Raw genomic sequence first — 115,343 nt, forward strand, 5'->3', positions numbered from 1 at the left:
CGGCTACCGAAGACTCAGCCCCCGCTACGAACGCAACCCCCGCAACTACCCGGCCTTTCTCAGCCTCGCCGCAGCCATGTGCTGCTACAAGCGACTCGCCCGCCTCACCACATAGGACACGGTCTTATCGTGCGCGCCTGCCACGGCCCTCGGTGCTGGTGAGCTCGCCGACTCAACTGTCGCCGGTACCTCGCAGCACCCATCCCGCTGGTGACCGTCTGCGATCGCCAGAGACGTGTCGGCTCCAGGCCCCACCAGCCTCGGATGCAAGGCAGGTTGTGGTGACGTGGTGGTAGCCGAGGGCATCGGCCACGACGACAGCGGGCATCTCCAGGACTTGCTGGCGGATCGCTGCGATCCGGCCGACGATCGTGGGGACCCTGAGGTCGTTGATCAGCTCCGGAGAGAGCGAAGGGATGCAGCGGCTTACCGGCCCGCCAGCGGGGAAACAGCCACCGGGAGTCACGGTGGTCGCGGTGTGCAAGCTCTCCGTCATCGCCCGCGCTCTGCACACCACCCGCCGGGCGCTGCGAGGGCCACGAGCGCACGGCGGTCCGGTACGCCCGGCGCCACCGACCCCAAGCTGTACCCGGCCACGATCTGGGCCAACTGGCTGTGTGGCGACCACAAGCCACTCCAGCAGCAATTCCGGGATGAAACATCGGGAGAAAACGACCTTTCAGAACTGGCCCAAAGCACGGCTCCGTCAACGCTGTTCCGTACTTTCGGCCGGTACGCGATGCGCTTTGGCTTTCTAGCCTGGGCGGCATGAATACAGGGGATCGGCCGACAAGGTCGGCTGGCATGATGTTCAACATCGGGCTCGGCGTCGTGTTCACCCTGGGGATCGTCTTCACGACTTTCATGCTCATGGACAGCTGGGGCGGCGCCTCCTGGGTGTTCGGCTCCGCCGTCTCGATCATCGTGGGGGGCCTCGCGCTGATGCGCGAGCGGCAGAAGATGCTGACCGCGGTCGGGGGCCTGGCCGTGACGGCCGTCGCCGTCGCGGTGTCCCTGATCGCCGGGGACGACCTGCCGCAGGAGCCCGCGCCCATCACGGCGCTGGCCCTGTCGGTGCTCGTCGGCTCCTCAATCAGGACGCTGCCGAGGGGGCCGGCCGCCGGGATCGCTGCGGGTGGCGTCGTGGTGACCGGGGGCACCTGGTTCGACGGGGGGACCGGCGTGACGAGCCTGGCCACGATGGGGATGATCGCCGCCCTCGTGATGGGGTCGGTGCTGCGCGGACTCGACCGCAACCGGCACGCCAACGCCCCCGCCCCGCAGGGCTCCCGGGCCGACCCGCCGCGTTCGTAGCGTGGCCGGAGAACTGGTGGACGCGGTGAGCTCCGCCCAGGCCGCTGCCACTACCGTGGAGTTGACCGCCGGCGCGCCCGCGGCCCCGCCGAGCGGCGCGGATCGCGGGCAGAGATTCGGTAATCTGATCAACGTGACCATTCCGGACCGATGGGCCAGGGGCGTCTCCACCGTCGGGCTTGGCGTCACGTTCCTCACGGCGATCGCCATCCAGGCCGTCGCAATCGCGCAGACCTGGGGAGCCGCGTTCTGGGTACCCGGGGCCGCCGCCGCCGTGGTGGTGTGCGGGCTCGCGATGATGCGTCATCGGGAGCGGACCTGGACGGCGGTTGCGGGCCTCGTCGTTGCCGCGCTGGCGGTCCTCATCCCGCTGCTGCCCGGGACCGAGCTTCCCGCCGGGCTCGGACCCTCCATGGCCCTGGGCCTGGGAGTGCTCATCGGTTCCGCGGTCAGGGTGCTGCCGACTGTGCGGGCCGGGGCCGTCGCGGGCGCCGGACTGCTGGTGATCGCTGCCCAGTCCGCCGCCCGGCCGGCGTCAGCGGTCGTGGCCATCGCCGCAGCGGCGTGGCTGGCCGCCCTCGGGGTCGGGCTGTCGCTGCGCATGCTCGACGGCCGGGCGAGGGCGACCGCCGAACGGGTGCGTCGGGCCGAACGGCTGGAGCTTGCCCGGGAACTGCACGACATCGTGGCCCATCACATCACGGGGATGCTGATCCAGGCGCAGGCCGCCCAGATCGTCGCGAGGCGGGCCCCGGAGAATGTGTCGAACTCGCTGACCGAGATCGAGACCGCCGGGTCCGAGGCCCTGGCGGCGATGCGCCGCGTCGTCGGGCTGCTGCGTGACACCGACGACGCGGCGCCTGCCTCACCCGGCCCGGAGGCTCTGAGCACGCTGGTCGAGCGCTTCAGCCGCCAGGGCCCGACGGTGCGACTGAGCATGCCCGACGACGACACGCAGTGGCCGCCTGAAGTGACCAGCACCGTGTACCGCATCGTCCAGGAGGCGTTGACGAACGTCCTTCGGCACGCGCGGCACGCCCGCTCCATCGACGTCGTCGTCGGCCGCGACGCCGAGGCCGTCACCGTCGAGGTCGCCGACGACGCCCCGCCGAACTCCGTCCGGCCCCGTCACCGCGGCGGGTACGGTTTGATCGGCATGCGCGAACGCGTCGAGACGCTCGGCGGCTCCCTGTGTGCCGGTCCCCGGCCCGGCGCCGGCTGGTCCGTGCGGGCGACCCTGCCCGTCCCCGCCCGGAGGCCCGGATGACCATCAAGGTTCTGCTCGCCGACGACCAGGCGATGATCCGCCGTGGCCTGCGGCTGATCCTGGAGGATCAGCCCGACATCGCCGTCATCGGGGAGGCGGCGGACGGCGCCGAGGCGATCGAGATGGCCAGGCGGCTGCGGCCGGACGTGTGCCTGGTGGACATCAGAATGCCCAAGCTCGACGGCATCGAGGTCACCCGCGCGCTGGCCGGCCCGGGCGCAACCGATCCGATACGGGTCATCGTTGTCACCACGTTCGATCTCGACGAGTACGTGTACGGGGCACTGCGCGGCGGCGCGGCCGGGTTCATCCTCAAGGACGCCGGGCCCGCCCTGCTCATCGAGGCCGTCCGCGCCGCCTGCAACGGCGAGGCGCTGGTCTCGCCGTCGGTCACCCTACGGCTGCTGAAGCACCTGAACGAGACCGGGGCTGTGCCCCGCGGTTGCGCCAGGCAGTCGCCACCGCTGTCCGGACGCGCGCTCGAGGTCGTGCAGGCCATCGCGCGTGGCCGCACCAACCAGGAGATCGCCGCCGAGCTGTTCATCTCCCTCAGCACAGTCAAGAGCCACCTGTCGGGGATTCAGACCAAGCTCGGGCTGCGCAACCGGACCGAGATCGCCGTCTGGGCCTGGGCGAACCGCATCGTCGAGAGCACCTCTGAGTAAACGGTTCACCTCCTCAGCACGACCGCCAGTTTCCGTACGGTCGGGTTGAGTCAGCGCGCCGGGGGTGCAGCGACGGCAGACCCGATACGGGCATCATCGAAGCCATCCTCATGGCGAGCGAAAAGGGCGCCGCCGGGAAAGCCCCCGGCGGCGCCTGGACGGCGTCGGTTGACACGAGGGTCAACTCACCCGGCGCCGGATCCGCCAGAGGCCGAACGCAGTGAGGATCCCGCTGAGTGTCAGGTAGATCGCGGTCTCCAGCCATTGGAACGACCAGTAGCGGCTGCTGGGGTGGTATTGGACGTCGACATGGAGGTTGTGCTGGGCGAGGCACACTGCCGTGTCGCCGAACGTGCCGCCCGCGCCGGTCTTGGGCGGGCTGTCGAGGCAGTCGTTGAACTTGCTCGCGCTGAGGGTCTTGCCGTCTGCGGTGCGCAGCGGGCTCGTCTCAGCAATCCACGCGTCGGGTGCGTTCGGAATTTTCACCCCGCCGATGACGGAGCCACCGCCGATGCTGCCCAGATTCTGCGCCCCATTGATGGCTTCGACCGTCATCGGCAGCGTGGCCTTGACCGGCGGCATGAGGCTGGGCCGCACCACGTTGGGGAAGAAGAACTGGAAGGCGAGGAAGACGACGAGCGTCACAGCCATCGCGGGCAGGGTCTTGCGCAGCAGGAGCCCGACGACTGTGCCGAATGTGAAGGCCAGTGCGGCGTAGCCGATCGGGGCGATGTTGCGGGCGCCGAACACGAAGGTCTCGAAGTGCTCCTTGACCACCTCGTCGAAGGGGCGGGCCGCCCAGGTGAGCAGGGCCGCAGCCGCGCCGGTCACGATCACAGCGGCCAAGCCGATGAGCAGGATCTTGCTGAGGAGCCAGCGCGGGCGGGTGATGCTCTGGTTCCACACCAGCCGGTGGGTGCCGTTCTCCAGTTCCCGGGCGACCAGGGGAGCGCCCCAGAAGGTGCCGATGAGGGCGGGGATCAGGGCGAGTCCGGCCGCCAGGAACAGCAGGGTGTTCTGGTAGGCGCCGCGGAACTGGCTCCTTGCCTCGGCGCAGTTGGCCGAGCCCTCGCACTTGGCTTGGTAGGCGTCGTAGGCGTCGCGGATGTCTGCACCGAGGGACACCATGTACACGGCAATAACGGCCAGTGCGCCGGCGCCGAACAGCGCCTGGATGCGGAACTGCCGCCAGCTCAGCCACATCATCGCTGGGCCCCCCGGACTGCGGCCTCGGTCCGGGCGACGGATACGGCGGCTGCCCGGGTCATGTAACCGAGGACGAGTTCCTCAAGCGTGACGGGCTCGGCCTGACAATGCAGGGCCTCGGGCTCGCTGTCGGTGCGGACGACCGCGCTGCTGTGCGCGCCGCTGTGCTCCACCGAGATCACCTCGATGCCGGCGGGCAGCCGGTCGAACTCGCCGCGAGGCGCGACCAGTCGGGCGTGCCTGGCCAGCAGATCCCGGGTATCGCCGGCGACCTGCACCCGCGAGTCGCACAGCACGATGAGGTAGTCGCAGACCTGCTCGATGTCGCCGAGCAGGTGCGAGGACAGCACGGCGCTGGCACCGAGCTCGAGGACGAACTCCGTCAGGTTCTGCAGGAACCCCTTGCGGGCCAGCGGGTCCAGCGCCGCCGCCGGCTCGTCGAAGATCAGCAGCTCGGGCCTCTTGGCCGCCGCGATGGTCAGCGCCAGCTGCGCTCGCTGGCCACCCGACAGCTGCCCGGCCTTCTGCGCGGGGTTCAGCCCCACCTGGCCGATACGCCGCTCGGCCAGGGGCGGGTCCCACGCCGGGTTCATCTTCGCGCCGAGCTTCAAGTGCTCGGCCACGGTGAACGCGCCGTACACCGGCGTGTTCTGCGCGACGAACCCCACCCGGGCCAGATGCGAGGCGTTCGCCGCGGGACGTGACCCCAGCACGGTCAGCGAGCCGGACGTCGGCTCGATCAACCCGCAGGCCAGGTGCAGCAGGGTCGACTTGCCCGCCCCGTTCGGGCCGACAAGGCCGATGACACGGCCGGAGGGGATGGTGAGGTTCACGTCGCTCAGGGCCGGCTTGCCGCGGCGACCGTATTTCTTCGTCAAACCCTCTGCTTGAAATGCCGGAGGGGAGTCTGTAGGTGGCATGCCCTCATCCTGGAATTCCCCCTTCTTCCCAGCATCCGCCCAAAGCACGGTTCCCTAGTCGGCGACCGTACTTTTGACCGGTTCCGAGCCCAGGTCCCGCTGCGGTGATCACCGATCCGGCAATTCCCCGGCGTGCGCGGTCGCTGGATCAAGGTGGCGGGTGGCAGAGACCTGCTGGCTGGAGCCGTGGACGGGTCAGACGGTGACGACGACTTTGCCCCGTGAGTACCGGCCCGACGCGAACTCGGCGAGGGCCTTGGGGGCGTCGTCCAGGGGGTAGGTGGCCGCGACCTCGACGGACAAGGTGCCCGCGGCGACGCGCTCGGCGAGATGCTGCAGTTTCCCTTCGGGCGCCGACATCCGCACGTACACGACGGTGATGTCGCGCTCGAAGGTCTCCGGGCCCATCAGTGTGGACAGCAGCCGGCCGCCGTCCTTCACCGCGTCCGCCGTGTCCAGGAGGGCGGGACCGCGATTGATGAGATCCAGTACGACGTCCAGCCGTCCGCCGACCAGCCGCTGGGCCTCCTTCACCGGATCGGTCGAGGTGTAGTCGATGACGTCGTGCGCACCGAGGGAGCGCACGTAATCGGCGTCGGCGGGCGTAGCCGTGGCCAGTACCCGCAGGCCCGCCCGTGCCGCCAGCTGGACGGTGAAGGAACCGACGCCGCCGGTGGCCCCGATGATCAGGATCGTCCGGCCGGCCCCGGCCTCAGCCGCCGCCATGATGCACTCCGCGGTCAGGGACGTGGCGGGCAGCGCGGCACCGCGCACCGCGTCCAAGCCCGTCGGCCGCTTGGCCACGTTCGGGCCCACTGCGACCGTCGTGTACTCGGCGATGGTGCCCGGGTGGAAGTGGGTGTAGGCCACCACGGCATCGCCGATCTCGTAGCCGGTGACGCCCTCGCCGACGGCCTTCACGACTCCGGCGGCGTCCATGCCCACGACGAAGGGGTGCTCGACCGGCATCATGGCGCGCATCGCGCCGGTCACCAGGGCGCCGTCCAGAGGGTTGAGGCCCGCGGCTTCCACTTGCACGAGCAGCTCACCGGGGCCCGGACGGGGAGCGGGCACATCGGTGACGACGAGCTGGTCCAGCGGGCCGTAGGACGGGGCGACAAGTGCTTTCACGGTCTTACTCCTCCACAGGTGGATGCGACGGGTCCAGCTTTGCGCCGGGGAGTGCGGCAGGTACCCGTCCTTCCGACCGGAGCGGACTGCTCGAAAGAGCAGGTCGACAGCGGCGAACGCTCATTAGGGTTTGTGGTCATGGAGGCTGGTGACTTGTCGGACCCGGCGCAGGTGCTCGGCGCCGCGAAATCCGTACTCGCGGTGCCGCCGGAAGGCACCGCCGAGCAGCTGTCCGCGGTCCTCGCCGGGCCGCTGCCACACCGGGCACTGGCCGTCCTCACGGGTGACTGCTCCCGCTCGCCGATGCGCAGGGTCGGTGAGCCAGGCGTCGCCGACCGGATTTCCAGCGCGGAACTGGCCCGGCTGTCCGGCACGGTGGACATCGGTGTGCCGCGCTTCGCCGTCGCCCTCATCGGTGGCAAGGAGCGCAACGTGCTGTCCGTGGCCTCCGCCCCGCACCAGCGCTCCGGGGCGCTGCTGGCCGTCGTGACGGCGGACCGCCACGAACCCGCCCCCGGCATCCGGCAGTTGGTGCAGCAGCTGTGGGACATCATCTCCCTTCAGCTGTCCGGGTACGCGGCGCAGGCCCACCCCCGTCCCGCTGGCCGGGAACCGGATAGCGGCCCAGGAACGGGCCAGGGTCATCGCCGAGCTGACCGACGCGCACGCGGCCGCGCTGTCCGCACTCCTCGGTGCGCTGCGCTCCCGCACGCTCGACGACGCAGCCGCCCGGCGTACGGCCGCGGACATCGCGGTCTGCGCCCTCATCGAGCTGCGCGCCGCCGGAGATCTCGACCGGTCCCTCACCGAGGAGACCGGACAAGGGGCCTTCGCCCGCCTCGAAGAACGTCTCGCCCCCCTCACCAGATACAGCGAGGTGACCCTCGAACTCGTTCCCCCGGATCCCGGCCTGCGAACGCGCCTGCTTCCCAGCGACATCGCCCACGCCGCGCGCGCTGTCGCACGGGGCGGCGTGCTGCTGATGCTGGAACAGGACGGAATCGGCCGTATCCGCCTCCAGTGGAAACTCACCGGTGCCGGACTGCTGATCTCCCTCCGGGACGACGGGCCCGGCAGGCTCGCGGCGGACGCGCTCACCATGCACCGGCTCGCGGACCGGGTCGCGTCGCTCGGCGGCGCAGTGTCCCTCGACGCGGTGCCGGGCTGGGGCACGCACATCACCGTCGAACTGCCGCTCACCACCCGGCAGGCCCTGCCGGCCGACGCCCTGCACGCCCTGAACCCGCGCGAACTGCAGGTCCTCGAGCAGATCACCGAGGGACACCGCAACCGGAACATCGCCGAAGCGCTGCAGATCAGCGAACACACCGTGAAGTACCACGTCCGCAACATCCTGGAGAAGCTGAAGGTCGATTCACGGGGCGAGGCCGCCGCCCTGGCCCGGGGGACACGACGCCCACTGGTGTGACCCGGTACGAGGGCGGCCCACCCCGCCGGCCCGGCGCTTCAAGGGGCACCCCAGAGGAATGCCACCGCGATCTGTTGCGGGTCAGGAGGTTGGTGACGGCGCATAGTGGTGGGCAAGGTTGGTGGCGAGGTCGCGGAGGTGAGCCCTGGCTTCGGTGGGGCCGTGCACAGTGATGGCGCTCCCGAACGGGAGTAAGGCTCGCACGTCCTCCAGACGCAGGAAGCGGATCGTCACCTTGTGGCCGGTGGGGGATTCTTCATGGTCGTCCCGGACGAGTCGTTGGCCGAAGATCCGTTGGGCTCGCTCGATCTGGGTCCGGTCGATGGTGGCGCTGACCTCTATCGCGTGGTGGTGTTCCCACTGATCAACGAGCGCTGCGGCGACGGTGGCCAGGGTCTGGTTCTCGCGGATCCGTCGTGGCTGGTCGACTTCTTTCCACGTCGTGATCCGTTGGAGTCGGTACATCCGCGGCACTCGGGCACAGTCGGCGACGAGATACCAGATGCCGGCCTTGGCCAACAGCCCGTAGGGATCCACGACGAGGTCGCGTGGGCATGACTCGTGTGGGCTGTCGTACTCGATCCGTAGCCGGCGACCTCGCCGCACTGGGCCGATCAGCGAAGCCGGAGTCGTGCCGGAAGCTCGTGCCTGGAGCCAGGGACGGCTGTCCACGTGCACTACGTCGGTGAGCGGCAGGAGCTCATGACCTCGACGTGACTGTGTGGCGACGATCTTGGAGAGCGCGCGCCGGCTTTCGACCGATGCGTTGAGCTCCGCACGTTGCTTCTCGTCCAGCCCGGTGAGCGACAGATGATCACGCTCGCCCGGCGTGAGCCGCGTGAGGTCGAGCCCGGACCCGGGCGGCATGGTCACGCCTCCGAGGCGGCCCCGTTGTGCGGTCACCGGCAGTCCGGCGTCGCGGAGCCAGTTCAGGTCCCGGGTGATGGTTCGGAGGGACACCCCGAGCGCCGAGGCAAGCTCCTGTGTGGTCACGGCATCCCTCGATTCGAGGAGCAGCATCAAGGAGAAGAAACGGTCTGGGGTCACACACCAAGTTTTTCAGGAATTGCGACACGATACGGCGCATATCCCGGTCAGGCTGGTGGAGGCGTACCTACCACCTGCGAGAAGGACAACCCATGACCACATCCGTCGTGTCCATCGTCTATGTGAACGACGCTCCCGCCGCAGCTCGTTTCTACGGCGACCTCCTCGACATGAGCCCCTCGTTCGAGACTCCGGGATACATCACCTTCGACCTCGGGCCAGGCGCTGACCTCGCTCTGTGGTCTGGCCAGTTCGAGGATCTGTCACCGGATGTCCCGCGTACCAGTGAGGTTTGCCTGGCCATCGACGGTGGACCCGACGAGCTCAACGCGATCTTCAAGCAGTGGCAGGCCAAGGGCGTCACGATCCTGCACGAGCCTCATGACGCGGGGTTCGGGCTGACCTTCCTCGCAGCCGATCCTGACGGGAACCGTATCCGCGTCGCACCGCAGGACTGAAAGGCCACAATGCGGCAGGCGCGCACGATAAGACCGTGTCCTATGTGGTGAGGCGGGCGAGTCGCTTGTAGCAGCACATGGCTGCGGCGAGGCCGGGAAAGGCCGGGTAGTTGCGGGGGTTGCGTTCGTAGCGGGGGCTGAGTCTTCGGTAGCCGGACAGCCAGGACATGGTCCGCTCGACGACCCAGCGGCGGCGTCCTGATCGTTCGCTGGACTCGATCCCTTTGCGGGCGATGCGCACTCCGATCCGCTTCCACCGCAGCCATCTGCGCAGGTCGGCCCGGTCGTAGGCTTTGTCAGCGTGCAGGCGCTGAGGCTTGAAATGCCGGCCGCGGTAGGGGTCTTCGCTGTCGGGATGTTGCCGGCCGAGATACCGACGAGAAGGGGCAGTCCGTTCGCGTCCGACAGGACGTGCATCGTGGAACCCGGCCTGCCCCGGTCCACGGGACTCGGGCCTGTGTGTTCGCCCCCTTTTTTAGCCCTGACGTGCGCGGTGTCGAGGACGACGCGGGTGACGTCGATGAGGCCGGCGTCGTCGAGACGGTGCAGCACGGCCTCGTGGAGGCGGCCCCGGACGCCGGCTCTCGACCAGATCAGAAATCGGCGGTGAGCCGTCGACTTCGATATGCCGAAGCACGGTGGAAGTCGGCGCCATGCGCAGCCGCTGACAAGGACGTAGATGATGGCCGCGAACAGCGTCTCATTAGGGGTGTTCCGTTTCGGCGCCGGGCGGGCTGCAGCGCCAAGGCCCACGCAGCGGTGCGGGCTCTCCGACGTAGCGGCGGCCTCCGCTGCGGCACCGCGTGGCAGACCGGCGACCGCCGTCTTCGGCAGTGTCGTCATGGCGATCCGCAGCCGCGCGCCGAGCTCTGGCAGCCATGCAGGGGAAGCCATGTTCTGCGAACCGGCACACCGCGTCAGGCCGAAGGAATGCGAAACTCGAATTCGGGACGGTCCCACGGCACGGCAGGCGGGTTCGCGAGCGCAGTCCCGGTCCGCACTGCACCGACGCGGTGGTAGAAGTCCTCGGCAGGAAGATGCGACACGACCTTGACACGGTCGAGTCCGGCGGCACGGGCTTCGGACTGCATGTGCGCAACGAGCAACCGTCCGATACCCCGTCCTTGCGCTTCGTCGGCGACGAACAGCAGATCGAGCTCCGGTGGGGCGAGGACGAGCGAGTAGAACCCGAGGACCCGGTCTCCATGCTCGTCGGCGCCGACGGCCACGAAGGCGCGGTGGGCCTCGATGTAATCAGGACCGACCCGGTAGCCCGCGACTGCGGCTGCGTACTTACCCTCGTAGGCGCCTGAGCCACGCACAAGCCGCGTGAGCCGTTTGGCATCCCGCGCGACGGCCCTCCGTATCGTGATCGGCCGGCTGATCGGGGAAGTGCGTGAACTCATCGGGAGAGTATGTCGCACCGATGTCCCGTGCGGGTGTTCCTCGGCGGGGCCTCGCCGTCTCACCCGCCATCCCAGGTCATCCCGGCAGCCGATGCGGGTGCCCCGCTCCGTCGGGCGGAGAGATCGCACAGGCAATGGATCATCTCGTTCCGTTCTACGGGTACCGTCAAGGTATGAGTCATCCGCACCCCGAACTGAAAGCCGCCCCGCCCCTTCCCGAAGGAGGGCTGCGGGTCATCGCCCTGGGCGGCCTGGGTGAGATCGGCCGCAACATGACCGTGTTCGAGTACGCCGGCAAGCTGCTCATCGTCGACTGCGGCGTCCTGTTCCCCGAGGAGACGCAGCCCGGCGTGGACGTGATCCTGCCGGACTTCACCTCGATCCGGGACCGGCTGGACGACGTCGTGGCCGTGGTGCTCACCCACGGCCACGAGGACCACATCGGCGGCGTGCCGTACCTGCTGCGCGAGCGGTCCGACATTCCCGTCGTCGGCTCCAAGCTGACGCTGGCGTTCCTGGAGGCCAAGCTCAAGGAACACGGCATCCGGCCGCGCACGGTGCGGGTGCGGGAGAGCGACCGGCGCGGTTTCGGGCCCTTCGATCTCGAGTTCGTGGCGGTCAACCACTCCATCCCCGACAGCCTCGCGGTCGCGATCCGCACCGGCGCCGGGATGGTGCTGCACACCGGCGACTTCAAGATGGACCAGTTCCCTCTCGACGACCGCATCACCGATCTGCGCGCCTTCGCCCGCCTCGGCGAGGAGGGTGTGGACCTGTTCCTCACCGACTCCACCAACGCCGAGGTCCCCGGCTTCACCACCTCCGAGCGTGAGCTGAACCCGGCGATCGAGCAGGTGATGCGCACCGCGCCGCGCCGGGTCATCGTCTCCAGCTTCGCCAGCCATGTGCACCGCATCCAGCAGGTACTGGACGCCGCCCACCAGCACGGTCGCAAGGTCGCCTTCGTCGGCCGGTCGATGGTCCGCAACATGGGCATCGCCCGTGACCTGGGCTATTTGAAGGTCCCGTCCGGTCTGGTCGTGAGCACGAAGGAGCTGGAGAAGCTCCCGGACCACAAGATCGCTCTGGTGTGCACCGGCTCCCAGGGCGAACCGATGGCCGCGCTGTCACGGATGGCCAACCGCGACCACATGATCCGCATCGGCAAGGGCGACACCGTCCTGCTCGCCAGCTCCCTCATCCCCGGCAACGAGAACGCCATCTACCGGGTGATCAACGGCCTGACCCGGTGGGGCGCCCACGTGGTCCACAAGGGCAACGCCAAGGTGCACGTCTCCGGGCACGCCAGCGCCGGCGAACTCGTCTACTGCTACAACATCGTCAAACCCCGCAACGTCATGCCCGTGCACGGCGAATGGCGCCACCTGCGGGCCAACGCCGACCTCGCCATCCGCACCGGCGTCGACCCCGACCGGGTCGTCATCGCCGAGGACGGCGTTGTCGTCGACCTCGTCGACGGCCGCGCGTCCATCACCGGCAAGGTCCCCGCCGGCAACGTCTACGTGGACGGCATGGAAGTCGGCGGCGCCACCGAAGCGTCCCTCAAGGACCGCCTCACCCTCGCAGAGGAAGGCGTCGTCACGGTGGTGGCGATCGTCGACGCGGACACCGGCGCCCTCGCCGAGGCCCCCGACTTCCTCGCCCGCGGCTTCGTCCACGACGACACCACCTTCGAGCCGGTCATCCCCGTCATCGAGAAGACCCTGGCCACCGCGGCCGAGGAAGGCGTCGGGGACGCGCACCAACTCGAACAACTCGTCGCCCGCGCCGTGGCGAACTGGGCGTTCCGCACCCATCGCCGCAAGCCCCTCATCATCCCCGTCATCATCGACGCCTGAGCCACGGCCCGGCCGAACGGCCCCCCGGTTCCGGTCGCGGTCTCACCGGCATCGCGGCCGGGCACGGGAGTCAGCAGGACTCCCGTGGCCTGCAGTCCAACCTAGTTGAACCCTGTGGCAGGCCGGGGTTGGCAGACACCCCCTGACCAGGTTGAAGACCTCGCGGGGCGGCATATCGCTTGAGGCATCGGATGATCTCACGTCGGGTCACACCGGAACCGTCAGCGTCGCGGTGTACCCCTGCTCGACGCTGCCGGTGACGGTCGCGAGCTGCTGGTCGTAGCCGTCGCTGAAGACCATGTCCGACTCCAGGGAGAGTTCGCTGAGATTCCTCACGCTCTCGCTGTAGCCGTCGGTGGCGTACACCCTGTCGCTCACGTCCTTCGGCAGCGCGAGCTGCGAGGTGTTCGTGATGGACCTGGCCGCCGTGGCGTCGGCCAGGCTGCCGTGGACCTCGAAGTGAACGTGCGGCCAGCGGCCCGGGTAGCAGCCGGGGAAGATGCTCCTGAACGTGACCTGTCCCTTGTCGTCCGCCTCCTGGACGCCGCGCAGATAGTTCTCGACCGTCACGCCGTCGTTGTACAGGGAGTACCTGCCCTCCCGGTCGCATTGCCAGATCAGCGCGGTCATGTCTATGCGGTCAGAAGCACTCCCGTCGCCTGCCGGCAGGCGGCTGCTCAGAGTTCGCCGGGAATGCCGAGGCCCGTCAGCGCGCCGACCGGATCCAGGTCGGGGGTGCCGCGCGGCCACCAGTCGTCCTGGCCGGGCTCGGACTCGTAGGCGTACCAGAGGCCGTCGCGGCCCAGGCGGAGCTGGACGTGGCCGCGGGGGTGGGTGAGGTGGTTGCGCCAGGGGCGGAAGGCGGGCAGGTCGGCGGCGAGGAGCAGGGGCCGGGCCCGGTCGAACCGGCCGGCCGGCGGGTCCCAGGGCTCCTCCAGTACGGCGAGGCCTTCCAGTCCGCCCTGCCGCCAGGCGGCGACCGCGCGGGCCAGCTCGGAGGGCGTACGGCCCGCCGCCGAGGCCAGGGAGGAGTAGAGGGCGCGGGAGCCCGCGGTGAGTCCCGAGCCGGGGCGGGCCGCGGCCAGGCGGACCGCGTCCTGCCACAGGGTCAGCTGCCCGACCGGGTCGCGGCCCGTGGTGAGCAGGGCGTGCGCCCGGGCGGCGGCGTCGGTGGCCAGTTGGTCCAGTGCGAAGGGGTCGGGGCCGCCTGGGGCCGCCGGGTAGGCCGGGGGCTGCTCCGGGTGCGGGGGCGGGGGCAGCGGTGCGGGGAGGGGCGGGAGGGCGCGATGTGCGAGGGCGTCACTGGCCCGTACGCCGGGCACTGGCGCCGGTTCCCTGTCCTGGGCGGCGCGCGCGGCGCGGGTGGCGCTCAGCCGGGACAGCGCGTCGAGCAGCTCCCGTTCGCCCCTGCCGCGCAGCAGGAGCAGGACGAACGGGTCGGCGTCGAGCAGCCGGGCGGTCTGGTAGCAGAGCGCGGCGGCGTGCTTGCAGGGGTGGCCGCGGTCGGGGCAGCTGCACCGGGGTTCCAGGTCGCCGGGGCCGGGCAGCAGAGGGACGCCGCAGTCCGCGAGGGACTGGGGCATCTCCTTGTCGAGGAGGGCCGCGATGTGCCCTGGCCGGTCTGCGGCGGCGTCCAGGAACCGGTCCCAGTCGGTGCCGTCGAGGGTGCGCAGGTGTACCTGTACGCGGTACGGCCGGGGGCGGCTGCCCCGCACATAGGCGAGGACGAGGCCGGGCGTCACCGTGATCGCGTCGACATGCCCCTGCTCGGCATACACGCGCCCGCGCTCCAGCCGCTTGGCGTCCAGCGCGCCCTGCTCCAGCGCGGCGACCCAGGCGTTCCCCCACCAGCTCTCGGCGAAGGTCGTCCCCTCCAGGGGCGGGAAGGGCGGGAAGGTACGGCGGAGGTCGTTGTCCCGATCGGGGGCGGCCATGGAGCGGGGGGTCGTGCGCGGGGTGGAGCGGGGAGGGGTGGAACGGGGAGGGGTAGGGGCGGCGGTCGCGGGACGGACGGTCTCGGGGGCGGGGGCCGAACCCTCGGGGGCGGGGGCCGAACCCACAGGACCGGGGGCCGAACCCACGGAGACGGGAGCCGAGCCCTCGGAGGCAGGGGCCGAGCCGTCGGAGGCGAGAGCCGAACCCACACGGGCGGAGGCCGAACCCACGGAGGCAGGGGCCGAACCCACAGGACCGGGGGCCGAGCCCTCGGGGGCGGGGATCGAGCCCTCGGGGGCGGGGGGAGACCCCACAGGACCGGGGGCAGAGCCCACCGAGGCAGGGGCCGAGCCCACACGACCATGGGCCGGAGCCGGCCTCGCCGCGTGATGGACGGTGTCCATGGCATGGTTCCGGGGCGCCGGCTCCCCGCTCTCCCTCGCCAGAGCCGAGAGCCGCTCCGGCGACGTTCCCGGGCTTTCCGCGTCATCCTTCCTCGCCGGGTTCGCCACGGCAGGCCCGTGCGGCAAGTCCGTCATGCGAGGGGATGGACTCCCCTGGCCGGTCATCTCGTCAGGGTCGTCGGACATCGGGGTCGGCTCGTCCGGCTCGTCCGGCATCCGGAAGGCGCCGGACAGCAACTGCCGTACGGCGGGCGTGCCCCCGCCGGCGGCGTGCTGGCGTGCTCGCCGCGCGGCCGCTGCCCTGTCGTCCACGGTGCTCTGCCGGGCCCGGCGCCTTCGCCGGGCGCCTTCCCGCTCGGTCTGTTCCCGTGCCCGCCGCGCCTCGTCCCGCGCTGCGCGCAGCGCCTCGCGCGCGACGTCCGCAGCGCGCGGCTGGGGCTGGTCGGTGGCGCCGCCGTCCCTGGCAGGGAAGGCCCCTTCGTCCGCCCCGGTGGGTCCCACCGGGCCGTCCTGCGGATCGCCGAACGACGCTTCCGGCTCCGGCGGTGTTCCCACCGCCCGGGTGTCCTCGGGCGCACCGGCGTCCTGCGCCGCACCCTCCTCGCTCCCCCGCTCCTCGCCGCCCCGGCCGCTCCCCCGGTGCCCGGACACCGCCCTCCGCAGTGCCTCGCGGGCCACGTCTCCGGGCCGGGGAGTCTCCTGGCCCGCGGGCGCCCCGGCGGGGGAAGGTGCCGGACGGTCCGCGGATGCCGGGTCCTGGTCCTGTGCCGCCCGCTCCCGGGCCTCCCTCAGGGCCCGGCGCGCCTCGTCGGCGGGCCGGCCCGTCATGCCGTCCTCCGCAGGGACACCAGGTCGGACAGCTCACGGTCCGTCAGTTCGGTGAGGGCCGACTCGCCGGAGCCGAGGATCGCGTCGGCCAGGGCGCGCTTGGCCTGGAGCATCTCGGCGATGCGGTCCTCGACCGTGCCCTCGGTGATGAGGCGGTGGACCTGGACGGGCTGGGTCTGGCCGATGCGGTAGGCGCGGTCGGTGGCCTGCTCCTCGACGGCCGGGTTCCACCAGCGGTCGAAGTGCACGACGTGTCCCGCGCGGGTGAGGTTCAGGCCTGTGCCGGCCGCCTTGAGCGAGAGGACCAGGACCGGGGTCGAGCCGGCCTGGAAGCGGTCCACCATGCGCTCCCGCTCCGGGACCGGCGTACCGCCGTGGAGGAGGTCGACCGGGACGGCCCGGCCGGCCAGGTGAGAGGTGATCAGGCGGGCCATTCCGACGTACTGGGTGAAGACGAGGGCCGAGCCGTCCTCGGCCAGCAGTGTGTCCAGCAGCTCGTCCAGGAGGGCGAGTTTGCCTGAGCGGGCGGCCAGCCGGTCCCCGGCGGGGGTGTGCTCCTCCTTCAGGTACAGCGCGGGGTGGTTGCAGATCTGCTTCAGCGAGGTCAGCAGCTTGAGCACCAGGCCCCGCCGGGCCATGCCCTCGGAGGTCTCGATGGCGAGCATCGACTCGCGGACCACCGCCTCGTACAGCGCGGCCTGTTCGCGGGTGAGCGGGACCGGGTGGTCGGTCTCCGTCTTGGGCGGCAGTTCCGGCACGATGCCCGGGTCGGACTTCTTCCGGCGCAGCAGGAAGGGCCGGACCAGGCGGGCCAGGCGCCGCACCGCCTCCTCGTCCTCGCCGGTCTCGACGGCACGGGCGTGCCGGGCGCGGAAGGACTTCAGCGGGCCGAGCAGGCCGGGGGTCGTCCAGTCGAGCAGGGCCCACAGCTCCGAGAGGTTGTTCTCGACGGGCGTGCCGGTGAGGGCCACGCGCGCGGGCGACGGGATCGTGCGCAGCGCCTTGGCCGTCGCCGAGTACGGGTTCTTGACGTGCTGCGCCTCGTCGGCGACGACCATGCCCCACGCCTGCTCGGCGAGCGCGGGGGCCGCCGAGCGCATCGTGCCGTACGTGGTCAGGACGAAGCCGCCGTCCAGGCCGTCCAGGCTGCGGTCGGGGCCGTGGAAGCGGCGGACGGGCACGCCGGGGGCGAAGCGGGTGATCTCCCGCTGCCAGTTGCCGAGCAGGGAGGCCGGGCAGACGACCAGGGTCGGCTGGCGGCGGGCCCGCTTCAGGTGCAGCGCGATGAGCGTGACGGTCTTGCCGAGGCCCATGTCGTCGGCGAGGCAGCCGCCCAGGCCGAGGGAGGTCATCAGGTCGAGCCAGGCCAGGCCGCGGAGCTGGTAGTCGCGCAGGGTGGCGCGCAGGCCGGGGGGCGGGTCGGCCGGGCGGATCCCGGCGGTCAGGCGGTCGCGCAGGGTGGCCAGCGCGCCGACGGGGACGGCCTCGACCGTCTCGCCGTCCACCTCGGCGGTGCCGGTGAGGGCGACCGACAGCGCGTCGACCGGGTCGAGCAGCCCGAGGTCCCGCTTGCGGGCCTTGCGGACGAGGGCCGGGTCGACCAGGACCCACTGGTCGCGCAGCCGGACGACCGGGCGGTGGGCCTCGGCGAGGGCGTCCATCTCGGCGTCGGTGAGCGGGTCGCCGCCGAGTGCCAGCTGCCAGCGGAAGCCGAGCAGGTCCTCGCTCTCGAAGAAGCCGGTGCCGTCGGTCGCGGAGCCGGGGGCCGGGCGGACCACCGCCGTGGCGGACAGGTCCTGGGCGAGGTCCCTCGGCCAGTGCACGGCGACCCCGGCCGCGGCGAGCCGGGTGGCCGCGACGCCGAGCAGGTCGCTCAGCTCGTCCTCGGTCAGGGCCAGCACGTCGGGCACGTCCTGGTCGGAGAGCCGGTCGAGCGGGGGCCAGACCCGGGCCGCCCGGCGGACGGCGAGGGCCGCGTCCACGCGCGCGCGGGGACCGAAAGCGGCGTCCGCCTCGCCCGCCCACAGGGCCGCCGCGTCGGCCACCAGGGTGGGGTCGGCGAGGCTGTGCACCTGGACGATCGCCGCACCGGCACTGCGGGCGCCGCCGTCCGAGGCGTCGTCGAACAGGTCGTAGGCGGACAGGTCCAGGCGGAGGGAGATCCGCACCCCGGCGTCCATGCCGGCGGCGACCTCGGCGGCCCAGTCGTGGGCGTCGGGCAGGTGCTGGGCCTCGCGGGCGGCGAAGGGCCTGCCGGTGGTGTGGGGCGCGGCCGGGGTGCGGGGCAGGGTGTCGGCGACCGCGTCCAGGAAGGCGCGCACCAGGGCCTCCGGCTCGGGCAGGCGGATCGGGCCCGGGCCGGGCAGCGGGACCGCGTGGCCCTCGTACGGCAGGGCGGCGGCGACCGCGCGCAGGTGGGCGATGTCGTCCGGGTCGAGGGGGCCGGCCCGCCAGGCGTCGTGTCCCGTGGGGGTCAGGCCGGGGAGCAGCCGACCGCGCGCGGTCAGCCGCAGGGCGTGCAGGGCGGCCGCGCCCCAGCAGGCGGTGGCGGGGTGGGCCGCCGGGTCGTGCCGGGCGCGCACCAGGAGCGGCAGGGCCACGTCCAGCGGGAGGGTCAGCGCCGGGGTGGTGCGCCGCCGGGCTCCCGCGCCGTGCCGTCGTACGACGGTCAGCTCGGTGTCCTCGGCGGGCAGGGGCTCGCCCTCGGGGTCCCAGAAGGCGATGCGCCCATGGCGCGGGAGGGGTGCGGGCAGGAAGACGGCCGGGAGCCGGACCGGGGCCGTCGCCTCCCCCGCCCGCTCGGTCACCGCAGCCGTGTCGCCCATACGTCCTGTCACCTCCCGCCCGCGTGTCGGATCAGTTGTCTCCGACTCTACGGGCGGGGTCTGACAATCGGCCCCGGCAGCGGTCAGGGCACGGTCCGGGACACGACGTAGACCCAGGGGTACGCCGGGTTGGACAGGTCCACGACCACGTCGTGGGTGGGGGCGGGGTTCTTCTGCCGGTGCACGAAGCCGTACCACCCGTCGCCCTCGGGGAACTTCCAGCCGGTGACCTTCCGGTCGCGGGCGCCGATGGTGATGTCGCCCTCCTTCAGGTCCTTGCGCGTCATGCCGAGGCCCGTCAGGTAGGCGTCCAGGCCGGCCGCGTTGGTCTCGAACTGGGCGTACAGGCGGCTGGTCTTCCAGTTGTTGGTCTCGTAGTACGCCACGTGCCAGGCCGGGTGCGGGACGGGCACCTGGTAGATGCGGCGCTGGAGCTTGGAGGGCCAGCCCGCGGTCAGGCCGGTCGCCGAGTACTTGGCCTCCTTGTCCTTGCCGCTGTCCCGGCTCTGGTTCGCGGAGATCACCAGATAGCCCGCCGGGATGCCGATGAGCAGCACGATGATCAGCAGGGTGAGCGCCCTGCGGCGGATCATGTGGCGGCGGTCCTCGGCCGGGCGTTCCTCGCCGTTCGGCCACGAGCCCTGATGCGGCAGGGATGCGGTCACGGCGTCTCCTGGGTACTGCGGAGGGACTGTGCGTACCGCTCGTAGCGCTCGTACCGCTCCACCCGGCGGCGCTTGGCGCGCCGGAAGCGGCGGGCGACCAGCCGGGCCAGGTCGGCGGCGCCGACCATGCCGGCCTCCGGGCCGAGCTGGGCCCGGGCGATACGGGCCTCGGGGCGGTAGCCGCGGCCGGTCAGATGCCTGCGGAACGCGTCCCGCGCGGGGCCGATCAGCAGGTCGTCGGCGGCCGAGACCCCGCCGCCGATCACGAAGCAGGAGGGGTCGAGGGCCGCGGCGAGGTTGGCGATGCCGACGCCGAGCCACTGGCCGATGTCCTGGAGCAGCTCGATGCACATGGCGTCGCCCTCGCGGGCCAGCTCCGTGATCATCGGGCCGGTGATGTCGCCGATGTTGCCCTTGACGTGCTCGATGATGCCGTACGCCACCGGCGAGTCGGCGGCGGCCAGCTCGCGGGCCTCGCGGACCAGGGCGTTCCCGGAGCTGTACTGCTCCCAGCAGCCGCGGTTGCCGCACGGGCAGCGGTGCCCGCCGGGCACGACCTGCATATGGCCGAACTCGCCGGCGACGCCGTACTTGCCGCGCTTGACCTGCCCGTCCTCCAGGATGGCGCCGCCGATGCCGGTGCCCAGCGTGATCATCACGAGGTGGTCCTCGCCGCGGCCGGCGCCGAAGCGCCACTCCGCCCAGGCGGCGGTGTTGGCGTCGTTGTCCACCAGGACCGGGACCGACAGGCGGCTGGCGAGGCGGTCCCTGAGGGGTTCGTTGCGCCAGGACAGGTGCGGGGCGAACAGCACGCGGTTGCGGTCGGCGTCGACCCAGCCGGCCGCGCCGATGCCGACGGCGTGCACGTCGTGCCGGTCGGAGAGGTCCAGGACCAGTTCGGCGATGGTGTCCTCGACGACCTTGGGGCTCTTGGACTTGTCCGGCGTCTCCGTGCGGAGCTTCTCCAGGATGTTGCCGTCGGCGTCGACGACACCCGCCATCACCTTCGTACCGCCGATGTCGATGCCGACCGTCGGCACGCGGGGCGCCGTCAGGTGTGAGCGGCGCTCCCGGGTGCCGACCGTGCGGAGCACGGTGGCACGGCGGGAGCCGATGGGGGCGGTGAAGTCGCGGTAGGTGCTCATCGCGCCCGATTCTGCCTCACGGTGGGGGTGTGTGCGGAGCGGGGCAGGGGCGGGGTGGTGCGGGTCATTTCCGAGTGCGGGTGAGTGGGGGCTGAGCGCGCAGTTCCCCGCGCCCCCGGGAAACGCGTCCCCCTCACGTCCTCACAAGAAGCTGGAACTCGAACGAATAGCGCGTCGGACGGTACGTGTGCGTGCCGTACTCGACCGCGCGGCCCGTGTCGTCGAACGTGACGCGTTGCATGGTCAGCAAGGGGGCGCCCGCCTCCTCCGCCAGTCGCTCGGCCTCCGCCGGTGTCGCCGCCCGGGCGCCGATGGACTGGCGGGCGCTGTGGAGGGTGATCCCGGCGGCTCGCATCAGGCGGTAGAGGCCGGTGGCCTCCAGTTGGCCGGTGTCGAGGTCGATGAGGCCGGGGGGCAGGAAGTTGCAGAGGTAGGCCATGGGTTCGCCGTGGGCGAGGCGGAGGCGTTCCACGCGGTGGACGTCGCTGTCCTCGGCGACGCCGAGTGCGGCGGCGACCTCGGCGGAGGCGGGCACGACCGTGTTGACGAGGACCTTGGTGGCGGGGCGCTGGCCCGCGGCCTCCAGGTCGTCGTAGAGGCTGCTGAGTTCCAGCGGGCGTTTGACCTGGCTGTGCACGACCTGGGTGCCCACGCCGCGGCGGCGCACGAGCAGGCCCTTGTCGACGAGCGACTGGATGGCCTGGCGGACGGTCGGCCGGGACAGGCCGAGCCGGGCGGCGAGCTCGATCTCGTTGCCCAGCAGGCTGCCTGGGGTCAGCGTGCCGTGCTCGATCGCGGCCTCCAGCTGCTGGGACAGCTGGAAGTACAACGGCACGGGAGAGCTGCGGTCCACGCTGAGCTCGAGCTGCACGGTCGGGTCCACTTCTGGTTTCGGCACGGGCCGAGCGTAGCTCCGTGCGTTGTTGACGGGAAGTTGTGTAGTCAGATTGTCCGGACATTCAGATTGACAGGGGCGGGCTGGGCACGCAGTTTGTTTTCATGCGCATCGGCGTCATCGGTACGGGCCGCCTCGGCACGATCCACGCGAACACGCTCAGCCGGCACCGCGACGTGGGCTCCCTGATCCTCACGGACGCGGACCCCGCGCGGGCCCAGGAGCTGGCGCACCGGCTGGGTGAGACGGCGGCCCCGGGCGTGGAGGAGATCTTCCGCTGGGGCGTCGACGCCGTGGTGATCACGACGGCGACGTCGGCCCACGCCGAACTGATCGGTCGGGCAGCACGCTCGGGCCTGCCGGTGTTCTGCGAGAAGCCCATCGCGCTGGACCTGCCGGGGACGTTGAGCGCCATCGCCGAGGTCGAGACGGCCGGCACGGTCCTCCAGATGGGCTTCCAGCGCCGCTTCGACGCGGGCTACGTGGGGGCGCGCGAGGCCGTGCGGTCCGGCAGGCTGGGACGGCTGCACACCGTGCGGGCGCTGACCAGCGACCAGGCGCCGCCGCCCGCCGCGTGGCTGCCGCTGTCCGGCGGGCTGTACCGGGACGCGCTGATCCACGACTTCGACGTCCTGCGCTGGGTTACGGGCCGGGAGGTGGCGGACGTGTACGCGACCGGGTCCGACGCCGGGCCCGCGATGTTCCGCGCGGCGGGCGACGTCGACACCGGCGCGGCGCTCCTCACCCTCGACGACGGCACGCTCGCCGCGCTCACCGCGACCCGCCTGAACGGGGCCGGTTACGACGTGCGCATGGAGCTCGCCGGGGAGCTCGACCAGATCGTGGTCGGCCTGGACGACCGTACGCCGATCGCGTCCACCGAGCCGACCGGGCCGCCGGCCGCGGACAAGCCCTGGACGGGCTTCCTGGAGCGCTTCGGCCCCGCCTACGAGGCGGAGCTGAACGCGTTCGTCGAGGTCGTCCGGGGCGAGCGGCCCAATCCCTGCGACGGGCGCGAGGCCCTCCAGGCGCTGCGCGTCGCCGAGGCGTGCGAGGTGTCGCGCCGGGAGCGCAGGCCGGTGCGCCTCGCGGAGATCCCCGGCGGGGCCGCGGCCGCGTTCGCCTGACGGCGGGCGCGTGCGGCGGTCAGTGCCCCTCCGGTTCCTCCTGCTGGTCCTCCTCCAGGAATCCCGCGTCGTACGCCAGCAGCGCGATCTGCACCCGGTTGTTGAGGTCGAGCTTGGCCAGGATGCGCGAGACGTGCGTCTTGACGGTGGCGACGCTCATGAAGAGGCCGGTGGCGATCTCGGCGTTGGACAGGCCCCGGCCGACCGCGACGGCGACCTCGCGCTCGCGGTCGTTGAGGACGGCCATGCGCTCACGCGCGCGTGCGTGGCGGGTGTCGGCGGCGGTGCCGGCCGCGTGCCGCATCAGCTGGCGGGTCACGGTGGGCGACAGGACCGGGTCGCCGGCCGCGACCCGGCGCACCGCCGCGAGGATCTCGGCGGGCGGGGTGTCCTTGAGGACGAAGCCGGCGGCGCCCGCGCGCAGCGCCCGCAGCACCTGTTCGTCGGCGTGGAAGGTGGTGAGGACCACCACCTGCGGGGCCTCCTCGCGGGACCGCAGCCGCTCCGTGGCCGTGAGACCGTCCACCGTCGGCATCCGGATGTCCATGAGCACGACGTCGGGGCGGGTGCGGTCGACGAGCGCCTCCACCTCGCCGCCGTCGGCGGCCTCGCCGACGATCTCGACGTCGTCGGCCCCGCCCATCATGAAGGACAGCCCAGCCCGCACCAGCGGATCGTCGTCGACGAGGAGCACTCTGATCGCAGTCATGGACCTTACGTAATCACGGCCGGGGCGGGCGCGGGCCCGGATGTGCGGTGCGTCCGCGCCAAGTCCGTGGCGCGAACCGGGCGTTGACGGGCCGTGCGCCCCGGCGCGCAGGCGGCGGATCTCCCGCTCACGGCCACGGCAGCCATGCCCGTACCTCGAACCCGCCCTCCGGGGTGGGGCCGTGTTCCAGGCGGCCGCCCGCGAGGGTCGCCCGCTCCGTCAGGCCGATCAGGCCCTGGCCGGAGCCGGGGACGGGCGGTACCTCGCCCTCGGGCGGCGGGTTGCGTACGGAGACGGTGAGGCCGTCGCCCGGTGCGCCGGTGACGCACACCGTGACCTCCGTACCGGGCGCGTGCTTGCGGGCGTTGGTCAGGCCCTCCTGGGTGATCCGGTAGGCGGTGCGGCCGACGGAGGCCGGGACGGCGGCGGAGTCGCCGACGCGGTGGTCGAGGGAGACCTTCATGCCGGCCTCCCGGGACTCGGCGACCAGCGTGTCCAGCCCGGCGAGCGTCGGCTGCGGCCGGCCCGTGTCGTCGGGCTCGCCCGCCCGCAGGACCCCGATGATCTCCCGCAGGTCCTGGAGGGCCTCGTGGGCGCTCTCCCGGATCACGCCCGCCGCGCGCGCCGTCTCGGCCGGAGGCGCGTCGGGGCGGAACTCCAGGGCACCGGCGTGCACGCTCAGCAGCGTCAGCCGGTGGGCGAGCACGTCGTGCATCTCCCGCGCGATGGCCTCGCGGGCGAGCCGCTGCGCCTGTTCGGCCCGCAGCCGCGCCTCCGTCTCGGCCCGCCGGGCCCGGTCCCTGAGGCTCAGCATCAACTGCCGCTTGGCCCGGACGAACATGCCCCAGCCGACGATCGCCACGGTGAGCAGCATGGCGAAGGGCACGCTCACCACGTACGGGACGTCCACGTCGGGGCGCAGCCAGTAGTACAGCGGGACCATCGCCATGTTGGCGCCGCCCACCCAGGCCACGTACCGGAACGAGCGGTGCACGGCGAGGGTGAACAGGGCGATCAGGCCCGCGCCGCCCGAGGTGTCCGAGACGAAGCTGACGGGCGTCATCGCCACGGCCAGCCCCAGCGGCCAGCGGCGGCGCAGCCAGACCGCCGCGCAGGCGAGTGCGCCGATCACCTGGTCGACGACGGCCAGTTCACGCGGCACATGGGGGTTTTCCTCGAGCGCCTCGATGGCGATCGCCCCCACCACGACGGCCAGCAGGAAGCAGGAGAAGTCGACGACCCAGTCACGGGCGGTACGCCGGGGCCGCCGCCCGGCCCGTGCGGTGTCGGGATCGAGTTCGTGGAGCAGCGCCGACGGAATGAACCATCTCCGCCCGGTGAACAGCGCGGGCGTCTCCTCCACCGGTACCGGGGAGGCCTGCCCCACGTCGTCACCAGTCACGGTCGACAAATCTACGCAGCCGAGGCCCGTTCCACCGCTCCCTGGGCGGGATCGTCGACCAAAGTCGCCGCACCGCAGACTTTCGGCGCGGCCGGAGGGCCGGAAAGGGACTTCCGTCACCAGGAGCTCGCCCTGCGGCCGATGCGCCAGGTGAGTCCGCCGGGCGAGGCTCGGGGCATGAAGCACGCGCTGGAGATTCTCGGCTTCCTCGCCCTCGTTCAGGGCGTGGCGGGCCTGGTGCACGAGTTCACCGACTGGAACTGGGGCCTCGTGCATCGATTCGGGTTCCTCGACGGCTACGAGGTCTACGCGAGCGTCGCGCTGCTCGTGCTGGGCGTCGCCCTGTTCGCGGCGGCCGGGAGCCGGAAGTCCGTCTGAGGACCGGGCGGACTTCCGGCCGGGGTTCACCGCGGTGGCCGGACGGCTCAGCAGCCGTAGTCGACCAGGTCGAACGACGCGTAGTGGTCGGCCGTGTAGTAGTCCTCCTGGTGCTCCTCACCGGTGACGATGCGCCGCGCACCGCGCGTGGAGGAGCCGGGGGTGATGACCGTGTACTCGTGGTAGTAGCCGGACGGCTGGCTGGGCAGGATGCGCTCCCGGTTCTGGAAGACCGTGCCGTCCTGGTCGAACGGGTACGGCCCGCCCTGCTCGATCAGGTCGAGCGTGTCGTGGGCCTGGGAGGGCAGGTCGCTGTAGCAGATGCTGCCAACGGCGGTGGGGGCCGCGTCGGCCGTGGTGGCGGAGACGGTGCCGCCGACGAGGAGGGCGGACAGGAGGGCGGCTGCTGCGCCGAGCCGCGAGGCGCGTGGGGGGAAATTCATGGGGCCATGATGACGCGCGTAGACAGTGGCATGTCAATGTCAAGTTGAGAGATTTTCCCGTCAAGTCCGATGAGTTGGCGGGGAGTTAACCTACGCGTTCTCCGGCAGGGCGTACTCGCCGTACTGCGGGCGGCCCGCCAGGTCGTAGGTCTGGATCGAGACGCCCGCGCCGGTGACGCTCCCTCCGGCGTGCTCGAACGCGGTCGGTGCGGAGCCCTCCGGGAACAGCCGGAACCCGGCGCCGAGCACGACCGGGAAGGTCAGCAGATGGAGGGTGTCGACCAGGTCGAGCGCCAGCAGGGACTGGACCAGGGCACCGCTGCCGTGCACCTGGACCTCGCCGTCGATGCGCTCCTTCAGGGCGGTGACCTCCCTGGCGAGGTCGCCGGAGAGCACGGTGGTGCCCGCCCACCCGGGGTCCTTCAGGGTCGAGGAGACGACGTACTTCGGCAGGGAGTTGAGCCGGGAGGCGACCGGGTCGCCGGGGTCGGTCACCTTCGGCCAGAACGTGGCGAAGATGTCGTACGTACGGCGGCCGAGCAGGAAGGCGCCCGGGCGCGCGAAGACCTCGTTGATGAACCGGCCGAAGTCCTCGTCGGCGTACGGGAAGCTCCAGCCGCCGTGGGTGAAGCCCCCGCGGGTGTCCTCGTGCGGCCCGCCGGGGGCCTGGTAGACGCCGTCGAGGGTGACGAAGAGGGTGGAGACGAGCTTGCCCATGGCGGGTGCCTTCCTTCCGGAGCGGAGGGGATCTGCTGCCATGGGTTCAGACCCCGCCGGCCCCCGCAACTCATCGCTGGGCCGTACGGCTCCTCGTCCGGCGGCCGCGCCCGGCCTCGACGTCCGTTCGCCGCCAGTGCCGGCCGCGCCGGGCCGCTGGGATGGACGCATGACTTCACAAGGAACTCTCGACGGCAAGGTGGCTCTCGTGACCGGCGGGAGCCGTGGCATCGGCGCGGCGACGGCTCTGCGGCTGGCCCGGGAGGGCGCGGACGTGGCCGTCGGCTACGTGCACGGCAAGGAGGCGGCCGAGGGCGTCGTACGGGCCGTGGAGGCGCTGGGGCGCCGGGCGGTGGCGCTGCGCGCGGACGCGGCGGACCCGGCCGAGGCGGCCGGTACGGTGGCCGCGGCGGCCGAGGCGCTGGGCGGGCTCGACGTCCTGGTGAACAACGCGGGCGTGGGCGTGCTCGGGCCGCTGGAGAGCCTGTCGCTCGCGGACGTGGACCGGGTGCTCGCCGTCAACGTACGGGCGGTCTTTCCTGGCCTCCCAGGCGGCCGCCGCGCGGCTGCCGGAGGGCGGGCGGATCATCACCGTCGGCAGCTGCATGGCCCAGCGGGTGCCGGGGCCCGGCGGGACGCTCTACGCGATGAGCAAGGCGGCGCTCGTGGGGCTGACGAAGGCCCTGGCGAGGGAGCTGGGCGGGCGCGGGATCACCGCGAACCTCGTCCACCCGGGTCCGGTCGACACCGACATGAACCCGGCGGACGGACCGTACGCGTCCGGGCAGGCGGCGATGACGGCGCTGGGCCGGTTCGGGACGGCGGACGAGGTGGCGTCGATGGTCGCCTACCTGGCCGGGGCGGCGTACGTGACCGGGGCGGAGTTCGCGGTCGACGGCGGACACGCCGCATGAGACACGTGGGGCGCACCGGTGCTGTCAGGCCGGTGCGCCCCACGGGGCGGGTGGGTCAGCCGCCCAGCTCCTGGTGCCGCGCCGCCAGCCGGCCGGTGCCCTCCTGGGTCAGGGAGCCGAACAGGCGCAGGCGGGAGATGCCGCCGTCCGGGAAGATGTCCACGCGCGCGTGCGTGCCGACGGCCGGGGCCGGGAGGACGAAGCGGTGATTGGTGTCGGGCTGGAGGCGGGTGCGGGGCAGGATCTCGCGCCAGTCGCCGTCCTCGCCGTCCTTGACGGACACCGACGCCCAGCCGGCGCTGTTGCCCTTGAGGTAGGCGGTGTCGATCTCCAGGGCGCGGATCTCGGCCTGGGCGGCCAGCCGGTAGCGGATCCAGTCGTGGCCCTGGTCGCGGCGGCGGCGGGTCTCCCAGCCGTCGTCCATCTTGCGGGAGCGGCCCGGCTGGATGGTGTTGGTGGCGGGCGAGTAGAAGAGGTCGGAGGCGTCCTCGACCCGGCCGCCGTTCTCCAGGGCGACGACGTCGAAGGTGCCCAGCGCCGCCAGCCACTCGGGGTCCGGGACGACCTCGCCGTACACGCGCAGGCGGGCGATGCCGCCGTCGGGGTGCTGGTTGACCCGCAGGTGGGTGAAGCGCTGCTCGACCGCGACGGCGAAGCCGTTCGCCGCGTGGCCGCCGACCGGGGTGCGCGGGACCAGGGTCGTCCACTTCACGTCGTCCCCGAGGAGCTCCTCCGGCGACGGCGAGCCCGGCACCGAGGTGCCCTCGACGGACACGGCCTGCGGGTAGTTGCCGCGGAAGTGGGCGGTGTCGACGACGATCCCGCGGATCACGCCGGGGGCGCCGAGGCGGACCAGCGCCCAGTCGTGGTCCTCCGCGGTAGGCCACGGGTGCTCGGCGGAGGCGCCCCGGCGGCGGCGCGTCTCCCAGCCGTCCATGATCTTGCCCTTGTGCCCGAAGTGCTCGGGGTCGAACTCGGCGCGCTCGGGCACCAGCAGGTTCTCGCGCTGGGCGAAGAACTCGTCGTTGGCGGCGATGACACCGGCGCCCAGACGCCGGTCGGCGAGGTTGGCGTGCCGGGTGAAGGGGAAGTCGGCGGTGCGGTAGTCCGCGTACGGGTCGCCGCCTCCGTAGGGGTTCGCGTCGCCGGTGAAGCTGGGAATCGCCGTCACGGTGATCAGATCTGCCTTTCGCGGTCTGGGGTGGGATTCAGTCGGTCCGGGTGAGGAGCTGCCCCTTCGGCTCGATGAACTCGCCGTCCGCGACGATGCGCTGCCCGCGCAGCCAGGTGGACTTCACGACGCCGTACAGGGTCCTGCCCGCGTACGCCGTGACGTGGTTGCGGTGCTGGAGGGCGGCCGGGTCGACGGTGAAGGTCTCGTCGGGGGCGAGGACGGCGAAGTCGGCGTCGCGGCCCGCCTCGATGGCGCCCTTGTGGCGCAGTCCGACCAGGTCGGCCGTCCGCGCGGACATCCAGCGGACCACGTCCTCCAGGCCGTGCCCGCGCCTGCGGGCCTCCGTCCACACCGCCGAGAGGCTCAGCTGGAGTCCGGAGATGCCGCCCCAGGCCGTCGCGAAGTCGTCGGTCTTGAGGTCGGCGGTGGACGGGGAGTGGTCGGTGACGACGCAGTCGATGGTGCCGTCGGCCAGGGCCTGCCAGAGCAGGTCCTGGTTCTCGGCCTCGCGGATCGGCGGGCAGCACTTGAACTCGCTGGCGCCGTCGGGGACTTCCTCGGCGGTGAGGGTCAGGTAGTGGGGGCAGGTCTCCACGGTGACGCGGACGCCCTCCGCCCGCGCCTCGGCGATCATGGGCAGGGCGTCGCTGGAGGACAGGTGCAGGACGTGCACGCGCGCGTGGAGGGCCTTCGCCTCGCGGATGAGCTGGGCGATGGCGCTGTCCTCGGCGTCCCGGGGGCGGGAGGCGAGGAAGTCGGTGTACTTGGGGCCGGGCCGCTGCGGGGCGGAGGCGAGGCGGTGGGGGTCCTCAGCGTGCACGATGAGCAGGCCGTCGAAGGCGGCGATCTCGGCCATGGTGCGGGCGAGCGGGTCCCGCTCCAGGTGCGGGAACTCGTCCACGCCGGACGGCGACAGGAACGCCTTGAAGCCGAAGACGCCGGCCTCGTGCAGCGGGCGCAGGTCCTTGATGTTGTCGGGCAGCGCGCCGCCCCAGAAGCCGACGTCGATGTGCGCCTTGTCGGCGGCGACCCGCTGCTTGGTGCGCAGGTGCGCGACGGTCGTGGTCGGCGGGAGGGAGTTGAGGGGCATGTCGACGAGGGTCGTGATGCCGCCGGCCGCCGCGGCGCGGGTGGCGGTCCAGAAGCCCTCCCACTCGGTGCGCCCGGGGTCGTTGACGTGCACGTGGGTGTCGACCAGGCCGGGCAGCAGGACGTGGTCGCCCAGGTCCTCCAGGCGCGCCCCCTCAGGGGCGGGCGCGTCGTACGGGAGGACGGCCGTGATCGTGCCGCCGGCGACCGCGACCGATGCGGCGCGCGTCCCCTCGGGAGTGATGACACGCGTCGAGCGGAGCACCAGTTCAGCGTCGGACACCCGAACCCCTTTCTTCAACGTTCTGTTGAAGGAGTCTTCACTCCCATTGCAGCCCCGTCAAGGGCACACTGCTACAGGGCACACCAGCACCCCACCCCCTGGACTTTTCCACGAAGCGGAATTAACATCCCGGGAAGCGAAATGCTACCCGAAAGGAACGCGCCGTGCCGTCCAGCGCCAGCACCACCGACTCCGTCCGGTCCTCCGCCAACGGCGGGGTCCAGTCCCTGGAGCGCGCCTTCGACCTGCTCGAACGGATGGCGGACGCGGGCGGCGAGGTCGGCCTGAGCGAGCTGTCCGCGAGCAGCGGGCTGCCCCTGCCGACCATCCACCGCCTGATGCGCACGCTGGTGGCCTGCGGATACGTACGCCAGCAGCCCAACCGGCGGTACGCGCTCGGCCCGCGCCTGATCCGCCTCGGCGAGTCGGCCGCCCGGCTGCTGGGCACCTGGGCGCGCCCCTATCTCGCCCGGCTGGTCGAGGAGACCGGCGAGACGGCGAACATGGCACTGCTGGACGGGGACGAGATCGTCTACGTGGCGCAGGTGCCGTCGAAGCACTCGATGCGCATGTTCACGGAGGTCGGCCGGCGCGTGCTGCCGCACTCCACGGGTGTGGGCAAGGCCCTGCTCGCCGGTTTCCCGCCGGAGGAGGTGCGCGCCCTGCTCGCCCGGACGGGCATGCCGGCCGCGACGGAGAAGACGATCACGACGCCCGACGGGTTCCTCGCGGCGCTGGAGGACGTGCGCCGCCAGGGCTACGCGATCGACGACAACGAGCAGGAGATCGGGGTCCGTTGCCTCGCGGTCTCGGTGCCCGACTCCCCCACCGCCGCGGCCATCTCCATCTCCGGCCCGGCCGGCCGGGTCACGGAGGCGGCGACGGAGAAGATCGTGCCGGTGCTCCAGCAGGTCGCCGGCGAACTGTCGGTGGCGCTCGCCAGCCAGAGCCCCGCGTGACGGGCTTACAGCACTGGCCCGGCCGGTACACCGACCGGCACGGCTCGCAGGAGGTCGTCTTCGAGTCCGACGGCCGGGAGCTGATCCGTACGACGATCCGGGGCGTCCTCTTCGAGGGCGACAGCATGGACACCCTGGGCGCGCAGGCCGGTGAGCCGCCCGCGGCGATGTTCCGGCTCCACGACGGCGACCTCCGCTCCTGCCTGCTGCAGTGGCGGCTGCCGCTGTCCGTCGAGTTCGCGGGGCAGGGCGTCCGGGAAGGGATGCTGCACTGCGCGCTGCGGCTGCCGGACCCGGCCGCGCCGGACGGGCAGAGCCTGGTCCTCACCCTGCGCCTCGACGGGCGGGAGTACGGCAGCCCGGACGACTGCGGCGACTTCGAGGAGGGCCTGTACGCGATCCAGCGCGAACTGCCCCCGGGCGCCCGGCTCAAGGCGTGCATCGCGTGCGCCTGGTCCGACTACAACCCGGTCGGCCACGGCCTGATGGCCGGTCTGGCCTGCTTCCGGGACGCCAAGGACCGCTACCGGCAGGTCGACGGCAAGCAGGGACCCCGGGGCATCTTCGCGATCTGGAAGGCGCACACCGAACTCGTCCAGGAGACCTGGCTCTGCGGCCGGTTCGAGCCCCGGGCCACGCACACGGGCTACCGGGGCTCCTTCCCGTAACGCCGGTCGAGCCAGGCCTCACCTCTAGCCCTGCCCGTAACGCCGGTCGAGCCAGGCCTCACCTCTAGCCCTGCCCGCGCACCGGCCCTCCGAAGAGGTCCACCGCCCGGCGGACCTCCGCCAGCCCGGGTGACAGCGCGCTCACCGAGCCGATCGCGCCGGCGATCAGCAGCAGGGAGCGGCGCAGCCGCGGGATCTCGGGGCTGCCGTCGGCGGCGATGGCGTCCAGGGCGGCCAGTTCCTCCTCGGCGATGCTCCGGTCCGCGAACTCGCCGGGATGGGCGGCGAGCCGGCGGCGCAGCCGGGACACGGCGGAGCGCAGCTCCGTCACGCGCGGATCCTCGCCGACCACGGGCCCTTGCCGCTTCTGCTCCACGCTCCGCAACACAGTCCTCCCCCTCGCACCTCGTCGTGCGTGCCCTTCCGACGCGAAGTCCCCCACACCGGGCACTGGTCGGACGCCCGGCCGGCCGGTGCGGGCGACAGTAAACGACGCGGGCCACCAGGCGCCAGTCCATTGCGTCATCGACTTGTTTCGCTGCGTGACTTTCCTGGCCTGAGGGCGCGAGACACCCGGAGCGCGCAAGCCCCGCTGCGGTATGCAGGTTCCATGACGACAAGGGAGACGACGGACGGGGCGCGTGCGGTTGCGGGGCTGCTGCTCGCCGCGGGTGGCGGGCGGCGGCTGGGCGGGCGCCCCAAGGCGCTGCTGCCCCACCGGGGGCGGCCGCTGGTGGAGCACGCGGTGCGGGTGCTGCGCGAGGGCGGCTGCGCCCGTATCCACGTGGTGCTGGGCGCGCAGGCGGACGAGGTGCGCGCGCGGGCTTCCCTGCCGGGCTGCGTGCTCGTCGACAACCCCGGCTGGGAGCAGGGCATGGGGACGTCCCTGCGGGCCGGGCTGGACTCGCTCGCCGGCACGGGCGCCCGGGCCGCCCTGGTCGCGCTCGTCGACCAGCCCGGCATCGGGCCGGAGGCGGTGTCCCGGGTGCTCGAGGCGTACGAGGGCGAGGAGTCGCTGGTGTCGGCCGCGTACGAAGGTGTGCGCGGCCATCCGGTCCTGTTCGGTGCCGCCCACTGGGCGGGCATCGCCGCGACTGCCACCGGGGACCGGGGGGCACGCGCGTACCTGAAGGAGCACGGGCCGGCGATCTCGCTCGTCGAGTGCGGGGACGTCGCCCGGCCCTTCGACATCGACACCGAGGCCGACCTGACCCACCTGGAGTGAGCGGGGTGGCACGGAGCGCCACCTTGCCTCGATCCGGAGAATCTCGACATCAACAGACGATTGAACTTCCACCATGAGGAAACTAGTATCCACTGTTCAGAAGCGCCCGAGGGCTCCGCGGGCGCCGAACGCCGTATCCGGGAAGACTGGCACCCGGTGCCGAACCGCCGGCTCGTCTTCACAGCTCGCTGAAGGAAGTGACCGTTCATGTCCGCTCCAGCGCCGTCCCCGCTGGCCATCGTCGACGCCGAGCCCCTGCCCCGGCAGGAGGAGGTCCTCACCGAAGCGGCGCTCGCCTTCGTGGCCGAGCTGCACCGGCGGTTCACGCCCCGGCGTGACGAACTCCTCGCCCGCCGCGCCGAGCGCCGCGCCGAGATCGCCCGCACCTCCACCCTCGACTTCCTCCCGGAGACCGCCGCGATCCGCGCCGACGACTCCTGGAAGGTCGCCCCGGCCCCGGACGCCCTGAACGACCGGCGGGTCGAGATCACCGGCCCCACCGACCGCAAGATGACCATCAACGCGCTGAACTCCGGCGCGAAGGTGTGGCTCGCGGACTTCGAGGACGCCTCCGCGCCCACCTGGGAGAACGTGGTCCTCGGCCAGCTCAACCTGATCGACGCCTACACCCGGAACATCGACTTCACGGACCCGAAGTCGGGCAAGTCGTACGCCCTGAAGGCGAACGAGGAGCTCGCCACGGTCGTCATGCGCCCGCGCGGCTGGCACCTGAACGAGCGTCACCTCGTCGACGCGGACGGCACCCCGGTGCCCGGCGCGCTCGTCGACTTCGGCCTGTACTTCTTCCACAACGCCAAGCGCCTGCTGGGCCTGGGCAAGGGCCCGTACTTCTACCTGCCCAAGACGGAGTCGCACCTGGAGGCCCGTCTCTGGAACGAGGTCTTCGTCTTCGCGCAGGACTACGTCGGCATTCCGCAGGGCACCGTCCGCGCGACCGTGCTGATCGAGACGATCACGGCCGCGTACGAGATGGAGGAGATCCTCTACGAGCTGCGCGACCACGCCTCCGGGCTGAACGCGGGCCGCTGGGACTACCTGTTCTCCATCGTCAAGAACTTCCGTGACGGCGGCGCCAAGTTCGTCCTGCCGGACCGCAACGCGGTGACGATGACCGCCCCGTTCATGCGCGCCTACACCGAACTCCTCGTCCGCACCTGCCACAAGCGCGGCGCGCACGCCATCGGCGGCATGGCCGCGTTCATCCCGTCCCGCCGGGACGCCGAGGTCAACAAGGTCGCCTTCGAGAAGGTCCGCGCCGACAAGGACCGCGAGGCGAACGACGGTTTCGACGGCTCCTGGGTCGCCCACCCCGACCTGGTGCCGATCGCCATGGAGTCCTTCGACAAGGTCCTCGGCGACAAGCCGAACCAGAAGGACCGGCTGCGCGAGGACGTCGACGTCAAGGCGGCCGACCTCATCGCGATCGACTCGCTGGACGCCAAGCCGACGTACGCGGGTCTGGTCAACGCCGTGCAGGTCGGCATCCGTTACATCGAGGCCTGGCTGCGCGGCCTCGGCGCGGTCGCGATCTTCAACCTCATGGAGGACGCGGCCACCGCCGAGATCTCCCGCTCGCAGATCTGGCAGTGGATCAACGCCGGCGTCGTCCTCGACAACGGCGAGACGGTCACCGCCGAGCTGGCCCGCAAGGTCGCCGCCGAGGAACTCGCCACCATCAAGGCCGAGATCGGCGAGGAGGCCTTCACGGCCGGCAACTGGCAGCAGGCGCACGACCTGCTCCTGAAGGTCTCCCTCGACGAGGACTACGCCGACTTCCTGACGCTGCCGGCGTACGAGCAGCTGCGCGGCTGACACCGCCCGACGCGCCCCGGTACCAGTTGGTGCCGGGGCGCGGTCATGGGCGTAGGACGGGCCGTTGCGGAGGTGCTTGAGGTCGAGTACGGCCTGGCAGCCTGCGCTCAGTCGCCCCAGTGATCACTCAAGAAGTGCTTTACCGAAGGCAGACTCGGGAACACCCGTACCAGATCCTCCGGCAGCCCTTTGACCTCGTGAGCAGGACCGACGAAACCGGCGTTCATTCCGGCGCGGAGAGCTCCTACGACATCCGCCGTGACTGAGTCTCCGACACCCCCCGGCAGCCGACAGGGGTGGTGAAACCCCGAAGCTGAGACCTCGTGCCTGTCATCACAACATAGTCAGGCGCGGCAGGGAAGAGGGCGGAGTGTCCGCGGCTCGAAAGGGTCCACGACTTCCCAGCGGGGTCGCCTCAGCCGGCTCAAGGTGCTTTCCGGACCTCGCTGTTCACGCCGAGACGAACGTGAAATCGGAGGCCGCACCGGCAACCGCCAACAGCATGTACTGCTTGCCGTCGACGGGGCTGGAAGGCTCAGCTGGGTCAGGCGGACCTGTCCGAGTGGCCAAGGGACTTCCCCGGGGCCACTCGGTCGCGTACGGCCTGCTTCACGGCCGTCGGCTCGGGGAAGCCCTGTTCGCGGCGGTCCCAGACGGCCTCGCCGTCGACGCGGACGACGAACACGCCGCCCTTGCCGGGCTTCAGGGCCAGTTCCGTCAGTTCGGCCTCGAAGGTCGTGAGCAGCTCCTGCGCCAGCCAGGCCGCGCGGGGCAGCCAGCGGCACTGGGTGCAGTACTCGATCTCGACACGGCCACTCATCCGAGGTGCACCGACCAATCCTGTTCGGCCGCGGGCTTGCCGTGCAGGTCGGGGACCTGCTTGAGCCATGCGGGGCGTCCTTGCTGGTTCCTCGCCGTCCGCCGGGCCTCCTCGGCGGCGAGTTCCTCCCGGCCGGGGAAGTCCGTGGGCAGCCACTGCCGCGAGGCGCGCACGCGCGCGTGGAGGTACGCCACGTAGGCCTCCCGGGCCTCGGCGGGCGAGGCGAAGTCGGTCAGCCAGGCATCCGGCACCTCCGCCACGATCTCCCGCAGCAGTTCCTCGGTCACCTTGGGCGCCAGTTCCGCGTCGGCCGCCCGCACGTCCGGGGCGTACTGGCCGAGGGCGTGGTGCCGGAAGTCGTAGGCCTTGGCGGGGTCGGTGCCGTCCCAGCGGTGGTGGAAGACGAGGGCGGCTCCGTGGTCGATCAGCCACAGGCGCGGGGGCGCGACGCCGAGGGTGGGCCAGATCATCAGGTTGGAATTGTGGACCGTGCGGTCGACGTTGGCGGTCAGGGCGTCCAGCCAGACGATCCGGCCGGCCTCCAGCGGGTCGACCCGGAAGGTCTTCGCCACCTCCGGGGTGAAGTCCCGGGCGCCCGGAAGGTAGTCCATGCCGAGGTTGACGCCGGCGCTCGCGCTGTGGAGGTCGCGCACCTCCTGGTGGGGCTCGCCGTCGGCGATCACGGGGTCGAAGTGCACGAGGACCAGCTCGGGGAACCGCAGTCCGAGGGCGCGGGCCAGTTCGCCCACGATCACCTCGGCGACGAGCGCCTTGCGGCCCTGCGCGGAGCCGGTGAACTTCACGACGTACGTCCCGAGGTCGTCCGCCTCGACTACGCCGGGGACGGAGCCGCCGGACCGCAAGGGTGTGATGTAGCGGGTCGCGATTACATTTTTCAGCATTTCCCCAGGCCATCCATCTCTCTAGCGGACTCGCAGGTCTCCGGCCCTGGGGAGAATCTGGGGAGTTTCGACTGGCATGCGGTTCTCCCTACTTCCTGAGCAGTCCGTCGATAGCAGTGCGCCCCTTGCCTCCGGCCTCCGGCATGAAGTGAGCATAGTAACCAGGGTGATCGCGGACGAGGAGTGCCCGAGCCACCGCGCCAAGGTCACAACGGACTCTCCGGCCTCCAGCATGATCGAGGCGTAGGTGTGCCGCAGCACGTGGAAGCCGTCCTTCGGGGCCGCCGCCCACTGCCAGGGTTTCGCTCCCTTGGCACGCGGCGGGATGACGCCGGCCTCGGCCGACGCGGGCTTCCAGGTGTAGGTGTTCCACGTGTTCACCGCGACGGCGTTGCCGAGTCGTGTGGTAATCAGCAGCGAAAACCACCACCGGACCACCAGCGTCCGCCCGGCCGAGGGCCTCTCGTTCACCTCCGGCGGGCTGACCCGACTGATCGCCCGCATGGAGGCGGCCGGCCTCCTGGTCCGCCACCCCCACCCCGACGACCGCCGGGCCGCCTTTCTTGAAGCGAGCCCCAAGGGCCGTGAACTGCTGGAGCGCGCCCTGGCCGCACATGTCCCACAGATCACCGCCGACCTGATGGAGCCGCTCACCCCAGTCGAGCGGATGATTCTGCGCGAGCTGGTGAGCAAGCCGCTGACCCACTCCGCTCGCGGCACGGTGCCGGAGCCGTCACGGCCGCGCCCCGGGCCGGGAAACCCTTAAGACCCGTTGAATCACGAGGCCGTTGGCCGACCCGTCTTACCACCGGAAGCCTTTGGGTGCGGGCCGGCGTCACCGACCCACAACGCAAGATGCCCTGTGGGCATCTCCCCCCAGGGCACCGCTACGGGTGACGACCAACCCGAGCAGACCGTGAGCTGACGAACCGGCACTGCCGCGACCACGGATCGGCCCGCCGCGACGACGGCGGGCCGACCTCCGCTTCGTTACCAGCCCGTTACGTTCCCGCCCTTGCCAGCCTCCTGACCGCTGCCGTTGAGTACTAACGCGCATTGGTAACGCGCATTAGCAGGGAAGTTGCCCTCTCCCGTCATGCGCAACGCATACCGCTCACCCCGAAGGCGAGGCCACCATGGCGCTCACTCCCTCTGAACCGCCGCCGACCGGCGGGCCCATCCTCGACAGCGCCCTCCCGACGGCCGGTGAACCGGCCGAGTCGGCGGACTCCGGTGACCTGCCGCAGGTGAAGGGCTCTTTCATCTGGCTGCTGGTCATGGCGATCTTCGGCGTGTACATCGCGTTCGTGACGCCGATCGCGATCTCCCTCGCGATCCGGGTCGAGCAACTGGCCCCCGCGCACGAGGAGTACCTCGGTTACATCACCGGCGCGGGCGGTCTCGCCGCCCTGCTGACGACGCCGGTGTGCGGGATGCTCAGCGACCGCACCGGCAGCCGGTTCGGCCGCCGCAGTCCGTTCCTGCTCGCCGGGACGGTCGTCGGTGTCGTCGCGCTGCTGGTGATGGCGGCGGCGCCCGGCATCCTCGTCCTCGGTCTCGGCTGGGTCCTGGCACAGGTGGGCTGGGGAACGGTCGTGTCACTGCTGATCGCCCTGCAGGCCGACCGGCTGCCCGAGTCCCAGCGCGGCAAGGTCTCGGGGCTGTCCGGCGTCGTCCAGCAGCTCGCGCCCATCGCCGGTGTCCTCATGGCGGGTGGCCTCACCGGGAACAACCTCCTGCTGTTCCTCGTCCCGGGGGTGTTCGGGGCGGTGGCCGTGATCGTGTTCGTCTGCCTCCTGCGCGAGCCTGACAGCCGCGGGATGACGGCGACGGCCGAGCCGCTGGACCTGAAGTCCCTGTCCCGCACTTACTTCTTCGATCCGCGCCGGAGCCCCGACTTCGCCTGGAACTGGCTCGGCAAGTTCCTGTTCATGTTCGGCGTCATCTTCAACACGACCTTCACCGCGTTCTTCCTGGCCGATCGGCTGGACATGACCGTCAAGGAGGTGTCGGGCACGGTCGCGGTCCTGGCAGGCGGTGGCGTCGTGGCCACGATGCTCGGCGCGGTCGGCGGCGGTTTCCTGTCCGACCGGCTGCGCCGCCGCCGCGCCTTCGTGCTGATCGGCGGCTGCGTGTACGCCTTCGGTGCGGTCGTCATGGCGGTGGCACCCGGACTGCCGCTGATCATCCTCGGCGCGGCGCTGGCGAACCTCGGCCTGGGCCTGTTCGCCGCCGTGGACCAGGCGGTCATGCTCGACGTGCTGCCCGAACGGGAGACCGACGCCGGCCGCTTCACCGCCATCTACGGCTTCTCCACCTCACTCCCGCAAGGGCTCGCCCCTCTCGTCGCGCCGGCCTTCCTGGCGATCGGCGCGGCGGGAGGCGACAAGAACTACACGCTTCTGTACTTCATCGCGGCGACCTGCAGCCTGCTCGGCGGCCTGGTGGTCGCGCTGCGCGTCAAGTCCGTCCGCTGAAAGGGACCGCCGTGAGCAACGACACCGCTGAGGCCCGCGATCGCGAGCGACACCGGAACGGCAAGGACCGCACGGACGGCGAAGTACGCACCGACGACAGGGTCATGGACATACCCGCCCTCCTGGCGGCCCTCACCTTGGAAGAGAAGGCCGCGCTGCTCTCCGGTGGGAGCTCGTGGGAGACGGCGGACGTCGAACGCCTCGGCATCCCCTCGATCGTGCTGACCGACGGCCCGCATGGTCTGCGCCTGCAGGACCCGTCCGCCGCACACTTCGATTTCGAAGCCGGCCTCCCGGCCACGTGCTTTCCCACGGCGGCGGCTCTCGCCTCGTCCTGGGACACCGAACTGCTCACCGAGGTGGGGCAGGCGCTCGGGGCGGAGAGCCGGGCGGCCGGTGTGGCGGTGCTGCTCGGTCCGGGCATCAATATCAAACGGTCGCCCCTGTGCGGGCGCAACTTCGAGTACCTCTCCGAAGACCCGCACCTCAGCGGCCGTCTGGGAGCGGCGCTGGTGCGCGGTGTACAGAGCAGGGGCGTGGGCGCCTCAGTGAAGCACTTCGCCGCCAACAACCAGGAGACCGACCGCATGCGGGTCAGCGCCCAGGTCGACGAGCGCACCCTGCGCGAGATCTACCTGGCCGCCTTCGAGCACGTCGTGACCAGCGCCGAGCCGTGGACGGTGATGGCCGCCTACAACAGGATCAACGGCGTCCACGCCGCGCAGAATCCCTGGCTGCTGACCGAGGTGCTGCGTGAGGAGTGGGGCTTCTCCGGGCTGGTGGTGTCGGACTGGGGAGCCGTTGCCGACCCGGTGGCCGCCGTCGCCGCGGGTCTGGACCTGGAGATGCCCTCCACGAACGGCGCCAGTGCGGCACGGCTCGTCGAGGCCGTCAAGGCCGCGCGGCTCGACGAGGCGGTGCTCGACCGGGCCGTGCTCCGGCTGCTCCAACTCCTTGAGCGTACAAAAGGGTTGAAGGAGCCTGCCGAGCACATCGACTTCGACCGGCACCACGCCCTGGCCAGGCGTGCCGCCGCCGAGTCGGCCGTGCTGCTGAAGAACGAGGGGGCGCTCCTACCGCTGAGCCCCGACGCTCCTACGACGGTGGCGGTGATCGGCGAGTTCGCCCGAACGCCGAGGTTCCAGGGCGCGGGCAGCTCCCGGGTCAGGCCCACCCGGGTCGACAACGCCTGGGAGGCGCTGAACGCGGTGGCCGGTGAGCCCCTTCGCCTGTTGTTCTCGCCCGGCTTCACCCTCACCGGAGAAGAGAACGGGACGCCGGTGTCCGAAGCGGTCGAAGCCGCCTCGGCTGCCGATGTGTCGGTCCTGTTCCTGGGGCTCCCCGAGGGCGAGGAGTCGGAGGGCTTCAACCGCACGCACATCGACCTGCCCGAGGTCCAGCTCGGCCTGCTGGAGGCGGTGGCACAGGTCAACCCCAACGTGGTGGTCGTCCTGGCCAACGGCGGAGTGGGACATGCAGGTCGGCCACCCCTTCGGGCACGGCCTGTTCTACACCACCTTCGCCTACTCCGACCTGCGCGCCGAGGTGGAGGGACAGGGCGAGGACGTCGTCGTACGGCTGCGCCTCACCCTGACCAACACCGGACCGATGACCGGCAAGGAAGTCGTGCAGGTCTACGTCCGCGACGTCGTGTCCTGCGTCGACCGCCCGATCCGCGAACTGAGGGCGTTCACCAAGGTGCGACTCGCGCCGGGGCAGTCCGCACCGGTCACCTTCGAACTGGGCGCGCGCGACCTGTCGTTCTTCAGCCCCGCCCACGGCCATTGGATGCTGGAGAGCGGCGACTTCGAGATCGGCGTCGGTGCTTCTTCCCGTGATCTGCGGCTGACCACCACCGTCACCGTCGACGCCCCTGCGCCCACCCGTCCCCTCAGCATGGAGTCGCCGGTCGGTGAGTGGCTGGCCCACCCGGAAGGCGGCCCCCGGCTCCGCGCGGCACTCGGCGCGATGGAGGGCTCGGGCGTCGCGACGGACCCCGAGATCCTCCGGATGGTCGAGTCGCTGCCGTTGAACCGGCTGGTGGCGATGAGCGGCGACCGCCTGGACACCACACGTCTCGGCCCGCTCCCCGACCGAACCCCTTGAGCAGCGGCTCACCCCCCTCACAGAGAGAAAGCCTCGTGATCCGAGTTTCCTTCAACGACGGCTGGCAGTTCCGGCCCAAGGTCAACCCGTTCGCCGAACTGTCCGGCCCCACTGCCCCGTTCCAGGACGTGACGCTGCCCCACGACGCGATGATCGGGCAGGACCGGGTCGCGCCGCGCGGCGAGGCCACCAGCGAGGGCGGCGCCGGGGCCTACTTCCCCGGCGGGGTCTTCGAGTACCGCAAGACGTTCTTCGTGCCCGAGGAGTACCGGGGCAAGCGGGTCCTCATCGAGTTCGAGGGCGTCTACCGCGACGCCACCGTGCACATCAACGGCGACTACGCCGGCCAACGGCCCTACGGCTACTCGCACTTCCGCGTCGACGCCGACCGCTTCCTGCGCTTCGGCGAGGACAACGAGATCCGCGTCGAGGCCCGGGCGCACGAGGACTCACGCTGGTACACCGGCGCGGGTATCTACCGCGACACCTGGATGCTGACCGGCGAACTGGTCCGTATCGCCCCCGACGGCCTCCGTGTCACCACCCCGGACATCGACGCCGAACGGGCGGTGGTCGAGGTGGCCACCACCGTGGAGAACGACTCGATGGCGATCCGTACGGGCGAGGTCGTCACCGAGATCCGTGACGCCGTCGGGACGGTGCTCGCCTCCGGCACCACGCAGGTGACGGTGATGCCCGGAGAGCCCGCGACCGCCCGCACGCGCCTGTACGTGAGCGATCCGGCGCTGTGGAGCCCCGGCTCCCCCGCCCTGCACACCGCCGAGGTGACCCTGAAGGACGAGGCAGGTGACATCGACGCCGAGAGCGTCACCTTCGGCATCCGCTCCCTCCGACTGGACCCCCGGCACGGTCTGCGCGTCAACGGCGAGACGGTCAAGCTGCGCGGCGCCTGCGTGCACCACGACAACGGCCCCCTGGGAGCAGCGACGTTCGCCCGTGCCGAGGAACGCCGGGTGCAGCTCCTCAAGGACGCCGGGTTCAACGCGATCCGGATGTCCCACCACCCGATGAGCAAGGCGATGCTGGACGCCTGCGACCGCGTCGGCATGCTCGTCGTGGACGAGGCGTTCGACATGTGGACGTCCGCCAAGAGCGGTTTCGACTACAGCCTGCACTTCCCGGAGTGGTGGGAGCGCGACATCGAGGCGATGATCGCCAAGGACTTCAACCATCCCAGCGTGATCATGTACTCGATCGGCAACGAGATCCCCGAGGCCGGTACGGCCGTCGGGGCCGTATGGGGGCGCAGACTTGCCGAGAAGGTCCGAGCGCTGGACGGCACCCGCTACGTCACCAACGCCGTCAACAACATGCTGGCCATCATGTCCGAGCTGCCCGCCCTCGTGCAGAAGGCACGACAGGCCAAGGGCGAGACCTCCAGCGAGGGCGCCGGTATCAACACCCTGATGGCCGACGTGGGCGAGGCGATGAACGCCATCAGCGCCTCACAGCTGGTGACCGAGCGCACGGCCGAGTCGTACGGCGTCCTCGACGTCGCCGGCATGAACTACTCCGACAGCCGCTACGCCATGGACGGCGACCTGTTCCCGGGCCGGATCATTCTCGGCACCGAGACCTTCCCCACCCGCATCGACACCTACTGGCGCCTGGTCGCACAGAACGACCACGTGATCGGCGACTTCACCTGGACCGGCTGGGACTACCTGGGCGAGGTCGGCATCGGCCGCCCCCAGTACCTCACCCCCGAGCACCCCAAGCCCACTCCCACGGCGGACTACCCCCACCTGACGGCCGACTGCGGCGACATCGACATCACCGGCCACCGCCGCCCCGTCTCCTACTACCGCGAGATCGTCTTCGGCCTGCGTACGCAGCCGTACCTGGCCGTCCAGCGACCCCAGCACCACGGCAAGGCGTTCGCGGGCATGCCATGGGCGTGGACCGACGCCGTCTCCAGCTGGACCTGGCCGGGCTACGACGGCCGGCCGGTCACCGTCGAGGTCTACAGCGACGCCGACGAGGTCGAACTGCTCGTCAACGGCCGCTCCCTCGGCAGGCTCCCGGTGGGTGAGGACCACCGGTTCCGCGCTGACTTCGACACCGTCTACGAGCCTGGCGAACTGCTCGCGATCGCCTATCGCGGCGGCGTCGAGACCGGCCGCCACCTCCTGCGGTCCGCGACCGGCCCGGTGCTCCTGCGCGCGCAGGCCGACCGAGCGATCATCACTCCCCACGTCGGCGACCTCGCCTATGTCACCCTCGCCCTGACCGACGCGGGCGGCACGCTCCACACCGCGGCCGACAGGGAGGTGATGGTGGAGGTCACGGGCGACGGCGTCCTGCAGGGCTTCGGTAGCGCCGCCCCCTCCACCGAGGAGCGTTTCGACACGACCGTACGCCGCACCTACCAAGGGCGCGCCCTGGCCGTCCTGCGTCCCACCGGCATCGGCAAGATCCACCTCCGCGCCACCGCCCCGGGCTGCGAACCGGTCGAGACCGTGATCGGGGTCGAGTGAGCCCGCGCCGGAATCCCACCGCAGAGCCCTTCCGCCCCGCCCAGACCGTCCATCAGGAGCAGCACCCGATGATCGACCGGGAGTCCGTGGTCCGCCGCCACACCGTCGAACTGACCCGTCCGGACCCCTCTCATGTCCTGACGGTCGGCAACGGCGACTTCGCCTACACCGCCGACATCACCGGCATGCAGACCTTCACCGCCTACCACGACCAGGCCACCGCCTGGTCGGAGGGCCGGCTGGCCGTCAACACCGCGACCATGTCGACGTGGGGCTGGCATGCGATGCCCAACCCCGAAGGCTTCGTGCTCGCCGATGCGATGTCCACCTACGACACCCCCCGCGGGCCCGTTCAGTACCCCGACAAGTTCGACATGACGGCCACGTTCGGCGGTCAGGTGGCCGACGAGTACCGCGCGGGCACCTGGCTCCACGGCAACCCCCACCGCCTCGATCTCGGCCGCATCGGACTCCTCCTCCGTCCGAGCCCGGACGCCGCCCCGGAGGCCGATCCCGGCGTGCTCACGAACCCGCGCCAGCGCCTCGACCTGTGGACCGGCGTGCTCACCAGCGTCTTCGAGTACGCCGGACACGAGGTGCGGGTCACGACGGTCGCGGACCCGCACCACTCCCGGGTCGCTTTCCGTATCGAGTCGGACCTGCTCGCCGACGGCCGGGCCGCCGTCGCCATTCGCTTCCCCTACGCCAGCGACGGCTTCTTCCAGACCTCCGACTGGACGGCACCCGACCACCACCGCACGAGCCTTGACCGGGTCGACGAGCGGACCTGTGTCTTCGACCGGGTTCTCGACGACACGTCGTACTCGCTGCGCCTCGGCTGGTCGACGCGCGGCCAGGTGGAGGTGACCGATGACCCGCACGAGTACGTCCTGTCGACCCCCGCCGGCACTCTGGAACTCGTGGCCGGCTTCTCACCGGGCGACGGAGGGGAGGCCGGACGGGACGGGTTCGACTCGATCCGCGCCGCGGCGCAGGCATGGTGGCACGCCTTCTGGACCTCGGGCGCGGCCATCGACCTCTCGGGCAGCACGGACCCGCGGGCGCACGAGCTGGAACGCCGGGTGGTCCTCTCGCAGTACCTGACCGCGGTGAACTGCTCCGGCATGACGCCGCCACAGGAAACGGGCCTGGTCACCAACTCCTGGCACGGCAAGTTCCACCTGGAGATGCACTTCTGGCACGCCGCGCACTTCGCCGCGTGGGGCCGTCCCGAACTCCTCGAACCGAGCCTGGAGTGGTACCTGTCCATCCTCGACACGGCCCGTGACACCGCGCGGCGGCAGCAGTACGACGGAGCCCGCTGGCCCAAGCAGGTCGGGCCGGACGGCCGTGAGAGCCCGTCCGACATCGGATCCCTGCTCGTCTGGCAACAGCCGCACCCGCTGTATCTGCTCGAGCTCCTCTATCGGGGCCGTGCGGACGAATCGCGCAAGGAACTGGTGGAGCGCTTCGCCGAACTGGTCGAGGAGACGGCCCGGTTCATGGCCTCGTTCGTCGAGGACCGCGACGGCACCTACCACCTGCCCGCCCCGCTCGTGCCCGCGCAGGAGTTCTACGACGCCAGGTCCACGGAGGATCCCACGTTCGAGCTGGCCTACTGGTGGTGGGGCCTGGAGATCGCCCAGCGCTGGCGCGAGCGCCTCGGTCTGCCACGGCACACTCAGTGGCGGCGGGTCCAGGACGGTCTCGCTCCGCCCCGCCGGGACAGGGGCGTCTACGCGGCGATCGGGACGGAACCGTACCTGCGCCGCGACGACCACCCTTCCCTGCTGTGCGCCCTCGGCGTGGTGCCCCGGACACCCCTGATCGACCCCGAGGCGATGGAGGCCACCCTCCTCGACGTCCGCGACGACTGGGACTGGAACAGCGCCTGGGGCTGGGACTTCCCCGTCATGGCCATGACCGCGACCCGTCTCGGCCGTCCCGACCTGGCCATCGACATGCTGCTCACGGACACCCCGAAGAACCAGTACGCGCCGACCGGCCACACGCCGCAGATCGGCAGCCTTCTGCCGATCTACCTTCCCGCGGGCGGCGCCCTGCTCGCCGCCGTGTCCCTCATGGTGGCGGGCTGGGACGGCGCCGGCGACGATGTGCCCGGCTTCCCGAAGGACGGGAGCTGGACGATCCGGCACGAAGGCTTCACGCCGTGGCCGTGACCGGCGGGCAAGGCGGAGCAGAGCCCACTCGCGGACGCCCTCATGGTGTAGCCGGCTACACCATGAGGGCGGTGGCCTGCTCTCCCGTATGTCCGGAAACAGCCGCCTAGGGTGAGTGGCATGTGGAAGACGTCGGTCAGGGCTGCCCTGGCCACCGTGCAGTTGGCCAAGTCGGTGGCCATGACCTTCGGGCTGTGCCTCTTCGTCTGTGTGCTCCAGATCGCGGTGATCGGCACGCTGGTGGTGGTCGGTGCCTGGCTGTTGCCTGAGACCGTGCTGCTGATCCGCAGGATCGCGGGCGCCAAGCGCAAACAGGTCGCCGGCTGGAGCGGCCGGGAGATCCCGGAGGCGTATCGGCCCCTCACCGGTGGCCTGCGCGAACGCCTGCGGGCCGCGGTGCGCGACCCCGGCACGCTGGTCGACCTGCGCTGGATGGCTGCCTGTTACGTCTACGGCTGGCTCGGCCTGCTGGCCGTGCCGCTGTGGGCGGTCGGTGCCGTCGTCGACGGCGTCCGGTGCGGCCTGCTGCGCCGCGACGCGGTCGTACTGCCGCTGATCGTGCGGCTGGCCGACCTGGACGCACGGTGGTCGACGGCACTGCTCCGGCCCGCTCCCAACGCGCTGCTCGCCGCACGGGTCGAGGAACTGACCCAGACCCGGGCGGGTGCCATCGCGGCGCACGAGGCGGAACTGCGCCGTATCGAACGGGACCTGCACGACGGCGCGCAGGCCCGCCTGGTCGCTCTGTCCATGCGCGTCGGCCTCGCCAAGCGGGCCTACGACCAGCAGCCCGAGGTCGCCCGCAGGCTTCTGGACGACGCGCAGGAGCAGGCCGAGGCCGCGCTGACCGAGCTGCGGCAGGTGGTGCGCGGCATCCACCCGCCGATCCTGTCCGACCGGGGCCTGGTGGGTGCCGTCCGGGCCCTCGCGGCCGGCAGCAGCCTCGATGTGACGGTGCAGGTGGACGGGTTGGGTGATGGGGGGCCCAGAGCGCCGGCCGCGGTCGAGTCGGCCGCCTACTTCGCCATCGCCGAGGCACTCACCAACGCCGCCAAGTACAGCGGTTCCCCGCGGGCGACCGTCCGCCTCGAACGTCTCCGCACCGGCCTGCGGGCCGTCGTCCAGGACGAGGGACTGGGCGGCGCTGGTGGCACCGCCCAGGCATTCGGCTCTGGGGGGGATTCCGGCGGCACGGGGCTGCTGGGCATCCGCCGCCGGGTCGCCGCACTCGACGGCACCGTGACCGTAACCAGCCCTGTCGGAGGACCGACCGTGATCGTCGTGGAGTTGCCGTGCGTGTGGTGATCGCTGAAGACAACGCCCTGTTGCGCGAGGGTCTCGTGCTGCTGCTCACCTCGTCGGGACACGACGTGGTGGCTGTCGCCGCCGCGGAGCCGGAGATTCTGCCCGCGCTCCTTCAGCACCGCCCGGACGTGGCCGTGCTCGATGTGCGCATGCCTCCCGGATTCCGCGACGAGGGCCTGCGCGCCGCCCTGGCAGCCCGTGAGCGGATTCCCGGGCTGCCGGTGCTGGTGCTGTCGCAGTACGTCGAGGAGTCCTACGCCGCCGAGTTGCTGAGCGGTGGCGGCAGCGGAGTCGGATACCTGCTCAAGGACCGGGTGGGCCGGGTGGAGGAGTTCCTCGACGCGCTGGAGCGGGTGGCGGCCGGTGGCACGGCCCTCGATCCCGAGGTGGTGGCCGAACTGCTCACCAAGCGCCGTAACTCGCCGCTCGACTCGCTCACTCCTCGGGAACGCGAGGTGCTGAAGCTCATGGCCGAGGGGCACGACAACACGACCATCGCCCAGACGCTCGTGGTGACGGAACGGGCCGTCCACAAGCACATCGGCAACGTCTTCCTCAAACTGGGCCTCCCGCCCAGCGACAGCGGTCACCGCCGGGTCCTGGCCGTCCTGACCTACCTGAAGGCCCTGCCGACAGTCGACTGAACCCGTCCGCACGTACGACCGCCGCCTGCCGCGCCCCGGCATGCGGCGGTCGTGCGTTGCGCCACCCGCGCCGCTCGGACGGTGTAGCGGGCTACACCATCGGTTCGGGAGTGCGCTCCCTCGTGAGGACCGGCCGCGAACGGGATCGTGGAAGACATCGAGGCACCCTCCTGGATCCGCCCGCAGCGGAGGAGAGAAGCCTCGCGTCCCCTGTGTTCCGCACCTCTGATGTGGAGGCTTTCTCCCGCCATGGCAACTTTCCTGTACAGCCTGGGCCGCGCGGCCTTCCGGTGGCGAAAGCTCGTCACCCTCGCGTGGATCGCGATCATGGTCGCCGTCGGCCTCGCCGCGGCCAAGGCGCCGGCGGCACCCGACGACGGGTTCGCCATGCCGGGCATCGAGTCGCAGAAGGCGCTCGACCTGCTGGAGGAGCGGTTCCCCGACTCGGGAGCCGACGGCGCCACCGCTCGCGTCGTGTTCATCGCCCCGAACGGCGACAAGGTCACCGCGAACGAGAACAGGAAGACGATCGAGGCGTTCGTCGACGAGGCGGCCGACGGCTCGCGGACCGCCTCCGTCTCGGACCCCTTCACGACGAAGGCGGTCAGCAAGGACGGCTCCGCCGCGTATGCGACCGTGACGTTCACCGCGGACTCCGGCGACCTCACCGACGCCGACAAGAAGCACCTGGAAACGGCGATCGACCACGCCAAGGCCGGCTCCTTGACGGTCGAGGTCGGCGGAGACGCGCTGGCGACCCAGCCGTCCGCGGGCGGCTCGGCCGAGGCGATCGGCATCGGCATCGCCGCGGTCGTCCTGCTGATCACCTTCGGCTCCCTCGCCGCCGCCGGGCTGCCCCTGCTGACCGCGATCATCGGCGTCGGCATCAGCATGGCCGCCATCATCGCGCTGGGCAGCACCTTCGGCCTGTCCCTCACCACCGGCACCCTCGCCTCGATGCTGGGCCTGGCCTGCGGCATCGACTATGCCCTGTTCGTCGTCTCCCGCTTCCGCGAGGAGCGCGCCAAGGGCCACACGCCCACGGAAGCCGCCGGGCTCGCCGTCGGCACCGCCGGGTCGGCCGTCGTCTTCGCCGGCCTGACCGTCGTCATCGCCCTGGCCGGCCTGTCGGTGGTGGGCATCCCGATGCTGGCCAAGATGGGCCTGACCGCGGCGGGCGCGGTACTCATCGCCGTCCTCATCTGCCTCACCCTGGTCCCCGCCCTCCTCGGGTTCTGGCCCAACGCCGTTCTCTCCCGTGCCGTACGCAAGGGCACCCGCACGGCCAATCGCGCCGACAACTCCGGCGAGCACAACGGCGGCACCCGCTGGGCCCGGCTCGTCGTACGCCGCCCCCTGGCCGTGCTCCTGCTGGGCGTGGTGGCCCTGGGAGCGCTCGCGATCCCTGCGGCGGACCTCCAGCTGGGCATGCCCGGCGCCGAGTCCAAGCCGACCACGACCACCGAACGCCGCGCCTACGACGCCCTCGCCGACGGGTTCGGCCCCGGCTTCAACGGGCCTCTGACGATCGTCGTCGACACCAAGGGCTCCACCGACCCCGAGGCCGCCGTCACCACCGTCACGCGGAAGATCGCCGCCACCGACGGGATCGTGTCCGTCTCCCCCGCCAACTTCAACCAGGCCGGCGACACCGCGGTACTGTCCGCCACCCCGGCCACCAGCCCCACCGACGCCCGCACGATGGACCTCGTCCAGACCATCCGTGACGAACGCCCCGCCGTCGAGCGGCAGACCCGGGCAACGTACGAGGTCACCGGCAGCACCGCGATGAACATCGACGTCGCCGAGAAGTTCCAGTCCGCGCTCGTGCCCTACCTGATCGTCGTGGTCGGCCTGGCCGTGGTGCTCCTCATGCTGGTGTTCCGCTCCATCCTGGTCCCTGTGAAGGCCGCCCTCGGCTACCTGCTGTCGGTCCTCGCCGCCCTCGGCGCCGTCGTCCTGGTCTTCCAGCACGGCTACGGTGCGGAACTGCTCGGTCTGGAGACCACCGGCCCGATCATGAGCATGATGCCGATCTTCCTGGTGGGCATCGTCTTCGGACTCGCCATGGACTACGAGGTGTTCCTCGTCTCCCGCGTCCGGGAGGCGTACGTCCACGGCGACCGGCCCGGGCAGGCGGTGGTCTCCGGGTTCCGCACCAGCGCCCGTGTCGTGGTCGCCGCCGCCCTCATCATGATCGCCGTCTTCTCCGGGTTCGTCGGCTCCGGCGAGTCCATGATCAAGACCATCGGGTTCGGACTGGCCGCCGCGGTCCTCTTCGACGCCTTCATCGTCCGCATGGCCATCGTCCCGGCCGTCCTCGCCCTGCTCGGCGACCGCGCCTGGCACCTGCCGGCCTGGCTGGACCGGCTGCTGCCGAACGTCGACGTCGAGGGGGAGGCGCTCACCCGCAAGCACGCCGCTCCCGCGGCGGAGTCCCGGCACCAGGCGCCCACTCCGGTCAGCCCGTAATTCCATACGACCCGGTGGCCGCTCCTCGGAGGGGCCACCGGGTGCGGGGGCACTGAAGCGGCGGCGCCCCCGCACCCGTCGCGCCCCTGGGGACGGGGAGCGGCGGGTCCCGGGCCTGGCGGCGGCAACCCCCTGACCGCCGCCGGGCCCGGCCAGTCCTCGAAACAGCCGCCCGTTGCGTGATCGTGATGGGCGGCGTCTTGCATGGGGCGGCCTTCTTCGGTTGGCTGCTAACGCGCATCAGTAACGCGCATTATCAACTCGAAGACGAGGAGGGCCGCATGGCCACCGGACTCGCCGGACGCAGCGTTGTGGTGACGGGCGCGGCCTCAGGCATCGGACGAGCCACCGCGCTGCGCTTCGCGCACGAGGGCGCGCACGTACTCGTGGCCGACCTGAACGCCGACGGCGCGGAACAGGTCACGAGGGAGATCGAGGACGCCGGAGGCAAGGCACGGGCGGTAGCGGGCGACCTCAGCGACCCTCAGGTCGTGGACGCGGTGGTGAACGGGGCCCTTGCGAGCTTCGGTTCGCTCGACGTCCTGGTGAACAACGCCGGGGTCATGGACCGGATGTCGGCGTTGGGCGAGACGGACGACGCCGAGTGGGAGCGCGTCATCCGCATCAACCTCACCGCGCCGTTCCTCCTCACCCGCGCAGCGCTCCCCCACATGCTCGACGCCGGGCGCGGCTCCATCGTCTTCACCGCCTCCGAGGCGAGTCTGCGCGGCAGCGCGGCCGGGGCCGCCTACACCGCGTCCAAGCACGGGGTCGTGGGCCTGGTGAAGAGCCTGGCCGTGATGTACCGCAAGCAGGGCATCCGCGCCAACGCCGTCGCACCCGGACCCACCACCACCGGCATCAAGGTCGACGCTCTCCCCGACGCGCACGGTCCGGCGCTGGTCGGGCAGTTGATCGGCGCGAACATCGGACGGCTGGGCTCCGCGCAGGAGCAGGCGGCCGCCATCGTGTTCCTCGCCTCGGACGACGCCGCCTTCGTCAACGGCGCCGTCCTGCCGGTCGACGACGGCTGGTCCGCCGTCTGACCGGGCCCCTCTCCCACGCCGACCTCACCTTCGCTGCCCCGCCCTGATCGAACAGGAGCCGTTCCGATGACGACCATCCCCGACCCGGACACCATCAAGTCCCTCGTCTCGCGACTGACCGTCGAGCAGAAGATCGCGCAGGTCACCGGGTTCCCCGTCACCGACCTGTTCGTCCCGGGCGGGGACACGGGCTTCCGCCTGGACCCGGGCCGGCTGCCCGAGCTGCGCCCGCACGGCGTGGGTCACCTGTCCCTGAGCTGGTACCTCGGCCGGGACGCTGACAGCCTGAAGTCCGCGCTGGACGGCATCCAGCAGTCCGTGCGGGACCTGAGCCCCTTCGGGATGGGCGCACTCGTGCACAACGAGGCGATCAACGGCTTCCTGCACCCCTGCGCCGAACAGTTCCCCACCGCCTGGTCACAGGCCGCGACCTGGAACCCCGACCTGACCGAGCGGATCGCCGCCACCGCGGCGGCCGACATGCGCCGCACCGGCGTCCACCTCGCGTTCGCGCCCGTCATGGACCTGAACCGGGATCCCCGCTGGGGCAGGGTCCACGAGACATACGGCGAGGACCCGGAACTCGCCGCGCAGTTCTCCGTGGCGTTCGTGCGCGGCATCCAGGACGAGGACGGCGGGGCGAGCACCCTGGCGGTCGGCAAGCACTTCCTGGGGTACGGGGCCTCGGAGGGCGGCCTCAACCAGGCCACCACCCAGCTGGGCCGCCGGGCCTTGGTCGACGACTACGCCGAGCCCTTCCGGCGCGCCATCGCCGAGGCCGGCCTGTACGGCGTCATGAACTCCTACAACGACATCGACGGCCTGCCCGTGGCCGCCAGCCACTGGGTCCTGACCGAACTGCTGCGGGAACAGCTCGGGTTCGAGGGGCTGGCCGTCAGCGACTACGACTCCGTCAACCTGCTGCGGCACGTCTTCCACACGGCGACGACCCCGGGCCGGGCGGGCGCCCAGGCCATCGCGGCGGGCCTGGACGTCGAACTGCCGGGCGACACCAACTACTCCCATCTGGCGGAGGAGATCGAGGCCGGGCGCCTCGACGAGAGCGTGCTCGACCGGGCCGTGGCCCGGGTCCTCACGGTCAAGGCCCGGCTGGGCCTCATCCCGGACGTCCGGACGCAGAGGCCGGCACAGCCCGCCGGGCCCCAGCCGGCCGAGGCCACAGAACTGCGCCGGACCGTCGCGTCCGAGAGCCTGGTGCTGCTCCAGAACGACGGAACCCTGCCGTTGCCGCCGCAGGGCATCACCCTCGCCGTCACGGGACCGGCCGCAGACGACCTGCGCATCCACTTCGGCGCCTACACCTCGGTGGCCCACGACGAGGTACCGACGGGCATGCGCGCGCTGAAGGAGGGCCGGGTTCCCGGCGTCGACCCGGCCACCTTCGTCTTCACCGACATCTTCCAGGCACGCTTCCCCGGCGACGACTCCGTCTTCGCCGGCATCACCCGGAACCTGCACCCCGACACCCCCACCGTGCTCCACGCACTGCGGGACCGTACGGACTCCGTCGTACACGTGCCGCTGGGCTCCTTCGAGGACGACGGACCGCTCGACGCACAGGAGGTGGACGCCGCGGTGGCGGAGGCCGACGTGGTCGTCGCCGTCGTCGGCGAGCGCACCGGCTGGGTCGGCAACAACACCGCCGGCGAAGGCCAGTCGACCGCCCACCCGAGGCTGCCCGGCAACCAGGAGGAACTCCTCGAACTGCTCGCCCGGACGGGAAAGCCCTTGGTGACGGTCGTGGTGTCCGGGCGTCCCCTGGTGCTCACGGGGGCCGCCCGGGCCTCCCGCGCCGTGCTGCTCGCCCCGCTGCTGGGAGAAGCGGCGGCCGATGCCGTCACGGGCTGCCTGCTCGGCGACATCAACCCGAGCGGCAAACTGCCCAGCACCTTCCCCCGTGACATCGGCCAGCTCCCCTTGTACCACGGCCACCTGTTCGGCAGCGGCTACGGCCACCCGACCGGCACCCGGCACGGATACAACGACCTGCCCGACGTCACACCCCTCTACGCCTTCGGCCACGGCCTGTCCTACAGCACGTTCGAGGCGGCCTTCGACGAGACGGACGGACCGGCCGTCGAGCAGCGCGGGGACCGCGTCCGTGCCCGGTTCCGGGTGACCAACACCAGCGACGTGGCCGGGACGGCCGTCCTGCAGATGTACGCCCGTGACGAGGACGCCAGCGTCGTACGGCCCGTGCGCCGGCTGCTGGCCTTCACCCGCGTCCCGCTGGCCGGCGGGCAGAGCACGAGCGTGCTGCTGGAGGCGCCCCTGGAGCGACTCTTCTACACCCTGCCCGACGGACACCGCGGGCTGGAGTCCGGTGACGTCACGATCATGGGCGCCTTCGCCAGCGACGACATCCGATGTGCCGCCACCCTTCCCCTCAGCGGTGCGGACGCTTCGGGAACGCAGTACAGGTGAGTGGACGCCAGGCCGTACCCCGAAGCAGAGATGAGGACAGCGTGCCCACCCCCCACACCCCAGTCCCCCCGCAGGCCGTCGACATCGACCTGGATGCCCTGCGCGCCCGCTACCGGGCCGAGCGCGAACGCCGGCTCCGCCCGGACGGTCGCGGTCAGTACCGCACCACCACAGGAGAGTTCGGCTACTACGACGAAGACCCGTATGCCGACAGGGACTTCACCCGCGAGCCGCTGACCGACCGGGTGGAGGTCGTCATCGTCGGCGGTGGTCTGGGCGGCCTGATCGCCGGCGCCCGGCTGCGGCAGGCCGGTGTGGAGTCGATCCGGGTGATCGAGAAGGGCGGGGACTTCGGCGGTACCTGGTACTGGAACCGCTACCCCGGCATCCACTGCGACATCGAGTCCTACGTCTACATGCCCCTGCTGGAGGAGGTCGGCTACGTCCCGCGGTGGAAGTACGCCCCCGGCGAGGAGATCCGCGAGCACGCCCGCGCCATCGGACGGCACTTCGGCCTCTACCGCGACGCCTGCTTCCAGACCTCGGCGACCGAGCTGCGCTGGGACGAGGCCGAATCGGAGTGGATCGTCGGCACCGACCGTGGCGACCGCGTCCGGTCCCGCTACGTGATCGTGTCCACCGGCACCCTCAGCCAGGCCAAACTGCCTGGCATCCCGGGCATCGAGATCTTCCGGGGCCACACCTTCCACACCAGCCGCTGGGACTACGCCTACACCGGCGGCGACGCGAACGGAAACCTGCACAAGCTCGCCGACAAGCGCGTGGCCCTCATCGGAACCGGCGCCACCGCCATCCAGGTCGTCCCGCACCTCGGCGCCGACGCGCAGCACCTGTACGTGTTCCAGCGCACGCCGTCCTCCGTCGACGTACGCGCCAACCGCCCCACCGACCCGGACTGGGCGAGCTCGTTGCAGCCCGGCTGGCAGCGCCACCGCATGGAGAACTTCCTCAAGGTCGTCACTGGTGTCCCGGTCGACGAGGACCTGGTGAACGACGGCTGGACGAGCAGCGCCCGCCTGTTCGAGAAGCTGATCCCGACCAACAGCTACGCGGACGTCCCGGCCGAGGAGCGCGAACGGGCCTACGCACTGGCGGACGCCCAGAAGATGAACGAGATCCGGGCTCGGGTCGACGCCCTGGTCGACGATCCGGAGACGGCGGAACTCCTCAAGCCGTGGTACCGCTACATGTGCAAGCGGCCCACCTTCAGCGACCACTACCTCCAGACGTTCAACCGGCCCGACGTCACCCTCGTCGACACGGCCGACACCCACGGCGTCGAGCGCATCACGCCCAACGCGGTCGTCGTCGGCGACCGGGAGTACGAGGTCGACTGCATCATCTTCGCCACCGGCTTCGACGTCGGCGTCTCCGGCATCCTCTCCGGGCGGCTGCCGGTGTACGGCCGCGATGGCCTCGCCCTCATGGACGCCTGGAAGCTGGGCCCGAAGACCCTCCACGGCTTCTACAGCCACGGCTTCCCCAACATGTTCCAGCTCGGCCCCATGCAGAACGCCAGCGCCGTCAACTACGTGCACATCCTGGAGGAACAGGCCGCCCACGTCACCGAGGTCATCGCGGCGGCCCGTACACGGCAGGCACGGTACGTCGAGCCCACGCCCGAGGCCGTGGCGGAATGGGTCGCCACGATCCGCGAGAAGTCGGCGGACCTGCACGCGTTCCAGGCCGAGTGCACACCGGGCTACTACAACAACGAGGGCATGCCGAGGGAGCGCAACGAGTCCTTCGGGGACGGTCCGGTCGCCTTCAACGCCCTGCTGCGCGACTGGCGTGCGAAAGGCGGGATGGACGACGTCCTCGTAGAGCCCGGCACCGCGCGGGAGGCCGGCTCGTGACGCGACAGCACCCCAGCCGCTTCGGCCCGGCCGGTACCAAGCCACCCCGCAGTACCCGCTGGGACATCGCCCGGCTCACCTCACCGAGCCCGCTCTGGGGGTCGAACGGCGTCGCGTTCGGCCCCGACGGGAGGCTGTACGTGGCGCAGTTCCTCGCCGGGCAGATCAGCGCCGTGGACACCGCGACCGGTGACATCGAGGTGGTCGTCCCGATGGGCGGGCCCGTCCAGTCCCCGGACGATCTGGCCTTCGGCACGGACGGTTCCATGTACATCGCCGACCTGGTCCCCGGCCGGGTCTGGCGGCGCAGCCCGCAGGGCGAGTACACGCTGGTCTCCGACCAGGTGCGGGTACCCAACGGCATCACATGCCTGGGTGACCGCCTCTTCGTCAACGAGATGCGGATGAACGGCCGGCTGCTCGAACTCTTCCCCGACGGCCGCGCCCCCGTCGTCCTCACCGAGGGGCTCGCCCTGGGCAACGCCATGCAGATCGGCCCCGACGGCTGCCTGTACTACCCGCACATGGTGACGAACGACGTATGGCGCATCCCGCCCGACGGCGGCGCGCCGGAACAGGTCGCGCAGGAGGTCCACGAGCCCGTGGCGGTCCGTTTCGACCGGGAGGGAGTCCTGACGATCCTCTCGCGCGGCGAGGCCGGCATCGTCACCCGTATCGACCTGCACGGCACGGGCGCCCGCTCCCTCGTCACCAGCGGCGTCACGGGCCTGGACAACGCCGCTTTCGACGCCGAGAACCGCATGTTCGTCTCCAGCTTCGCCACCGGCGGCGTCACCGAGATGCACCCCGACGGCCGCATCCGGGAGATCGTGCCGCGCGGGCTCGACGGCCCGTACGGCATCACCGTCGATCTCGGCGGCAGTGTGTACGCGGCCGACCACTACCGCCTGGCGGAACTGGAACCAGGAAGCGGCCCCGGCCACGGACGCACCCACAGGCATCTCCGGATGGTGCACGCGGTCACCGCGGCCGACGGGCACCTGCACACCACCTCCCAGTACGGAGACGTCGCGACGTACGACCCCGGCACCGGAGCCGCCCGGACCCGGGCGACAGGGCTCAACCAGCCCATGGGCGTCACCGTCGACCCCGACGGCCGTCTCGTCGTCGCGGAGACGGGCGCCGGGCGCGTCCTGGCCATCGACGCACAGGACACCGTCACCGTTCTCGCCGAAGGGCTCCCCCACCCGGTCGACGTGACGTACGACTCCGACGGTCACTGTTACGTGAGTGACGACGTGCTCGGCGCCGTGCTCAGGCTCGACGCCGCTGAGCCGCTGACGGTGACGGACGGGCTGGACGCCCCGCAAGGGCTGACGGTCCTGGGTGAGGAGCTGTTCGTCGTGGAGACGGCGACCCGTCGACTGAGCGCGGTCTCGCTCCGGACCGGAGAGCACCGGGTCGAGGCCGAGGACCTCGCCGTCGGCCCACCGCCGGGCGCCGGCCGCACCGACCCCGCACTGTTCGCCCATGGCATGCCGGGCGCACCGCGCTTTTTCGCCGGCCTGACCGCGGCGCCCGACGGCTCGCTGCTGCTGTCGGGCAATGGCGAGGGCACGGTCCTGCGGCTCCGGCCGCGAGTGGCTGACGCGCAGGAGTAACGCGCCTCAGCAGGGACCAGCGCGGGCTCCGCGCCGACAAGGTACGGTCAGGTCAACGAGTGGGTCCCGAGCACCGCGCCAGGGCGGCCTGGCAGCCCGGGCCCGCTGCGCGAGTTCCAGCCCTGGGGTGGTCGTCGGACCGCTGCCGCCGGAGTTGATGAGAGGCCATGAGGCAGGTTGCCAAGCGCGTCACCAGTGCGGATGTTGCGCAGGAAGCCGGTGTGTCCCGCACGACCGTGAGCTTCGTGCTGAACAACCGACCTGGGCACGCCATCCCGGAGGAGACGAGGCAGCGTGTCCTCGAAGCGGCACGCCGGCTCAGGTACCGGCCGCACGCCTCCGCTCGGGCGCTGGCGGCGGGGCACAGCGACATCGTGCTGCTGGCGCTGCCCGACATGCCGATCGGCGCGGGCATCAGCCGGTTCTCCGAGGAGTTGGCCACCGCCTTGGCCGAGCGCGGCCTCACCCTGGTCGCCCACTTCGCGGGAGCGGACGACCAGTCGCTCCAGGACGTCTGCGCGGCCGTCGACGCCTCCGCCGTCGTCGGTCTCGGCGCCTTCGAACCGGCGACCGTCCAGGCCCTCCACTCCGCGGGTGTCAAGGTGGTCATCCCCAGCGACGGCAACGCCCCGTCCATGCGTCACGTCGGCCGGCTCCAGGCCGAGCACCTCATCGAACGGGGGCACCGGCACCTCGGCTACGCCATGCCCACCCACCCCAGCCACCTCCCCATGGCGCGGCACCGGCTTCAGGGCGCCACCGACGTTTGCGCGGCCGCCTCGCTGGAGCCCCCCGTGGTGATCGACGTGGAACTGGAGATCGCCGCGGCGGAGCAGGCCGTGCGGCAGTGGACGTCCCGCTCGGTCACCGGTGTGTGCTCATTCAACGACGAGACCGCACTGGCCGTGCTGGCGGGCGCACGGGAAGCCGGCGTCGCGGTACCACGGGACCTCGCCGTCGTGGGTGCCGACGACATACCGACCGCCGCGCTGTCACTGCCGGCCCTCACCACTGTCTCGTTCGATCTGCGGGAGGCCGGACGTCAGCGCGCGGAGGCCGTGGCGTCCGCGCTCGCCGGACGCGCCCCCACGTCCGACGCCGCCCCGGTGGGGCCCGAGCTGATCGTGCGCGCGTCCGGTTGATCCGGCGGGGACCTTACGTGGTGACGCGAGGCCGGACCGTGCTGCGGCGGCGGGCACGAACCGCTCAGGCGGACCCGCGTACCAGCAGCTGAGGCCCGGGCGCCAGCACGCTCAACTCGACGTCCCCGCCGTCGAGTCCGGCAGCCACCACTTCCGCCAGCCGGGCTCCCGCCGCACCGAGGTCGAAGGCGATGGTGGTCAGGGGCGGGGCGGCCAGGCGGGCGACGGGAATGTCGTCCACGCCCACGACCGCGAGATCATCGGGTGCGGTCAGACCGTGCGCGCGCAGGCCGGCCAGGACGGCGATCGCGATCTCGTCGTTGTAGGCGCAGACACCCGTGACGGACTGTCGGCGCCATGCGGCGACGGCCTGCGCGGCCTCCGCGTCGTCGAGCCCCGTGGGCTGCGCGACGGCCGGGTCGACGCCACGCTCCGCGCACACCTCCAGGACCCCGTGGAGCCGTTCCTCGGCCCACGACCGAAACGCCTGCCGCTCGGGCAACGCGTAACCGATGCGCCGATGGCCACGGTCGAGGAGGTGACGGGCCTGCAGTCGACCGATCTCCTTCTGGGGCGGGGAGAAGTCCGCACCGACGGCGAGGACGAGATCGACACCCGCCTGATGGAGGGCCTCGGCCGTCGGCTCGTCGAACGGCTCCAGACCCACCACCGCGGACGCGTCCACCGCGGCACTCACGTCCTCCAGCGCCCGAGCACCTGATGCGACGAGGTGGGTCACCAGAGTCAGGCCCCGCGTGGCGAGTGAGGACCCGAAGTGCTCGATGAAGCCCGACACACTGGGACTGATGGGCATTCCGGACAGAGCGAGCAGCACCACGTTGCTGCGGCCGGCCGCGAGGGTCCGGGCCGACCCGCGCGGCCGGTAGTTCAGCTGCCGGGCCGCTTCGAGGACCCGGCGCCGCGTGTCGGTGGGGATGCGCTGACCGGGCTTGTTGTTCAGTACGAGGCTCACCGTCGTCTGGGACACACCGGCAGCGCGCGCCACGTCGGTGCTCGTGATCCGCTTGGCAGGGGGCTTCATCGGTCCTCGTCGTCAGTCCTCGTCGTGATGGATGGCGCCGCTTTACCGATTCGTGACCATCGATGCGCTTGCCGTAGTCGACCTGTCGGCTGTTAGGTTACTCAGCGAATCAGCTAATGCGCGTTACTAACGCGCATTTCTTCTGCCGGACACTGACCCAGGGGCAGCGACATGGCATTTCCCGAAGGATTTCTGTGGGGCGCGGCGACCGCCGCGCACCAGGTCGAGGGCAACAACGTGGCCAGCGACTTCTGGGCCCTGGAGCACACGCCCGGCAGCTTCTTCGCCGAACCCAGCGGCGACGCCTGCGACCACTACCGGCTGTTCCGCCAGGACATCGCCCTGCTGGCGGAGCTCGGGTTCAACAGCTACCGCTTCTCCATCGAGTGGGCGCGGGTCGAACCCGAGGACGGCAGGTTCTCCCGGGCGGCCATCGAGCACTACCGCGACGTCCTGCAGGCGTGCCACGACCACGGCCTCACCCCCGTCGTGACACTGCACCACTTCACCAGCCCCCGCTGGCTGACGGAGCTCGGCGGCTGGGAGTACGACAAGACCCCCGAGCGCTTCGCCGCCTACTGCGGCAAAGTCATGAGCGAACTGGGCCCACTGGTCCCGTACGCGTGCACCATCAACGAGGCGAACATCGGCCCGCTCATTCGCGACGTGCTGACCGCCGCCCCCCAGGACGGCCGCGAACCCGCCGGGGCCCCGGTCGGCGTGACCGACCAAGCCGCGAGGGACGGCGAGGACGCCCTGTCGCCCGTCGACGCCCTCCCGGCGGACCAGGACCGGCCGAAGGTCTTCTTGTTCACGTTCAGTGAGCAAGGCGTGTCGATCGTGAAGCGCGCCCACACCGCGGCGCGGCAGGCGATCCGGGACGCCAGCCCCGCCACCCAGGTGGGCCTGACCCTGGCCCTGCAGGACATCCAGCCCGAGCCGGGCGGCGAGAAGCAGGCCGAGCGAATCTGGGCCGAGACCTTCGAGGACTTCGTCCCGGCCCTGGACGGCGACGACTTCCTCGGCGTCCAGAGCTACACGCGGTCCCTGGTCGGGTCCGACGGGCCGCTGCCCGTGCCCGACGGCGCCGAGACGACCCAGATGGGATACGAGTTCTACCCGCAGGCCATGGAGAACGTGCTGCGCCGGGCCACCACAGCGGGCCTGCCGCTGATCGTCACCGAGCATGGGATCGGCACGGCCGACGACTCCCGCCGTGTCGAGTTCGTCCGGCAGGGGCTCGCGGGCCTCGAACGCGCCGTCACCGACGGGGTGGACGTGCGCGGTTACCTCCACTGGTCCGCCTTCGACAACTACGAATGGATGCTCGGCTACCGGCCCACCTTCGGCCTGATCGCCGTCGACCGGGACACCCAGCGCCGCACTCCCAAGGAAAGCGCCCGCTACTTGGGCGCCCTTGCACAGCGCAACGCGCTCGCCTGACGCCGAACCGCTTCTCGCCGGCGCCCTGTCGCTGTTTTCTGCTGACCGGGCGCTCCGGGCCACGACGACGTTCCCCCTCCGAGAATGAGGTGCAGGATGAACCGTCCCAAGGCTTTCTGCGCAGCTCTCACCGCTGTGTGCGCGCTGTTCCTTCCCGCGGCCGTACCGTCGGCCGCGGCGGTGGCTCAGGGGACGGACGGCGGACCTCCCCGCGCCGGCTGCGACTTGAAGGCAGGCCGTACGACGCTCTCCGTCACCTCGGGCGGGCTGCAACGCACCGTCCTGGTCCACGTGCCCCCGAGGCTGGAGGGCCACGGGCACCTGCCGATGGTGCTGAATCTGCACAGCAGTCAGAGCAGGGCGCTGTGGCAGATCGCCATCAGCCAGATGGAGCAGACCGCCGACCGCGAGGGGTTCGTCCTCGTCGCGCCGCAGGGCGCCGTGACCGCCGGGCCCGGGTACCGGTGGAACGTCCCGCACGTCAGTGAGCCCGGCGGCCCGGACGACGAGCGTTTCCTGAGCGACACCATCGACACGCTGACCCGCAGCGGGTGCGCCGATCCGAGGCGGGTGTACGCGACGGGCTACTCCGGCGGTGCCCGGATGGTGTCGCAGTACGCCTGCGACCACCCCGGCCGCCTGGCCGCGATCGCGGTGGTGGCGGGACTGCGAGCGGGGGCGCCGGTCAAGGACGCCAGTGGCACCTACCTGCCCGACCCTTCGACGTGCAGGCCCCACCGAGCGCTCCCCGTCCTGTCGTTCTCCGGCACCGCCGACACGGTGAACCCGCACAACGGTGGCGGCTTCGGGTACTGGGGATACGGTGCCGAGACGGCCCAACGGCGATGGGCGGCGCTGAACGGCTGCCGACTCGGTCCGCGCACGGTCCAGGTCACCGAGCACGTCAGCCGGGTGACCCACTCCGCCTGCCGCCGGGGTGCGCGGGTCTCGATGTACGTCATCGACGGTGGCGGGCACACGTGGCCGGGATCCACCATCCCGCTGCCGCCCGACAGCGGACCGGTCAACCCAGAGATCAGCGCCAACGACGTCATGTGGCGGTTCTTCGCCGCCGAAGGCCGCTCCCGGCTGTCGTGACATCCCGGTGCCCACCGCATTCCGTTCGGGCCGGCACGGCCTCCCACACCAGACCCGGTACAGACTTGTCCCTTCTCCCAGGAGCCCCCGGTTGCCCGTCGACCCGCAGATAGCCGCGTCGTTTGCCCTCTTGGACGGCATCACCTCCTACCGCGACGCCGAAACCGACCCCGACAAACGCGCCCGCCTCGTCGCCGCGCTCACCCCGGAGCCCGGGTACGACCCTCCGCCCTGCGCCGTACGCGACGTGGACGCGCCAGGGCCGCACGGAGCCGTGCCGGTACGCGTCTACGCACCCCGGAACAGATCCCGAACGGCCCGGCCGGGACTGGTCTGGGCACACGGCGGAGGTTTTCGCTTCGGCAACCTGGACATGCCCGAATCGGACATGGTCGCCCGCGAACTGTGCCACCGCGCCGACGCGATCGTGCTGTCGGTCGACTACCGCCTGGCCGTCGACGGCGTCACCTACCCCGTACCGCACGACGACGTGGTGGCGGCGTGGCGCTGGGTCGCCGCCACCACGACCGAACTCGGCCTCGACCCGGGCCGGTTGGCTCTGGGCGGGGCAAGCGCCGGCGGGAACCTGGCCGCCGGCGCAGCGCTACGGCTGCGGGACGAGGGCGACCTCGTCCGCCCCTGCCGCCTCCTGCTGGCCTACCCCGTCGTACATCGCCGGCTGCCGCCGCTGCCGCACGAGCTGCGCGTGCGGATGACCGACATACCGCGGCTGCTCCGCTTCCTGCCCGAGGACGTCGAGGAACTGGCTCGCACCTACCTCGGTGAGTCGGCGAACCACGCGGACGTCGTTCCCGGCTACGCGATGCCCGCCGAAGCCGACGTCTCAGGACTGCCGCCCACCGTCATCATCACCAGTGAGTACGACGACCTTCGCGCCTCCGCCGAAGTGTTCGCCGAACAGCTCGCCAGATCCTCCGTCCCGACGCGGGTCGTGATGGAGCGCGGTGTGCTCCACGGGCACCTGAACCGCGACCCCCGCACCACGGGAACGAACCACTCGCTCGATCTCCTCGCAAACGCGCTCACACCCTGACACCACACAAACAACCGAAAGGGCCAGGACGAAAGGGCGACGCCCGATGAACTGGGAGCACCCCGACAAGGCACTGGCGCCTGGCTGTCCGGCTGCCGACGCGGCCTCGGCCCCGGGCCTCATGGTGGAGCGGGCTACACCACTGGTTGGGGAGTGCGCGTCCTCGTGCCGCTCAGCGTACGGCGGCATCGTGGAAGTCAGCCGATCGGCGAGGTCGGCGGCACTCCCGCCGGAAGGAAGACCGCAATGCCACGCCCGCTCCCGCTCTCGCCGCAGCCGGCCTCCGCAACGGCTCACGAGGCCCGGCGCGAGGAGCGGGCCGCAGCCGTCGAGGACGGCATGGACCGGGGGCACCGTGTCACTCCTGGTCCGCTCGCCGCCTTCGCCCGGTTCGTCCTGTGCGGCGGTGGTGTCGGGCTCGCGTCCAGTCCCGCTGTGACGGTGCTCGCCCTGCTGATGCCTTGGGCGCTGGCCAACGCGCTTGTCACGGTCGCGTCCACGGTGCTGTGCACTGAGCTCCATGCACGCTTCACCTTCCGGACCGGCCGGAGTGCCGGGCTGCGGCAGCACTGGCAGTCCGGTGGTTCAGCCGCCATCTCCTTCGTGGTGACCTCCGTCGCGATGTTCGCGCTGCACGCCGTCCAGCCGTCCGTCGGAGTCCTGCGGGAGCAGGTCGTCTACCTGAGTGCCTCCGGCCTCGCGGGAATCGGGCGCTTTCTGGTACTCCGCCTGTTCGTCTTCGCCATCGGCCGGAAGCGAATGAGCGCCCCGCTGCGTCTCGAAGAGACACTCACCACCCCCAGCGGTCCCCTTCGTCAGGAGTACCCCGCACCAGCTCCGCATCGAGCAACGCGCCAGAGGCTCCCTCACCGCCCCAGCCGCTGCCACCAGTTGAACCGCACCGCACGCCAAGCTTCCCCTCCTCTTCCGCACCACCACGACAACAAGGAGTCACGTCGCCTCGCCCCACTCCCACCACCACGAGCACACCCTGCTGTTCCTGAACGCGGGACGCCCTGTGCTGTGCGAGAAGGCGTTCGCGCTCGACGCCGTGCAGGCCGCCGAGATGGTGGCGGTGGCCCGGGAACGGGGGCTGTTCCTGATGGAGGCGATGTGGAGCCGGTTCCTGCCGGCCTATGTCAAAGTCAGGGACCTGCTCGCCGAGGGCGTCATCGGTGAAGTCCAGTCCGTCGAGGCCGACTTCGGCTTCCGGTTCCCGACCGGATCACGGCATACGGCACGCTCGGCGCGACCGGCGTCGACGAGCACGTCGCCGTCCTCTCCGGCTACGACAGCGGCGCGGTCGCGCTGGCCCAGAGTTCCTTGCGGGCGACCCTCGGTTGCACAGCCCGTATCACCGGAACCGCCGGCCACATCGAGCTGCCGTTCCTGATGCACTGCCCGGACGAACTCACCGTCCAGACGCGGGGCACCACCGAACGCCTGAGTCTGCCCGCCGCCCGCGAGGCCGACGGCGACGACACGGCGGGCGGCGGCCTGCACCACCAGATCCGTCACGTGCACGAGCGGCTACGCGCAGGGGAGTCGGAGAGCGACATCATGCCGCTCGACGAGACCGTGGCGGTGATGCGCACGCTCGACACCGCGCGCGACCAGATCGGCCTGAGCTACGCCGACCACTGACGTTCCGCGCGTCGGCCACGCCAGGCAGTCAGTCCCTGCGCGACCAGGCCATCTCCGAGATACGCCGTGGCCATCTGATCGTCTCGGCCGAGAAGCCCGAAGGAACGTCGGAGCCGCCGGACCGCAGGGGTGTGATGCAGCGGGTGGCGGTGACCTCCGGCAGCATCCCCCCACCGTACCGGCGGTTCACTCGCCGGACGTACCATATCGACCTGCTCTTAGGTTAGGCTAACCTTCGCCATGTGAGATCTGGCGAAGAACCGGCCGGCAGACAGCGTCTGCGCGGGCATCAGCTGTCGGCGACGGGCGTGACCGTGTCGTACGACGGCACGGACGTCGTGCACGACGCGGCGATCGCGCTCCGGCCCGGCGAGGTGACCGTCCTGGTCGGACCCAACGGCAGCGGGAAGTCGACGCTGCTGCGGACGATCGCCCGGTTGCAGCGGGCCCGCCGGGCCTCGCTCGGCATCGACGGCGACATCGACGGCCTCGCCCTGTCCGCCCGGGAGTTCGCGCGGTACGTGGCCCTGCTGACGCAGGGGCGTCCCACGCCCAGCGGACTGACCGTGCGGGACCTCGTCGAGTTCGGCCGCTACCCCTACCGGGGCCGCTTCGGCCGCCCCGATCCGGACGCGTCGAACGCGGTGGAACGGGCGCTCTCGCTGACCGGGGTCACGGACCTCGCCGAGCGCGGCGCCGACCAGCTCTCCGGCGGGCAGCTGCAACGGGTCTGGCTCGCCAGTTGTCTCGCGCAGGAGACCGGCGTGCTGCTGCTGGACGAGCCGACGACCTATCTCGACCTGCGCTACCAGATCGAACTCCTCGACCTCGTCCGCGATCTGGCGGACGACCACGGGATCGCCGTCGGGGTCGTGCTGCACGACCTCGACCAGGCGGCGGCCATCGCCGACCGGATCACGCTGCTCGAAGCGGGCCGGATCGTCGCCGACGGCCGGCCCGAGGAGGTCCTGACCCCGCAGCGGCTGACCGCCGTCTACGGCATCCGGATCGACGTCGACACAGACCCCCACACCGGCCGGATCCGGACCCGCCCGATCGGCCGGCACCACACCCGCACCACCCGAAGCGAAAGGCTCGGCACCACCTCATGAGACGTCTCCTGCTCACCGCGGCCACCACCACCGCCGCGGCGCTCACCCTCGCCGCCTGCGGCACGACCGAGCCGGCCGCCGACAGCTCGAAGGAGAAGACCTCCGAGTCCATCAGCCTCACCGACTCCACCGGCGCGAAGGTCGAGCTCGACGGCCCGGCCGAGAAGGTCGTCGCCACCGAGTGGAACGAGGTCGAGAGTCTCATCACCCTCGGCGTCGACCCCGTCGGCGTCGCCGACGTCAAGGGCTACAAGACCTGGGACACCGCCGTCCCGCTGAAGAACGAGCCGAAGGACATCGGCACCCGCGGCGAGCCCAGCATGGACACCATCGCCTCCCTCTCCCCCGACCTCATCGTGGCCAGCTCCGACCTGCCGGACGCGGCCGTGAAGCAGCTGCGGAAGATCGCCCCGGTGCTGGAGGTGAAGTCCGCCGACGCCTCCGACCAGATCGGGCAGATGTTCAAGAACCTGGACCTCATCGCCCGGGCCACCGGCACCACCGACAAGGCGAAGACAGTCCGGCAGAACTTCGAGGCGAAGGTCGCCGAGGGTAAGAAGGCCCTGGCCGACGCGGGCCTCGGCGGCAGCGACCTCGCCTTCGCCGACGGCTACGTCACCTCCAACCAGGTCTCCGTGCGCCCGTTCACCAGCGGCTCCCTGATCGGCGCCGTCAACGAGCAGCTGGGCCTGAAGAACGCCTGGAAGGTCAAGGGCGACCCGGTCTACGGCCTCGGCACCACCGACGTCGAGGGCCTCACCGCCCTGCCGAAGGACGTCCGGTTCGCCTACATAGGCAACGACGGCGACAAGGCCAGCACGCCGTTCACCGGCGCGCTCGCGAAGAACGCCGTGTGGACGTCGCTGCCGTTCGTGAAGGCGGGCGAGGTGCACCGGCTGCCTGACGGCATCTGGATGTTCGGCGGTCCCGGTTCGATGGAGGCGTACATCGACGCCCTCGTCGGCGCGCTGACGAAGTAACGGAGTCATGGCCGTCACCGAAGCGCCCCCCGCCACTCGTCCGACGGCGGCCGCGTCCCGGGCGGGCGCGGCCGCGGTGACGGCCGGACTCGTCCTGCTGGTCGCCGTCCTCGCCGTCGTCGACATCACCCAGGGCACCGCCGCCGTCGGACCGGCCCAGGTGGTCAAGGCCCTGACCGGGCAGGCCGATCCGGGCGACGCGTCCGTGGTGGTCGCCTCCCGGCTGCCGCGGATGGCCGCCGGCCTCCTGGTCGGCGTGGTCCTCGGCATCGCGGGCGCGGTCCTCCAGGCCGTCAGCCGCAATGTCCTCGCCTCGCCCGACACCCTTGCCGTGAACGCCGGTTCGTATCTGGCGCTCGGGCTGGTCGGCGCGACCGGTGTGTCGCTGCCCCTGCTCGCCTCCTCCGGTGTCGCCTTCGTCGGCGGGCTGCTGGCCGCGGCCGTGGTGCTCGCCCTGTCCGGCCTCGGCACAGGCACCGTACGGCTGGTCCTCGCCGGCACCGCGCTCGCGCTGGGCCTGAACTCCCTGACGGAGGGGCTGCTCCTGCTGTTCCCGCAGCAGACGGAGGGCCTCTACCAGTGGAACCAGGGCAGCATCGGCCAGAACGGCTTCGACGGCGTCCTGCAGATGCTGCCCGTGGCCCTCGTGGGGCTCGCCGGGCTGCTGCTGGTCGCCCGCCGGGTCGACGCGCTCGCCCTCGGGGACGACGCGGCGCGCGGGCTGGGCGTCCCGGTCCACGCCACCCGCGTCACGGTCGTCGTGCTGGCGGCGCTGCTGTCCGCGGCGGCCGTCACGCTCGCCGGGCCCATCGGCTTCGTCGGGCTGTGCGCACCCGCCCTGGTGCGCCCGCTCGCCCGCCGGTTCCGGGGCTTCGTGCGCGCCCGGGCGGCCCTGCCCGTGGCCGGACTGGCCGGCGCCGCGCTGGTGCTCGGCTCGGACGTGCTGCTGCGGGCCCTCATCCCCGCGGACACGGCGGTCGCCGTGCCCACCGGCATCGTCACCAGCCTGGTCGGTGCCGTGTTCCTGGTGGTGACGGCCCTGCGGCTGCGGGACACGGCCGGTGCCGACGCGCCGGACCGGCTGCGCGTCCCGAGCCGGACGGCGTTGCTGGTGACGGTGGCCGCGCTGGTCGCCGTGGTCGTCGGCGTCACGCTGGCCGGCGTCCTGCTGGGCGACAGCAAGCTGCTGCTCGGCGATGTCGCCAACTGGGCGCAGGGGCGGGCCGGTCAGACCGTCTCCTTCGTCCTGGACACCCGCGTGCCCCGTGTGCTCGCGGCCCTGTGCGCGGGCGCGTCGCTCGCCCTGGCCGGCACGCTGGTGCAGGCCGTGACCCGCAATCCGCTAGCGGAGCCGGGGGTGTTGGGTGTCTCCGGCGGGGCCGCGCTGGGGGCCGTGCTGCTGGTGACCACCGTGCCCGCCGCGGGCTCCTGGGGCATCGCGGGTGCCGCGTTCGGGGGTGCCGCGCTGGCCTCCGCCGTGGTCTTCGGGCTCGCCGCCCGGGGCGGCTACCGGCAGAACCGGCTGGTCCTCGTCGGCATCGGCATGGCGGCCGGTTCCACGGCGGTGATCAGCCTGCTCATCGTGCTCACCGACCCCTTCAACGCCACGAAGGCGCTGACCTGGCTCTCCGGTTCGACGTACGGGCGGACCATGGCGGACGTGCTGCCCGTGGCGCTCGTGCTGGCGCTGGGCCTGGCCGTCGCGGTCGCCCGGCGCACCGAGCTGGACCTCGTCTCCCTGGACGAGGACACCCCGCGGCTGCTCGGCCTCGGACTGCCCGGGGCCCGGCTCGGCTTCCTGGTGGTGAGCGTCCTGCTCGCCGCGACCGCCGTCGCCTCGGCCGGCACCATCGGCTTCGTGGGCCTCGTGGCGCCGCACGCGGCACGTGCCCTGGTGGGCCGGCGGCATGTGCGGGTGGTGCCGGTCGCCGTCCTGCTCGGCGCCGCGCTCGTCTGCACGGCCGACCTGCTCGGCCGCACGGTCATCGCCCCCGCCCAGCTGGGCGCCGGCCTGATGACGGCGATGATCGGCACGCCGTACTTCCTGCGTCTGCTGGTCCGGAGCCGGAGGGCGGCAGGGTCATGAGCCGTCCGGGCGCCGTCGGGTGAGAGGGCTGAAGACGTACAGGTCCAGGATGTCGGGCAGCGGGGCGACACCGGGACCGCCCTCCCGGACCCAGGAGACGACGTCCTCGGTCGCGGCCGGGTCGTTGACCAGCCCGAGCCAGACCGGGCGGGCCCCGGCGGCCCGGCCGGCGGACGACGGCTGAACGACGATGACGTTGGCCTGGTCGCAGACGTCCAGACAGTCGGAGACCCGCACCGGCGCCGCGGCGCGCAGGCGCTCGGTCTGGGCCGCGTGATCGACCCCGGTCACCTTGGGACTGCCGCAGCAGCAGTCCCGGCACACGACGACGCGGCAGGGCACGGGCCCGGTGGCGTTGTCGCTGTCGTCCAGGGGATCGTCGTTCGCCGCGTCGGACGGCGTCGCGGACATGCCGCACCTGCCCTCTCTCCGGGGAGATCCGCCCCGGTGGTTCGTCGAGGAGGCGACCGCGTGAGTCTCCTGGCCCCCGGGGTGATCATTCCATGAGGCGGTTGCCCGAAGAGCAGCGCGGGGGCGGAGGAGAGCAGGTGCGTGACCGGACGAGTCCTGGCGCGCCCTCCGTCGCGGCGCCCCGCGTCGGCTCCGGCAGCTGCCACGGCACGCTCGGCGAGTTGTACCAGGGGCCGTTGCGGGCGGGCCCGGATCCGGACATCGCGGTGGTGTCGTTCCCCGTCGAGCGTTACTCCCGGGTGTCCTTCACCCCTGGGGCGGCGCCCGGCCCGCACCGACCGCCGCCGCTGGGGGAGAAGTCGGCGACCGCGGCCCGGCTCTTCCTGGAGCACTACGGCCTCCGTCTGCCGCCGGGCGAGTGGACCGCGCACTCCGAGCTGCGGGTGGGGGTGGGCATGGCCAGTTCGACCGCCGACATCGTGGCGACCCTGCGCTGCCTGTTCCAGGTCTTCTCGCTGCCGTACGACAGAGGGGTGGTCGTCGGCATCCTGGCGGCGATCGAGCGCGCCGACAGCGTCTTCCTCGACGAGTTCGCCCTGTATCTCAGCGGCCGGCACCGGCTGGTGCGGCGCCTGGGCAGGGACATCGGCTTCCACACGGCCTTCGTCACCGAGCCGGGCACGGTGGACACCGCCGCCGTCACGCCCCTGCTGCTGGAGCACTACCGGCGCCGCGGGGACGCCTACGAGCGGTGCCTGACCGGCCTGCTGACGGGCTTCGCCCGCGGGGACGCGGCCGCCGTGGCGCGGGCGGCGACCACCAGCGCCGTGCTGTCCCAGGAGGTGCTGCCGAAGGCGACGTTCGCGAGCGTGTTGGCCCACCGCGAGCGGTTCGGTGCCGACGGCGTCTTCGTCGCCCACACGGGCTGCCTGACCGGCTACCTCTTCACCCGCCGCCCGGACTCCCGTCTCCGGTCCGAACTGGCCGCGTTCTTCCGCTCGCTCGGCCACCCGTGCTCGTTCGCCCGGGCAGGTTACGGCCGCAGCCGGAGCGGGTTGGGCAGCGGCAGGTAGCGGGCGGCGGCGCCGTCCGCGCCCGTCCAGCGCAGCAGCAGGTTCGTCTTGGCGGGCAGGGTGGGTGAGGCGAGCAGGGCGGGGATCTCGGGGAGGTCGTGCCGGGCCAGTTCGCGGCGGGCGGCGGGCCAGGGGTCGAAGCCGGGCCGGCGTGCGGCGAGGGCGCCCGCGATCTCGGTGAGGTGGTTGACGACCAGGCAGTACACGAGCCGCTCCCAGCCCGCCTCGCGCGACACGTTGGGCAGCAGCTTCACGCCCTCGGCGTCCCGGTACAGCGCCTGTACGGGCATGCCCTCGGCGTCCACGGCGACCAGGGTGTTCTGCAGATGAGCCTCGATGACGACGCCGTGCCGGGCGAAGGCCGCCAGGGCCGGGGGCACCACCTGCGCGAGGTACGCCGCCCACCAGGCCTCCGGGTCGGCGGCGCGGTCGAGCGGGCTGCCGTCGAAGCCCTCGACGAGTCCGGCGGCGAGCAGCGGGGTCGCGCCCGGCAGCAGACGGCCGCGGAAGCCGTCGCGGACGAGGACCGCCAGGGCCTCGAAGGCGAAGTCGGCGGTGCGGTACCCGCGGTCGCTCAGCCAGGCCGCAGGGCCGTCGAACGCGGCGAAGGCGGCGCACACCGCCGCGTCGGTCGCGCGCAGGGCGAGCAGGTCGTGGTGCCACAGCCGGCGGATGTCGTTGGTGATGCGCACGTCCAGGCTGAACTTGAGGAAGAGGTCCCGCCCGGGTGCGTAGAGCGTGCGGATCGCGGCCGTCGGCCAGGTGTCGAAGGCGGTCGTGCCGAGCCGGACGAGCCGGCCGTCCGCGAAGGCGCCGGCGAGTTCGGGCGCGGCCAGGTCGAGCTGCCAGGGGTGGGCGGGCAGCAGCCGGTAGCCGGGCGGTGCCGTGCCGAGGGCGTCGAGGGCCGAGGTGTCGCCCTCCTCGACGACGGTGTCCTCGCGCAGGCCGAGCAGGGTCAGCGGGAAGCGGGCGTACACCTCGGGCGCGTACGGGAGCCAGCCGGCGGCGGGGCCGCCGCCGCGCGCCTTGGGGGCGGGGTGGTGGGTGTGGCCGGTGAGGAGGCACTGCTCGGAGCGCAGGTAGAGGTCCTCGGGCGGGATGGCACGGGACCGGGCCGCCAGCAGCGCGGCCACGGCGTCCCGGCTGTCGATCATCTCGGCGGGCAGTTCGTGGTTGGACAGCCCGGTGTGCCGGCGCAGTTCCTCGGCGACGAGCTTGACCAGCTCGGTGTGGCCGACGCGCTGCCAGCCGCCCGCCACCCGCACCTCGGGCTCGGCGGGCCGCCGGCTGCCGCGCACGCGCAGCAGGCGATCCCCGCCGGGCAGGCGGTAGACGCGGCGTTCGCCCTCCTGCCGCAGCGGCCGGGCCACCTCCCGCAGCAGGCAGTTCAGCAGCGGTACGGCGGCGTACGCGTCGGCACGCCCGGCGAGTCCGGTGGCACAGTCGTCGCCGTGGGCCGAGTCGTCGTCGGCGGGCGGGGGCATGAGGTCCACGCGTTCCACTCGTTCCCTACGATCCTTCCGGCGCTCCGGGCGGAGATGATCAGTATGACGGTCGTCGCCGTTCCGCTGTGACGCCCTATTCGTACCCGAGGAGCCCGCCCGTGCACCGTTCCCCCACCGCCGAGGCCGAGGTCGCCGAGGAACTGGCCGTCGTCCGGCCCGGCCTCCTGCCGCGGTACGAGGCCGAACTGCCCGGCGCCCGGGCGGCCGTGCTGTCGCGCCTGTGGCGCGGTCTCGCCCATGATCCGCTGCCCTGGGTCGCCCGCCGGGAGGAGGGCCGGGACGGGCTGACGCTGCACCTGTCGGACGGCCGCCGGCTGCACGGCCCGCGGCCGGATCCGTACGCGACCGGCGCGTACGTCACCGAGGTACGGCTCGACGCGACGGCCTACGGCGATCCGGCGCGGCTGGTGACGGACCTCGCCGTCCCGCACTCCGCCGCCTTCGCCGCCGAACTCGGGCACAGCGTCGCCTCGTTGGCGCTGTCGAGGGCGGGGCAGGACAGCGCGCGGGAGGCGTGGCCGGAGAGCGACTGGGCGTGGGAGCAGCGGATCGTCGACGGGCATCCGTTCCACCCGACCTGCCGGTCCCGGCCCGGTTTCTCGGTGGCCGAGCAGCTCGCCTACGGGCCCGAGCACCGGCCGCTGGTGGAACTCGGGCTGGTGCCGGTGCGGGCGGAGGAATGCCTGGTGACGGGGGCGTGGCCGCGGGACCTGCGGGACGGGGAGCGGGTGGTGCTGCCGGTGCACCCGTGGCAGGCGGCGCATGTGCTGAAGCGGACCTGCGAGGAGCGGCGTACCGGGCATCCGCTGATGTCCCTGCGGACGCTCGCGCTGCCCGGCGGGCCGCATGTGAAGACCTCGCTCAGCGCCCGGCTGACGTCCTCGGTGCGGGACATCTCGCTGCCGTCGGTCGCCGCGTCCGCGGTGCTGTCGGACTTCGCCGGGATCCCGGCGGCGCGCGCGGACGGCCTGCTGCACGTCACCCGCACCCTGGGCGCGGCGGCGGCCGGCTCCCCCGACTTGGCGGCCGTCCTGCGGGAGTCGCCGCAGACCTACGCGGGCGACGGCGAGCGGGTGCTGCCGGTGGCGGCGCTCGCCACCACCGAGCTGCCCCGCTCCCCCGGCTGGCTGGCCGGTTTCGCGCGCCTCGCCCTCACGGTCGGCCTGCGGCTGCTGGAGCTGGGCGTGGCCCTGGAGGCGCACGGCCAGAACCTGCTGGTGGTGCTCTCGCCGGCGGGCGATCCGCTGCGGCTGGTCTACCGCGACCTGGCCGACATCCGCGTCAGCCCGGCCCGCCTCGGCCGGCACGGCATCGCGGTGCCCGAGCTGCCCGCCCGCATGGTCACGGACGACGAACGCACGCTCCGCCGCAAGCTGTTCGGCTCGCTCGTGGCGGGCGCGCTGGCCGGGACGGCGGGCTCGGGTGAGGCGCTCGCCGCGGCGCTGGAGACGGCCGTACGGGATCTCCCGCCCACTGCGGATCTCGCCGCGCTGCGTGCCGAGCCCCTGCCCACGAAGGCGCTGACGCTGATGCGGCTCTCGCCGCGGACACCCGGGGACCAGTGGGCGGAACTGCCCAATCCCCTTCGCTGAGCCCCGTTTTGGAGCCGTACGAGCCCTCTCTCATGCCTCGCGGAGTGCCTTGGCGAGCGTGCCCTCGCCGGTCACCTGGACCCGCCCGTCCCGCACGGCGTGGGCGAGGCTCAGTTCCCCCCGGCCGAGGGCCGTGCACGTACCGGTGTCCAGGACGAGCCGGGCGTCCGGCTCGGCGGGGGCGGGTCCGTCGCCGTAGACGGGCCCGTCCTCGGCACCGGCGTACACATGGAACAGCCCTTCCTCCAGGCGGACTTCGACGAGGCCCTCGCCGTCCAGCAGGCGCAGCAGGGGCAGGGCGAACCAGTGCGCGCGCACGGCGTCCGTGGGGCGCCGCTCGTCGAGCTCGGACCGTCCCCACTCCCCCAGTGTCTGGAGCACCGGCAGCAACTCCCGTCCCCGGGCGGTGAGTTCGTAGACGTAGGCCGCGCCGGGCGGTGGCAGCCGGCGGCGGGTGGCGAGGCCGTCGCGCTCCATGTCCTTCAGCCGTGAGGCGAGGACGTCCGTGCTGACGCCGGGCAGGTCCGCGTGCAGGTCGGTGTAGCGGCGGGGGCCGGCGAGCAACTCCCGGACGATCAGCAGGGTCCAGCGGTCGCCGACGACGTCGAGCGCCCGGGCGGCGGAACAGTACTGGTCGTAGCTTCGGCGAGGTGGCATGCGACGCAGTCTAGACAAGTTGTTGGACTTTCCAAGCTGCTACTTGGTAAAACCAAGCAACACCAGTGAGCGAGGGGAAGCGGCGCATGGAGTTCCGGCAGTCGAGCAAACTCAGCGAGGTCTGTTACGAGATCCGCGGCCCGGTGATAGAGCACGCCAACGCGCTGGAGGAGGCGGGCCACAGCGTGCTGCGCCTGAACACCGGCAACCCCGCGCTCTTCGGGTTCGAGGCGCCGGAGGAGATCCTCCAGGACATGATCCGGATGCTGCCGCAGGCGCACGGCTACACGGACTCGCGCGGCATCCTCTCCGCCCGCCGCGCCGTCGCCCAGCGCTATCAGACGCTGGGCCTGGAGGTCGGCGTGGACGACGTGTTCCTCGGCAACGGCGTGTCCGAGCTGGTCTCCATGGCCGTACAGGCGCTGGTCGAGGACGGCGACGAGATCCTGATCCCCGCCCCCGACTTCCCCCTCTGGACGGCGGTGACGACCCTCGCGGGCGGCAAGGCGGTCCACTACCTGTGCGACGAGCAGGCCGACTGGTACCCGGACCTGGACGACATGGCGTCGAAGATCACGGACCGCACCAAGGCGGTCGTGCTCATCAACCCCAACAACCCCACCGGCGCGGTCTACCCCAAGGAGATCGTCAAGGGCATCCTCGACCTCGCCCGCCGCCACGGCCTGATGGTCTTCGCCGACGAGATCTACGACCAGATCCTGTACGACGACGCCGTCCACCACTCGGCCGCCGCGCTCGCCCCCGACCTGGTCGTCCTCACCTTCTGCGGCCTGTCCAAGACCTACCGCGTGGCCGGCTTCCGCTCCGGCTGGCTGGTGGTCACGGGCCCGAAGCAGCACGCCAAGGACTACCTGGAGGGCCTGACCATGCTGGCCTCCATGCGGCTGTGCGCCAACGCGCCCGCCCAGTACGCCATCCAGGCCGCGCTCGGCGGCCGGCAGTCCATCGGCGAGCTGACCAGGCCCGGCGGGCGGCTGCTGGAGCAGCGGGACGTGGCCTGGCGGAAGCTCAACGAGATCCCCGGCGTGACCTGCGTGAAGCCGAAGGGCGCGCTGTACGCCTTCGCGCGCCTGGACCCCAAGGTGCACAAGATCCACGACGACGAGCAGTTCGTCCTGGACCTGCTGCTGCGGGAGAAGATCCAGGTGGTCCAGGGCACGGGCTTCAACTGGCCGACCCCGGACCACTTCCGCATCCTGACCCTGCCGCACGCGGACGACCTGGAGGCGGCGATCGGGCGGATCGGGCGGTTCCTGAGCGGGTACCGCCAGTAGGCGCGGTCGGGCGCGGTTGTCAGTGGCGGGTCGTAGCCTGCGAGCAGGTGGGCGAGAGCCCGAAGCCGGCCCGAGAGGAGCGCGCCGTGACCCGACCGCCGAGCGCCGCGCAGCGGCGTGTCATCGACGCCGCCGACCCGGTGACCGGCCGCCTGCGGGGGACGGAGGCGCAGCTCGCGGCGCTGGTGAAGCGCGGGCTGGCCTTCCGGCACCCCCGGCCGCCGCACGATCACTTTCTGACGCCGGAGGGGCATCGGGTGCGGCAGGGCATCACCCGGGCGCCCGAGCCGGCCGGGCCGGGGAAGGCCCCCGCCTCGACGGGTGTGTTCGCGGCACGGACCGGTGGCGAACCGGATCCCCCGCAGCCCGGGCCCGCCCGGCGCCGTGAGGTGCACAGCGCCTGGCTGGGCCTGCTGGAGCTGCGCCGGATGACCAACCCGGACGGGGCGGTGGACCGGCCGTGCGGCTGGGAGCGCACGCATCTGGTGCGGGCCGCCGCGCTCGCGCTGGAGGCGGCGGGCCACCGACCGGCCGGACCGGACGACGGGGGCTACCGGGTACGGGAGACTCCGCAGCCGGAGGCCGTCGCCGTCCACGAGCCGGACGGCGAGGCGCTGCGCGCGTGCGCGGCCACTTTGGAGGAAGCAGGCTGGCAGGTGAGCGAGCACCGCGAGCCGCGCACCGGGACCCGATATCTCCTGGCTTCACCGCGCCGAGCGTGATGAGCATGCCAAGATCAGGGGATCGTTGCGTACGCCACGAGTGTCCGGTGCGAGAGGGGAAGCCCATGAGCGAGCCGTTTTCCGTCCCGGTGACCGTCCGCGGTTACGAGACCGACGTACAGGGTCACCTCAACCAGAGCGTGTACCTGAATTACGCGGAACACGCCCGCTGGTCATTACTGCAAGCTGCGGGGATCAGCCAGGCCGGTCTCATATCCCAGGGGGTGGGACCGGTCGCCCTGGAGACGACCATCCGCTACAAGCGGGAGCTGCTCGCGGGCGACGAGGTCGAGGTGACCTGCGCCTTCGAGTGGGGCGACGGCAAGACGTTCCGTATCGAGCAGACCGTCCGCAAGACCGACGGCACGGTGGCCGCCGAGATCACGGCGGTCGGCGGCATCCTGGACCTGAAGGAGCGCAGGCTGGTCGCCGACCCGGCGGAGATCTTCAAGGAGCTGGCCTCGGATCCGGGCTTGTTCGGGCTTTAGGCGGATGAGGGGGCGTGATCTCCTCGCCCGCCTCCATGGGGTGGGTCACATCCCGCGCGTCCCTGTTGCCCAGGTGGTTGAAGACCAGGTTGAGCAGGACCGCCGCCACGCACCCCGTCGAGATGCCCGAGTCCAGGACGATCCGCGCCGTCTCCGGGAAGGCGTGGTAGAACTCCGGCGCCGTGATGGGGATGATGCCGACGGCCAGGGAGACGGCCACGATCAGGACGTTGTTGTCCTTGTCGAGGCCGGCCCGGACCAGGGTCTGGATGCCGCTGGCGGCGACCGAGCCGAAGAGGACCACGCCCGCGCCGCCCAGGACCGGGCGCGGTACGACGGCGATCAGTGAGGCGGCCATCGGGCACAGGCCCATGAGCACCAGGAAGCCGCCGCCGGCCGCGACGACGTACCGGCTGCGGATCCTCGTCATCGCGACCAGGCCGATGTTCTGCGCGAAGGCGCTGCACATGAAGCCGTTGAACACGGGGCTGAGCGCCGAGCCGAGGGTGTCGGCGCGCAGGCCGGCCGCGATGGTCTTCTCGTCGGCCGGGCGGTCGACGATCTCGCCCAGGGCCAGCATGTCGGCGGTCGACTCGGTCATCGACACCACCATGACCACGCACATCGAGAGGATCGCGGCGAGCTGGAACTGCGGGGCGCCGAAGTGGAACGGGGTCGGGAAGCCGATGACGGCCGCGTCCGCGACCGGGCCGAAGTCCGTGACGCCGAACGGGATCGCGAGCACCGTGCCGGCGACCAGGCCCAGCAGGACGGCGATCTGCTTGACGAAGCCCCGGGTGAAGCGGCGCAGCAGCAGGACGATCAGCAGGGTCACGGCCGCGAGGCCCAGGTTGGTCGCCGAACCGTAGTCGTGCGCCGCGGGGTCGGCTCCCTGCGCCCAGCCGAAGGCGACCGGGAGGAGGGAGATGCCGATGAGAGTGATCACCGAGCCGGTGACGACCGGCGGGAAGAAGCGGATCGCCTTGCAGAAGACGGGGGCCGCCATGAAGCCCAGGAGTCCGGCGACGATGACCGCGCCGAAGATGATCGGCAGGGCGTCGGACTTGTCCTCGGTGGAGGCGACGATCGCGGTCATAGGGGCGACACCGGCGAAGGTGACGCCGTTGACGAACGGCAGCCGGGCGCCGATCTTCCAGATGCCGATGGTCTGCAGGAACGTGGCGAGGCCCGCGGTGAACAGGCAGGCGCCGGTGAGGAAGGTCAGCTCGGTGGCGGTCAGGCCGATGGCCGCGCCGACGATCAGAGGTGGGGCGACGACTCCCGCGTACATGGCGGCCACGTGCTGGAGGCCGGTCGTCGCCATCTTGAGCGCGGGGAGTTTCTCGTCAACGGGGTGGTCGGCCACGGCGGCGTCCCTCCGGTCGGTTACACGGCCGCGTCGCTCGCGGCCGTGGGTGTCAAGGAGGTGGTGCTGGTGGTCGTGCGGGACCGGACATGCGGTGGACGGGGGGTGGCCGTTCCGGGGCGCACGTGTTGACGCGCGCCCCGGAGACGGCCGCCGTGGGCCCCGCTCGGGTCCACGGCCACCGGCCGGGAGCCGTCCCTCCCGGCCGGAGTCATCCGGGGGTTCAGCCCTGCGCGGCGATCCTCGCCAGCCGCCGGGCCTCGTCCCGCGTGGCGCGGGCGATGGCGTCCTCGTCGACGGTGAGCAGCCGCCCGTGCTCGACGATCTGCCGGCCGTTCACGAAGGAGGCGGTGACCGGGGCCGCCGCGCCGAAGACCAGGGCGGTCACCGGGTCGGCGATGGAGGCGTGGGCGAGCGTGTCCATCCTCCACAGCACCAGGTCGGCGAGCTTGCCGGGCTCCAGGGAGCCGGTCTCGGCCGCCCGGCCCAGGACCTGGGCGCCGCCGTAGGTGCCCAGGCGCAGTGCCTGGCGGGCGTTCAGCGCCGCTTCCTTGTGTGCGCCGAGGCGGTTGATGAGGAGGGCGTTGCGCAGCTCGGTGTGGAGTTCGCCGGACTCGTTCGAGGCGGTGCCGTCGACGCCGAGGCCGACCGGGACGCCGGCGGCGAGCATGTCGGGCACGCGGGCGATGCCGGCCGCGAGGCGGGCGTTGGAGGACGGGCAGTGCGCGACGCCAGTCTTCGTCCGGGCGAAGGCGGCGATGTCGGAGTCGTTCATGTGGACGCAGTGCGCCATCCACACGTCCTCGCCGAGCCAGCCGGTGGACTCGAAGTAGTCGGTCGGGCCCATGCCGAACAGTTCGTGGCAGAACTTCTCCTCCTCCACGGTCTCCGAGCCGTGGGTGTGCAGCCGGACGCCGAGGCGGCGGGCGAGCTGGGCGCCGTCGCGGAGCAGTTCGGTGGAGACGGAGAAGGGCGAGCAGGGCGCGACGGCGACCTGGGTCATCGCGTCGAAGGAGGAGTCGTGGTGCTGCCGCACGGTCTCCTCGGTGGCGGCCAGGGCACCGTCGAGGGTCTCGACGGCGAAGTCCGGGGGCAGGCCGCCGTCCTTCTCGCTGCGGTCCATGGAGCCGCGGGCGAGGGTGAAGCGGACACCCATGTCGCGGGCGGCGCCGATGATCGCGCCGGACAGGTCGCCGGAGCCGTGCGGGAAGACGTAGTGGTGGTCCATGGCGGTGGTGACGCCGCCGCGGGCCATCATCGCGAGCGAGCCCTGGGCCGCCGCGCGCACCATCGGCTCGTCGATGCGCGCCCACACCGGGTACAGCGCGACCAGCCAGTCGAAGAGGTTGTGGTCGGTGGCCAGGCCCCGGGTGATCCACTGGTAGAAGTGGTGGTGGGTGTTGACCAGTCCGGGTGTCACGAGATGACCGGAGGCGTCGATACGGCGGACGACGTTCTCCAGGCCCTCGGGGGCCCTGCCCGCGCCGAGCGACTCGATGCGGTTGCCGGCGAGGACGACGTGCCCGGAGGCGTACTCGGTGTCGTGTCCGTCGACGGTCGCGATCGCGCAGTTCTCGATGACGATGCGCCGGTCTGCTGCCATGGTTCGTCCCTTTTCACGAAGTGTGCTGAATTGGAGAGGGCACGGCAGGACCCTGGGAGTTTGAGTGCCGTGGCCGGAGGGACAGGTTCCCCGGCCACGGGTGCCGAAAGAGGGAACGTCAGAGGTTGGTGAGGTCCTCGGGGATCCGCGCCTCGCAGCCGTCCCTGAGGATCGTCGCCTCGATCAGGCCGTAGGGGCGGTCGGCCGCGAAGTAGATCTCGTTGTCGTTCTTCAGCCCGAACGGCTCCAGGTCGACCAGGAAATGGTGCTTGTTCGGGAGGGAGAAGCGGACCTCGTCGATCTCACTGCGGTTGTTGATGATCCGCGCGCCCATCTGGTACAGCGTCTGCTGGAGCGAGAGCGAGTACGTCTCGGCGAAGGCCTGGAGCATGTGCTTCCGCGTCTGCTCGTAGGACTTCTCCCAGTTGGGCATGCGCTGCTCGTCGTCGGTCCAGTTGAACCGCCAGCGGCCGGAGACCTGGGTGGCCAGGATGCGGTCGTAGGCCTCCTTGAGCGTCGTGTACTTGTCCTTGACGTAGCCCCAGAACTCGGAGTTGGTCGAGTTCATGACGACCAGGTCCTTCAGCCCCGAGATGACCTCCCACGACGAGCCGTCGTAGGTGATCTGGGTCAGCCGGACCTCCTGGCCCTTGCGGACGAAGGAGTGCTTGACCTCGTCGGCGCCGATGAACTTCGAGTTGGCGTCGGAGGCCTCGATCCGCTCCCAGGCGTACTCCTCGATGCGGATCCGGGCCCGGTGGATCGGCTCCTGGCTGGTGACGAAGTGCCGGGCGAGGTGGATGCCGAACTGCTCGGCGGACTCGATGCCGTGCTCCTTGGCGAACGCGTACACCGTGTTCTTGGTGGTGTCGGTCGGCAGGACGTTGGCGTTCGAGCCGGAGTAGTGGACCTCGTCCATGTCGCCGCTCAGCGCCACGGACACGTTCAGGTCCTTGATGTGGTGGGTGGCGCCGTCCCGCGTGATCTTGACGACTCGGTTCTCGGCCTTGCCGTACTGGTTCTGTCCCAGAATCGTGGGCATTTCTAGCTAGCTCCCTCGGTATACGGAGTAGCCGAACGGGTTGAGCAGCAGCGGTACGTGGTAGTGCTCGCCCGGTACGACGGCGAACGTGATCGCCACCTCCGGGAAGAACACCCCAGGGCCGCTGTCCCGATTCGCGGGGGCGTCCTGCTGCGCATCGGCTTGCTGGTTCGCGACCTTCGCGTTCTCTTCGAAGTACGCCTCGACGGCGAAGTCGAGCCGTACGTGGGTGGTCCCCTCCGGCAGTGCCGGGAGGTCCTTGCACCGCCCGTCCCCGTCGGTCGCGGAGCCGCCGAGCGCCTGCCAGTCCGCCTCCCGGCCCGCGCGGGCGGCGAGGTGGACGGCGACGCCCTCGGCGGGGCGGCCGATGCTGGTGTCCAGGATGTGCGTGGACACGGATGCGGTGATGCCGGTGCTCATGATCAGGCTTCCTCTTCCACGAGTCGGGCCAGGCGGATGCGGTTGATCTTGCCCAGCTCGGTGCGGACGATCTCGCGCTCCCGCTCCGGCGGGTTCCCGATCCGCTCCTTGGCCGCGTCGCGCATCTGCTCGCCGGTGCGGCCGGTGGCGCAGATCAGGAAGACGTGGCCGAACCGCTCCTGGTAGGCCAGGTTCAGTTCCAGCATCTCCGCCTTCAGCTCCTCGGAGGCGCCGGCCATGCCGCGCTGCTCCCGGGCCGAGGCCGGGTCGCCGGGCTTGGGGCGGCCGATGGGCGGGTGGCCGGCCATCGCCTCCGCGAGGTCCTCGGCCGTCAGGTCCGCCATGGCGGCGTCGCTCGCGGCGTACAGGTCCTCGGCGGTGGCGTAGGGGCGGGCGGCGAGCAGGCGCCGGGCCCACGCCGAGGAGGCGCACACCTCGTGGAGCGCGGCGTGGGCCGCGTGCTCCTCCAGGGTGTTGAAACGGGCCAGGCCCGGCGGCGTGGAAGTGGACGTCACGGGAGCCTCCGTGGCCGCGAACGGCCGTCGTGCTGAACGGGCGTGCCGATAGCTAACGCCCTCCCCCGACAGCACGTCAACAGTTTGTTGAAAATTCCGTGTGACGAAACCCTGCGAGGCGGCGAAACCGGGCAGGCTCCCGGTCAGGCCCCCTTTTCGCGGTTGAGGTAGTTGTAGACGGTGAAGCGGCTGACGCCGAGGGCGCTCGCCACGGTCTCCACCCCGTGCCGTACGGAGAAGGCGCCGCGCGCCTCGAGTATCCGCACGACCTCCTGCTTGGCCTTGCGGTCCAGGTCGGCCAGCGGCATGCCCTTGCGGCGCTCCATGGCGGCGAGGATGTGATCGAGGGAGTCGGCGAGCTGCGGCAGCCGGACGGCGACGGCGTCGCGGCCCTCCCAGGACAGCACGACGTCGTCGGGGCCGGCCTCGTCCGGCGGGATCATCTCGCCGCCCATGGCGTCGACCAGCGGCTTGACGGCCGCGATGAACGGCTCGTCCCCCGGGCCGCTCACGCCTCGCCCTCCTCGACGACGTTGACCTGGAGCGTGATGCGGGTGGCGCCCGCCTCCAGCGTCTTGCGGAGCAGGGCGTCCACGGCGGTGAGCACCGCGTCGGCACCGCCCTCCGCCGTGTTGCCGAACGGTCCCACGTCCACGGCGTCCAGCTCGGCGGCCTCGACGACCTCGCGGGCCACCACGGCGTGGGCGGGCGCCTCGTCCAGGTCGAAGGGCTCGGTCGTGAACTCCACTCTCAGTCGCACGCGCTCAACCTAACGCGCGACGCGGACGTTCGTGCAGCCCCTGCGATGACTCCCCGCGCGACTCCGGGACGCAGCGCCGGAAGTCGGTCACCGCGCGCGACGGACCAGTGCCTGTGCCGCGTAGAGCAGACGACGGATCCGTACAGGGAGGGGACTGGGAGATGGCAGGGCGTGTGTTCAGGGGCGGGCTCAGAGGGGCGCGGGGTACGGCGGTGGCGGCGGCCGCTCTGGCCGCGCTGACGGCGTCGCAGGCGCCGGGGGCGGCCCCGGCACGGGCCTCGGCACCCGCGCAGCAGGCATCGGGCGGGCAGGGACCGAGCGTGTCCGGCGACAGTCCGTACCGTACGGAGCTGCCGCCGCTGCGGGCCCGGAAGAACCGGGCGCAGGCGCGGGTGCCCGGCGGCGGTGCGCTGCCGGAGACGGTGTTCGCCGCGTACCGGCACGCCGAGGCGGAGCTCACGCGCACCGCGCCGGGATGCCGGCTGCGCTGGCAGCTGCTCGCCGCGATCGGTCAGGTGGAGTCCGGGCAGGCGCGGGGCGGCCGGGTGACCGCGGACGGCACGGCCGTGACGCCGATCCTCGGCCCCCGGCTGGACGGCGCCGGGTTCGCACTCATCCGGGACAGCGACGGCGGCGCGTACGACGGGGACACCGTGTACGACCGGGCGGTCGGCCCGATGCAGTTCATCCCGTCGACCTGGGCCCGCTGGGGCGCGGACGGCAACGGCGACGGGCGGGCCGACCCGGACAACGTCTTCGACGCCGCGCTCGCCGCCGGCCGCTACCTGTGCGCGGGCGGACGGGATCTGTCGGATCCTGCCGACCTGGACCGGGCGATCCTGGGCTACAACCACTCGCGGGCCTATCTGCGCACGGTCCTCGCCTGGTACGCGTACTTCCTGTCGGGGCACCGGGTGGTGCCGGACCGTGCCGTGACGTCCTCGGAGCGAGCGGAGCCGTCGCGGCCCGCCTCCACGCCGAAGCCGGCGCCGAAGCCTTCGGCGAAGCCCTCGACGACGCCGTCCGCCCGCCCGAGCGCTCCCCGGCCGCGGACGCCGGCCGCGCCCGCCTCGCCCGCCCCGACCCGCCCCCGTCCGGCGGAGACGGAGGAGCCCGGGCTGCCCCTCCCCGGCACCGGCGCGGACCTCCCCGGCGACGGCCTGCTGCCCGGTGACACCCCGCTGACCGGCAACAGTGCGGACTCGATGGCCTCCGCCCCCTCCACAACCGCCGCTACCGGGCGGTAATGTCGCCACCCGCCGGGCGGCACGGGCCCGGCGGGCGAGCACGAAGGGGCCCTCAATGGCGACGGACATGCCTGCGGAGACGCATGCGAACACGCCTGCCGGGAGACAGGCGGCGCACGACCGCTGGGAGCGCATGTGGAGCCACCGCGAGCACCTGCTCAAGGTGGCCCGGCGCAGGTCGATGAGCCAGGAGGACGCCGAGGACGCCGTGCACGAGGCGATGCTGCGCGCCGCGGAGCGCCCGGACCTGGACGACGAGCGCCTGGGCGCCTGGCTGACGACGGTGACCATGCGGCTGTGCGTCGACCGCTACCGGCAGGTCAACCGCGAGGCCGAGGTGCGCACCAGCCCCACACTCGTCGCGCCCGGCCCGGTGCCCGTCGAGGAGGTGGTGTGCGACCGGGCGGAGGCGAAGTGGCTGGCCGTGCGCAGCGGGGAGCTGCCCGCCCGCCAGGCGGAGGCGCTGCGGCTGAAGTCCGAGGACCTGGACGTCGGCCAGGTCGCCGTGCGCATGGGGCTGAGCTACCGGACCGTCGAGTCGCTGCTGGCCCGGGCCCGCCGCACGCTGCGCGCCTCGCTGGCCGGGACCCTCGGTGCGGTGCTGTTCCTGCTCGGGCGCGGGCGGCCGCACGGGAGCGGGAAGACCCAGGCGGTGGCGGTGGCCTCGACGGCGGCGACGCTGGCGGTGGCGGGGTTCGTGCTGCCGTACACGCTCGATGGAGGCGCGGACGGTCCGGTGCCGCGGCCGGCCGTGGCCTCCCCGGGCGCGGCGACGCTGCTGCGGCCCGACGGCACCGACCGGATGTCCGTTCCGCAGCCGGCCGAGCCCTCGGCGGTCCCGTCCCGGCCGGAGCCGAGGGATGCTCCCGCCGACGGCTCCCTGCTGCCGCTGTCCGTGCCGGACCTGCCGGAGGTCTCCCCGCTGCCGGAGCTGTCGGCTCCCGGGGTGCCGGACGTGCCCGAGCTGCCGGCCCTCCCTGACGTGCCGGTCGAGCCCGCCGTCCCCGCGGTCCCGTCCGCCCCCGCGGTCCCCTCCGTCCGGCCGGTGCCGTCGGTTCCGCCCGTCCCCTCGCAGACTCCCGCCGTACCGGCCACTCCGTCGGCCGCGCCCACCCCGAGCGCGCTCCCGTAAGGGCGTCCGCCGGGCCGTCCGGAAACCCGTCCGAAAAAAATCGGCCTCCGCCGCGACGGACGCCCCGCCCCTCCCCGTAGAGCAGATGTCGGAGCTGCTCCTCGGCTGAAGGGTGAACCGGATGGGTGTCGAGATCTGTGTCGAAGGGCTGACCAAGTCCTTCGGTCACCAGGTCATCTGGCAGGACGTCTCGCTGACGCTGCCGGCCGGGGAGGTCTCGGTCCTGCTCGGCCCCTCGGGCACGGGCAAGTCGGTGTTCCTCAAGACGCTCGTCGGACTGCTGAAGCCGGAGCGCGGCTCGATCACGATTCAGGGCCGCGACCTCACCGGGCTCCGCGAGCACGAGCTGTACGAGGTGCGCAAGCTCTTCGGCGTGCTGTTCCAGGACGGCGCGCTGTTCGGCTCGATGAACCTGTACGACAACATCGCCTTCCCGCTGCGCGAGCACACCCGCAAGCCCGAGAGCGAGATCCGGCGCATCGTGCTGGAGAAGATGGACATGGTCGGGCTGATCGGCGCCGAGGAGAAGCTGCCCGGCGAGATCTCCGGCGGGATGCGCAAGCGGGCCGGGCTCGCCCGGGCGCTCGTCCTCGACCCGGAGATCATCCTCTTCGACGAACCCGACTCGGGCCTCGACCCGGTGCGCGTGGCCTATCTCAACCAGCTGATCGTCGACCTGAACGCGCAGATCGACGCGACCTTCCTGATCGTCACGCACGACATCGCCTCGGCCCGCCAGGTCCCGGACAACATCGGGCTGCTGTTCCGCCGCGAGCTGGTGATGTTCGGGCCCCGCGAGCGGCTGCTGGCCAGTGACGAGCCGGTCGTACGGCAGTTCCTGAACGGCCGGATGCAGGGGCCGATCGGCATGGCGGAGGAAAAAGACGCCGCGCAGGTCGAGCAGGAGCTGGCGCAGCTCACCGAGGCGCCCGTGGTGCGGGAGCCGACGCCCCGCCTGCTGCCGGGCCCCGGCATCACCCGCCCGCCCCGCTGGGAGGCGATCGCGAGACGCGAGGCCGAGTTGCGCCGCAGAGAGGCGGCGGACGCGTGAGCCTGTCACCGACCGGGGCGCTGCGGCAGTCGGGCAACCTGTTCGCGATGGCGCTGGACGTCGTCCGGACCATGCCCCGACGCCCCTTCCAAGTACGGGAGTTCATCCAGCAGGCGTGGTTCATCGCGAGCGTCACGATCCTGCCCACGGCCCTCGTGTCGATTCCCTTCGGCGCGGTCATCGCGCTCCAGATCGGCAGCCTGACCCGGCAGCTCGGCGCCCAGTCCTTCGCCGGTGCCGCCTCGGTGCTCGCGGTGCTGCGGGAGGCCTCGCCGATCGTCACCGCGCTGCTGATCGCGGGCGCGGGCGGCACGGCGATCTGCGCGGACCTCGGGGCGCGCAAGATCCGCGACGAGATCGACGCCATGCAGGTCCTCGGCATCGACCCCATCCACCGTCTCGTCGTGCCCCGGGTGCTGGCCTCGATGCTGGTGGCGGTGCTGCTCAACGGCCTGGTGTCGGTGGTGGGCGTCGCGGGCGGCTACTTCTTCAACGTGGTCCTGCAGAACGGCACCCCGGGCGCCTATCTCGCCTCCTTCACCACCCTGGCGCAGCTCTCCGACCTGTGGGCGGCCGAGATCAAGGCGCTGGTGTTCGGCGCGATCGCGGCGATCGTCGCCTCGTACAAGGGGCTCACGGCGAAGGGCGGGCCGAAGGGCGTGGGGGACGCCGTCAACCAGTCGGTGGTGATCACGTTCATGTTGCTGTTCGTGACGAACTTCGTGATGACCGCCGTGTACTTCCAAGTCGTTCCGCAGAGGGGCTGAGGCATGGCGCTGTTGCATCGGCTGGAGGAGCTGGGCGCCCAACTGTCGTTCTACGGGCGTTCGCTGGCCTGGACCGGCCGCACCCTGCGCCGCTACAAGAAGGAGATCCTGCGGCTGCTCGCCGAGGTCAGCTTCGGGCGCGGCGCGCTCGCGGTCGTCGGCGGCACGGTCGGCGTGATCGCCTTCCTGTCGTTCTTCACCGGCACCGAGGTCGGGCTCCAGGGCTACGCGGCCCTCAACCAGCTCGGCACCTCCAACTTCGTGGCGTTCCTGTCGGCGTACTTCAACACCCGGGAGATCGCCCCCCTGGTGGCCGGGCTCGCGCTGTCCGCGACGGTCGGTGCCGGGTTCACCGCCCAGCTCGGCGCGATGCGGATCAGCGAGGAGACCGACGCGCTGGAGGTGATGGGCGTGCCCTCGCTGCCGTTCCTCGTCACCACCCGGATGATCGCCGGGTTCGTCGCCGTCATCCCGCTGTACGTGGTCGGGCTGCTGTCGTCGTACCTGGCCGCCCGGACCATCACCACCGTGTACCACGGGCAGTCGACGGGCACGTACGACCACTACTTCCACCAGTACCTGCCGCCGGTCGACGTGCTCTGGTCCTTCGGCAAGGTGATCGTCTTCGCCGTGCTGATCATCCTGGTGCACTGCTACTACGGCTACTACGCGAGCGGCGGGCCGGCCGGTGTCGGTGTCGCGGTGGGCCGCGCGGTGCGGACGTCGATCGTCGCGATCAACGTCCTGGACTTCTTCCTGAGCCTCGCGATCTGGGGCGCGAGCACGACCGTACGGATCGCGGGGTGAGGCCGATGAGAACCGTCCGACTACGGCTGTACGGCATCACGTTCATCGCCGTGCTCGCACTGTTGCTGTCGCTGGCGGTGGCCGTCTACCGGCAGGCGTTCACGCCGGTGGTGCGCATCACGCTGGAGGCCGACAGCCTGGGCAACCAGCTGGAGCCGCGCGCCGACGTCAAGCTGCGCGGGCTGCTGGTCGGCGAGGTGCGCGAGGTCAGCGCGGACGGTGCGAAGGCGACGCTCGGCATCGCGCTCAAGCCGGAGTACGTCACGCACATCCCGGCGGACGTGCACGCGCGGCTGCTGCCCAAGACGCTGTTCGGCGAGAAGTACGTCGACCTCGTGGCCCCCGACCGCGCCGCGTCGTCCTCGGCCCGGCCGATCCGCGCCGGGGACGTCATCACCCAGGACCGCACGAAGGCGGGGATGGAGGTGCAGCGGCTGCTGAACGACCTGCTGCCGCTGCTGCGCGCGGTCGAGCCCGGTGAACTCAGCGCCACGCTCTCGGCGTTCGCCACCGCGCTGGAGGGCCGGGGCGACCGCATCGGCGACAACCTGACCCGGGTCGAGGCCTATCTGCGCCGGCTCAACCCGCATCTGCCGTCCCTGAAGGAGGACATCGCGCGCTTCGCCGACGTCGCCGAGGTGTACGGCGACGCCGCCCCCGACCTGATGAGGATCCTGCGCAACACCGTCACCACCAGCCGGACCCTCGTGGAGAAGCAGGACCGGCTGGCCGCGGGGCTCCGCACGACAGCCACGGTCGCGGGCACCGCGGAGGACTTCCTCGACGACAACGGCGACCGGCTGATCACCCTCGGCCGCGTCTCCCGGCCCACGCTGGAGCTGTTCGCCCGCTACTCGCCCGAGTACCCGTGCCTGCTGGACGGCCTGGTGCGGCAGGAGCGGGTGTCGGAGGACGCGTTCCGGGGCGGCGCGATGCGGATCACCCTCGAAGTGGTGCGGCCTCAGGGGGCGTACAAGCCCGGCGAGGAGCCGCGCTACGCCGATCGGTCGGGGCCCGACTGCCGGGGCCTGCCGCACCCGCCGGTGCCGGGACCGAAGCCCAAGCTCGACGACGGTACGTCGGCGGGGAGTCCGAGCGGTGGTGCGCCGCCCGGTGGCGTGTCCGCCACCTCCGCCGAGCAGCGGGCCGTCGGCTCGCTCGTGGCGCCCGTCCTGGGCGTACCGGCCGACGAGGTGCCGCCGGTGGCGACCCTGCTGTTCGGACCGCTGGCCCGTGGAACGGCGGTGAGCGTCGCATGAGCACGTCCAAGGCACGCCGGACGGCCGGCCCGCTGGTCAAGTTCAGCCTCTTCACGCTGGTGACGGTCACGGCGACGGCCCTGCTCGCCGCCACCATCGTCAACCTCTCCTTCACCCCGGAGCACACCTACCGAGCGGTGTTCAGCGACGTCACCGGCCTGGAGGAGGGCGACGACATCCGGGTGGCCGGGGTGCGGGTCGGTGAGGTCGAGGACATCCGGATCAAGGACCGGACGCTGGCCGAGGTCAGCTTCACGGTGCGCGAGGACCGTCCGCTGCTCACCAGCACCCACGCGGTCGTCCGCTACCGCAATCTGGTCGGGCAGCGGTACGTCGCCCTGACCGAGGGCGCGGGCGACGGCACCCGGCTGCGGCCCGGCGGCACGATCCCGCTGTCGCGGACGCAGCCGGCGCTGGACCTCAACGCGCTGCTGAACGGCTTCAAACCACTGTTCGCCGCGCTCAGCCCGAAGGACGTCAACCAGCTCGCCACCGAGATCATCCGGACGCTCCAGGGCGAGGGCGGCACGGTCAACAGCCTGCTCGCGCACACGGCATCGCTCACGACGACCCTCGCCAACCGCGACCGGCTGATCGGCTCGGTGATCGACAACCTCAACACCGTGCTGGCCACGCTCGACAAGCGCGGCGCCCGCTTCTCCGGGCTGCTCAAGCAGCTGCGGCGGGTGATCTCGGGGCTGTCCGCCGACCGCAAGCCCATCGGGGAGTCGCTGGTGGGCATCGGCGATCTGACCGAGGCCACGTCGGGGCTGCTCCGGGACGCCCGCCCGCCGCTGAAGGACGACATCGCCGAGCTGACCGATCTCACCGGAACGCTGAACAGGAACGAGAAGACCGTGGAGGGCGTGCTGAAGCGGCTGCCGAACAAGCTGGACGAGCTGACGGGGACGGCGTCCTACGGCTCGTGGTTCAACTTCTACCTCTGCGACTTCGACGGCCGGATCGTGCTGCCGAGGACGAAGCAGGTGCTCACTCCCGAGCTGCATGTGGCGAGGGCGAGGTGCGGCGGATGACCCGGCGTGTCTTCCGGCGACGGGCCCGTCGCCCCGAGCCCTTGATGAAGGTGCGGATCATGCCGCCGAAACTGCCGGGGCTGCCGCGCCTGCGGCTGCGCCGGCCGCGTGCGAAGGCGTTCCGCGACCGCAATCCCGTGGTGATCGGCGCCGCCGGCCTCACCGCCCTGGCGCTGCTGACCCTCGCCGCGTTCAACGCCGACAGCCTGCCGCTGATCGGCGGCGGCGCGCGATACAGCGCGGCCTTCTCGGAGGCGGGCGGGCTCAAGCCGGGCGACGAGGTGCGGATCGCCGGGGTCAAGGTCGGCAAGGTCGAGGAGGTCGGCCTGGACGGCGACCACGTCAAGGTCACGTTCAAGGTCAAGGGCGATCCGCGGTTCGGCACCGGCACCGGCGCGTCCATCCGGGTCAAGACGATCCTCGGCGCGAAGTACCTCGCCCTGCACCCCGAGGGGCCGGGCCAGTTGGAGCCGGGGAGCGAGATCCCGCTGCGGCGGACCGTCTCGGCGTACGACGTCGTGCAGGCGTTCAGCGACCTGACGACCACGACCGAGGAGGTCGACACGCAGCGGCTCGCGAAGGCGCTGGACACCATCTCCACCACCTTCCAGGACTCGCCCGCCGAAGTACGGGCCTCCATCAAGGGCCTGTCGCGGATCTCCCGGACGGTGGCCTCGCGCGACAAGGCGCTGCGCGAGCTCCTCGACCACGCGAACGGGGTCACCGGGGTGCTGGCCGAACGGTCCGAGGACTTCTCCGCACTGGTCGAGGACGGCGACAAGCTGTTCAAGGAGATCAGCAAGCGGCGCGCCGCGATCCACAAGCTGCTCAAGAGCTCCGCCGCGCTCGGCATCCAGCTCTCCGGCCTGGTCGAGGACAACCGCGAGGAGATCGGGCCCGCCCTGAAGGGCCTGAACACGTTCGTCGCGATGCTCGAACGCAACCAGAAGAGCCTGGACCGCAGCGTGCGGCTGCTCGCCCCGTACGTGCGGGTCTTCAGCAACACCCTCGGCAACGGCCGCTGGTTCGACTCCTACGTCCAGAACCTGGTGGCCGCTCCGGTGGTGCCCCGCACGGGAGGCACCCGATGACCGGACGTCTCAAGGCCGTCGCGCTGCTCACCGCGCTCGCGGTCGCCGCCGCGCTCGGCGTGGTGCTGTGGCCGCAGTCCGACCCGGTCCGGGTCACGGCGTACTTCCCGCGCACCGTCGGCATCTACCCCGGCTCGGACGTGCGCGTCCTCGGCGTCCGCATCGGCGAGGTCAGGAGCATCACGCCCGAGGGCGGCCGGGTGCGGGTCGAGCTGGAGTACGACAAGGCCCAGAGGGTCCCGGCCGACGCGCAGGCGGCGATCATCAACTCCTCGGTGGTCAGCGACCGTTACGTGCAGCTGTTGCCGGTGTACCGCAAGGGCCCGGTGCTGCGGGACGGGGCCGTCATCCCCGAGTCGCGCACCGCCGTCCCGGTCGAGCTGGACCGGATCTTCGACAGCCTGCACACCACGTCCGAGGCGCTCGGCCCGAAGGGCGCGAACAAGGACGGTTCCCTGGCGCGGCTGCTGGGCGTGAGCGCGGACAACCTCGAAGGGCAGGGCAAGAACCTGAACCAGACGGTCGACGACCTCTCCCAGGCGGTCACCACGCTGTCCGACGGCCGCGGCGACCTGTTCGGCACCGTGCGCAACCTCCAGGTCTTCACAGCCGCGCTGGCCGCCGACGACAAGGGCGTGCGGTCGTTCAACAAGAGTCTCGCCGAGGTGGCCGGGCAGCTGGCCGGGGAGCGCAAGGACCTCGCGGCGGCGCTGAAGTACCTGGCCAAGGCGCTCGGTGACGTGGCCGACTTCGTGCGGAAGAACAAGAAGACACTGGCCGCGGACGTCAAGGGCCTGAGCAAGGTCACCAAGGTGCTCGTCACCCAACGGGCCGCTCTGGAGGAGCTGTTGGAGGTGGCGCCCACCGGGCTGTCCAACCTCCAGAACGCCTACAACCCGGCCGCCGGCACCCTCGACACCCGCAACAACCCGCAGCATCCGCAGGACCCGGCCGCCCTGCTGTGCTCCCTGCTGAGGACCACCGGCGACGAGGGCGGGAAGAACCCCGACTGCGCCGAGCTGAGGAAACTCTTCGACTCCCTGCCCGAGGTGCCGAAGGCCCCGGCGGTGCCGAGCACCGGGACGGTCGACCGGAGCCTCGGCGGAATCCTGGAGGGCCGCGCATGAGCCTGCCGCGCATGAGCCTGCCGCGCAGGAGCCGGCTGGTCGCCTGGACGGCGGCCGGTTCGCTGCTGCTGACCGGCTGCGAGTTCAACGGCTGGTACGACGTGCCGCTGCCCGGCGGCGCCGCCGCGGACGGCCGTGCCTACCACGTCACGGTCGAGTTCCGGGACGTCCTGGACCTGGTGCCGCAGTCCGCGGTCAAGGTCGACGAGGTCACGGTGGGTGCCGTCGAGAAGGTCGAGCTGGACGGCTGGCACGCCCGGGTCCGGCTGCGGGTCGCCGACCATGTGAAGCTGCCCGGCAACGCGGTCGCCGAGCTGCGGCAGACCAGCATGCTCGGCGAGAAGTACGTGGCGCTGTCCGCCCCGCCGGGCACCGCACCCGCCGGCCGGCTCCGGGACGGCGACCTGATCCCGCTGTCCCGCAGCGGCCGCAACGCGGAGATCGAGGAGGTGCTGTCCGCCCTCTCCGCCCTCCTCAACGGCGGCGGCGTGGCCCAGCTCAAGACGATCACCGTGGAGCTGAACAAGGCCCTGGAGGGCCGCGAGAACCGGGTCAAGTCGCTGCTCAAGGAACTCAACACGTTCATCGGCGGCCTGGACGACCAGCGCGCGGACATCGTCCGGGCGCTCAAGGGCATCGACCGGCTGGCCAAGCGCCTCGCGAAGGAGAAGAAGACCATCGCCACGGCCGTCGACACCATGCCGCCCGCGCTGAAGGTCCTCGCCGACCAGCGGCGCGACCTGACGAAGATGCTCACCGCCCTGTCGAAGCTCGGGAAGACGGGCACGAAGGTGGTCAACGCCTCGCGGGACGACACGGTCGCGAACCTGAAGCAGCTCCGCCCCATCCTGCAGCAGCTGAACAAGGCGGGCGACGACCTGCCCAACTCCCTGGAGCTGCTGACGACCTACCCGTTCCCGCGCAACGCGGTGGACGCCGTCAAGGGCGACTACGTGAACCTCAGGGTGACCGCCGACCTGGACCTGGCGGGCATCTACGGCAACCTCACCGAGAAGCCCGGCGACGGCGGCGGCGACTCCGGCGGACCGAAGGCCCCGGACCTGCCCGACGCGCCGGATCTGCCGGCGCTGCCCGAGCTGCCGGACGTGCCGCCGGTCCCGGCACCGACCGTGCCGGACACCCCGGACCTGCCGGACACGCCCGTCGAGCCCTCGGCCCCCTCGTCCCCCTCGGACGGCGATCCGCTGTGCCCGCCGGTGTGCACCGCGGCCTACGGCCCTCCGGCCGGCTCCCACCGCCTCCCGCCGGGGATCGACCTCGATCTGGCGGAGCTCCTGCTGAAGGGGATACAGCCGTGATCACGCGTACGGTCAAGGCCCAGCTGCTCGCCTTCGCCACCGTCACCGCCGTCGGCGTGTCGTACGTCGGCGCCGAGTACACCGGCCTGGTGGACGGCCTGCTCGACCGGGGCTACACCGTGCGGGCCGACTTCGCCGACTCCGGCGGCATCTTCTCCGGCGCCGAGGTCACCTACCGCGGCGTGCCGGTGGGCCGCGTGGGCGAGCTGCGGCTGTCCGGTTCCGGGGTCTCGGTGGCCCTGGACATCGAGGACGGCGCGCCGCGCATCCCCTCGGACACGCTGGCGGTGGTGGCGAACCGCTCGGCGGTGGGCGAGCAGTACGTCGACCTGCAACCGCGCCGCACGAGCGGCCCGTACCTGCTGGACGGCAGTACGATCCCGCGCGACCGCACCCGTGTGCCGCTGCCCGTCACGGACATGGTCGTCAGCCTGGACCGGCTGGTGAACTCCGTCGGGAAGGACGATCTGCGGATCACCGTCGACGAGCTGGGCGACGCCTTCGCCGGGACGGGGCCGCGGCTGAGCCGGCTGGTGGACTCGGGCAACGCGCTCGTCGAGTCGGCGTCCGACTCGCTCCCGGAGACGATCTCGCTCATCGAGGACTCGCGCAGGGTCCTCAAGACGCAGGCCGACCAGGGCTCGTCCATCAAGTCGTTCTCCCGCGATCTGGCCACGCTCACCGCCCAGTTGAAGTCGAGCGACGGGGACCTGCGCCGGCTGATCGGCAACACGCCGCCCGCCGGGACGGAGGTCAACTCGCTGCTGAAGTCCCTCCGGCCGGACCTGCCGGTGCTGCTGGCCAACCTCATCAGCGGCGGCCAGGTCACGCTGGCCCGGCTGCCCGGCGTGGAGCAGGCCCTGGTCACCTTCCCGGTGGTGGTCGCGGGCAGCCACACCGTCATCCCCGGCGACGGGACCACCCACTTCGGCCTCGTCCTCAACGCCGACGACCCGCCGGCCTGCACCCAGGGCTACGACACGCGGCGGCGCGACCCCGCGGACACCAGCAGGCGCCCGGCGAACACCGACGCGCGCTGCACCGCCCCGCGCGGCAGCGACACCTCGGTGCGCGGCGCCCAGAACGCCCCCGGCGCCTCCGGCCGCTCCAGCGGCGCCGACCGGGCGGCGTACGTCGCCCCGTACGACCCGGAGACCGGTACCGCCACCGGCCCGGACGGAACGCCCGTCGAGATCGGCTCGACGGGCGGCGAACAGACCGTGTTCGGAAAGGACTCGTGGCAATGGCTGCTCGTCGGACCGATGGCATGAGCGGGGGCCCGCGCCCGCTGACCGGTGGCCCGCGCCCGCTGACCGATGGCCCGCTCGCGCGGGCCGTACGACCGGTGCGGCGGCTGATCGCCGGACGGGCGGACACCCGTCGCCCCACGGCGTCGCCCGCCGGGGACCGCACCACGCCGGCCGCCGGCCGCCGGCGGGCGCTGTCGGCGGGGCTCGTCGTGGCGACGGTCCTGACCACGGCGTCGGCCCTCTGGCTGGGCTTCCAGGTGCGGGAGCAGCGCGCGGCCGAGCAGCGCCGCCAGGACATTCTGGCGGCGGCCCGGCAGTCGGCGCTGAACTTCACCTCGCTCGACTACCGGCACTACGACCGCGACAGCGGCAACGTCCTGAAGGGCGCCACGGGCGACTTCAGGAAGCAGTTCGCCGCGCAGACCCAGGAGCTGACCAAGCTCGTCGCGCAGAACAAGTCGGTGTCCGAGGGCCAGGTCCTCGAAGCGGGCCTGGTGCGCTCGGACGCGCGGTCGGCCCGGGTCCTGGTGGTCGCCGACAGCAAGGTGACCAACACCGCCGTGCCCAAGGGGGAGGCACGCACGTACCGGCTGCAACTCGACCTCGTCCTGGAGGGCGGCCGCTGGCTGACCTCCGACGTCGAGTTCGTCGGCTGACCACCCGTCCAGCATCGAGGCTCCGAGGAGACAGACCGTGGCGAATCCGACCACCCGAGGCCGCGGCGCCGGCTCCCCCGCCCGCCGCACCATGACCGCGGCCGCCCGCGCGGCGGCCAAGCGCACGCAGCGTGGGGAGCCGACGGAACGTACCGAGCGCGTGGAACGTACCGAGCGCGCGGCGCCGGAGCGGCGGCTGTCCGGGCGGACCCTGCTCGTCGAGGCGCCGGACGACGGCTGGGACGACCCGCCCGAGCCGTCGCCGGAGTTCGCCGAGGCCGTGGCGGCGGCCGAACCGGCCGAGCCCGCCGACGTGGCCGACACGGCCGACGCGGGCGACACGGCCGTGCGAGCGCCGCGCCCATGGCGGAGGCCGCTCACCCTCGTGCTCGCCGTCCTGCTCCTGGCGGGCCTGGTCGCCGCCGCCGTGCTCGGCCGGCAGTACCTGGACGGACGGCAGGCCGGGCAGGCCCGGCAGCAGGCCCTCGCGGCGGCCCGGGCGGCGGCGCCGGTCGTCCTGTCGTACGACTACCGGCATCTGGAGCGCGACTTCGCCCGGGCGCGCACGCATCTGACCGGGAAGTTCGGCGACGAGTACCGCAGGACCACCAAGGCCGTGGTCGGGCCGACCGCGAGGAAGTACCACGGGGTGGTGAAGGCGACGGTCGCGGAACCCGCAGGCGGCGGCGCCCCGGCGGCCTCCGTCGTGTCCGCCTCGGCGGACCGGGCGGTCGTCCTGCTCTTCGTCAACCAGGTCACCCGGAGCACCCAGGTCACGGGGTCGCGGGTGGACCTGAACCGGGTGCGCATGACACTGACCCGCACCTCCGAGGGCTGGAAGGTGAGCGCCGTCGACGCGCTGTGAACCTTCCCTGCCGATGCGCCCCCGCGCCCCCGCGCGGGGGCGCTTTTTCGTGCGTGCTCTTGACAGTCCTTCCCAGCCACAGGCAATCTTCCATTACGCAGAAACATGATTCCGCGATACGGAATTACTGAACTACCAGGAAGGGAGCGCCGCCCCCGATGGGATTCGCAGACCAGCGCTTCAACGTCAACCTGTCGATCCTCTTCACGGAACTCCCGCTCCTGGAGCGCCCCGCGGCCGCCGCCGCGGCCGGCTTCACCGCGGTCGAGCTGTGGTGGCCCTGGGTCGACTCGCCCACGCCGGAGCGGTCCGAGCTCGACGCCCTGAAGCGGGCGATCGAGGACGCGGGCGTACAGCTCACCGGACTGAACTTCTACGCCGGGCAGCTCCCGGGCCCGGACCGCGGCGCCCTGTCGGTGCCCGGCGAGGAGTCGGAGCGGTTCCGCGCCAACATCGACGTGGCCGCCGGCTTCGCCGCCGCCCTGGGCTGCCGGGCGCTCAACGCCCTGTACGGCAACCGCGTCGAGGGCGTGGACCCGGCCGAGCAGGACGCGCTGGCGCTGGAGAACCTGGCCCTGGCGGCGCGGGCGGCCGACCGGATCGGCGCGGTGCTGCTGATCGAGGCGCTGAACCGGCCCGAGTCACCGCGCTACCCGCTGGTGTCGGCCCCGGCCGCCGTGGGCGTCGTCGACAAGGTCAACGAGGCGACGGGGCTGGGCAACGCCCGCTTCCTCATGGACCTCTACCACCTGTCCATGAACGGCGAGGACCTCCCGGCGGTGATCGAGCGGTACGCCGCGAAGACAAGCCACGTCCAGATCGCCGACAACCCGGGCCGCGGCGCGCCGGGCACGGGCTCGCTCCCCCTCGAAGACCTCCTCGACCAGCTGAGGAAGGCGGGTTACGACGGCTGGGTCGGCCTCGAGTACAAGCCGGGCGAGCGCCCGAGCGCCGAGACCTTCGGCTGGCTGCCCCGCTGACCCGCTGCCCCCTGTACCGAAAGGCACCCCATCATGAGCAACTCCCTCCCCAAGATCGCCTGGATCGGCCTCGGCATCATGGGCTCCCCCATGTCCGAGAACCTGATCAAGGCGGGTTACGACGTCACCGGCTTCACGCTGGAGCGGGAGAAGCTGGACCGGCTGGCCGCCGCCGGCGGCACGGCCGCCGGGTCGATCGCCGAGGCCGTGCGGGACGCCGACGTCGTCATCACGATGGTGCCGGCCTCCCCGCAGGTCGAGGCCATCGCCTACGGCCCCGACGGCATCCTGGAGAACGCGCGGTCCGGCGCGCTGCTGATCGACATGTCCTCGATCACCCCGCAGACCTCGGTCGACCTGGCGAAGGCGGCCAAGGACAAGGGCATCAGGGTGCTGGACGCCCCGGTGTCCGGCGGTGAGGCCGGTGCCATCGAGGCCGTGCTGTCCATCATGGTCGGCGGCGAACAGGCCGACTTCGACCAGGCCGAGCCGATCTTCGAGGCGCTCGGCAAGACCATCGTGCTGTGCGGTCCGCACGGCTCCGGACAGACCGTGAAGGCCGCCAACCAGCTGATCGTCGCCGTCAACATCCAGGCGTGCGCCGAGGCCGTGGTCTTCCTGGAGAAGTCCGGCGTGGACCTGAAGGCGGCCCTGGACGTCCTCAACGGCGGCCTCGCGGGCTCCACCGTGCTGACGCGGAAGAAGGACAACTTCCTGAACCGCGACTTCAAGCCGGGCTTCCGCATCGACCTGCACCACAAGGACATGAGCATCGTCACGGACGCCGCCCGCACCGTCGGCGCGGCCCTGCCCGTCGGCGCCGTGGTCGCCCAGCTGGTCGCGTCCCTGCGCGCGCAGGGCGACGGCGGCCTGGACCACTCGGCGCTGCTGCGGGCCGTGGAGCGGCTGTCCGGCGCGCAGGTCTGAGGTCCGTACCCCGATACCCCGGGCGGCGCCGCCGCTGACACCTGTCCTGTCGCGCCCAGAGGGGCGGCGCCGCCCGGCCCACCCATGCCCACCAATTCAACAAACTGTTGACGCTCCGCTCGCCCCGACCCTAGGCTCCACAAAGCGGAAACACTTTTCCGCTGCCCTCTCGTACGGAAGGTCACGATGTCGCAGCGCGTGCTCACCACCGAGTCCGGCGCCCCCGTCGCCGACAACCAGAACTCCGCCACCGCCGGCGTCGGCGGCCCGCTTCTGCTCCAGGACCAGCACCTGCTGGAGAAGCTCGCGCGCTTCAACCGCGAGCGCATCCCGGAGCGCGTGGTGCACGCCCGCGGCTCGGGCGCGTACGGCCACTTCGAAGTCACCGACGACGTCACGGACTTCACGCACGCCGACTTCCTGAGCTCCGTCGGCAGGCGCACCGAGGTGTTCGTCCGCTTCTCCACCGTGGCCGACTCGCTCGGCGGCGCGGACGCGGTGCGCGACCCGCGCGGTTTCGCGGTCAAGTTCTACACCGGGGAGGGCAATTACGACCTCGTCGGGAACAACACGCCGGTGTTCTTCATCAAGGACCCCATCAAGTTCCCCGACTTCATCCACTCGCAGAAGCGCGACCCGTTCACGGGCCGTCAGGAGCCGGACAACGTCTGGGACTTCTGGGCGCACTCCCCCGAGGCCACGCACCAGGTGACCTGGCTGATGGGCGACCGGGGCATCCCCGCCTCGTACCGGCACATGAACGGCTACGGCTCGCACACCTACCAGTGGACGAACAGCGCGGGCGAGGCCTTCTTCGTCAAGTACCACTTCAAGACCAACCAGGGCATCCGCTGCCTCAGCAGCGAGCAGGCCGCGGAGCTCGCGGGCAAGGACCCCAACTCCCACCAGACGGACCTGCTCCAGGCGATCGAGCGGGGCGTGCACCCGTCGTGGACCCTGTACATCCAGCTCATGCCGGCGGCCGAGGCGGCCGGCTACCGCTTCAACCCGTTCGACCTGACCAAGGTCTGGCCGCACGGCGACTACCCGCTGCGGCGCGTGGGCCGGCTGGTGCTGGACCGCAACCCGGACAACGTCTTCGCCGAGGTCGAGCAGGCCGCGTTCTCCCCGAACAACTTCGTGCCGGGCATCGGCCCCTCGCCCGACAAGATGCTCCAGGGCCGCCTGTTCGCCTACGCCGACGCCCACCGCTATCGCCTGGGCGTCAACCACACGCAGCTGGCCGTCAACGCGCCCCGGGCCACGACCGCCGAGAACTACGGCCGGGACGGCTTCATGGCGACCAACGCCCAGGGCCGGCACGCGAAGAACTACGAACCGAACTCCTACGACGGCCCGGTGGAGACCGGCCGCCCGCTGTCGGCGCCGCTGGCGGTGTCCGGCCACACGGGCACCCACGAGGCGCCTCTCCACACCAAGGACGACGACTTCTTCCAGGCCGGCGAGCTGTACCGGCTGATGTCCGGCGAGGAGAGGTCCCGCCTGGTCGCGAACATCGCCGGCGGCCTCTCCCAGGTCTCCCGCGACGACGTGATCGAGAAGAACCTCGCGCACTTCTGCGCCGCCGACCCCGAGTACGGGCGGCGCGTGGAGGAGGCGGTCCGCGTCCTGCGCGAGGACTGAACTCCCTGACCGCGTCCGACCGCCCGGGACCGACCCGGATGAGGGGTGGTCGCCCCGGGCACGGACGCGGGCAGGGCTGCGCGGACCGCGGCGGCGTGTGAGCCAGTGCGGTGGTGAAGGACCGGGACCGGCTTCTCGACCCGAGGGAAGCCCGCTCCGGCTCCGTCGCACCCGCCGCGGTCCCAGTACCCACCCTCCCCAGACCCCGTCCGGCGGCGCGAACGTCCTGTCGCGCCCAGCCTCGCGCCGCCGGACGGCCAGCCCGCTCAGGGTGCGGAACGGTTCCGTCCGAAGCAGCCTGAAGGCATGGCACATCCAACCGAGCACCCGCATGTCGTGGTCCACGCCCCCGCCCTGGACGGATCCCGCCGGGTCACCCTGGGCGAGGAGCCCCTGGGGATCGCCACGCACGTCGACGACGTGGCGGAGATCCTGCGCCTGGCCGATCTCTACGTGACGGACGTCGAGGAGAGCGACCTCGTCGAGTGGCAGGGCGGCGGCCCGGACGACTGGCCCGGGCTGTCGGAGCACCACGAGTCCTGAGCGCGTACGGCAGCGGTCGTACACCCCGTACGGCACCCTCAAATCAACCTCTGAACCCGGCCCCGGGGGCTTCAACCGCCCCCGGGGCCGGGCACATTCTCGACACACGGGGCCCGCCGGCACGGGGGCGGCGGGCCCCGATACGGGGGTGAAGCCATGGGCGACGGTACGGCGGTCCGGCTGGAGCCGCACGAGATAGCGCTGCTGGGGGAAGGCCCGCGGGCCGCCGTCACCGTCGCCGTGGTGGACCTGCATCTGCGGGGCCTGGCCGAGGCCGACCTGCCGGGGACGATACGCAGGGGCATCGGGGACGCCGTGGCCGGGAAGCGGCCGCCGTCTCCCCTGGCGGAGGCGGTGCACCGGTCACTGCGCGAGCCCGCCGGCCTGCGGACCCTGGTGAAGGACCCGGACATCCGGCTCGCGGTGGCCCTCATGCGCATCCCCCTCGCCGAGGCAGGCCTGCTGCGCTACCCGCTGCTCGGCCCCACGCGCGCCGCCCGCCGCCACGTGCGGGAGCTGCGGCAGCGCCATCCGCTGCCCGCGAGCCGACGCGGCCTGAGCGACCACGACCGGCTGCTCGCGGTCGCCCTGCACGGCGAGGCGGCCCTGCGGCTGCTGGTGCCGCGCTTCGCCCTGCGGGCCGGACTGGTCCGCAGGGCCGAGGTGGGCGGCAAGAGCCTCCTCAAGCACTCGCGCGGTCCGTACGGAGGCGGAGGCGGAAGTGCGGGCCACGCCTACTGCGGCGGAGGCGGAGGCGGATGCGGAGGAGGCGGCGGGAACTGAACGCGTGAACGCGTGAGGGGCGGCCCGTCCCAGAGACGGACCGCCCCTCGGCCGTGTACGCGTCAGACCTTCAGCGTCCTGATCGCGGTCGGCGCGTGGCCGGGCTCGGTGGCGAGCTCCTCGAACTCCACGACGTTGCCGATGTCGTTGGTCGTCGACATGGAGATGTTGGTGACGCGCTCCAGGATCGCCTCGACGACGACCGGGACCCGGTACTCGGCGGCGAGCTTCCTGGCCTGCTCGAAGGCGGCGCCCAGCTCGGCCGGGTCGGTCACCCGGATCGCCTTGCAGCCGAGGCCCTCGGCGACCTTGACGTGGTCGACGCCGTAGACGCCGAGCTCGGGCGAGTTGAGGTTCTCGAACTCCAGGTTGACCTGGAAGTCGATCTCGAACGCCCGCTGCGCCTGCCGGATCAGGCCCAGGTAGGAGTTGTTCACCAGGACATGGACGTACGGGATGCGGTGCTGCGCGCCGACGGCCAGTTCCTCGATCATGAACTGGAAGTCGTAGTCGCCGGAGAGCGCGACGACGGACGCCTCCGGGTCGGCCTTGGCGACGCCGAGCGCGGCCGGGATCGTCCAGCCGAGCGGGCCGGCCTGACCGCAGTTGATCCAGTGGCGGGGCCGGTAGACGTGCAGCATCTGGGCGCCGGCGATCTGCGAGAGGCCGATGGTGGAGACGTACCGGGTCTCCGGGCCGAAGACCTTGTTCATCTCCTCGTAGACGCGCTGCGGCTTGATCGGGATGTCGTCGAAGTGCGTACGGCGCTGGAGGGTCGCCTTCTTCTGCTGTGCCGAAGCCGACCAGGCGGAGCGGTCGGGCAGCTGGCCGGCCGCCTTCAGCTCCCGCGCGACCTCGACGAACAGCTCCAGGGCGGCCTTGGCGTCGGAGGCGATGCCGTAGTCGGGCGCGAAGATCCTGCCGATCTGGGTGGGCTCGATGTCGACGTGGACGAACGTCCGGCCGGCCGTGTAGACGTCGAGCTTGCCGGTGTGGCGGTTTGCCCAGCGGTTGCCGATGCCGAGGACGAAGTCGGACTCCAGGAAGGTCGCGTTGCCGTAGCGGTGCGAGGTCTGGAGGCCGACCATGCCGGCGTTCAGCTCGTGGTCGTCGGGCAGGACGCCCCAGCCCATGAGAGTCGGGACGACCGGAGTGCCGGTCAACTCGGCGAACTCGACGAGGAGTTCGGCGGCGTCGGCGTTGATGACGCCGCCGCCGGCGACGATCAGCGGGCGCTCGGAGGCGTTCAGCATCCCGATCGCCTTCTCGATCTGGGCGCGGGTCGCGGCGGGCTTGTAGACCGGGAGCGGCTCGTAGGTCTCCGGGTCGAACTCGATCTCCGTGAGCTGGACGTCGATCGGCAGGTCGATGAGGACCGGGCCGGGCCGGCCGGACCGCATGAGGTGGAAGGCCTGTTGGAAGACGCCCGGGACCTGCGCGGCCTCCAGGACGGTCACGGCCATCTTGGTGACCGGCTTGGCGATGGAGGCGATGTCGACGGCCTGGAAGTCCTCCTTGTGGATCACGGCAGTGGGGGCCTGGCCCGTGATGCACAGGATCGGGATGGAGTCGCCGGTCGCGGAGTACAGGCCGGTGATCATGTCGGTGCCGGCGGGGCCGGAGGTGCCGATGCAGACGCCGATGTTGCCCGGGTGGGTGCGGGTGTAGCCCTCGGCCATGTGCGAGGCGCCCTCGACGTGCCGGGCGAGGGTGTGGGCGATGCCGCCGGAGGCCTTGAGCGCCGCGTAGAAGGGGTTGATCGCCGCGCCCGGGACACCGAACGCGTCGGTGACGCCCTCGCGCTTGAGGATCTCAACTGCCGCGCGGGCAGCGGTCATTCGAGCCATCGAGTACTCCTGCTTCGGCTGTCGGATTCGCACTCCCGTCGCGCCCCGCGGTGAGCTCTTCCGTATTGCGGAAAGTATTTTCTACTATCTGGAATGAATGTAAGTGGGTGGGCGAAGGCCGTCAAGGGACGGAGTCGGCAAGCGGCGGACAGGCGGGGGCCGGAGGGAGCACGATGGAAGCTGTCCCGACGCGACGTGGTTCTGGAGTGGCCATGGCCGAGACCGTCCCGGTGCGCTGCCCGGCCTGCCGCCGCGAGCACCGCTACACGGCTCCGGCGTACCCGTGCGTGTGCGGCGCGCCCGTCGCCCCGCCGCTGGACCGGCACAGGGCGGCGACGCCCGTCGCGCACCGGGTCTGGCAGGACGACTGGGTGACGGTGCGGTGCGCGTCCTGCGGGCGGCGCGGGGAGTGGCCGCGGCCGGAGCTGGGGTGCCCGTGCGGGGTGGTGCTGCGGGTACCGGTGGCGGACGGGGACGCCCTGGCAGGCCAGGACACCGCAGCCACCTCCACCCCTGCCCCTCCCGCTCCTGCCGGCAGGCCGCCCTTCCGGTCCGTGACGATCCGTACCGCGCTCGACGCCGTCACCGCCACCGCGCTGTATCTGCGCTGGCTGGGCTACCGGGACGTCCGCCGCGCCGACCAGCGGCCCCCGTCCGGCATCGGCCTCGCCGCCCGCGGCGTCGTCGCGCAGGTCGACCCGGCGGTGCGTCCGGCGACCCTGCGGGACGTGGAGTGCCTGTGGCTGACGGCCATGACGGAGTCCGCGGACTGCCTCTACTTCTCCGTCGCCGGATACGCGGACGACGCCCGGGCCCGCTCCGACGCCCTGGGGATCCCGCTGTTCGTCCTCGACCTCACCGGCACCCCGCGCCCGGTGAACGCCCCGGCCCACGCGCTGGCCGCGACCGGCACGAAAAACCGGGCCCCCTGAACCCCGCCGCGTCCCATACTCACCGCATGCCCCTCCGCATCCGCCCGGCGGCCCCCGCCGAACTCCCCGCCCTCCAGGACATCGAGCGCGCCGCCGGTGCCCTCTTCCGCGACCTCGGCATGCCGGAGATCGCCGACGACGAGCCGCCGGGACTCGACGTACTGGAGCGCTACCGCGGGGCGGGCCGCTGCTGGGTCGCCACCGAGGCGGGCGACCGGCCGATCGCCTACCTCGTCGCCGAACCCGTGGACGGCGCCCTGCACATCGAGCAGGTCTCGGTCCACCCGCGCGCCGCACGCCAGGGCGTGGGCCGGGCCCTGCTGGCGTACGCCGCCGGCCGCGCCCGCGAGGAGGGCCTGACCGCGCTGACGCTGACCACCTTCGCCGAGGTCCCGTGGAACGCCCCCTACTACGCCCGCCTGGGCTTCCGCACCCTGGACGAGCGGGACCTCACGCCCGGCCTGCGCGCGATCCGCGCGAGGGAGGCCCAACACGGCCTGGACCGCCGGCCCCGGGTGTGCATGCGCGCCGCCGTCTGAGCCGGCCGCCCGTCCCTCACTCCCCCGCGAGCCTCTCCTCCGGGCAGAAGTAGAAGAGTTCGGGATCGCCTTCGTCCAGGCCGTGCACCAGACCGGCCGGGCACCAGCCGGCGCCGAGGAGCAGCTGGTGCATCGGCTGGTTGGAGACGTTGGCCGAGGTGAACAGCTTCGGAGTGGTGCACGCGGCCTCGACCGCCCCGAGGAGCCGCGTGCCCACCCCCCGCCTGCGGGCGTGGGAGCCGACCATCAGCAGGGTGACGAAGCCCTGCTCGAAGAAGGTGTACTCCAGCACGGCGTAGCCCACCGGGCCGGAGGCGTCCTCGGCCAGCAGGGCCGAGCCCTGTGCGCACCACCGCCGGATGCCCGCCCGCCGCGCCCGGTCGCCCGCCGAGGCGATCGAGTCGACGCCGGTCAGGGCCTCCGCGTCGGACACCGAGGCGCGGCGCACCACGAGGTCGCGGGATCCGGTGCCGTCCATCTCCTAGCCGCCCCCGAACCGCTGCCGCAGCTCCACCTTGCGCACCTTCCCGGACACCGTCATCGGGAAGGTGTCGAGGATCCGCAGCCGGCTCGGGATCTTGTAGTGCGCCAACCGCCCCTCGCAGAAGGCCCGCAGCTCCTCCAGTGTGGGCGGGGTGGCCGGGTCGCGGGCGATGACGCAGGCCAGGACCTCCTCGCCGTAGTGGTCGTGCGGGACGCCCACGACCTGGACGTCCTGGATCTTGGGGTGGGTGTAGAGGAACTCCTCGATCTCGCGGGGGTAGATGTTCTCCCCGCCCCGGATGATCATGTCCTTGATGCGGCCGACGATCTCGACGTAGCCGTCCTCGCGCAGCACGGCGAGGTCGCCGGTGTGCATCCAGCGGCCCGCGTCGATGGCCTCGGCGGTCTTCTCCGGCTCGTTCCAGTAGCCGAGCATCACGCTGTAGCCGCGGGTGCACAACTCGCCCGCCGTACCGCGCGGTTGCGTCACGCCCGTCGCCGGGTCGACGACCTTGACCTCGATGTGCGGCAGCACCCGGCCGACCGTGCCCGTGCGGTGCTCCAGGTCGTCGTCCCTGCGGGTCTGGAGGGAGACCGGGGACGTCTCGGTCATGCCGTAGCAGATGGAGACCTCCGCCATGTGCATCTCGGCGACCACCCGCTTCATCACCTCCACCGGGCAGGGCGAGCCCGCCATGATGCCGGTGCGCAGGGAGGAGAGGTCGTAGGAGGCGAAGTCGGGGAGGTTCAGCTCCGCGATGAACATGGTCGGGACGCCGTAGAGCGAGGTGCAGCGCTCCTGCTGGACCGCCTCCAGCGTGGCCTTCGGGTCGAAGGACGGGGCGGGGATGACCATGCAGGCGCCGTGCGAGGTGGCGGCGAGGTTGCCCATGACCATGCCGAAGCAGTGGTAGAAGGGCACCGGGATGCAGATCCGGTCCTGCTCGGTGTAGGCGATCGACTCCCCGACGAAATAGCCGTTGTTGAGGATGTTGTGGTGGGAGAGGGTCGCGCCCTTCGGGAAGCCCGTCGTGCCCGACGTGTACTGGATGTTGATGGGGTCGTCGCAGGAGAGGTCCTCGTAGGCCGGGTCCGGGGTCGCCCGTCCGAGCAGCGTCTCCCAGCTCGGGTCGCCGAAGTAGGCGACCTCGCGCAGGTCGGGGCAGCGGCCCCGCACCTCCTCCACCATCGCCCGGTAGTCGCTCGTCTTGTGGCTCAGGGAGGCGAACAGCAGCGACACCCCGGCCTGCTTCAGGACGTACTCCACCTCGTGGGTGCGGTACGCCGGGTTGATGTTGACCATGATCGCGCCGACGCGGGCGGTGGCGTACTGGACGAGGACCCACTCGGGGCAGTTGACCGCCCAGACGCCCACCCGGTCGCCCTTGACGACACCGGACGCCAGGAGGGCGGAGGCCAGCTCGTCCACCGCGGCGCCGAACCGCGCGTACGTCCAGCGCCGGCCGGACGGCACGTCCACCAGCGCCTCGCGGTCCGGCCAGGTGGCCACCGCCCGGTCCAGGTTGGCCCCGATGGTGTCGCCGAGCAGCGCCGTGCCGCCGGTTCCGTGGCTGTAGGAGCTCACCGGACGCCCTCCTCGCGGTACTCGGCGTCCGAGCCGGCCTGCGTGGCCTCGCGCAGCTCGATCCGGCGGATCTTGCCGGAGACGGTCTTGGGCAGGTCGCCGAACTCCAGCCGGCGGATGCGCTTGTAGGGGGCCAGGGTCTGCCGGGAGTGCTCGAACAGCACCTTGGCCGTGTCGGGGCCGGGCTCCCAGCCGTCGGCCAGGACGACGTACGCCTTGGGGACGGCGAGCCGCAGTTCGTCCGGGGCGGGGACGACCGCCGCCTCGGCCACCGCCTCGTGCTCCAGCAGCGCGCTCTCCAGCTCGAAGGGGCTGATCTTGTAGTCGGAGGCTTTGAAGACGTCGTCGCTGCGCCCGGTATAGGTCAGATATCCCTCTTCGTCCCTGGAGGCGATGTCTCCGGTCCGGTAGTAACCGCCGGCCATCGCCTCCGCCGTGCGGTCCGCGTCGCCGTGGTAGCCGGTCATCAGGCCGACGGGCCGGTCCGACAGGTCGAGCGCGATCTCGCCCTCCGCGGCGCCCGGCGCGCCCGAGACGGGGTCGAGGAGTTCGACGCGGTAGCCGGGGCTCGGGCGGCCCATCGAGCCGGTCTTGAGGGGCTGGCCGGGGCTGTTGGCGACCTGCACGGCCGTCTCGGTCTGGCCGAAGCCGTCCCGGATGGTCACGCCCCAGGACCGGCGGACCTGTTCGATGACCTCCGGGTTGAGGGGCTCGCCGGCGGCGACGACCTCGCGGGGCGGGGTGCGCAGCCGGCTCAGGTCGGCCTGGATGAGCATGCGCCAGACGGTCGGCGGGGCGCAGAAGGTGGTGACGCCCGCCCGGTCCATCTCGGCCATGAGACGGGCGGCGTCGAAACGCGTGTAGTTGTACAGGAAGACGGTCGCCTCGGCGTTCCACGGGGCGAAGAGGTTGGACCAGGCGTGCTTGGCCCAGCCCGGAGAGGAGATGTTCAGGTGCACGTCGCCGGGCTTGAGGCCGATCCAGTACATGGTCGACAGGTGGCCGATCGGGTACGACGTGTGGGTGTGCTCGACGAGTTTGGGCCGGGCGGTGGTGCCCGAGGTGAAGTAGAGCATCAGCGGGTCGTCGGCGCGGGTCGGGCCGTCGGGCGTGAAGTCGGCGGAGGCGCCGTAGGCGTCGTCCAGGGGCAGCCAGCCGTCCGGCACGGCGCCGGCGGCACCGGCGGCGATGCGCGTGTAGTCGCCGGGGACCTCGGCGAACTTGACGGCGTCCTCGGGGCGGGCGATGACGTGCCGGACCCGGCCGCGGTCGACGCGGTCGCGCAGGTCGGCGGGGCCGAGCAGCGGGGTGGCCGGGATGACCACCGCGCGCAGCTTCATCGCGGCGAGCGCGGTGATCCACAGTTCGGCCTGGTTGCCGAGCATGACGAGGATCCGGTCCTCGGCGCGCACGCCCCGGGCGCGCAGCCAGGTGGCGAACTGCGCCGACCGTACGGACATCTCCCCGAAGGACAGCTGTGTCTCGCGGCCGTCCTCCTCGACGAGGTGCAGAGCCGTGCGGGCGTTGCCGTCGGCGATCTCGTCGAACCAGTCGAGGGCCCAGTTGAAGTACTCGGGCCGGGGCCAGCGGAAGCCCTCGTAGGCGGTGGCGTAGTCCTCGCGGTGTTCCAGCAGGAAGTCCCGCGCGCTGCGGAACAGCTCCGTCGCCGATGTCATCTGTCCTCCTGGGTGCCGGACCATTGCCGGGCGGCTCCGAGCCATCGTGTAATCCGTGATGCAGGTCTCACTACCCCCGAACGGGGGGTGCGCCCGCGCGGCGGCCGTAGTGAAGGGGCGAACAGGTGACAGCAGACGCGTCCGACGCGGTCGAGATACGGAACGCGCTGCTGCGCCTGCGGCGCGCCACCCGCCTCCCGGTCGCCTTCGGCGGCCTGATGGAGGCCGGTCAGCAGATGCGCATCAGCGAACTGAGCGGCACGGCGACGCACGGGCTGCGGTCGCTGGTGGTGACGTCCGGGACCGGGCTGGGCGGCAAGGCGGTGGCGCTCGCCCGGCCGTGCGTGGTGACGGACTACTCGGCGTCGCGGCAGATCAGCCACGAGTACGACGCGCCGGTGGCCATGGAGGGACTGCGCTCGGTGCTGGCCGTGCCGGTGGTCGTACGGCACCGGGTGCGCGGGGTGCTGTACGGCGCGCTGCGCACGGCCCAGCCCCTGGGCGGGCGCACGCTGGACGCGGCCGTGGAGGCGGCGCGGGACGTGGAACGGGCGCTGGCCGTGCGGGACGAGGCCCGTACGCTCGCCGCCGGGGCCGGGGCGGGCGCGGGCTGGGAGCAGGTGCGGGAGGCGCACGCGGCGCTGCGGGCGCTGGCCCCGCGGATCGCGGACCCGCTGCTGCGCGCCGAGCTGCTTCAGGCGTGTGCGCTGCTGACGGCCGACGGCGGTGATGCCGTCCCCTCGGGGGACCGGGCCCGGCTCGCGCCGCGCGAGGTGGACGTGCTGGCGTGTGTCGCCGCGGGGGCCACGAACGCGGTCGCCGCCGAGCGGCTGGGTGTGACGCCCGAGACCGTCAAGGGGTATCTGCGGTCGGCCATGCGGAAGCTGCGGGCCCGGACCCGGGGCGAGGCCGTGGTCGCCGCGCGCCGGGCGGGATGGTTGCCGTAGGTTTGTGATGTTTTCTGATATGCCGGTCTGTTCGATATGCCGAAGGGTTCCCGACAGGGCGCCGACGCCGTGTTCCGCCGCTTTCGGGAGACCGATGAATTTTCCCCTCGACGCCCGTTGTTATTTCCCTCACCACACCGTCCGTCCGAAATTCAATGAGCTGTTGCCTAATATTGGCCAGGACACGACACAGGGAGGGAAGCGGTGACCGTGCGACGGGACTTCCAGGAGCCTCCCAGGAGCCGCCCCGACCTGGTCATCGGCCGGGAGGACCTGTTCGCGTCGGCGCGTGAGCAGCTCGGCCGGGGCGGCAGTGTGCTGCTCCACGGCCCCGCCGGAATAGGCAAGTCGACGGTCCTGCGGGCGCTGGCCGCGGATTACGGCGGCACGGCCCGGACCGTGTTGCGCTGCTCGGCCACCGAGTCCGAATCCCACCTGCCCTTCCTGGCCCTGGCCGACCTGTTCGGCCTGGTCCTGGACGAGGTCTCGGGCGCGCTGCCCGGCGCCCAGCGCACCGCCCTGGAGTCGGCGCTCACCGGCCGCGGCGAGTCCACCCTGCAGCGCGACGGGCTCGCGCTGCGCCTGGCCGTGCTGTCGGCGCTGCGGGCGCTGGCCGCGAAGGGCCCGGTCCTCGTGGTCGCCGACGACCTCCAGTGGCTGGATGCCGCCAGTGCCGAACTGCTCGGCTTCGCGGCCCGCCGGCTGGGCGACACGCCCGTGCAGATGCTGTGCGCGGTGCGGACCGAGGGCCAGGAGTACGACCGCCATCTACGCGCGTCCCCGCCCGACACGCTCGCCGTCCGGCTGGGCCCGCTGACCCGCACCCAGGTGTCGGCGCTGCTCGACCACCGCGGCTACACCCCCCTGTCCCGCTCCACGATCCGCGACATCCACCGCACCAGCGGCGGCAATCCGCTCTTCGCGCTGGAGCTGGGCCGCGCGCTGGCCGAGAGCCCGGCCCGGCCCCGGCCCGGCGAGCCGCTGCCCGTGCCCACCTCGCTGCGGGCCCTGGTGCTGAGCCGGCTGGAGATGCTGTCGGACGAGGCGCGCCGCACCCTGCTCGTGGCCAGTGCCGGCGCGCGTCCAACGCTCGCGCTGCTGCACGCGGCCGGGCGGGAGCACGCCGAGGCCGAGACCGCCCAGGCGGCGGAGCTGGGCCTGCTGGCGACCGAGGCGGAAGGCCCCGCCGTACGGTTCGCGCATCCGCTGATCTCGGCCGCGCTGTACGCGGAGGCCCCGGCGGCGGAGCGGCGGGCCGTGCACGCCGCGCTGTCCACGGCGGCCTCCGACCCGATCGAGCGCGCCCGGCACCTGGCCCTGGCGACCACCGGGACCGACCCGGAGGTGGCGGCCCGGCTCGCCGAGGCCGCTTCGCTGGCCCGGGACCGCGGGGCACCGTCCGTGGCCGCCTCGCTCGGCCTGCTCGCCGCCCGGCACACCCCGGCGGACAGCTCGCCGGGCCCGGACGAGCGGCGGCTCCAGGCCGCGGAGGACGCGATCACCGCCGGCGAGGCCGACCTCGCCCGGGACATCGCCCGCGACGTACTGACGCGTGCCACCGTGCCCGCCGAGCGGGTGCGGGCCTGGATGGTGGTCATCGAGGCGGCCGGGCAGGCGCTCGGCGACGTCGACGCCGTCTTCCCGCAGGTCCTGGCCGACGCCGGCGACGACCCGGGGCTGCTCGCCCTGGTCCACTACCAGCTGGCCTGGCGCGGCCTGGTCGTCGAGGGCGACTTCGCCGAGGCCCGGCAGGAGGCCGCGCACGCGGCGGAGCTGGCCGCCCTCGGCGAGGACCGGCGCACGGAGCTGATGGCGCTGTCCTTCCAGGCGTCCACCGAGACCCTGATGGGGCACCCGGACGCCCCCGCGACCGTCAAACGGGCCCTCAAGGAACCCCAGGACCCCTACGTGGCCTGCCACCACAACGGCGCCGGCTCGGCCCGGTTCCGCTGGCTCATCATGAGCGACCAGCTGCCCGAGGCGCGGGCGACCATCACCGCGCTGCTGCGCGAGGTGCGGCGGCGCGGCATGGTCGAGAGCGAGGTGCACTTCCTGCGCTTCCTGGCCGACACCGAGCTGCGCTCCGGGCACTGCGGCCGGGCCCTGGACCTGGCCCGCGAGAGCCTGCGGCTGGCCCGCGACTCCGGGATCGGGGAGGGCGCCTCCGCCATGCTCACCTCCCTCGCGGAGGCCTCGGCCGGGGACGTCGACCGGGCGCTCGCCCTCGCCCGTGAGGCGGCCGACCACGCCGAGGTCGACGGCGACCAGATGTACCTGTCCCGGGCCCTGGCGGCGCTGGGCTACGCCCAGTTGGTGGCCGGGGACCCGGCGGCCGCGGTCCGTTCGCTGCGCCGGGTGCGGGAGCTGGAGCAGGGCCTCGGCATCAACGACCCGGCGCGCGGCCGCTGGCACGGCGACCTCGCCGAGGCCCTGGTCCGCATCGGCGAACCGGGCGAGGCCCAGGACGTCATCGACACGGCGCGGGTGCACGCCCTGCGGCTGGGCCGGGAGAGCGTGCTCGCCGTGCTGGACCGGGCCGAGGCGCTGGTGCGGGCGGCGCGCGGCGAACACGAGGCCGCCCTCGTCCGGTTGGCGTCCGTGCGGGACCGGCTCGGCCGGCTCGGCTACGGCCTGGAGGAGGCGCGGGCCGCCTTCGCGCTGGCCCGCCTGCGCATCCAGACCGCCGCCTGCCCGCGCACCGGCGGCACTCCCCTGCCCGGACCGGCGTCGTACGACGAGACCGCCCGGCTGTTCCGGCGCTGCCGGGCGCTGCCCTGGCTGCGGCAGGTCGACGCGGCCGTCACGGCCGGTCCCGCGGCGGTGGAGCCGGCCCCGGTCGCGGCGCCGGTGCCGCTCGACGCGCTGGAGGGGCTCGCCTCGATGGAGCGTCAGGTCGCCTCGCTGGTGATGGAGGGCGCGACCAACCGGGAGATCGCGGCCCGCCTGTTCATCAGCGTCAAGACCGTCGAGGCGACCCTCACCCGGGTCTACCGGAAGCTGGGGATCCGCTCACGGGTGGACATCGTCCGGCTGGCGGCGGGCCGCCGCACGACCTGATCCCACCTGGGTTTACGGGGCCGGACCGAGGGTTATCCCTGCCCAACTCCCTTAGGGGGTTCCCTCATTGGGAGCCCTCGCTTCCCGGCTCTAGCTTTGGGGCGTGCCGCTCGCCGGACACACGGAGATCCGAACAAAGGCGTCAGGGTCCCCGAGCACCACCCACCCGCGCGACCCCCCACCGGCAACTCCCCAAGGAGACCCATGTTCGGGCTCAACCGTGCCAAGAAGGCCGCCGCCGTCGCCACGGCGACCGCCGCTGCCGCCGCTGCCGCGCTGCTCGCCGCTCCCTCCGCCGTCGCCGCGCCCCAGCCGATCGTCGGCGGTACCACGACCACGACGACCGCGTACCCGTTCGTCATGCAGATCACGGACGCCTCGCAGAGCCAGTTCTGCGGCGGCACGCTGGTCTCGCCCACCAAGGTCGTCACCGCCGCGCACTGCATGGTCGGCGAGACCACCAGCAGCGTGCGCGTCGTCGGTGGCCGCACCTACCGCAACGGCACCAACGGCACGGTCAGCAGAGTCAGCAAGATATGGATCCACCCGAGCTACACGGACGCCACCAACGGCGACGACGTGGCCGTGCTGACGCTCTCGACGTCGATGCCCTACACCCCGGCCAAGTACGTCTCCTCCTCCCAGACCTCGGTGTACGCGGCCGGCACCACCGCCCGCATCCTCGGCTGGGGCACCACCGCCTCGAACGGCAGCTCCTCCAACCAGCTGCGCACCGCGACCGTACCGACCGTGTCCGACTCCAGCTGCGGCAGCTCCTACAGCTCCGACTTCGTGCAGAGCGACATGGTGTGCGCCGGATACACCTCCGGCGGCGTGGACACCTGCCAGGGCGACAGCGGCGGCCCCCTGCTCATCGGGGGCGTCCTGGCAGGCATCACTTCCTGGGGCGAGGGCTGCGCCCAGGCCGGTTACCCGGGTGTCTACACCCGGCTGACCACCTTCTCGAACCTGGTCACGACGCAGGTCAACTCGTGACCATCCACTAGCTCCTGAGTACCCCTCAGGTGAAAGACCAGGGGGCGTTGCGGGCCTCCACGAGCGGCCCGCAACGCCCCCTCTCCATGTGTCCGTGCCGTTCGTCCCGGCACCGCCCTACTGGCGTACGACACCGAACCGGATGTCGTACGACGACTCCGGGTGCATCACCCGCAGTATCCGCTCCCCCTCGGCAGTGACGTCATCGCGCTGCGCCTGGGTGAGGCGGCCGAAGGGCTCGATCACGAGCGCGTCCTCCGCCAGCCGCCACAGCCCCGCGAGGAAGCCGTCGACGAGGAGCGTGGAGTAGGCGATGTTGCCCTGCCAGGAGCGGCCCCGGTACTCGGGCGGGACGACGCGGGTGCGGTCGGCGTGGGACAGCAGCAGGTTGTCGAACTCGGGCAGGAAGCGCGGCGGGGCAGGCGTGTCCGGGTCGGGCCGGGGGGCGTCCGGGAGGTCGAAGAGCTCGGCGCCGCTGTCGTCCCGGAAGGTGACGAGCCGCGGCCGGAGGCGCTCGAAGGCGTCGCGCAGCCGGGTCAGTCCGGCCCAGGTCTGCATGTCCCGCACGGTAGCCGGGCCGAAGGCGGCGAGGTAGCGCAGGACGACCACGTCGGGCGCCGGGGCCGGTTCGGCGGGGCGGCCGAGCCAGTGCTCGGCGGTCGTGAGCCGGACCTGCCCGCTGCGGCCCCACAGACCGCGCGGGGTCACCTGCACCAGCGGCAGCCGGCACCGGGCGGCGACGGCCAGGGCCTGCGGATCGGCATCGGGCCACTCCTCAAGCAGTGCCTCGCGCAGTTGCCTCATGGTGCGGGGCTCGGCCTCGACGAGATCGCGGGCGAGGACGGCGAGCCGGTCCAGGTCGACACCGGCGAGTCCCGTGCGGAAGTTCACCAGCTCCCGGTCCCGCGCGGGCTGCACCAGCGGGCGCAGGGTGAGGCAGTCGTCCGCGGTGTGGGTGTGGATGGTGGAACGCATCGTGACGATACGGACGACCTCGCGGTCGGCCATCAGCCGGGACAGCGCCTCGGGGGCGAACCCGTCGAGGCGGGCGGCGAGCGCGTAGTACGGAGGCTTGACGTTCTGCGCCTGGAGGCCGACCAGGTGCTCGACGGCCGCCGCGACGGACATCCGGGCGGGGCGCAGCAGCAACTGCCGGTCCAGGGTGGCGCGGTTGAGAGCCCGGGGGCCGAGGTGAGGGGCCGTGCGGGGGACGCTCCGCTTGGTGTTCGTCATGAGGGGGACGGTAGCCGGGCTTGCGGACAGCTTCTGGCCGCGACTTTCGAGGGGGATGCGCGTGCGCCGCGTATGCTGCCCGTGTCCCGCTGCGTGATCACCCGTACGTACGCTCGACCGAGAGGCATCCGCGATGCCCCAGCGACGCGCCCGCCCCGCCGAGAAGAACGAGCCGGCCCGGCCCTCGCGGTCGGCGAACCACACCTCTCGCAGGTCGGTCTGGCGCCGGGCCCTGGCCGCCCCGGTGCAGCCGCCCGCGCCGCAGCCTCCCGGCGCCGACGCCCCATCGGACCGGGAGGGGCGGGCCGAGGTGGCGAGCGTCGTCGAGGCGGCCCTCTACCGCGACGGCGTCCGCGTCTCCTCCCCCGCCACCCTGGCCGACACCTACCGCGAGCTGCGCGAGCAGCCGGCCGGCATGGCATGGATCGGCCTGGCCCGTCCCACGGACGGCGAACTCCACTCGCTGGCCGCGGAGTTCGACCTCCACCCGCTCGCGGTAGAGGACGCGATGGAGGCCCACCAGCGCCCGAAGCTGGAGCGCTACGGCGAGACGCTGTTCGTCGTCCTGCGGGCCGCGCGCTACCTGGACGCCCCCGAGGAGGTCGAGTTCGGCGAACTGCACGTGTTCGTCGGTCCCGACTTCGTGATCACGGTCCGCCACGGCGCGGCGCCGGACCTGTCGGCCGTACGCCGCCGTATGGAGGAGTCGCCGGAGCTGCTGAAACTGGGCCCGGAGGCGGTGCTGTACGCGATACTCGACGCGGTCGTCGACGGCTACGCGCCGGTGGTCGCGGGCGTGCAGAACGACATCGACGAGATCGAGACCGAGGTGTTCCGCGGCGACCCCGAGGTCTCGCGCCGCATCTACGAACTCTCCCGCGAGATGGTCGAGTTCCAGCGCGCCACCCGCCCCCTGGTCGGCATGCTGCACGGCCTGATGGCGGGTTTCGCCAAGTACGGCACCGACGAGGAGCTACAGCGCTACCTGCGGGACGTGGCCGACCACGTCACCCACACCAGCGAACGCGTCGACACGTTCCGCCAGGCCCTGACGGAGATCCTCACGGTGAACGCCACGCTGGTCACGCAGCAGCAGAACGCCGAGATGCGGGCGCTGGCGGAGGCGGGGTTCGAGCAGAACGAGGAGATCAAGAAGATCTCGTCGTGGGCGGCGATCCTGTTCGCTCCGACGCTGGTCGGGACGATCTACGGCATGAACTTCACACACATGCCGGAGTTGCACTGGGCGTTCGGATACCCCTTCGCGATCGCACTGATGGGGGTCGTCTGTACCGGTTTGTACGTCATCTTCAAGCGGCGGGACTGGCTCTGAGTAATCGCCGCGGAAGCTGTTGCCCGGAGCGCGTACAGCTGCGATCACAGGCGTGGCCGACGGGTCTGAGGCCGCTGGGGAGAATCTGGGGAGAATGAGCCGTGCTCCGTTCGGGGCGGTCTACTGCGATCCTGAGGTGTTGGCGTACGAGAGCCTCGCCGCTGTGGTGGCGCCTGGGAACGCCGATGATCACGGAAAGTAGTGGTCTTCCGAGCTGAAACGCCAAAACGGATGGGCACAGCGAGGCGCTGTACTTCTTCGTCTCCCGATCGGGCTCCGGGCCGCCCCACGGCAGCTCGACCTCGACCGCGGGGTACTCCATGAAGTACTGGGCCAGCGCCGCAGCGACCGACGGAGGCATGTCTACGACGCGAGTCTTGCCGCCCTTCGGCAGGGTGAAGTACAAGCGCCCATGAAGGAGTTGTACCTGTCGGCGGATACGCAGAACTCCGCGGGCGAAGTCGACGTC

98 protein-coding genes and 7 pseudogenes (1 of these 105 running past the window's edge) are annotated in these 115,343 nt (G+C 71.9%); 66 read left to right on the forward strand and 39 right to left on the reverse strand.

Features of this window, described 5'->3' with window-relative positions; genetic code table 11:
- From IE255_RS34850 to IE255_RS34865, 4 genes and pseudogenes are all read left to right on the forward strand, one after another.
- Positions 1-115: pseudogene (locus IE255_RS34850) on the forward strand (IS5/IS1182 family transposase); the annotation flags it as partial.
- Between the two features lie 689 nt (positions 116-804).
- Positions 805-1,314, forward strand: a complete 510-nt coding sequence (locus tag IE255_RS34855) for a metal transporter (protein WP_190054426.1) — start codon at positions 805-807, stop codon at positions 1,312-1,314.
- 133 nt (positions 1,315-1,447) lie between these two features.
- A complete protein-coding gene (locus tag IE255_RS34860) occupies positions 1,448-2,581 on the forward strand; it encodes a sensor histidine kinase (RefSeq protein ID WP_229906725.1) in 1,134 nt (377 codons plus the stop codon).
- Positions 2,578-3,246: a response regulator gene (locus IE255_RS34865; protein ID WP_190054427.1), complete on the forward strand. Its 669-nt coding sequence runs from the start codon at positions 2,578-2,580 to the stop codon at positions 3,244-3,246. The genes IE255_RS34860 and IE255_RS34865 overlap by 4 nt, the downstream gene beginning before the upstream one ends.
- A 180-nt stretch (positions 3,247-3,426) precedes the next feature.
- On the opposite strand, the gene IE255_RS34870 is transcribed toward IE255_RS34865, so the two are convergent.
- From IE255_RS34870 to IE255_RS34885, 4 genes are all read right to left on the reverse strand, one after another.
- On the reverse strand, positions 3,427-4,452 hold the full coding sequence (locus IE255_RS34870) for an ABC-2 membrane transporter-related protein (protein ID WP_190054428.1): 1,026 nt from the start codon (positions 4,450-4,452) through the stop codon (positions 3,427-3,429).
- Positions 4,449-5,330: an ABC transporter ATP-binding protein gene (locus IE255_RS34875; protein WP_229906726.1), complete on the reverse strand. Its 882-nt coding sequence runs from the start codon at positions 5,328-5,330 to the stop codon at positions 4,449-4,451. Before IE255_RS34875 ends, IE255_RS34870 begins: the two co-directional genes overlap by 4 nt.
- A gap of 237 nt (positions 5,331-5,567) precedes the next feature.
- A complete protein-coding gene (locus IE255_RS34880) occupies positions 5,568-6,503 on the reverse strand; it encodes an NADP-dependent oxidoreductase (RefSeq protein WP_190054430.1) in 936 nt (311 codons plus the stop codon).
- Positions 6,504-6,626: 123 nt separating this feature from the next.
- Entirely contained in the window at positions 6,627-7,253 is a 627-nt protein-coding gene (locus tag IE255_RS34885; protein ID WP_190054431.1) for a hypothetical protein, read from the reverse strand.
- Positions 7,254-7,380: 127 nt separating this feature from the next.
- Here IE255_RS34885 and IE255_RS34890 point away from each other — a divergent pair, with 127 nt between their 5' ends.
- Positions 7,381-7,932, forward strand: a complete 552-nt coding sequence (locus IE255_RS34890) for a helix-turn-helix transcriptional regulator (protein WP_190054432.1) — start codon at positions 7,381-7,383, stop codon at positions 7,930-7,932.
- A gap of 81 nt (positions 7,933-8,013) precedes the next feature.
- On the opposite strand, the gene IE255_RS34895 is transcribed toward IE255_RS34890, so the two are convergent.
- Positions 8,014-8,979, reverse strand: a complete 966-nt coding sequence (locus IE255_RS34895) for a helix-turn-helix transcriptional regulator (protein ID WP_190054433.1) — start codon at positions 8,977-8,979, stop codon at positions 8,014-8,016.
- Between the two features lie 92 nt (positions 8,980-9,071).
- Here IE255_RS34895 and IE255_RS34900 point away from each other — a divergent pair, with 92 nt between their 5' ends.
- Complete coding sequence (locus tag IE255_RS34900) at positions 9,072-9,437, forward strand: VOC family protein (protein ID WP_190054434.1); 366 nt, start codon at positions 9,072-9,074, stop codon at positions 9,435-9,437.
- 40 nt (positions 9,438-9,477) lie between these two features.
- Here the strand turns inward: IE255_RS34900 and IE255_RS34905 are convergent.
- Together IE255_RS34905 and IE255_RS34910 are read right to left on the reverse strand one after the other, a co-directional pair.
- A pseudogene (locus IE255_RS34905) lies at positions 9,478-10,155 on the reverse strand (IS5 family transposase); the annotation flags it as partial.
- 199 nt (positions 10,156-10,354) lie between these two features.
- Entirely contained in the window at positions 10,355-10,843 is a 489-nt protein-coding gene (locus IE255_RS34910; RefSeq protein ID WP_190054435.1) for a GNAT family N-acetyltransferase, read from the reverse strand.
- A gap of 173 nt (positions 10,844-11,016) precedes the next feature.
- Between IE255_RS34910 and IE255_RS34915 the strand changes: the two genes are divergently transcribed.
- Positions 11,017-12,702 (forward strand): ribonuclease J, encoded by a 1,686-nt coding sequence (locus IE255_RS34915; RefSeq protein WP_190054436.1) that lies wholly within the window; start codon positions 11,017-11,019, stop codon positions 12,700-12,702.
- Between the two features lie 207 nt (positions 12,703-12,909).
- Here IE255_RS34915 and IE255_RS34920 read toward each other — a convergent pair.
- The 6 genes and pseudogenes from IE255_RS34920 to IE255_RS34945 form a co-directional block, all read right to left on the reverse strand.
- Positions 12,910-13,317, reverse strand: a pseudogene (locus tag IE255_RS34920) (peptidase associated/transthyretin-like domain-containing protein); the annotation flags it as partial.
- Positions 13,318-13,379: 62 nt separating this feature from the next.
- A pseudogene (locus IE255_RS40615) lies at positions 13,380-14,738 on the reverse strand (SWIM zinc finger family protein); the annotation flags it as partial.
- Positions 14,739-15,865: 1,127 nt separating this feature from the next.
- Positions 15,866-18,694, reverse strand: coding sequence for an SCO1167/SCO6262 family helicase (locus tag IE255_RS34930; protein ID WP_190054437.1), 2,829 nt, complete (start codon positions 18,692-18,694; stop codon positions 15,866-15,868).
- Positions 18,695-18,777: 83 nt separating this feature from the next.
- Positions 18,778-19,359, reverse strand: coding sequence for a sugar kinase (locus tag IE255_RS34935; RefSeq protein WP_190054438.1), 582 nt, complete (start codon positions 19,357-19,359; stop codon positions 18,778-18,780).
- Positions 19,356-20,504 (reverse strand): ROK family glucokinase, encoded by a 1,149-nt coding sequence (locus IE255_RS34940; protein WP_190054439.1) that lies wholly within the window; start codon positions 20,502-20,504, stop codon positions 19,356-19,358. The genes IE255_RS34935 and IE255_RS34940 overlap by 4 nt, the downstream gene beginning before the upstream one ends.
- A gap of 133 nt (positions 20,505-20,637) precedes the next feature.
- Positions 20,638-21,375 (reverse strand): GntR family transcriptional regulator, encoded by a 738-nt coding sequence (locus IE255_RS34945; protein ID WP_190054530.1) that lies wholly within the window; start codon positions 21,373-21,375, stop codon positions 20,638-20,640.
- A 128-nt stretch (positions 21,376-21,503) separates the two neighbouring features.
- Between IE255_RS34945 and IE255_RS34950 the strand changes: the two genes are divergently transcribed.
- On the forward strand, positions 21,504-22,526 hold the full coding sequence (locus tag IE255_RS34950; protein ID WP_190054440.1) for a Gfo/Idh/MocA family protein: 1,023 nt from the start codon (positions 21,504-21,506) through the stop codon (positions 22,524-22,526).
- A gap of 19 nt (positions 22,527-22,545) precedes the next feature.
- Here IE255_RS34950 and IE255_RS34955 read toward each other — a convergent pair whose 3' ends face one another.
- Both IE255_RS34955 and IE255_RS34960 read right to left on the reverse strand, forming a co-directional pair.
- Positions 22,546-23,235, reverse strand: a complete 690-nt coding sequence (locus IE255_RS34955; protein WP_190054441.1) for a response regulator transcription factor — start codon at positions 23,233-23,235, stop codon at positions 22,546-22,548.
- A 127-nt stretch (positions 23,236-23,362) separates the two neighbouring features.
- Complete coding sequence (locus tag IE255_RS34960) at positions 23,363-24,637, reverse strand: sensor histidine kinase (protein ID WP_372487593.1); 1,275 nt, start codon at positions 24,635-24,637, stop codon at positions 23,363-23,365.
- A 177-nt stretch (positions 24,638-24,814) separates the two neighbouring features.
- Between IE255_RS34960 and IE255_RS34965 the strand changes: the two genes are divergently transcribed.
- Positions 24,815-25,015, forward strand: a complete 201-nt coding sequence (locus tag IE255_RS34965; protein ID WP_190054442.1) for a hypothetical protein — start codon at positions 24,815-24,817, stop codon at positions 25,013-25,015.
- Between the two features lie 47 nt (positions 25,016-25,062).
- On the opposite strand, the gene IE255_RS34970 is transcribed toward IE255_RS34965, so the two are convergent.
- Complete coding sequence (locus IE255_RS34970; protein ID WP_190054443.1) at positions 25,063-25,458, reverse strand: guanyl-specific ribonuclease; 396 nt, start codon at positions 25,456-25,458, stop codon at positions 25,063-25,065.
- A 90-nt stretch (positions 25,459-25,548) separates the two neighbouring features.
- Positions 25,549-26,175 carry a dihydrofolate reductase family protein gene (locus tag IE255_RS34975; RefSeq protein ID WP_190054444.1) on the reverse strand — a complete coding sequence of 209 codons (627 nt, stop codon included), beginning with the start codon at positions 26,173-26,175 and terminating at the stop codon, positions 25,549-25,551.
- 169 nt (positions 26,176-26,344) lie between these two features.
- Here IE255_RS34975 and IE255_RS34980 point away from each other — a divergent pair.
- Positions 26,345-27,089 (forward strand): annotated as a pseudogene (locus IE255_RS34980) (SDR family oxidoreductase).
- Between the two features lie 55 nt (positions 27,090-27,144).
- Here IE255_RS34980 and alc read toward each other — a convergent pair.
- Both alc and allB read right to left on the reverse strand, forming a co-directional pair.
- On the reverse strand, positions 27,145-28,260 hold the full coding sequence (gene alc, locus IE255_RS34985) for an allantoicase (protein ID WP_190054445.1): 1,116 nt from the start codon (positions 28,258-28,260) through the stop codon (positions 27,145-27,147).
- 37 nt (positions 28,261-28,297) lie between these two features.
- Positions 28,298-29,635 (reverse strand): allantoinase AllB, encoded by a 1,338-nt coding sequence (allB, locus tag IE255_RS34990; protein ID WP_190054446.1) that lies wholly within the window; start codon positions 29,633-29,635, stop codon positions 28,298-28,300.
- A 164-nt stretch (positions 29,636-29,799) separates the two neighbouring features.
- Here allB and IE255_RS34995 point away from each other — a divergent pair, with 164 nt between their 5' ends.
- Both IE255_RS34995 and IE255_RS35000 read left to right on the forward strand, forming a co-directional pair.
- Positions 29,800-30,594: an IclR family transcriptional regulator gene (locus IE255_RS34995; RefSeq protein WP_190054447.1), complete on the forward strand. Its 795-nt coding sequence runs from the start codon at positions 29,800-29,802 to the stop codon at positions 30,592-30,594.
- Positions 30,591-31,262, forward strand: a complete 672-nt coding sequence (locus IE255_RS35000; protein WP_190054448.1) for a DUF6304 family protein — start codon at positions 30,591-30,593, stop codon at positions 31,260-31,262. Before IE255_RS34995 ends, IE255_RS35000 begins: the two co-directional genes overlap by 4 nt.
- A 64-nt stretch (positions 31,263-31,326) precedes the next feature.
- Here the strand turns inward: IE255_RS35000 and IE255_RS35005 are convergent, their stop codons facing one another.
- Positions 31,327-31,650 (reverse strand): DUF5955 family protein, encoded by a 324-nt coding sequence (locus IE255_RS35005; protein WP_190054449.1) that lies wholly within the window; start codon positions 31,648-31,650, stop codon positions 31,327-31,329.
- A 222-nt stretch (positions 31,651-31,872) separates the two neighbouring features.
- Between IE255_RS35005 and IE255_RS35010 the strand changes: the two genes are divergently transcribed.
- Positions 31,873-32,487 carry a nucleotidyltransferase family protein gene (locus tag IE255_RS35010; protein ID WP_190054450.1) on the forward strand — a complete coding sequence of 205 codons (615 nt, stop codon included), beginning with the start codon at positions 31,873-31,875 and terminating at the stop codon, positions 32,485-32,487.
- Positions 32,488-32,694: 207 nt separating this feature from the next.
- Positions 32,695-34,320, forward strand: coding sequence for a malate synthase A (gene aceB, locus IE255_RS35015; protein ID WP_190054451.1), 1,626 nt, complete (start codon positions 32,695-32,697; stop codon positions 34,318-34,320).
- A 544-nt stretch (positions 34,321-34,864) separates the two neighbouring features.
- Here aceB and IE255_RS35020 read toward each other — a convergent pair.
- A complete protein-coding gene (locus IE255_RS35020; RefSeq protein ID WP_190054452.1) occupies positions 34,865-35,140 on the reverse strand; it encodes an Rdx family protein in 276 nt (91 codons plus the stop codon).
- Positions 35,137-36,042, reverse strand: a complete 906-nt coding sequence (locus IE255_RS35025) for a HipA family kinase (protein WP_190054453.1) — start codon at positions 36,040-36,042, stop codon at positions 35,137-35,139. The genes IE255_RS35020 and IE255_RS35025 overlap by 4 nt, the downstream gene beginning before the upstream one ends.
- 373 nt (positions 36,043-36,415) lie before the next feature.
- On the opposite strand from IE255_RS35025, the gene IE255_RS35030 reads away from it, so the two are divergent.
- The 15 genes and pseudogenes from IE255_RS35030 (at position 36,416) to IE255_RS35090 (ending at position 57,856) form a co-directional block, all read left to right on the forward strand.
- On the forward strand, positions 36,416-36,808 hold the full coding sequence (locus tag IE255_RS35030; RefSeq protein WP_229906727.1) for a MarR family winged helix-turn-helix transcriptional regulator: 393 nt from the start codon (positions 36,416-36,418) through the stop codon (positions 36,806-36,808).
- A 370-nt stretch (positions 36,809-37,178) separates the two neighbouring features.
- Positions 37,179-38,519, forward strand: coding sequence for an MFS transporter (locus tag IE255_RS35035; RefSeq protein ID WP_190054455.1), 1,341 nt, complete (start codon positions 37,179-37,181; stop codon positions 38,517-38,519).
- Between the two features lie 104 nt (positions 38,520-38,623).
- Positions 38,624-39,973: pseudogene (locus tag IE255_RS35040) on the forward strand (glycoside hydrolase family 3 N-terminal domain-containing protein); the annotation flags it as partial.
- A gap of 154 nt (positions 39,974-40,127) precedes the next feature.
- A pseudogene (locus tag IE255_RS40485) lies at positions 40,128-40,292 on the forward strand (fibronectin type III-like domain-contianing protein); the annotation flags it as partial.
- Positions 40,293-40,307: 15 nt separating this feature from the next.
- A complete protein-coding gene (locus tag IE255_RS39620; protein ID WP_229906729.1) occupies positions 40,308-40,625 on the forward strand; it encodes a hypothetical protein in 318 nt (105 codons plus the stop codon).
- Between the two features lie 35 nt (positions 40,626-40,660).
- A complete protein-coding gene (locus IE255_RS35045; protein ID WP_190054456.1) occupies positions 40,661-43,123 on the forward strand; it encodes a glycoside hydrolase family 2 TIM barrel-domain containing protein in 2,463 nt (820 codons plus the stop codon).
- A 68-nt stretch (positions 43,124-43,191) separates the two neighbouring features.
- Positions 43,192-45,303 (forward strand): hypothetical protein, encoded by a 2,112-nt coding sequence (locus IE255_RS35050; RefSeq protein ID WP_190054457.1) that lies wholly within the window; start codon positions 43,192-43,194, stop codon positions 45,301-45,303.
- A 120-nt stretch (positions 45,304-45,423) separates the two neighbouring features.
- Positions 45,424-46,608, forward strand: a complete 1,185-nt coding sequence (locus IE255_RS35055) for a sensor histidine kinase (RefSeq protein ID WP_190054458.1) — start codon at positions 45,424-45,426, stop codon at positions 46,606-46,608.
- Complete coding sequence (locus IE255_RS35060; protein WP_190054459.1) at positions 46,596-47,252, forward strand: response regulator transcription factor; 657 nt, start codon at positions 46,596-46,598, stop codon at positions 47,250-47,252. Before IE255_RS35055 ends, IE255_RS35060 begins: the two co-directional genes overlap by 13 nt.
- Before the next feature lie 249 nt (positions 47,253-47,501).
- Positions 47,502-49,724, forward strand: coding sequence for an MMPL family transporter (locus tag IE255_RS35065; protein ID WP_190054460.1), 2,223 nt, complete (start codon positions 47,502-47,504; stop codon positions 49,722-49,724).
- A 281-nt stretch (positions 49,725-50,005) separates the two neighbouring features.
- A complete protein-coding gene (locus tag IE255_RS35070) occupies positions 50,006-50,770 on the forward strand; it encodes an SDR family NAD(P)-dependent oxidoreductase (protein WP_190054461.1) in 765 nt (254 codons plus the stop codon).
- A gap of 66 nt (positions 50,771-50,836) precedes the next feature.
- A complete protein-coding gene (locus IE255_RS35075; RefSeq protein WP_190054462.1) occupies positions 50,837-53,215 on the forward strand; it encodes a beta-glucosidase family protein in 2,379 nt (792 codons plus the stop codon).
- 41 nt (positions 53,216-53,256) lie between these two features.
- On the forward strand, positions 53,257-55,092 hold the full coding sequence (locus tag IE255_RS35080; protein ID WP_229906730.1) for a flavin-containing monooxygenase: 1,836 nt from the start codon (positions 53,257-53,259) through the stop codon (positions 55,090-55,092).
- Complete coding sequence (locus tag IE255_RS35085) at positions 55,089-56,714, forward strand: NHL repeat-containing protein (protein WP_372487594.1); 1,626 nt, start codon at positions 55,089-55,091, stop codon at positions 56,712-56,714. The genes IE255_RS35080 and IE255_RS35085 overlap by 4 nt, the downstream gene beginning before the upstream one ends.
- Before the next feature lie 167 nt (positions 56,715-56,881).
- On the forward strand, positions 56,882-57,856 hold the full coding sequence (locus tag IE255_RS35090; protein WP_267975129.1) for a LacI family DNA-binding transcriptional regulator: 975 nt from the start codon (positions 56,882-56,884) through the stop codon (positions 57,854-57,856).
- Between the two features lie 64 nt (positions 57,857-57,920).
- On the opposite strand, the gene IE255_RS35095 is transcribed toward IE255_RS35090, so the two are convergent.
- A complete protein-coding gene (locus IE255_RS35095; RefSeq protein ID WP_190054465.1) occupies positions 57,921-58,898 on the reverse strand; it encodes a LacI family DNA-binding transcriptional regulator in 978 nt (325 codons plus the stop codon).
- 171 nt (positions 58,899-59,069) lie between these two features.
- On the opposite strand from IE255_RS35095, the gene IE255_RS35100 reads away from it, so the two are divergent.
- The 8 genes from IE255_RS35100 to IE255_RS35130 all read left to right on the forward strand — a co-directional run bounded on the left by IE255_RS35100 (position 59,070) and on the right by IE255_RS35130 (position 68,315).
- A complete protein-coding gene (locus IE255_RS35100; RefSeq protein WP_190054466.1) occupies positions 59,070-60,341 on the forward strand; it encodes a glycoside hydrolase family 1 protein in 1,272 nt (423 codons plus the stop codon).
- Positions 60,342-60,437: 96 nt separating this feature from the next.
- Positions 60,438-61,439, forward strand: a complete 1,002-nt coding sequence (locus IE255_RS35105) for an extracellular catalytic domain type 1 short-chain-length polyhydroxyalkanoate depolymerase (RefSeq protein ID WP_190054467.1) — start codon at positions 60,438-60,440, stop codon at positions 61,437-61,439.
- A gap of 91 nt (positions 61,440-61,530) precedes the next feature.
- A complete protein-coding gene (locus tag IE255_RS35110) occupies positions 61,531-62,493 on the forward strand; it encodes an alpha/beta hydrolase fold domain-containing protein (protein WP_190054468.1) in 963 nt (320 codons plus the stop codon).
- Positions 62,494-63,493: 1,000 nt separating this feature from the next.
- Positions 63,494-63,886, forward strand: a complete 393-nt coding sequence (locus IE255_RS39630; RefSeq protein WP_229906749.1) for a Gfo/Idh/MocA family protein — start codon at positions 63,494-63,496, stop codon at positions 63,884-63,886.
- A complete protein-coding gene (locus IE255_RS39635) occupies positions 63,817-64,137 on the forward strand; it encodes a hypothetical protein (RefSeq protein ID WP_229906731.1) in 321 nt (106 codons plus the stop codon). The genes IE255_RS39630 and IE255_RS39635 overlap by 70 nt, the downstream gene beginning before the upstream one ends.
- Before the next feature lie 242 nt (positions 64,138-64,379).
- Positions 64,380-65,249 (forward strand): ABC transporter ATP-binding protein, encoded by an 870-nt coding sequence (locus IE255_RS35120; protein WP_190054469.1) that lies wholly within the window; start codon positions 64,380-64,382, stop codon positions 65,247-65,249.
- The gene (locus IE255_RS35125) at positions 65,246-66,229 is read left to right on the forward strand and encodes an iron-siderophore ABC transporter substrate-binding protein (protein ID WP_190054470.1); all 984 of its coding nucleotides are present in this window, start codon (positions 65,246-65,248) and stop codon (positions 66,227-66,229) included. The genes IE255_RS35120 and IE255_RS35125 overlap by 4 nt, the downstream gene beginning before the upstream one ends.
- A gap of 7 nt (positions 66,230-66,236) precedes the next feature.
- On the forward strand, positions 66,237-68,315 hold the full coding sequence (locus IE255_RS35130; RefSeq protein ID WP_190054471.1) for an iron ABC transporter permease: 2,079 nt from the start codon (positions 66,237-66,239) through the stop codon (positions 68,313-68,315).
- On the opposite strand, the gene IE255_RS35135 is transcribed toward IE255_RS35130, so the two are convergent.
- Positions 68,310-68,726: a (2Fe-2S) ferredoxin domain-containing protein gene (locus tag IE255_RS35135; protein WP_229906732.1), complete on the reverse strand. Its 417-nt coding sequence runs from the start codon at positions 68,724-68,726 to the stop codon at positions 68,310-68,312. The two genes, IE255_RS35130 and IE255_RS35135, sit on opposite strands and share 6 nt — an antisense overlap.
- A 137-nt stretch (positions 68,727-68,863) precedes the next feature.
- Between IE255_RS35135 and IE255_RS35140 the strand changes: the two genes are divergently transcribed.
- Positions 68,864-69,799, forward strand: a complete 936-nt coding sequence (locus tag IE255_RS35140) for a GHMP family kinase ATP-binding protein (protein ID WP_229906733.1) — start codon at positions 68,864-68,866, stop codon at positions 69,797-69,799.
- Here IE255_RS35140 and IE255_RS35145 read toward each other — a convergent pair.
- Positions 69,760-71,301, reverse strand: a complete 1,542-nt coding sequence (locus IE255_RS35145) for an IucA/IucC family protein (protein ID WP_229906734.1) — start codon at positions 71,299-71,301, stop codon at positions 69,760-69,762. The two genes, IE255_RS35140 and IE255_RS35145, sit on opposite strands and share 40 nt — an antisense overlap.
- Before the next feature lie 101 nt (positions 71,302-71,402).
- On the opposite strand from IE255_RS35145, the gene IE255_RS35150 reads away from it, so the two are divergent.
- On the forward strand, positions 71,403-72,896 hold the full coding sequence (locus tag IE255_RS35150; RefSeq protein WP_190054473.1) for an IucA/IucC family protein: 1,494 nt from the start codon (positions 71,403-71,405) through the stop codon (positions 72,894-72,896).
- A gap of 30 nt (positions 72,897-72,926) precedes the next feature.
- Here IE255_RS35150 and IE255_RS35155 read toward each other — a convergent pair whose 3' ends face one another.
- Positions 72,927-73,553, reverse strand: coding sequence for a winged helix-turn-helix transcriptional regulator (locus IE255_RS35155; protein WP_190054474.1), 627 nt, complete (start codon positions 73,551-73,553; stop codon positions 72,927-72,929).
- A gap of 86 nt (positions 73,554-73,639) precedes the next feature.
- Here IE255_RS35155 and IE255_RS35160 point away from each other — a divergent pair, with 86 nt between their 5' ends.
- The 3 genes from IE255_RS35160 to IE255_RS35170 all read left to right on the forward strand — a co-directional run bounded on the left by IE255_RS35160 (position 73,640) and on the right by IE255_RS35170 (position 76,058).
- Positions 73,640-74,848: a pyridoxal phosphate-dependent aminotransferase gene (locus tag IE255_RS35160; RefSeq protein WP_190054535.1), complete on the forward strand. Its 1,209-nt coding sequence runs from the start codon at positions 73,640-73,642 to the stop codon at positions 74,846-74,848.
- A gap of 86 nt (positions 74,849-74,934) precedes the next feature.
- Positions 74,935-75,570 (forward strand): hypothetical protein, encoded by a 636-nt coding sequence (locus IE255_RS35165; RefSeq protein ID WP_190054475.1) that lies wholly within the window; start codon positions 74,935-74,937, stop codon positions 75,568-75,570.
- A 65-nt stretch (positions 75,571-75,635) separates the two neighbouring features.
- Positions 75,636-76,058: an acyl-CoA thioesterase gene (locus tag IE255_RS35170; RefSeq protein WP_190054476.1), complete on the forward strand. Its 423-nt coding sequence runs from the start codon at positions 75,636-75,638 to the stop codon at positions 76,056-76,058.
- Here the strand turns inward: IE255_RS35170 and IE255_RS35175 are convergent.
- The 7 genes from IE255_RS35175 to IE255_RS35205 all read right to left on the reverse strand — a co-directional run bounded on the left by IE255_RS35175 (position 76,018) and on the right by IE255_RS35205 (position 81,764).
- The gene (locus IE255_RS35175) at positions 76,018-77,424 is read right to left on the reverse strand and encodes a nucleobase:cation symporter-2 family protein (RefSeq protein WP_190054477.1); all 1,407 of its coding nucleotides are present in this window, start codon (positions 77,422-77,424) and stop codon (positions 76,018-76,020) included. The two genes, IE255_RS35170 and IE255_RS35175, sit on opposite strands and share 41 nt — an antisense overlap.
- Positions 77,425-77,647: 223 nt before the next feature.
- Positions 77,648-79,027, reverse strand: coding sequence for an 8-oxoguanine deaminase (locus tag IE255_RS35180; protein WP_190054478.1), 1,380 nt, complete (start codon positions 79,025-79,027; stop codon positions 77,648-77,650).
- Between the two features lie 118 nt (positions 79,028-79,145).
- A complete protein-coding gene (gene pucL, locus IE255_RS35185; protein ID WP_190054479.1) occupies positions 79,146-80,069 on the reverse strand; it encodes a factor-independent urate hydroxylase in 924 nt (307 codons plus the stop codon).
- 6 nt (positions 80,070-80,075) lie between these two features.
- A complete protein-coding gene (gene uraH / locus IE255_RS35190; RefSeq protein ID WP_190054480.1) occupies positions 80,076-80,489 on the reverse strand; it encodes a hydroxyisourate hydrolase in 414 nt (137 codons plus the stop codon).
- A gap of 2 nt (positions 80,490-80,491) precedes the next feature.
- Positions 80,492-81,004, reverse strand: a complete 513-nt coding sequence (uraD, locus tag IE255_RS35195; RefSeq protein WP_190054481.1) for a 2-oxo-4-hydroxy-4-carboxy-5-ureidoimidazoline decarboxylase — start codon at positions 81,002-81,004, stop codon at positions 80,492-80,494.
- Between the two features lie 143 nt (positions 81,005-81,147).
- Complete coding sequence (locus IE255_RS35200; protein ID WP_114256191.1) at positions 81,148-81,516, reverse strand: helix-turn-helix domain-containing protein; 369 nt, start codon at positions 81,514-81,516, stop codon at positions 81,148-81,150.
- Positions 81,513-81,764 carry a hypothetical protein gene (locus IE255_RS35205; protein ID WP_190054482.1) on the reverse strand — a complete coding sequence of 84 codons (252 nt, stop codon included), beginning with the start codon at positions 81,762-81,764 and terminating at the stop codon, positions 81,513-81,515. The genes IE255_RS35200 and IE255_RS35205 overlap by 4 nt, the downstream gene beginning before the upstream one ends.
- Positions 81,765-81,925: 161 nt before the next feature.
- Between IE255_RS35205 and IE255_RS35210 the strand changes: the two genes are divergently transcribed.
- From IE255_RS35210 to IE255_RS35295, 18 genes are all read left to right on the forward strand, one after another.
- Positions 81,926-83,011: a lytic transglycosylase domain-containing protein gene (locus IE255_RS35210; protein ID WP_190054483.1), complete on the forward strand. Its 1,086-nt coding sequence runs from the start codon at positions 81,926-81,928 to the stop codon at positions 83,009-83,011.
- Between the two features lie 55 nt (positions 83,012-83,066).
- Positions 83,067-84,143 (forward strand): sigma-70 family RNA polymerase sigma factor, encoded by a 1,077-nt coding sequence (locus IE255_RS35215; protein ID WP_190054484.1) that lies wholly within the window; start codon positions 83,067-83,069, stop codon positions 84,141-84,143.
- Positions 84,144-84,264: 121 nt separating this feature from the next.
- The gene (locus IE255_RS35220) at positions 84,265-85,194 is read left to right on the forward strand and encodes an ABC transporter ATP-binding protein (RefSeq protein WP_190054485.1); all 930 of its coding nucleotides are present in this window, start codon (positions 84,265-84,267) and stop codon (positions 85,192-85,194) included.
- Complete coding sequence (locus IE255_RS35225; RefSeq protein WP_190054486.1) at positions 85,191-85,961, forward strand: MlaE family ABC transporter permease; 771 nt, start codon at positions 85,191-85,193, stop codon at positions 85,959-85,961. Before IE255_RS35220 ends, IE255_RS35225 begins: the two co-directional genes overlap by 4 nt.
- A gap of 3 nt (positions 85,962-85,964) precedes the next feature.
- A complete protein-coding gene (locus IE255_RS35230; RefSeq protein WP_190054487.1) occupies positions 85,965-86,768 on the forward strand; it encodes an MlaE family ABC transporter permease in 804 nt (267 codons plus the stop codon).
- A 5-nt stretch (positions 86,769-86,773) separates the two neighbouring features.
- On the forward strand, positions 86,774-88,027 hold the full coding sequence (locus tag IE255_RS35235; RefSeq protein ID WP_190054488.1) for an MCE family protein: 1,254 nt from the start codon (positions 86,774-86,776) through the stop codon (positions 88,025-88,027).
- Positions 88,024-89,061 carry an MCE family protein gene (locus tag IE255_RS35240; RefSeq protein ID WP_190054489.1) on the forward strand — a complete coding sequence of 346 codons (1,038 nt, stop codon included), beginning with the start codon at positions 88,024-88,026 and terminating at the stop codon, positions 89,059-89,061. Before IE255_RS35235 ends, IE255_RS35240 begins: the two co-directional genes overlap by 4 nt.
- A 59-nt stretch (positions 89,062-89,120) precedes the next feature.
- The gene (locus IE255_RS35245; RefSeq protein WP_372487596.1) at positions 89,121-90,152 is read left to right on the forward strand and encodes an MCE family protein; all 1,032 of its coding nucleotides are present in this window, start codon (positions 89,121-89,123) and stop codon (positions 90,150-90,152) included.
- Positions 90,149-91,279 carry an MCE family protein gene (locus IE255_RS35250; protein ID WP_190054491.1) on the forward strand — a complete coding sequence of 377 codons (1,131 nt, stop codon included), beginning with the start codon at positions 90,149-90,151 and terminating at the stop codon, positions 91,277-91,279. Before IE255_RS35245 ends, IE255_RS35250 begins: the two co-directional genes overlap by 4 nt.
- On the forward strand, positions 91,276-92,598 hold the full coding sequence (locus IE255_RS35255) for an MCE family protein (RefSeq protein ID WP_229906735.1): 1,323 nt from the start codon (positions 91,276-91,278) through the stop codon (positions 92,596-92,598). Before IE255_RS35250 ends, IE255_RS35255 begins: the two co-directional genes overlap by 4 nt.
- Positions 92,595-93,869 carry an MCE family protein gene (locus IE255_RS35260; RefSeq protein WP_190054492.1) on the forward strand — a complete coding sequence of 425 codons (1,275 nt, stop codon included), beginning with the start codon at positions 92,595-92,597 and terminating at the stop codon, positions 93,867-93,869. Before IE255_RS35255 ends, IE255_RS35260 begins: the two co-directional genes overlap by 4 nt.
- Entirely contained in the window at positions 93,866-94,504 is a 639-nt protein-coding gene (locus IE255_RS35265) for an Rv1363c family protein (protein ID WP_229906736.1), read from the forward strand. Before IE255_RS35260 ends, IE255_RS35265 begins: the two co-directional genes overlap by 4 nt.
- Positions 94,505-94,541: 37 nt before the next feature.
- On the forward strand, positions 94,542-95,369 hold the full coding sequence (locus IE255_RS35270; RefSeq protein WP_190054493.1) for a hypothetical protein: 828 nt from the start codon (positions 94,542-94,544) through the stop codon (positions 95,367-95,369).
- A gap of 158 nt (positions 95,370-95,527) precedes the next feature.
- Entirely contained in the window at positions 95,528-96,349 is an 822-nt protein-coding gene (locus tag IE255_RS35275) for a TIM barrel protein (protein ID WP_190054494.1), read from the forward strand.
- Between the two features lie 33 nt (positions 96,350-96,382).
- Positions 96,383-97,276, forward strand: coding sequence for a 2-hydroxy-3-oxopropionate reductase (locus IE255_RS35280; protein WP_190054495.1), 894 nt, complete (start codon positions 96,383-96,385; stop codon positions 97,274-97,276).
- Between the two features lie 186 nt (positions 97,277-97,462).
- A complete protein-coding gene (locus tag IE255_RS35285; RefSeq protein WP_190054496.1) occupies positions 97,463-98,920 on the forward strand; it encodes a catalase in 1,458 nt (485 codons plus the stop codon).
- Positions 98,921-99,226: 306 nt separating this feature from the next.
- On the forward strand, positions 99,227-99,463 hold the full coding sequence (locus IE255_RS35290) for a hypothetical protein (protein ID WP_190054497.1): 237 nt from the start codon (positions 99,227-99,229) through the stop codon (positions 99,461-99,463).
- 156 nt (positions 99,464-99,619) lie between these two features.
- Positions 99,620-100,246: a TIGR04222 domain-containing membrane protein gene (locus tag IE255_RS35295; RefSeq protein ID WP_190054498.1), complete on the forward strand. Its 627-nt coding sequence runs from the start codon at positions 99,620-99,622 to the stop codon at positions 100,244-100,246.
- A gap of 62 nt (positions 100,247-100,308) precedes the next feature.
- Here the strand turns inward: IE255_RS35295 and gcl are convergent, their stop codons facing one another.
- On the reverse strand, positions 100,309-102,093 hold the full coding sequence (gene gcl / locus IE255_RS35300; RefSeq protein WP_190054499.1) for a glyoxylate carboligase: 1,785 nt from the start codon (positions 102,091-102,093) through the stop codon (positions 100,309-100,311).
- Between the two features lie 212 nt (positions 102,094-102,305).
- On the opposite strand from gcl, the gene IE255_RS35305 reads away from it, so the two are divergent.
- Both IE255_RS35305 and IE255_RS35310 read left to right on the forward strand, forming a co-directional pair.
- A complete protein-coding gene (locus IE255_RS35305) occupies positions 102,306-103,025 on the forward strand; it encodes a hypothetical protein (protein WP_190054500.1) in 720 nt (239 codons plus the stop codon).
- A 26-nt stretch (positions 103,026-103,051) separates the two neighbouring features.
- A complete protein-coding gene (locus IE255_RS35310; protein WP_190054501.1) occupies positions 103,052-103,564 on the forward strand; it encodes a GNAT family N-acetyltransferase in 513 nt (170 codons plus the stop codon).
- 16 nt (positions 103,565-103,580) lie between these two features.
- On the opposite strand, the gene IE255_RS35315 is transcribed toward IE255_RS35310, so the two are convergent.
- The 3 genes from IE255_RS35315 to IE255_RS35325 are packed head-to-tail and all read right to left on the reverse strand — an operon-like array spanning position 103,581 to position 107,308.
- Positions 103,581-104,042, reverse strand: a complete 462-nt coding sequence (locus tag IE255_RS35315) for a GNAT family N-acetyltransferase (protein ID WP_190054502.1) — start codon at positions 104,040-104,042, stop codon at positions 103,581-103,583.
- Between the two features lie 3 nt (positions 104,043-104,045).
- On the reverse strand, positions 104,046-105,632 hold the full coding sequence (locus IE255_RS35320; RefSeq protein WP_190054503.1) for an AMP-binding protein: 1,587 nt from the start codon (positions 105,630-105,632) through the stop codon (positions 104,046-104,048).
- On the reverse strand, positions 105,629-107,308 hold the full coding sequence (locus tag IE255_RS35325) for an AMP-binding protein (RefSeq protein ID WP_190054504.1): 1,680 nt from the start codon (positions 107,306-107,308) through the stop codon (positions 105,629-105,631). The genes IE255_RS35320 and IE255_RS35325 overlap by 4 nt, the downstream gene beginning before the upstream one ends.
- Positions 107,309-107,433: 125 nt before the next feature.
- Between IE255_RS35325 and IE255_RS35330 the strand changes: the two genes are divergently transcribed.
- From IE255_RS35330 to IE255_RS35340, 3 genes are all read left to right on the forward strand, one after another.
- Entirely contained in the window at positions 107,434-108,255 is an 822-nt protein-coding gene (locus IE255_RS35330; RefSeq protein ID WP_190054505.1) for a helix-turn-helix transcriptional regulator, read from the forward strand.
- A 204-nt stretch (positions 108,256-108,459) separates the two neighbouring features.
- Entirely contained in the window at positions 108,460-111,312 is a 2,853-nt protein-coding gene (locus IE255_RS35335) for a helix-turn-helix transcriptional regulator (protein ID WP_190054506.1), read from the forward strand.
- A 204-nt stretch (positions 111,313-111,516) separates the two neighbouring features.
- Positions 111,517-112,308: a S1 family peptidase gene (locus IE255_RS35340; protein ID WP_190054507.1), complete on the forward strand. Its 792-nt coding sequence runs from the start codon at positions 111,517-111,519 to the stop codon at positions 112,306-112,308.
- Positions 112,309-112,425: 117 nt separating this feature from the next.
- Here the strand turns inward: IE255_RS35340 and IE255_RS35345 are convergent, their stop codons facing one another.
- Positions 112,426-113,541, reverse strand: a complete 1,116-nt coding sequence (locus tag IE255_RS35345; RefSeq protein ID WP_190054508.1) for a winged helix DNA-binding domain-containing protein — start codon at positions 113,539-113,541, stop codon at positions 112,426-112,428.
- A gap of 133 nt (positions 113,542-113,674) precedes the next feature.
- On the opposite strand from IE255_RS35345, the gene IE255_RS35350 reads away from it, so the two are divergent.
- Positions 113,675-114,874: a magnesium and cobalt transport protein CorA gene (locus IE255_RS35350; RefSeq protein WP_190054509.1), complete on the forward strand. Its 1,200-nt coding sequence runs from the start codon at positions 113,675-113,677 to the stop codon at positions 114,872-114,874.
- Here the strand turns inward: IE255_RS35350 and IE255_RS35355 are convergent.
- Positions 114,852-115,343 carry the 3' portion of a tyrosine-type recombinase/integrase gene (locus IE255_RS35355; RefSeq protein WP_229906737.1) on the reverse strand. Its footprint extends 426 nt past the window's final position, so 492 of the gene's 918 nt are visible here — the last part of the coding sequence; the start codon falls outside the window, past its right edge; its stop codon occupies positions 114,852-114,854. The genes IE255_RS35350 and IE255_RS35355 overlap by 23 nt on opposite strands.

The sequence above is a fragment of the Streptomyces lomondensis genome (genome assembly GCF_014651035.1).
GTDB classification, from domain to species: Bacteria; Actinomycetota; Actinomycetes; order Streptomycetales; family Streptomycetaceae; genus Streptomyces; species Streptomyces lomondensis.

Excerpts from the sequence above, each read along its gene's own strand:
- IE255_RS34855 (WP_190054426.1), top strand. The coding sequence starts at position 805 with ATGATGTTCAACATCGGGCTCGGCGTCGTGTTCACCCTGGGGATCGTC.
- IE255_RS34865 (WP_190054427.1), top strand. The coding sequence starts at position 2,578 with ATGACCATCAAGGTTCTGCTCGCCGACGACCAGGCGATGATCCGCCGT.
- IE255_RS34870 (WP_190054428.1), bottom strand. The coding sequence starts at position 4,452 with ATGATGTGGCTGAGCTGGCGGCAGTTCCGCATCCAGGCGCTGTTCGGC.
- IE255_RS34885 (WP_190054431.1), bottom strand. The coding sequence starts at position 7,253 with ATGTCCGCGGCCGTACGCCGGGCGGCTGCGTCGTCGAGCGTGCGGGAG.
- IE255_RS34900 (WP_190054434.1), top strand. The coding sequence starts at position 9,072 with ATGACCACATCCGTCGTGTCCATCGTCTATGTGAACGACGCTCCCGCC.
- IE255_RS34910 (WP_190054435.1), bottom strand. The coding sequence starts at position 10,843 with ATGAGTTCACGCACTTCCCCGATCAGCCGGCCGATCACGATACGGAGG.
- IE255_RS34915 (WP_190054436.1), top strand. The coding sequence starts at position 11,017 with ATGAGTCATCCGCACCCCGAACTGAAAGCCGCCCCGCCCCTTCCCGAA.
- IE255_RS34930 (WP_190054437.1), bottom strand. The coding sequence starts at position 18,694 with ATGGGCGACACGGCTGCGGTGACCGAGCGGGCGGGGGAGGCGACGGCC.
- IE255_RS34940 (WP_190054439.1), bottom strand. The coding sequence starts at position 20,504 with ATGAGCACCTACCGCGACTTCACCGCCCCCATCGGCTCCCGCCGTGCC.
- IE255_RS34950 (WP_190054440.1), top strand. The coding sequence starts at position 21,504 with ATGCGCATCGGCGTCATCGGTACGGGCCGCCTCGGCACGATCCACGCG.
- IE255_RS34955 (WP_190054441.1), bottom strand. The coding sequence starts at position 23,235 with ATGACTGCGATCAGAGTGCTCCTCGTCGACGACGATCCGCTGGTGCGG.
- IE255_RS34965 (WP_190054442.1), top strand. The coding sequence starts at position 24,815 with ATGAAGCACGCGCTGGAGATTCTCGGCTTCCTCGCCCTCGTTCAGGGC.
- IE255_RS34970 (WP_190054443.1), bottom strand. The coding sequence starts at position 25,458 with ATGAATTTCCCCCCACGCGCCTCGCGGCTCGGCGCAGCAGCCGCCCTC.
- IE255_RS34975 (WP_190054444.1), bottom strand. The coding sequence starts at position 26,175 with ATGGGCAAGCTCGTCTCCACCCTCTTCGTCACCCTCGACGGCGTCTAC.
- IE255_RS35010 (WP_190054450.1), top strand. The coding sequence starts at position 31,873 with ATGACGACAAGGGAGACGACGGACGGGGCGCGTGCGGTTGCGGGGCTG.
- aceB (WP_190054451.1), top strand. The coding sequence starts at position 32,695 with ATGTCCGCTCCAGCGCCGTCCCCGCTGGCCATCGTCGACGCCGAGCCC.
- IE255_RS35020 (WP_190054452.1), bottom strand. The coding sequence starts at position 35,140 with ATGAGTGGCCGTGTCGAGATCGAGTACTGCACCCAGTGCCGCTGGCTG.
- IE255_RS35025 (WP_190054453.1), bottom strand. The coding sequence starts at position 36,042 with ATGCTGAAAAATGTAATCGCGACCCGCTACATCACACCCTTGCGGTCC.
- IE255_RS35035 (WP_190054455.1), top strand. The coding sequence starts at position 37,179 with ATGGCGCTCACTCCCTCTGAACCGCCGCCGACCGGCGGGCCCATCCTC.
- IE255_RS39620 (WP_229906729.1), top strand. The coding sequence starts at position 40,308 with ATGCTGGAGAGCGGCGACTTCGAGATCGGCGTCGGTGCTTCTTCCCGT.
- IE255_RS35050 (WP_190054457.1), top strand. The coding sequence starts at position 43,192 with ATGATCGACCGGGAGTCCGTGGTCCGCCGCCACACCGTCGAACTGACC.
- IE255_RS35055 (WP_190054458.1), top strand. The coding sequence starts at position 45,424 with ATGTGGAAGACGTCGGTCAGGGCTGCCCTGGCCACCGTGCAGTTGGCC.
- IE255_RS35065 (WP_190054460.1), top strand. The coding sequence starts at position 47,502 with ATGGCAACTTTCCTGTACAGCCTGGGCCGCGCGGCCTTCCGGTGGCGA.
- IE255_RS35070 (WP_190054461.1), top strand. The coding sequence starts at position 50,006 with ATGGCCACCGGACTCGCCGGACGCAGCGTTGTGGTGACGGGCGCGGCC.
- IE255_RS35075 (WP_190054462.1), top strand. The coding sequence starts at position 50,837 with ATGACGACCATCCCCGACCCGGACACCATCAAGTCCCTCGTCTCGCGA.
- IE255_RS35090 (WP_267975129.1), top strand. The coding sequence starts at position 56,882 with ATGAGGCAGGTTGCCAAGCGCGTCACCAGTGCGGATGTTGCGCAGGAA.
- IE255_RS35095 (WP_190054465.1), bottom strand. The coding sequence starts at position 58,898 with ATGAAGCCCCCTGCCAAGCGGATCACGAGCACCGACGTGGCGCGCGCT.
- IE255_RS35100 (WP_190054466.1), top strand. The coding sequence starts at position 59,070 with ATGGCATTTCCCGAAGGATTTCTGTGGGGCGCGGCGACCGCCGCGCAC.
- IE255_RS35105 (WP_190054467.1), top strand. The coding sequence starts at position 60,438 with ATGAACCGTCCCAAGGCTTTCTGCGCAGCTCTCACCGCTGTGTGCGCG.
- IE255_RS35125 (WP_190054470.1), top strand. The coding sequence starts at position 65,246 with ATGAGACGTCTCCTGCTCACCGCGGCCACCACCACCGCCGCGGCGCTC.
- IE255_RS35130 (WP_190054471.1), top strand. The coding sequence starts at position 66,237 with ATGGCCGTCACCGAAGCGCCCCCCGCCACTCGTCCGACGGCGGCCGCG.
- IE255_RS35135 (WP_229906732.1), bottom strand. The coding sequence starts at position 68,726 with ATGTCCGCGACGCCGTCCGACGCGGCGAACGACGATCCCCTGGACGAC.
- IE255_RS35155 (WP_190054474.1), bottom strand. The coding sequence starts at position 73,553 with ATGCCACCTCGCCGAAGCTACGACCAGTACTGTTCCGCCGCCCGGGCG.
- IE255_RS35160 (WP_190054535.1), top strand. The coding sequence starts at position 73,640 with ATGGAGTTCCGGCAGTCGAGCAAACTCAGCGAGGTCTGTTACGAGATC.
- IE255_RS35170 (WP_190054476.1), top strand. The coding sequence starts at position 75,636 with ATGAGCGAGCCGTTTTCCGTCCCGGTGACCGTCCGCGGTTACGAGACC.
- IE255_RS35180 (WP_190054478.1), bottom strand. The coding sequence starts at position 79,027 with ATGGCAGCAGACCGGCGCATCGTCATCGAGAACTGCGCGATCGCGACC.
- pucL (WP_190054479.1), bottom strand. The coding sequence starts at position 80,069 with ATGCCCACGATTCTGGGACAGAACCAGTACGGCAAGGCCGAGAACCGA.
- uraH (WP_190054480.1), bottom strand. The coding sequence starts at position 80,489 with ATGAGCACCGGCATCACCGCATCCGTGTCCACGCACATCCTGGACACC.
- IE255_RS35210 (WP_190054483.1), top strand. The coding sequence starts at position 81,926 with ATGGCAGGGCGTGTGTTCAGGGGCGGGCTCAGAGGGGCGCGGGGTACG.
- IE255_RS35215 (WP_190054484.1), top strand. The coding sequence starts at position 83,067 with ATGGCGACGGACATGCCTGCGGAGACGCATGCGAACACGCCTGCCGGG.
- IE255_RS35220 (WP_190054485.1), top strand. The coding sequence starts at position 84,265 with ATGGGTGTCGAGATCTGTGTCGAAGGGCTGACCAAGTCCTTCGGTCAC.
- IE255_RS35230 (WP_190054487.1), top strand. The coding sequence starts at position 85,965 with ATGGCGCTGTTGCATCGGCTGGAGGAGCTGGGCGCCCAACTGTCGTTC.
- IE255_RS35235 (WP_190054488.1), top strand. The coding sequence starts at position 86,774 with ATGAGAACCGTCCGACTACGGCTGTACGGCATCACGTTCATCGCCGTG.
- IE255_RS35240 (WP_190054489.1), top strand. The coding sequence starts at position 88,024 with ATGAGCACGTCCAAGGCACGCCGGACGGCCGGCCCGCTGGTCAAGTTC.
- IE255_RS35245 (WP_372487596.1), top strand. The coding sequence starts at position 89,121 with ATGCCGCCGAAACTGCCGGGGCTGCCGCGCCTGCGGCTGCGCCGGCCG.
- IE255_RS35250 (WP_190054491.1), top strand. The coding sequence starts at position 90,149 with ATGACCGGACGTCTCAAGGCCGTCGCGCTGCTCACCGCGCTCGCGGTC.
- IE255_RS35255 (WP_229906735.1), top strand. The coding sequence starts at position 91,276 with ATGAGCCTGCCGCGCATGAGCCTGCCGCGCAGGAGCCGGCTGGTCGCC.
- IE255_RS35265 (WP_229906736.1), top strand. The coding sequence starts at position 93,866 with ATGAGCGGGGGCCCGCGCCCGCTGACCGGTGGCCCGCGCCCGCTGACC.
- IE255_RS35275 (WP_190054494.1), top strand. The coding sequence starts at position 95,528 with ATGGGATTCGCAGACCAGCGCTTCAACGTCAACCTGTCGATCCTCTTC.
- IE255_RS35280 (WP_190054495.1), top strand. The coding sequence starts at position 96,383 with ATGAGCAACTCCCTCCCCAAGATCGCCTGGATCGGCCTCGGCATCATG.
- IE255_RS35285 (WP_190054496.1), top strand. The coding sequence starts at position 97,463 with ATGTCGCAGCGCGTGCTCACCACCGAGTCCGGCGCCCCCGTCGCCGAC.
- IE255_RS35290 (WP_190054497.1), top strand. The coding sequence starts at position 99,227 with ATGGCACATCCAACCGAGCACCCGCATGTCGTGGTCCACGCCCCCGCC.
- IE255_RS35295 (WP_190054498.1), top strand. The coding sequence starts at position 99,620 with ATGGGCGACGGTACGGCGGTCCGGCTGGAGCCGCACGAGATAGCGCTG.
- gcl (WP_190054499.1), bottom strand. The coding sequence starts at position 102,093 with ATGGCTCGAATGACCGCTGCCCGCGCGGCAGTTGAGATCCTCAAGCGC.
- IE255_RS35305 (WP_190054500.1), top strand. The coding sequence starts at position 102,306 with ATGGCCGAGACCGTCCCGGTGCGCTGCCCGGCCTGCCGCCGCGAGCAC.
- IE255_RS35310 (WP_190054501.1), top strand. The coding sequence starts at position 103,052 with ATGCCCCTCCGCATCCGCCCGGCGGCCCCCGCCGAACTCCCCGCCCTC.
- IE255_RS35315 (WP_190054502.1), bottom strand. The coding sequence starts at position 104,042 with ATGGACGGCACCGGATCCCGCGACCTCGTGGTGCGCCGCGCCTCGGTG.
- IE255_RS35325 (WP_190054504.1), bottom strand. The coding sequence starts at position 107,308 with ATGACATCGGCGACGGAGCTGTTCCGCAGCGCGCGGGACTTCCTGCTG.
- IE255_RS35340 (WP_190054507.1), top strand. The coding sequence starts at position 111,517 with ATGTTCGGGCTCAACCGTGCCAAGAAGGCCGCCGCCGTCGCCACGGCG.
- IE255_RS35345 (WP_190054508.1), bottom strand. The coding sequence starts at position 113,541 with ATGACGAACACCAAGCGGAGCGTCCCCCGCACGGCCCCTCACCTCGGC.
- IE255_RS35350 (WP_190054509.1), top strand. The coding sequence starts at position 113,675 with ATGCCCCAGCGACGCGCCCGCCCCGCCGAGAAGAACGAGCCGGCCCGG.